Origin of the sequence: Variovorax frigidus, from assembly GCF_051216515.1 — a bacterium.
Lineage (GTDB): Bacteria > Pseudomonadota > Gammaproteobacteria > Burkholderiales > Burkholderiaceae_C > Variovorax.
This window is the reverse complement of the sequence record NZ_JBPJZF010000008.1, coordinates 1-115,343: the sequence shown is the minus strand read 5'-3', so window position 1 is coordinate 115,343 and position 115,343 is coordinate 1. Positions and strand designations below refer to the sequence as shown.

Annotated in this window: 91 protein-coding genes, 2 tRNA genes and 2 pseudogenes (1 of these 95 running past the window's edge); 37 read left to right on the top strand and 58 right to left on the bottom strand. The window is 67.2% G+C overall.

The window, feature by feature from the left end:
- Positions 1-360: the 5' portion of an elongation factor P gene (efp, locus tag ACSFBC_RS23770; RefSeq protein ID WP_435512799.1), read on the bottom strand. It extends 195 nt beyond the left edge of the window; the window shows 360 of its 555 coding nt (coding positions 1-360); it begins with the start codon at positions 358-360; the stop codon falls past the left edge of the window.
- 176 nt (positions 361-536) lie between these two features.
- On the opposite strand from efp, the gene ACSFBC_RS23765 reads away from it, so the two are divergent.
- Positions 537-1,313, top strand: coding sequence for a fumarylacetoacetate hydrolase family protein (locus ACSFBC_RS23765; RefSeq protein ID WP_435512798.1), 777 nt, complete (start codon positions 537-539; stop codon positions 1,311-1,313).
- Here ACSFBC_RS23765 and earP read toward each other — a convergent pair.
- The 17 genes from earP to ACSFBC_RS23680 form a co-directional block, all read right to left on the bottom strand.
- Complete coding sequence (earP, locus tag ACSFBC_RS23760; protein ID WP_435512797.1) at positions 1,310-2,413, bottom strand: elongation factor P maturation arginine rhamnosyltransferase EarP; 1,104 nt, start codon at positions 2,411-2,413, stop codon at positions 1,310-1,312. The genes ACSFBC_RS23765 and earP overlap by 4 nt on opposite strands.
- Before the next feature lie 84 nt (positions 2,414-2,497).
- Positions 2,498-4,534 carry a gamma-glutamyltransferase family protein gene (locus ACSFBC_RS23755; RefSeq protein WP_435512796.1) on the bottom strand — a complete coding sequence of 679 codons (2,037 nt, stop codon included), beginning with the start codon at positions 4,532-4,534 and terminating at the stop codon, positions 2,498-2,500.
- Between the two features lie 260 nt (positions 4,535-4,794).
- Positions 4,795-4,870, bottom strand: a tRNA-Asn gene (locus ACSFBC_RS23750).
- A gap of 154 nt (positions 4,871-5,024) precedes the next feature.
- Positions 5,025-6,539, bottom strand: coding sequence for an L-piperidine-6-carboxylate dehydrogenase (amaB, locus tag ACSFBC_RS23745; protein ID WP_435512795.1), 1,515 nt, complete (start codon positions 6,537-6,539; stop codon positions 5,025-5,027).
- 118 nt (positions 6,540-6,657) lie between these two features.
- Entirely contained in the window at positions 6,658-7,152 is a 495-nt protein-coding gene (locus ACSFBC_RS23740) for an Lrp/AsnC family transcriptional regulator (RefSeq protein ID WP_435512794.1), read from the bottom strand.
- A complete protein-coding gene (locus ACSFBC_RS23735; RefSeq protein WP_435512793.1) occupies positions 7,133-8,074 on the bottom strand; it encodes a LysR substrate-binding domain-containing protein in 942 nt (313 codons plus the stop codon). Before ACSFBC_RS23735 ends, ACSFBC_RS23740 begins: the two co-directional genes overlap by 20 nt.
- Positions 8,050-9,207 (bottom strand): C45 family autoproteolytic acyltransferase/hydrolase, encoded by a 1,158-nt coding sequence (locus tag ACSFBC_RS23730; RefSeq protein ID WP_435512792.1) that lies wholly within the window; start codon positions 9,205-9,207, stop codon positions 8,050-8,052. Before ACSFBC_RS23730 ends, ACSFBC_RS23735 begins: the two co-directional genes overlap by 25 nt.
- Before the next feature lie 9 nt (positions 9,208-9,216).
- Positions 9,217-10,572, bottom strand: coding sequence for an NAD(P)/FAD-dependent oxidoreductase (locus tag ACSFBC_RS23725; protein WP_435512791.1), 1,356 nt, complete (start codon positions 10,570-10,572; stop codon positions 9,217-9,219).
- Positions 10,559-10,975, bottom strand: coding sequence for a RidA family protein (locus tag ACSFBC_RS23720; RefSeq protein WP_435512790.1), 417 nt, complete (start codon positions 10,973-10,975; stop codon positions 10,559-10,561). The genes ACSFBC_RS23725 and ACSFBC_RS23720 overlap by 14 nt, the downstream gene beginning before the upstream one ends.
- The gene (locus ACSFBC_RS23715) at positions 10,972-12,126 is read right to left on the bottom strand and encodes an NAD(P)/FAD-dependent oxidoreductase (RefSeq protein ID WP_435512789.1); all 1,155 of its coding nucleotides are present in this window, start codon (positions 12,124-12,126) and stop codon (positions 10,972-10,974) included. Before ACSFBC_RS23715 ends, ACSFBC_RS23720 begins: the two co-directional genes overlap by 4 nt.
- A 134-nt stretch (positions 12,127-12,260) precedes the next feature.
- A complete protein-coding gene (locus tag ACSFBC_RS23710; RefSeq protein WP_435512788.1) occupies positions 12,261-13,424 on the bottom strand; it encodes a serine hydrolase domain-containing protein in 1,164 nt (387 codons plus the stop codon).
- A gap of 32 nt (positions 13,425-13,456) precedes the next feature.
- A complete protein-coding gene (locus ACSFBC_RS23705; RefSeq protein ID WP_435512787.1) occupies positions 13,457-14,473 on the bottom strand; it encodes an ABC transporter ATP-binding protein in 1,017 nt (338 codons plus the stop codon).
- Positions 14,470-15,489 carry an ABC transporter ATP-binding protein gene (locus ACSFBC_RS23700; RefSeq protein WP_435512786.1) on the bottom strand — a complete coding sequence of 340 codons (1,020 nt, stop codon included), beginning with the start codon at positions 15,487-15,489 and terminating at the stop codon, positions 14,470-14,472. The genes ACSFBC_RS23705 and ACSFBC_RS23700 overlap by 4 nt, the downstream gene beginning before the upstream one ends.
- Positions 15,486-16,391, bottom strand: a complete 906-nt coding sequence (locus ACSFBC_RS23695; protein ID WP_435512785.1) for an ABC transporter permease — start codon at positions 16,389-16,391, stop codon at positions 15,486-15,488. Before ACSFBC_RS23695 ends, ACSFBC_RS23700 begins: the two co-directional genes overlap by 4 nt.
- 3 nt (positions 16,392-16,394) lie before the next feature.
- Complete coding sequence (locus ACSFBC_RS23690; protein ID WP_435512784.1) at positions 16,395-17,345, bottom strand: ABC transporter permease; 951 nt, start codon at positions 17,343-17,345, stop codon at positions 16,395-16,397.
- A 10-nt stretch (positions 17,346-17,355) separates the two neighbouring features.
- Positions 17,356-19,008: a peptide ABC transporter substrate-binding protein gene (locus ACSFBC_RS23685; protein WP_435512783.1), complete on the bottom strand. Its 1,653-nt coding sequence runs from the start codon at positions 19,006-19,008 to the stop codon at positions 17,356-17,358.
- A 134-nt stretch (positions 19,009-19,142) separates the two neighbouring features.
- A complete protein-coding gene (locus ACSFBC_RS23680) occupies positions 19,143-20,273 on the bottom strand; it encodes a saccharopine dehydrogenase family protein (protein ID WP_435512782.1) in 1,131 nt (376 codons plus the stop codon).
- 255 nt (positions 20,274-20,528) lie between these two features.
- On the opposite strand from ACSFBC_RS23680, the gene ACSFBC_RS23675 reads away from it, so the two are divergent.
- Positions 20,529-22,034 (top strand): aldehyde dehydrogenase, encoded by a 1,506-nt coding sequence (locus ACSFBC_RS23675; RefSeq protein WP_435512781.1) that lies wholly within the window; start codon positions 20,529-20,531, stop codon positions 22,032-22,034.
- Between the two features lie 11 nt (positions 22,035-22,045).
- Here the strand turns inward: ACSFBC_RS23675 and ACSFBC_RS23670 are convergent, their stop codons facing one another.
- From ACSFBC_RS23670 to ACSFBC_RS23640, 7 genes are all read right to left on the bottom strand, one after another.
- A complete protein-coding gene (locus ACSFBC_RS23670) occupies positions 22,046-22,801 on the bottom strand; it encodes an ABC transporter ATP-binding protein (protein ID WP_435512780.1) in 756 nt (251 codons plus the stop codon).
- A complete protein-coding gene (locus tag ACSFBC_RS23665; RefSeq protein WP_435512779.1) occupies positions 22,795-23,850 on the bottom strand; it encodes a FecCD family ABC transporter permease in 1,056 nt (351 codons plus the stop codon). Before ACSFBC_RS23665 ends, ACSFBC_RS23670 begins: the two co-directional genes overlap by 7 nt.
- Positions 23,847-24,779, bottom strand: coding sequence for an ABC transporter substrate-binding protein (locus ACSFBC_RS23660; protein ID WP_435512778.1), 933 nt, complete (start codon positions 24,777-24,779; stop codon positions 23,847-23,849). Before ACSFBC_RS23660 ends, ACSFBC_RS23665 begins: the two co-directional genes overlap by 4 nt.
- A gap of 73 nt (positions 24,780-24,852) precedes the next feature.
- Positions 24,853-25,308 carry a hypothetical protein gene (locus tag ACSFBC_RS23655; protein WP_435512777.1) on the bottom strand — a complete coding sequence of 152 codons (456 nt, stop codon included), beginning with the start codon at positions 25,306-25,308 and terminating at the stop codon, positions 24,853-24,855.
- A gap of 29 nt (positions 25,309-25,337) precedes the next feature.
- Entirely contained in the window at positions 25,338-27,827 is a 2,490-nt protein-coding gene (locus ACSFBC_RS23650; RefSeq protein WP_435512776.1) for a TonB-dependent siderophore receptor, read from the bottom strand.
- A gap of 105 nt (positions 27,828-27,932) precedes the next feature.
- On the bottom strand, positions 27,933-28,925 hold the full coding sequence (locus tag ACSFBC_RS23645) for a FecR domain-containing protein (RefSeq protein ID WP_435512775.1): 993 nt from the start codon (positions 28,923-28,925) through the stop codon (positions 27,933-27,935).
- Positions 28,926-28,929: 4 nt separating this feature from the next.
- The gene (locus tag ACSFBC_RS23640) at positions 28,930-29,436 is read right to left on the bottom strand and encodes a sigma-70 family RNA polymerase sigma factor (protein ID WP_435512774.1); all 507 of its coding nucleotides are present in this window, start codon (positions 29,434-29,436) and stop codon (positions 28,930-28,932) included.
- Between the two features lie 399 nt (positions 29,437-29,835).
- Here ACSFBC_RS23640 and ACSFBC_RS23635 point away from each other — a divergent pair, with 399 nt between their 5' ends.
- The 5 genes from ACSFBC_RS23635 (at position 29,836) to ACSFBC_RS23615 (ending at position 34,346) form a co-directional block, all read left to right on the top strand.
- Complete coding sequence (locus tag ACSFBC_RS23635; RefSeq protein WP_435512773.1) at positions 29,836-31,269, top strand: NtaA/DmoA family FMN-dependent monooxygenase; 1,434 nt, start codon at positions 29,836-29,838, stop codon at positions 31,267-31,269.
- The gene (locus ACSFBC_RS23630) at positions 31,259-32,047 is read left to right on the top strand and encodes an ABC transporter permease (protein WP_435512772.1); all 789 of its coding nucleotides are present in this window, start codon (positions 31,259-31,261) and stop codon (positions 32,045-32,047) included. The genes ACSFBC_RS23635 and ACSFBC_RS23630 overlap by 11 nt, the downstream gene beginning before the upstream one ends.
- Positions 32,048-32,087: 40 nt before the next feature.
- A complete protein-coding gene (locus ACSFBC_RS23625; RefSeq protein ID WP_435512771.1) occupies positions 32,088-33,116 on the top strand; it encodes an ABC transporter substrate-binding protein in 1,029 nt (342 codons plus the stop codon).
- Between the two features lie 13 nt (positions 33,117-33,129).
- The gene (locus ACSFBC_RS23620; protein ID WP_435512770.1) at positions 33,130-33,930 is read left to right on the top strand and encodes an ABC transporter ATP-binding protein; all 801 of its coding nucleotides are present in this window, start codon (positions 33,130-33,132) and stop codon (positions 33,928-33,930) included.
- 140 nt (positions 33,931-34,070) lie between these two features.
- A complete protein-coding gene (locus ACSFBC_RS23615) occupies positions 34,071-34,346 on the top strand; it encodes a LysR family transcriptional regulator (RefSeq protein WP_435512769.1) in 276 nt (91 codons plus the stop codon).
- A gap of 168 nt (positions 34,347-34,514) precedes the next feature.
- On the opposite strand, the gene ACSFBC_RS23610 is transcribed toward ACSFBC_RS23615, so the two are convergent.
- The 16 genes from ACSFBC_RS23610 to ACSFBC_RS23535 all read right to left on the bottom strand — a co-directional run bounded on the left by ACSFBC_RS23610 (position 34,515) and on the right by ACSFBC_RS23535 (position 51,242).
- Positions 34,515-35,429 carry a LysR family transcriptional regulator gene (locus ACSFBC_RS23610; RefSeq protein WP_435512768.1) on the bottom strand — a complete coding sequence of 305 codons (915 nt, stop codon included), beginning with the start codon at positions 35,427-35,429 and terminating at the stop codon, positions 34,515-34,517.
- Between the two features lie 45 nt (positions 35,430-35,474).
- The gene (gene fdxA, locus ACSFBC_RS23605; RefSeq protein WP_435512767.1) at positions 35,475-35,807 is read right to left on the bottom strand and encodes a ferredoxin; all 333 of its coding nucleotides are present in this window, start codon (positions 35,805-35,807) and stop codon (positions 35,475-35,477) included.
- Between the two features lie 19 nt (positions 35,808-35,826).
- Positions 35,827-36,603, bottom strand: coding sequence for an enoyl-CoA hydratase-related protein (locus tag ACSFBC_RS23600; RefSeq protein WP_435512766.1), 777 nt, complete (start codon positions 36,601-36,603; stop codon positions 35,827-35,829).
- Positions 36,600-37,763: a CaiB/BaiF CoA transferase family protein gene (locus ACSFBC_RS23595; RefSeq protein WP_435512765.1), complete on the bottom strand. Its 1,164-nt coding sequence runs from the start codon at positions 37,761-37,763 to the stop codon at positions 36,600-36,602. The genes ACSFBC_RS23600 and ACSFBC_RS23595 overlap by 4 nt, the downstream gene beginning before the upstream one ends.
- A complete protein-coding gene (locus ACSFBC_RS23590; RefSeq protein WP_435512764.1) occupies positions 37,760-39,142 on the bottom strand; it encodes an FAD-dependent oxidoreductase in 1,383 nt (460 codons plus the stop codon). The genes ACSFBC_RS23595 and ACSFBC_RS23590 overlap by 4 nt, the downstream gene beginning before the upstream one ends.
- Positions 39,143-39,194: 52 nt before the next feature.
- On the bottom strand, positions 39,195-40,043 hold the full coding sequence (locus ACSFBC_RS23585; protein WP_435512763.1) for an ABC transporter permease: 849 nt from the start codon (positions 40,041-40,043) through the stop codon (positions 39,195-39,197).
- Between the two features lie 10 nt (positions 40,044-40,053).
- Positions 40,054-40,836 carry an ABC transporter ATP-binding protein gene (locus tag ACSFBC_RS23580; protein ID WP_435512762.1) on the bottom strand — a complete coding sequence of 261 codons (783 nt, stop codon included), beginning with the start codon at positions 40,834-40,836 and terminating at the stop codon, positions 40,054-40,056.
- Between the two features lie 4 nt (positions 40,837-40,840).
- Positions 40,841-41,872, bottom strand: a complete 1,032-nt coding sequence (locus tag ACSFBC_RS23575) for an ABC transporter substrate-binding protein (RefSeq protein WP_435512761.1) — start codon at positions 41,870-41,872, stop codon at positions 40,841-40,843.
- A 407-nt stretch (positions 41,873-42,279) separates the two neighbouring features.
- Entirely contained in the window at positions 42,280-43,785 is a 1,506-nt protein-coding gene (locus ACSFBC_RS23570; protein WP_435512760.1) for an amidohydrolase family protein, read from the bottom strand.
- 2 nt (positions 43,786-43,787) lie between these two features.
- Positions 43,788-44,690 (bottom strand): ABC transporter permease, encoded by a 903-nt coding sequence (locus ACSFBC_RS23565; protein ID WP_435512759.1) that lies wholly within the window; start codon positions 44,688-44,690, stop codon positions 43,788-43,790.
- On the bottom strand, positions 44,687-45,736 hold the full coding sequence (locus tag ACSFBC_RS23560; RefSeq protein ID WP_435512758.1) for an ABC transporter permease: 1,050 nt from the start codon (positions 45,734-45,736) through the stop codon (positions 44,687-44,689). Before ACSFBC_RS23560 ends, ACSFBC_RS23565 begins: the two co-directional genes overlap by 4 nt.
- Complete coding sequence (locus ACSFBC_RS23555) at positions 45,733-47,286, bottom strand: ABC transporter ATP-binding protein (RefSeq protein ID WP_435512757.1); 1,554 nt, start codon at positions 47,284-47,286, stop codon at positions 45,733-45,735. The genes ACSFBC_RS23560 and ACSFBC_RS23555 overlap by 4 nt, the downstream gene beginning before the upstream one ends.
- A gap of 16 nt (positions 47,287-47,302) precedes the next feature.
- Entirely contained in the window at positions 47,303-48,355 is a 1,053-nt protein-coding gene (locus ACSFBC_RS23550) for a BMP family ABC transporter substrate-binding protein (RefSeq protein WP_435512756.1), read from the bottom strand.
- Positions 48,356-48,404: 49 nt separating this feature from the next.
- Complete coding sequence (locus ACSFBC_RS23545; RefSeq protein ID WP_435512755.1) at positions 48,405-48,725, bottom strand: NIPSNAP family protein; 321 nt, start codon at positions 48,723-48,725, stop codon at positions 48,405-48,407.
- A gap of 31 nt (positions 48,726-48,756) precedes the next feature.
- Positions 48,757-50,382: a GMC family oxidoreductase gene (locus ACSFBC_RS23540; protein WP_435512754.1), complete on the bottom strand. Its 1,626-nt coding sequence runs from the start codon at positions 50,380-50,382 to the stop codon at positions 48,757-48,759.
- 8 nt (positions 50,383-50,390) lie between these two features.
- Entirely contained in the window at positions 50,391-51,242 is an 852-nt protein-coding gene (locus tag ACSFBC_RS23535) for a uracil-DNA glycosylase family protein (protein WP_435512753.1), read from the bottom strand.
- A gap of 152 nt (positions 51,243-51,394) precedes the next feature.
- Between ACSFBC_RS23535 and ACSFBC_RS23530 the strand changes: the two genes are divergently transcribed.
- A complete protein-coding gene (locus ACSFBC_RS23530) occupies positions 51,395-52,048 on the top strand; it encodes a TetR/AcrR family transcriptional regulator (protein WP_435512752.1) in 654 nt (217 codons plus the stop codon).
- Between the two features lie 215 nt (positions 52,049-52,263).
- On the opposite strand, the gene ACSFBC_RS23525 is transcribed toward ACSFBC_RS23530, so the two are convergent.
- From ACSFBC_RS23525 to ACSFBC_RS23515, 3 genes are all read right to left on the bottom strand, one after another.
- Positions 52,264-53,529 carry a sensor histidine kinase gene (locus ACSFBC_RS23525; RefSeq protein WP_435512751.1) on the bottom strand — a complete coding sequence of 422 codons (1,266 nt, stop codon included), beginning with the start codon at positions 53,527-53,529 and terminating at the stop codon, positions 52,264-52,266.
- Complete coding sequence (locus tag ACSFBC_RS23520; protein WP_435512750.1) at positions 53,526-55,088, bottom strand: ATPase domain-containing protein; 1,563 nt, start codon at positions 55,086-55,088, stop codon at positions 53,526-53,528. Before ACSFBC_RS23520 ends, ACSFBC_RS23525 begins: the two co-directional genes overlap by 4 nt.
- A 229-nt stretch (positions 55,089-55,317) precedes the next feature.
- Positions 55,318-55,875, bottom strand: coding sequence for an alkyl sulfatase C-terminal domain-containing protein (locus ACSFBC_RS23515; RefSeq protein WP_435512749.1), 558 nt, complete (start codon positions 55,873-55,875; stop codon positions 55,318-55,320).
- A 41-nt stretch (positions 55,876-55,916) separates the two neighbouring features.
- On the opposite strand from ACSFBC_RS23515, the gene ACSFBC_RS23510 reads away from it, so the two are divergent.
- The 5 genes from ACSFBC_RS23510 (at position 55,917) to ACSFBC_RS23490 (ending at position 61,278) form a co-directional block, all read left to right on the top strand.
- Positions 55,917-56,120: a hypothetical protein gene (locus ACSFBC_RS23510; RefSeq protein WP_435512748.1), complete on the top strand. Its 204-nt coding sequence runs from the start codon at positions 55,917-55,919 to the stop codon at positions 56,118-56,120.
- 130 nt (positions 56,121-56,250) lie between these two features.
- Positions 56,251-57,276 carry a LysR family transcriptional regulator gene (locus ACSFBC_RS23505; RefSeq protein ID WP_435512747.1) on the top strand — a complete coding sequence of 342 codons (1,026 nt, stop codon included), beginning with the start codon at positions 56,251-56,253 and terminating at the stop codon, positions 57,274-57,276.
- A gap of 132 nt (positions 57,277-57,408) precedes the next feature.
- On the top strand, positions 57,409-58,980 hold the full coding sequence (locus tag ACSFBC_RS23500; RefSeq protein ID WP_435512746.1) for an AMP-binding protein: 1,572 nt from the start codon (positions 57,409-57,411) through the stop codon (positions 58,978-58,980).
- Between the two features lie 13 nt (positions 58,981-58,993).
- On the top strand, positions 58,994-60,241 hold the full coding sequence (locus ACSFBC_RS23495) for an acyl-CoA dehydrogenase family protein (protein WP_435512745.1): 1,248 nt from the start codon (positions 58,994-58,996) through the stop codon (positions 60,239-60,241).
- Positions 60,242-60,282: 41 nt separating this feature from the next.
- Positions 60,283-61,278, top strand: a complete 996-nt coding sequence (locus ACSFBC_RS23490; RefSeq protein ID WP_435512744.1) for a Bug family tripartite tricarboxylate transporter substrate binding protein — start codon at positions 60,283-60,285, stop codon at positions 61,276-61,278.
- Positions 61,279-61,806: 528 nt separating this feature from the next.
- Here the strand turns inward: ACSFBC_RS23490 and ACSFBC_RS23485 are convergent.
- The gene (locus ACSFBC_RS23485) at positions 61,807-63,864 is read right to left on the bottom strand and encodes a carboxylesterase/lipase family protein (protein ID WP_435512743.1); all 2,058 of its coding nucleotides are present in this window, start codon (positions 63,862-63,864) and stop codon (positions 61,807-61,809) included.
- Positions 63,865-64,060: 196 nt separating this feature from the next.
- On the opposite strand from ACSFBC_RS23485, the gene ACSFBC_RS23480 reads away from it, so the two are divergent.
- The gene (locus ACSFBC_RS23480) at positions 64,061-64,762 is read left to right on the top strand and encodes a TetR/AcrR family transcriptional regulator (protein ID WP_435512742.1); all 702 of its coding nucleotides are present in this window, start codon (positions 64,061-64,063) and stop codon (positions 64,760-64,762) included.
- 148 nt (positions 64,763-64,910) lie between these two features.
- On the opposite strand, the gene ACSFBC_RS23475 is transcribed toward ACSFBC_RS23480, so the two are convergent.
- Entirely contained in the window at positions 64,911-65,480 is a 570-nt protein-coding gene (locus ACSFBC_RS23475; RefSeq protein ID WP_435512741.1) for a PadR family transcriptional regulator, read from the bottom strand.
- A gap of 142 nt (positions 65,481-65,622) precedes the next feature.
- Here ACSFBC_RS23475 and ACSFBC_RS23470 point away from each other — a divergent pair, with 142 nt between their 5' ends.
- From ACSFBC_RS23470 to ACSFBC_RS23460, 3 genes are read left to right on the top strand one after another with little or no spacing between them, the layout of a single operon-like run.
- A complete protein-coding gene (locus tag ACSFBC_RS23470; RefSeq protein ID WP_435512740.1) occupies positions 65,623-67,689 on the top strand; it encodes a 2,4-dienoyl-CoA reductase FMN-binding domain-containing protein in 2,067 nt (688 codons plus the stop codon).
- A gap of 32 nt (positions 67,690-67,721) precedes the next feature.
- On the top strand, positions 67,722-68,162 hold the full coding sequence (locus ACSFBC_RS23465) for a nuclear transport factor 2 family protein (RefSeq protein ID WP_435512739.1): 441 nt from the start codon (positions 67,722-67,724) through the stop codon (positions 68,160-68,162).
- 34 nt (positions 68,163-68,196) lie between these two features.
- Entirely contained in the window at positions 68,197-69,879 is a 1,683-nt protein-coding gene (locus tag ACSFBC_RS23460; RefSeq protein WP_435512738.1) for a long-chain-fatty-acid--CoA ligase, read from the top strand.
- A gap of 179 nt (positions 69,880-70,058) precedes the next feature.
- On the opposite strand, the gene ACSFBC_RS23455 is transcribed toward ACSFBC_RS23460, so the two are convergent.
- The gene (locus ACSFBC_RS23455; protein ID WP_435512737.1) at positions 70,059-70,862 is read right to left on the bottom strand and encodes a substrate-binding domain-containing protein; all 804 of its coding nucleotides are present in this window, start codon (positions 70,860-70,862) and stop codon (positions 70,059-70,061) included.
- A 457-nt stretch (positions 70,863-71,319) separates the two neighbouring features.
- Here ACSFBC_RS23455 and ACSFBC_RS23450 point away from each other — a divergent pair, with 457 nt between their 5' ends.
- The 6 genes from ACSFBC_RS23450 to ACSFBC_RS23425 all read left to right on the top strand — a co-directional run bounded on the left by ACSFBC_RS23450 (position 71,320) and on the right by ACSFBC_RS23425 (position 87,058).
- Complete coding sequence (locus tag ACSFBC_RS23450) at positions 71,320-71,547, top strand: DUF3363 domain-containing protein (RefSeq protein ID WP_435512962.1); 228 nt, start codon at positions 71,320-71,322, stop codon at positions 71,545-71,547.
- 217 nt (positions 71,548-71,764) lie between these two features.
- A complete protein-coding gene (locus ACSFBC_RS23445) occupies positions 71,765-72,484 on the top strand; it encodes a TonB C-terminal domain-containing protein (protein WP_435512736.1) in 720 nt (239 codons plus the stop codon).
- Complete coding sequence (locus ACSFBC_RS23440) at positions 72,481-72,996, top strand: RNA polymerase sigma factor (RefSeq protein ID WP_435512735.1); 516 nt, start codon at positions 72,481-72,483, stop codon at positions 72,994-72,996. Before ACSFBC_RS23445 ends, ACSFBC_RS23440 begins: the two co-directional genes overlap by 4 nt.
- A gap of 75 nt (positions 72,997-73,071) precedes the next feature.
- Positions 73,072-74,073, top strand: a complete 1,002-nt coding sequence (locus tag ACSFBC_RS23435; protein ID WP_435512734.1) for a FecR family protein — start codon at positions 73,072-73,074, stop codon at positions 74,071-74,073.
- A gap of 266 nt (positions 74,074-74,339) precedes the next feature.
- Positions 74,340-86,312: a filamentous haemagglutinin family protein gene (locus ACSFBC_RS23430; protein WP_435512733.1), complete on the top strand. Its 11,973-nt coding sequence runs from the start codon at positions 74,340-74,342 to the stop codon at positions 86,310-86,312.
- Between the two features lie 116 nt (positions 86,313-86,428).
- A complete protein-coding gene (locus tag ACSFBC_RS23425) occupies positions 86,429-87,058 on the top strand; it encodes an RNA polymerase sigma factor (RefSeq protein WP_435512732.1) in 630 nt (209 codons plus the stop codon).
- A gap of 541 nt (positions 87,059-87,599) precedes the next feature.
- On the opposite strand, the gene ACSFBC_RS23420 is transcribed toward ACSFBC_RS23425, so the two are convergent.
- From ACSFBC_RS23420 to ACSFBC_RS23395, 6 genes are all read right to left on the bottom strand, one after another.
- Positions 87,600-87,675 (bottom strand) — tRNA-Asn (locus ACSFBC_RS23420).
- 81 nt (positions 87,676-87,756) lie between these two features.
- Complete coding sequence (locus ACSFBC_RS23415) at positions 87,757-89,841, bottom strand: TonB-dependent siderophore receptor (RefSeq protein WP_435512731.1); 2,085 nt, start codon at positions 89,839-89,841, stop codon at positions 87,757-87,759.
- 100 nt (positions 89,842-89,941) lie between these two features.
- The gene (locus ACSFBC_RS23410; RefSeq protein ID WP_435512730.1) at positions 89,942-90,871 is read right to left on the bottom strand and encodes a thiamine phosphate synthase; all 930 of its coding nucleotides are present in this window, start codon (positions 90,869-90,871) and stop codon (positions 89,942-89,944) included.
- Positions 90,872-90,875: 4 nt separating this feature from the next.
- Positions 90,876-91,694 carry a thiazole synthase gene (locus ACSFBC_RS23405; protein WP_435512729.1) on the bottom strand — a complete coding sequence of 273 codons (819 nt, stop codon included), beginning with the start codon at positions 91,692-91,694 and terminating at the stop codon, positions 90,876-90,878.
- Positions 91,695-91,698: 4 nt separating this feature from the next.
- A complete protein-coding gene (gene thiS / locus ACSFBC_RS23400) occupies positions 91,699-91,896 on the bottom strand; it encodes a sulfur carrier protein ThiS (RefSeq protein WP_435512728.1) in 198 nt (65 codons plus the stop codon).
- Complete coding sequence (locus ACSFBC_RS23395) at positions 91,893-92,984, bottom strand: FAD-dependent oxidoreductase (RefSeq protein ID WP_435512727.1); 1,092 nt, start codon at positions 92,982-92,984, stop codon at positions 91,893-91,895. Before ACSFBC_RS23395 ends, thiS begins: the two co-directional genes overlap by 4 nt.
- A gap of 47 nt (positions 92,985-93,031) precedes the next feature.
- Between ACSFBC_RS23395 and thiD the strand changes: the two genes are divergently transcribed.
- Entirely contained in the window at positions 93,032-93,910 is an 879-nt protein-coding gene (thiD, locus tag ACSFBC_RS23390) for a bifunctional hydroxymethylpyrimidine kinase/phosphomethylpyrimidine kinase (RefSeq protein WP_435512726.1), read from the top strand.
- Here the strand turns inward: thiD and ACSFBC_RS23385 are convergent.
- On the bottom strand, positions 93,843-95,210 hold the full coding sequence (locus ACSFBC_RS23385; protein ID WP_435512725.1) for a purine-cytosine permease family protein: 1,368 nt from the start codon (positions 95,208-95,210) through the stop codon (positions 93,843-93,845). The two genes, thiD and ACSFBC_RS23385, sit on opposite strands and share 68 nt — an antisense overlap.
- 405 nt (positions 95,211-95,615) lie before the next feature.
- Between ACSFBC_RS23385 and cysS the strand changes: the two genes are divergently transcribed.
- The 3 genes and pseudogenes from cysS to ACSFBC_RS23370 form a co-directional block, all read left to right on the top strand.
- Complete coding sequence (gene cysS / locus ACSFBC_RS23380) at positions 95,616-97,034, top strand: cysteine--tRNA ligase (protein ID WP_435512724.1); 1,419 nt, start codon at positions 95,616-95,618, stop codon at positions 97,032-97,034.
- Positions 97,031-97,252, top strand: coding sequence for a hypothetical protein (locus tag ACSFBC_RS23375; protein ID WP_435512723.1), 222 nt, complete (start codon positions 97,031-97,033; stop codon positions 97,250-97,252). Before cysS ends, ACSFBC_RS23375 begins: the two co-directional genes overlap by 4 nt.
- Positions 97,253-97,570: 318 nt before the next feature.
- Positions 97,571-98,301: pseudogene (locus ACSFBC_RS23370) on the top strand (integrase core domain-containing protein); the annotation flags it as partial.
- A gap of 46 nt (positions 98,302-98,347) precedes the next feature.
- On the opposite strand, the gene ACSFBC_RS23365 reads toward ACSFBC_RS23370, so the two are convergent.
- The 3 genes from ACSFBC_RS23365 to ACSFBC_RS23355 all read right to left on the bottom strand — a co-directional run bounded on the left by ACSFBC_RS23365 (position 98,348) and on the right by ACSFBC_RS23355 (position 101,471).
- Positions 98,348-98,788, bottom strand: coding sequence for a BLUF domain-containing protein (locus ACSFBC_RS23365; protein WP_435512722.1), 441 nt, complete (start codon positions 98,786-98,788; stop codon positions 98,348-98,350).
- A 104-nt stretch (positions 98,789-98,892) separates the two neighbouring features.
- A complete protein-coding gene (locus tag ACSFBC_RS23360) occupies positions 98,893-99,597 on the bottom strand; it encodes a GntR family transcriptional regulator (protein ID WP_435512721.1) in 705 nt (234 codons plus the stop codon).
- 86 nt (positions 99,598-99,683) lie between these two features.
- Positions 99,684-101,471, bottom strand: a complete 1,788-nt coding sequence (locus tag ACSFBC_RS23355) for an IlvD/Edd family dehydratase (protein ID WP_435512961.1) — start codon at positions 101,469-101,471, stop codon at positions 99,684-99,686.
- Between the two features lie 214 nt (positions 101,472-101,685).
- Between ACSFBC_RS23355 and ACSFBC_RS23350 the strand changes: the two genes are divergently transcribed.
- A complete protein-coding gene (locus ACSFBC_RS23350; RefSeq protein ID WP_435512960.1) occupies positions 101,686-102,660 on the top strand; it encodes a Bug family tripartite tricarboxylate transporter substrate binding protein in 975 nt (324 codons plus the stop codon).
- 182 nt (positions 102,661-102,842) lie between these two features.
- Positions 102,843-103,493: an FMN-binding negative transcriptional regulator gene (locus ACSFBC_RS23345; protein ID WP_435512720.1), complete on the top strand. Its 651-nt coding sequence runs from the start codon at positions 102,843-102,845 to the stop codon at positions 103,491-103,493.
- A gap of 40 nt (positions 103,494-103,533) precedes the next feature.
- Here ACSFBC_RS23345 and ACSFBC_RS23340 read toward each other — a convergent pair whose 3' ends face one another.
- Positions 103,534-103,860, bottom strand: coding sequence for an STN domain-containing protein (locus tag ACSFBC_RS23340; RefSeq protein WP_435512719.1), 327 nt, complete (start codon positions 103,858-103,860; stop codon positions 103,534-103,536).
- A 285-nt stretch (positions 103,861-104,145) separates the two neighbouring features.
- Between ACSFBC_RS23340 and ACSFBC_RS23335 the strand changes: the two genes are divergently transcribed.
- From ACSFBC_RS23335 to ACSFBC_RS23300, 8 genes and pseudogenes are all read left to right on the top strand, one after another.
- Positions 104,146-104,703: an RNA polymerase sigma factor gene (locus ACSFBC_RS23335; protein WP_435512718.1), complete on the top strand. Its 558-nt coding sequence runs from the start codon at positions 104,146-104,148 to the stop codon at positions 104,701-104,703.
- Entirely contained in the window at positions 104,700-105,710 is a 1,011-nt protein-coding gene (locus ACSFBC_RS23330) for a FecR family protein (RefSeq protein WP_435512717.1), read from the top strand. Before ACSFBC_RS23335 ends, ACSFBC_RS23330 begins: the two co-directional genes overlap by 4 nt.
- 70 nt (positions 105,711-105,780) lie before the next feature.
- Positions 105,781-108,312, top strand: coding sequence for a TonB-dependent receptor (locus tag ACSFBC_RS23325; RefSeq protein WP_435512716.1), 2,532 nt, complete (start codon positions 105,781-105,783; stop codon positions 108,310-108,312).
- 1 nt (position 108,313) lies between these two features.
- Positions 108,314-109,708 (top strand): MFS transporter, encoded by a 1,395-nt coding sequence (locus tag ACSFBC_RS23320; RefSeq protein ID WP_435512715.1) that lies wholly within the window; start codon positions 108,314-108,316, stop codon positions 109,706-109,708.
- A gap of 56 nt (positions 109,709-109,764) precedes the next feature.
- Positions 109,765-111,438 (top strand): serine hydrolase domain-containing protein, encoded by a 1,674-nt coding sequence (locus ACSFBC_RS23315; protein ID WP_435512714.1) that lies wholly within the window; start codon positions 109,765-109,767, stop codon positions 111,436-111,438.
- Positions 111,435-113,819, top strand: coding sequence for an alpha/beta fold hydrolase (locus ACSFBC_RS23310; protein WP_435512713.1), 2,385 nt, complete (start codon positions 111,435-111,437; stop codon positions 113,817-113,819). The genes ACSFBC_RS23315 and ACSFBC_RS23310 overlap by 4 nt, the downstream gene beginning before the upstream one ends.
- Positions 113,816-115,021, top strand: a complete 1,206-nt coding sequence (locus tag ACSFBC_RS23305) for an alanine racemase (RefSeq protein ID WP_435512712.1) — start codon at positions 113,816-113,818, stop codon at positions 115,019-115,021. The genes ACSFBC_RS23310 and ACSFBC_RS23305 overlap by 4 nt, the downstream gene beginning before the upstream one ends.
- Before the next feature lie 34 nt (positions 115,022-115,055).
- Positions 115,056-115,343, top strand: a pseudogene (locus ACSFBC_RS23300) (MotA/TolQ/ExbB proton channel family protein); the annotation flags it as partial.

Below are 115,343 nucleotides of genomic sequence, written 5' to 3'. Positions count from 1 at the left end.
AATGGCCTTCTCGTCGTAGAACACGACTTCGAGCGACATGCCGTCTTCGAGGTAGTTCAGCGCGTCGCCCATGTTCTCGGCTTCGACTTCGTACTGGTTGTACTCGGTGTCCATGCAGACATACAGCGGGTCTGCGAAGTAGGAGTAGGTGCACTCCTTCTTCTCGAGCACGATCTGCTCGATCTTGTCGTCGGCCTTGAACACCTGTTCGGTGTTGAAGTTCGCGACCAGGCTCTTGAGCTTCATGCGCACGGTGGCGGAGTTGCGGCCGCCACGGCTGTATTCGGTCTTGAGGACGACCATCGGGTCCTTGCCGTGCATGATCACGTTGCCGGCGCGGATTTCTTGAGCGATTTTCATAACGTTGTCTGGCTGGTTGGCCGCTGGGTCGCGGCAGGCCGTCGAAGCTATTTGCAATCAGCGATTGCAATGCTGCGGACTTGGAAATTCGCAGTTGGACAGCGGCGGCAAATTTTGGAGAGCCGCTGATTTTAGCGGTTTTCACGACGCGCTCCCATTTCGGGCAGACTTGGCGGGTGCAAAACGACACTCTCAACGACATCGCCGCCGCGCTCGTCGCGGCCCGTCGCAGCGGCATCGCCGCCGACGACACCCCCTGGAAAGACACGGCGCTGACGTCGCAAGACATCCACACCGTGCAGGAACGCGTGGCCGCCGAACTGGGCTGGTCCGACGGACCCGATGCGCCCGCCGCCTGGAAGGGCGGCGGTCCGACGCCGACTTCGGTCGCCGCGTTCGCCCGTCTGCCGCCGGTCTGGGTGCGTCCGTCGCCGGGCCGTCTCGCGGTCAGCGACTTCCATCGCCTGGGCATCGAGATCGAGGTCGCGTTCCGTCTGGCGCGCGACGTGTCGGCGGTCGACCTGGCGGCCCGCGCGGTCCACGACCCGGCCGCGCTGTTCGATGCGATGGCCGTGTCGATCGAACTGGTCGACTACCGCTGGCAAGGCGGCGAGCATGCGCCGGCACCGCTGCGCATGGCCGACGTGCAATCCAACGGCGCGCTGGTGCTGGGCGATTGGCGGCCGATGCAGGCCATGGACTGGCAACAACAGGTCGCGACGCTCACCATCGATGGCGTGCCGGTCGGCCGCTACCAGGGCGCGCACCCCTGCGGCGATCCGATGTGGATGGCGCCGCAGTGGCTGCAGCATGGCGTCGCGCGCCACGACCGGCTGCCGGCCGGCAGCGTGCTGACCACAGGGTCCTGGTGCGGCATGGTCTGGCTCGAAGGGCCAGCCGTGGTGCATGCGGCCTTCCAGGGGATCGGCGAAGCGACGCTGACCTTGGTCTAGTTTCTCGGAAGGGCGTCGACGAAGCGCATCAGTTGCGTCAGCAGATCGTCCTGCGCATGCAGTGCGTCGCGCGCATGCACTGTCGCGGCGCCCCATGATGCGAGGGTCGCCGTGTCCGGCGCCACCGGCAGGTCGTCGATCGTGTCGTTCCACGCGTGGTGAAACGCGCGCAGGCTGGATGGCGCCTCGATCGCATCGAGCAAGGCGTCGAGCTTGACATGGTGCGCGTCGTCGTCCTGCGGGTAGATCTGCCAGGCGAAGGGCCGGCCGGCCCAGAGCGCGCGGACCAGCGAGTCTTCGCCGCGCACGAAATTCAGGTCGCAGCTCCACAGCAGCGCGTCGAAGCCGTCTTGCGTCAGCAGCGGGAGGAAGTGGATCGACAGACGACCGGAGGTGGCGGCCGTCGCATCGGCCGCAAGGCCCAGCGCCGCACGCACCGCCTGCGCGGCCCGGCCGGCCGTGACCAGCAAGCGCACCGGCGCGTCCCCCGACGCCCATTGACCGAGCAGCGCAGCAAGCTGCGCGGGCTCGTAGCAGAACAGCGACACCAGCCGCTCGCCCGGCTGCCACCCGATGCGCTGCGAGGCCAGCCAGGCCGCGCGGTCGAAGGCGAGCTGGCGTGCCGCCAGATCGGGCTCGCGCAGCAGCCCGCCCGTACGCACGCTGAACCCGGGATAGAAAAAACGTTTGGTCAGGCCTTCGCCCGGGCCACGGAACACCGAGGAGGGCAGGGTGTGCAGCCGCTCGACATACGGTTCGGCCGACAGGTACTCGAGGTTGATCCAGGCCCCGCGAAAGCCCGGTGCCCGAGCGTGTTCGGCGTGGCGTGCGATCAGCGCAGGCGCCGGCTCGCAGCCGAAGCCTTCGACGAGCACGTCGGGTGGTGCGTCTTTCGCCGCGGCCTCGACCGCATCGGCGTTCGACCAGTCGACCACCTCGACGCCCGCGCATCCGCCGGGCGCCATCCACGCCAGCGCGCGGCCATCGTCGACCCACAGCCGCGCGCTTTCACCGCGCGCGGCCAGCTGGCGCGCGAGGCGCCAGCAGACGCCGAGGTCGCCATGGTTGTCGATGACTCGGCAGAAGATGTCCCAGCGCATGAAGTCCGTCCGCAAATGAAAAGGCCCCCGCGGCCTGTCGATCGCGGGAGCCTAGCGCATTGCCGCACGGCGTGCGGCGCGCGTTCAGGGCGTGACGACGTCGCCCAGCACGATGCCTTCGCGGCGCGGGTCGGCGCCGCCGGTCAGCACCGTCCCGGTCTTGTTCTTGACGCGAATGATCGTGCTGATGCCGCTGGACTGCGAACCGGTCGAAACGGTGTGTCCCAGTGCGCGCAGGCCGGTGATCAGCGGATCGTTGGCGCCGCCGTTGCTGGTGTCGATGTTCGGATGTTCACCACCCACCGAGGTCGAGGGCGGGTTGGAGTTGCTGGCACCGAAATCGACCATCGAGGTCGCCTGCTGTGCATCGAGGCCCCAGTCGAGGGCGCCGACCACGGTCTTGACCACGTACTGGATGATCGTGCCGCCGCCCGGCGAACCGGTGGCCATCAGGAAGTCGCCGGGGCCGCTGCCGTTGAACACCATCGTGGGCGCCATCGTGCTGCGCGGGCGCTTGCCCGGCGCGACACGGTTGGGCACCAATGCGCCGTTGATGTCGGTCGGCGACGCGTTGAAGTCGGTCAACTGGTTGTTCAGCATGATGCCGTGGCTCATGTGGTACGAACCCAGCGAGGCTTCGACCGTGGTCGTCATCGTGACCACGTTGCCTTCCTTGTCGACGATCGAGAAGTGGGTCGTGCCGTGCTCGACGGTCGTGTCCACACCGATCGGCGGCAGGCCGAAGTCACCGGCCGGTGCCACGCCCATCGTCTTGCTGGTCCGGATCAGGTCGGCACGCAGACGCATGTAGTCCTTGTTGAGCAGCGTGTTCGCGCTGCCGCCGGGCAATGGCACGAAGTCGGTGTCGGCCACGTACTTGTCGCGGTCGGCATAGGCCAGGCGCTCGGCTTCGGTCACCAGGTGCACGCCCATCACCGTGGGCTTGCCGCCTTCGAGGTCCTTGCTGCCGTCGGCAAGGACGGTGCCGGTCGGCTTGTACAGGTCGAGATTGAAGTTCTCCAGGATGCCCAGCGCCGACAGCACGCCGATGCCGCCCGAGGACGGTGGCGACATACTGCAGATGTAGTAGGCGCGGTAGGTCGTGCAGACCGGCTCGCGGCGCTTGGGACGGTAGTTCTTCAGGTCGTCCAGCGTGGTCAGGCCGGGCGTGATGACCGAGCCGTCGGCGCCTTGCGTGATGCCGATCTTGGCGACGATGTCTTCGGCGATCTTGCCGGTGTACATCGCGTCGGCGCCTTGGCTGGCCATGGCCTTGAGCACCCCGGCGTAAGCCGGATTGGTCAGCGTCGTGCCCAGCGGTTTGGGCGCGCCAGATGCATCGAGGAAGTAGGCGGCGGCTTCGGCGTCGCGCTTGAGGTTCGGTGCCGATCCCGAGATGGCCGCGGCCATGCGCCCGCCGATCTTGAAGCCGTCGGTCGCGAGCCGCGTGCCTTCGCCGAACAGGTCCTTCCAGGCCAGCTTGCCGTGGTCGCCGTGCGCCATCTCGAGCATGCGCATCACGCCCGGCGTGCCGATGGAGCGGCCGCTGGCGCGGGCACTGGGCACGGGCGTGGTCTTGTTGGACACATCGATGTAGCGCAGGTAGTCGCCGGTGGCGGCGGCCGGGGCCGTCTCGCGGCCGTCGTAGGCCTGGACCTTGTTGGTCTTCACGTCGTAATAGAGCATGAAGGCGCCGCCGGCCAGACTGCTCGATTGGGGTTCGACCAGCGCGAGCACGGCCTGCACCGCGATCGCCGCATCGGCAGCGCTGCCGCCAGCCTTGAGAACGTCGCAGCCGGCCTTGGTGGCCAGCGGATGGTTGGCCACCACCATGTAGCTCTTGGCCGTGACCAGCTTGTGGCCGACCACATAGCCGGAGGCGGGTTCGGGCGCTGCCGGGTCGCCGGGATCGCCCGAGCCGACCACCACGGGCGTGGTGCCGGGGTTGGTCGTGAGGCAGCTGTTGTCGACCGCGACCGGGGGCGTGACCGGCGGCGTGACCGTGGTCGGCGGCGGGTCAATGTTGACGCCGCCGCTGTTGTTGTTGCCGCCACCGCATCCGAAGAGCGTGAGCGACAAGGCGATCGGCGTGAGAATCCACCAGGTCTGATTTTTTTTCATTGGTATTTTTTTGGGATTTCTTGAAGAACGAAAGTCGCAGGGCGCGACCTTCGGGTTGAGCATGTCTCGTGCCAACCCTTCGATCTTGCCCCAGGAGTCCGGGGGACGGCAGAAACTCGGCGACAGCGCTGTGGAGGGCGGTGCGTTCAGACGAATCGGGCCTGTGCTGAATCGCGACAGGAACGCCGCCAAACGCCAGGCCAAAAAAAAGCCCGCTGTCGTTGTGACAGCGGGCTCTCCAGAGGCCTTGCGGCTTGTAGTGGCTCCTCGACCTGGGCTCGAACCAGGGACCTACGGATTAACAGTCCGGCGCTCTACCAACTGAGCTATCGAGGAACAAGCCTCAAATTATATGCAATGGATCCTCGGATTTTCGAGGGCGGGCCTTTGATTTTCATCGGCGCCTGCCACCGGCTGCACCGCCACCTGACTTGCGACCTCCTGCCGAGCCATCCATATCGAGCAAGCCAGTGGGTGCCAGTCCCCGCTTTCAAATGTCGAACTGCACGCCTTGCGCCAGCGGCAGCGCACGCGAGTAGTTGATGGTGTTGGTCGCGCGACGCATGTAGGCCTTCCATGCGTCCGAACCCGACTCGCGGCCGCCGCCGGTTTCCTTGTCACCCCCGAATGCGCCGCCGATCTCCGCGCCCGAGGTGCCGATGTTGACGTTGGCGATGCCGCAATCCGAACCCGAGGCCGACAGGAAGACCTCCGTTTCACGGAGGTCGTTGCTGAAGATCGCGGACGACAGGCCCTGTGGTACGTCGTTCTGCAGGGCGATGGCCTCCTCGAGCTTCTCGTAGCCGAGCACGTAGAGGATCGGGGCGAAGGTCTCGTGGCGCACGGAGTCGGTCTGCCGCGGCATTTCGACCAGGGCAGGGCGCACGTAGAACGTGTCGGGGAACTCGGCCTCGAGCAGCCGTTCGCCGCCCGTGACGGTGCCGCCATCGGCGCGCGCGGATGCCAGCGCCTGCTGCATGCCGTCGAATGCGGCCCGGTCGATCAGCGGGCCGACCAGGGTGCCCGGTACCAGCGGGCTCCCCACGGGCAGTCCGGCGTAGGCCTTCTTGAGGCGTGTCACCAGCGCATCGCGCACGCTGTGGTGCACGATCAGCCGGCGGGTCGAGGTGCAACGCTGACCCGCCGTGCCGGCCGCCGCGAAGGCGATGCCGCGCACCGCCAGTTCCAGGTCGGCCGAGGGCGCGACGATGACTGCGTTGTTGCCACCCAGCTCGAGCAGCGAACGGCCGAAGCGCCGTGCCACGCGCGGACCCACCTCGCGGCCCATGCGGGTGCTGCCGGTCGCCGAGAGCAAGGCCACCTTCGGATGGTCGACCAGCGCCTCGCCCACGTCCCGCAAGCCCTGCACGACCTGAGACAGATGCGCCGGTGCATCGCCCAGCCGGGCCGCGGCACGCTCGAACAGGGCCTGGCAGGCCATCGACGTGAGGGGTGTCTTCTCGGAAGGCTTCCAGACCACGGCATCGCCGCAGACGATGGCCAGCGCGGTGTTCCAGGCCCAGACCGCGACGGGGAAGTTGAAGGCAGTGATCACACCCACGACGCCGAGGGGATGCCACGACTCCATCATGCGATGGCCGGGGCGCTCCGAGGCGATGGTCAGGCCGTAGAGCTGGCGCGAGAGGCCCACCGCGAAGTCGCAGATGTCGATCATCTCCTGCACTTCGCCCAGGCCTTCGGTGAAGATCTTGCCGGCTTCCAGCGAAACCAGTTCGCCCAGCAGCTGCTTTTCCTTCCGTAGCTCTTCGCCCAGCAGGCGGACCAGCTCGCCCCGGCGCGGCGCCGGCACGTTGCGCCAGACCAGGAAGCTCGCATGCGCGCGCTCGACGACGGCGTTCACCTCGGCGGCCGAATGCGCTTGCACGCGGCCGATCTCGGCACCATCGATGGGCGAACGCACGGCCATCGTGCCTTGCGCGAGCGCAGAGGCGGGCACCCCAAGTGAGCCGAGAAGATGAAGTGCGCGGTCGGTCGTATGGGTCATGGTGTGAATCGATGAACAGAGAAATGAGGAATGAACAGGGAGGGGTACGGGGCGCGTTCCCGCATCGCCATGGGCTGCAGCGCGGCGTCTCGTGGTGCGGGGCATGCCGGGAATCGGCCTATTGGCGCAGACGCCCCGGGCCCGCCGATCGGCGCTCGTCGGCGGCCGGCAGCACGCCACGGTCGACCCTGCGGCTCAGGACCACCGAGGTCGTCGTCTGAAGGATGCCGTCCATCTTTCCGATGAAGTCGAGCACCCGATCGAGCTGTTCGTGGTTCTCGCAACGCAGCACCGCGAAGTAGTCGTACTGGCCGCTGACGGCGGACACCTCGTGCACCTCGGGAAGACCCGTCAGTGCCTCGATCACGCTGTCGACCTTCTTCGCGTTGACACACAGGCCGCTGAAGGCCAGCACGCCGGCCCGCGCCAGACGCTGGCCGAGGCGCACGCCGTAGCCGGCCACCACGCCTTCGCGCTCCAGCCGCGCGATGCGGTCGACCACGGTCGTGCGTGCCACGCCCAGCTCACGCGCCAGCGCCGCCGCCGGGGTCCTGGCATTGCGCCGCAGCAGGCTCAGCAACCGGCGGTCGGTGCTATCGAGGCGTCGATCCATCGGTTGCACCGGTTTCCTGGAGGAAGGCGTTGATCATGGCCTTGGTGGCCCGCATTTCCTCGACGATCCATTCGCAGAAGATGCGGACCTGTCTTCTCTCGCGCTGCTCCTCCGAGAAGACGAGAAAATATGAAGTCTCGCTTTGCACCATCTTGCCCACCGGCATGACGAGCGTGCCCGCGACGATCGAGTCGTTGGCCAGGATCACGTCGCTCATCGCGATGCCGAAGCCGGCCTCGGCCGAGCGCAGTGCCATGTCGAGCGCGTCGAATTCCAGGCCGCCGTCGGTGCTGAATTCGCCGCCACCCCACTTGCGCGACCAGATCTGCCAGTCCGCCCGGCTCGGCAGCGGATGCAGCAGCGTCAGCTCCTCGAAATCGGCGGCCTGCCGGATCTGGCGCGCGCCGAGATAGGTGGGCGCGCACACCGGCACCAGCCATTCGGGATAGAGCTCGATGGCGTTCTTCTCGGGCCAGTTTCCGAGCCCGTAGCGGATGCCCAGCTCGGCGTCGCCGTCGCCCGAGGTCATGTCGTGCCAGCGCATCTGCACCACCAGGCGGATGAGCGGATGCTGGGCCTGGAAGCGCTTGAGCCGGGGGTAGAGCCAGCGCAGCGCGAAGGTCGGCACGACCTTGAGCGTCAGCGTGTCGTCGTCGCGCTGGAAGGACTTCACGGTCCTGGAGATCTCGTCGAAGGCCACGCCCACGCTCGCGGCCAGCGTCCTGCCGGCTTCCGTGATGTCCAGCCCGTTGTGCGTCCGAAGGAACAGTGCCAGGCCCAACTGCTCCTCGAGGATACGGATCTGGCGGCTCACGGCGCTCTCGCTGATGCACAGCAGCGTCGCGGCGCGCTTCACGCTCATCTGCGCGGCGACGATCTCGAAGCAGCGGAGTGCATTCAGCGAGGGCAGTCGTCGGGACATGGTGCGGTCTCCTCGAACGCCTGCGGGTCGGCGTTCAATGCGTATCGGGTGAAGCAGCGGTTGGAAGCCGGCGCGGGCATGACGTCCATGACACCGGCCGCGGGTTCCATCACCACCATCGCCACCGTGGCGGCGACGCTGCCGAGGCTGCCCGCGCGTGCGGGCCTGCAGACGGCGTAGGGCGTGCCGAAATCGTCGAGCAGGGCCTGGACCAGGTCATGGCGATCGAGCATCCGCTTGCGATTCAGCAACTTCCGTACCCGCCAGTCACGATAGCGGCTCTCGGGCAGGCTGTCCGTGCCGGTTTCCCGCAGCTTGCCAAGTGCCGCGTGATGGACCCAGTGGTTCGCATGCACGATCAGGCCGTCGTCGCCGGGGTAGATCGCGAACGCCTCGTCCGGCGCGCACTCGAAGTCGATGCCGAAGCCCTCGGCCATGCCCAGCATGATGTTGTTCGAGCACGACTTGGGCGTGGTCGCGACGGCCTTGATGGCGAGTGCGAAATGGGTCTGCTCGAGCACCTTGCGGCGGATCAGCGAGAGCGGCACGCCCGCGGTCTTGAAGTCGCGGTCCGACTCGAGGTAGTTCGCGGTGATGGACACGCCCGCGCTGTTGAAGCCGCTGCGCGCCAGGCCGCCCGCCTCGACGAAAGTGAGGAAGTCGGGGCCGTCGTCGCGGCGAACGCGCAGCACCACCGCGGTGTCGATGCACTCGGTGCGCCAGTCCCAGTTCTGGCCATGGATCAGGTGGCCGTTCGCGGAGCGCTCCGGCAGGATCAGGGCCCCGGTGCAGCCGTCGGCGGGCTCTAGCCCGGCGTCGCCATCGCGCTCGGCGCGCGCCTGCGCCACCACCTCGGTGCGTGCATTGATCATCACGACACTCTCGAAGTCGATGCCCGCGCCCTCGGCGATGCCGCGCATCTCGTCGAGGTAGTGCGGCGCGAAGTCCTCGATGCTGCGGGCGAAGCCGCGGATCAGGCGTGAACGCGAGGCTGCGTCATGGCCGAGCCCGGCCAGCGTCTGTCCATACAGGGTCGCGCTGCGCTGCACGCGCAGCTTGGCCTGTCGGCCGTACTGGTGCCCGCGCTCGTAGGGTGCGCCCGACACTGAGACAAAGGGAAACTGTTGGACCATGCGCGTCTTTCACAAGGGGGCATGCGGGCGCGCATAGGTGCCCAGCGCGAAGCGGTCGAGCCTGAACGGGTCGAGCGACACTGCCGACTGCGCACCGGACACCAGGCGCGCCACGTTGCGTCCCACCGCCGGTCCCAGGCCGAAGCCATGGCCCGAGAACCCGGTGGCCACCACCAGGCCCGGCACTTGCGGCGGGCAGTCGATCACGGGCAGCGCGTCGGGCAACACGTCGATGTTGCCGGCCCACGACTTGACGACCGAGACTGCGTGCTTGCCGCCGAACATCTGGTTGAACAGATCGGCGATCTTGTCGGCGCGACGCGTGTTGGGTGGAATGCGCGGGCGGCGAGGCTCGATCGTGCGCTCCTTGCGCGGCATGGAAAGCCGGCTTTGAATGTCGTGCAGGAACGCATTGCCGAACTGGAACGCGAAGGTCTTGCGGTTGCGGATGAACGCCGGCAGGAAGAACTTCGCGGCCCGCATGGTGTCGAGCGTGAAGTCGATGTCCGAGGTCGACTCCGCCGCCAGAATGCAGGAGCCGTCCGGCCGCTGGCGCAGGCCGAGGCCCAGGCCGCAGAAGCAGGATTCGCTCAGCAGCGGCAGGGGCCGCGTCAGCGAGACGGTGTTGCGCACCACCTGCTGCGGCAGCACGAGACCGAACTTCGACAGGAAGCGGTGCGAGGTCGCACCGGCGGCGCAGACCACGGCCGACGTGCGGATCAACCCATGCTCGGTCAGCACGCCGCTGACCGCACCGCCGGTGGTCTCGATCTCGATCGCACCGCAATCCTCCAGCACGCGCGCACCGCGCTCCTCGGCCGCGCGGGCGAAGGCAATGGTCGCCATCGCGGGCTCGGCCTGGCCGTCGGTCGCGGTGTAGAGCGCGCCCGGCACACGCGGCGTGAAGGCCGGCAGCAATGCCGCCACCTGCGCACCCGTCAGCATGCGGGCGTCGGGAGAGATCGACACGGCCGATGCATGCCAGTTGTTGAAGGCTTCGCATTCGGCATCGTCCTTCGCGACGAATATGCAGCCGCTGCGGCGCCAGCCGATGTCGCGGCCCAGTTCGCGTTCGAGCCCAGGCCAGATCGACAGGGCTTCCAATGCCAGGGGCATCTCCGCCAGGTCGCGGTACTGCGTGCGCACGAAGCCCCAGTTCCGCCCCGACTGCTGCGAGGCCACCTTGTTCTTCTCGACCAGCACCACCTTCAGGCCCATGCCGGCCAGGTAGTAGGCCGAGGTCGCGCCGACGATGCCGCCACCCAGCACGACCACGTCGGCCTGCGTGGGGAACACTTCCTCGGTCTGCCAGAGGCGCGAGATGGCGTCGTCGGGCGTGTGCGAATAGAGGCTAAGCGTTTGCATCGAGGATCGCGTCCATGTCCATCTCGACGAAGATCTCGCGCTCGAACAGCCCCGCCTGGACCGTGGTGCATGCCGGGTTGACGCCGTCGAAGGTCTCGGCGAACACCGCCATGATCCGCTCGTAGTGCAGGGGATCGGAGATGTACATGCGCACGCGCACCACGTCCTTCAAGCCGGCACCGGCCTGTGCCAGCGCGGTCGATGCATTGCGGAACAACTGGCGCGTCTGGTCGACGGCGTCCACCGGCAGTTGCCCCGTCGAGTAGTTGTAGCCCGTGGTGCCCGAGAGCATCACGTGGCTGCCGACCACGACGGCGCGGCTGTAGTTGTAGGTCCGCTCGAACTCGCTGCCCGAGGAGATCAGCTGGCGGCGTGGGGAAAGGGTCTGCTTCGTCGTGTTCATGAGGCTTGTGCGTTGGACGTGGAAGAGCTCAGGGTCGGGCGATCGGGTGCCAGCGCGGCGAAGCTCGCGCCGAACTCGCGCTGCACGCTCGGCAGGTCATCGCCGAAGACCGATGCCGCGAGCGCCTGGGCCAATGCGGGCGAGGCCAGGATGCCGCACCCGCCCTGGGCGGCCAGCCAGTGAAAGCCCGGCGACCCTGCGCGCGTGCCCACCACCGGATTGCGGTCGGCGGCAAAGGTGCGCAGGCCGGCCCATTGCGACTGCACCTGCGTCACGCGGAAGGCGGTGTCGCGCTCGATGTTCGCGATGCCCTGCGCCACGTCCTCGTCGCGCGCATGCACCTCGCCGGGCTCGGTGAGCACGGAGTCGCACAGGCTGCCCAGCATGCGGCCCGCTTCGGGCCGGATGTACCACTGGTAGTCCAGGTTGCCGACGAAGGGCCATGCGTCGGGACTGATGCTGCCCTCGGCGACGAAATTGAAGGCCGTGCGGCGCATGGCCTTGAGCCCCACCGGCGCTTCGCCCGCCAGCACCGCCACCTGGTCGGCCCAGGCGCCGGCGGCATTTACCAGCACCGGCGCCTCGATCGTCGTGCGTGCCGTGCGCACCTGCCATGTGCCGTTGCGCCGTTCGATCGACAGCACCGGCTCGCCCGAGATGAAGACCGCATCGCGTGCCTTGGCACCGTTCGCATAGCCTTCGAGCAGCGCCGCGATGTCGAGGTCCATGGCGTCCGGTTCATGAACGCCGGCCGCCACGCCTTCGGGACGCAAGGCCGGGAAGAGCGCGAGCGTCTCGGCCGCGTCGGTGATGCGGGCCTTCGCGCCCACGCTCTCGATCTGCTCGCGGATGCTTTCCAGGCGTGCTTCCTGTCCACTGCGTGCCACCGTGAGGCAACCGCGTGAAGTGAGCAGCGGGCCGTTGCAGAAGTCGGTCGGCGGACGTTCGAGGAAGGACTGGCTGGCTGCCGCCATACGGCGCATCGTGTCGGCCGAGATGCCAAGCGTGTACTGCGCCGCGGTGCGTCCCGAGCTGTGGTGACCCAGCGTGTTCTCGCGCTCCACCAATGCCACCGACATTCTTTGCGACAGGAAGAAGGCCGCGGAGGCGCCAGCCATTCCGCCCCCCACGATCACGACATCTTTTTTCATTCGAACCCTTTGTTGAAATTGCGATGCGCACGCATTCGTGCGCTTCGGATTGATTAGATGCGTGACGCACCAGAGTGGGCAATTTCAATAATTGGAAGACAGGGGAGAAAAAACGCTCGACATGCGGCAGGCGATCAGAGGGCGCGCGAGATGGCTTCCATCATGGCGATCTCGCGTGCACTGGCCGCGTCGTCGCTGACCGCGGCGCGCGACGACAGGCGCACGATCACCAGGCGGCTCGCCGGATCGATCCACAGCCATTGGCCGTGGATGCCGATCGCGCAGTAGGCACCGTGCGCGTTGCCGGTGCTGTACCAGCACGAGCGGTAGCTGCCCTTGTCGGTGAACATGTCGTTGAAGTTGCCGTCGGTCCATGCCTGGGCGCTGCCCTGTGTCCGCATGTCCTCGATCCAGGCGCGTGGAATCACCGACTGGCCGGTCGCATTGGTGCCGCCGTCGAGCACCAGCTGGCCGAAACGCGCGAGGTCGCGCGCTGTCATGCACAGGCCTCCGGCGGCCCGCGCCGTGCCGGAGCGCTCGACCGTGATGTAGGCCGCGCCTTTCGCGCCCATGGGCTCCCAGAGCTTCTCGGCAAGGTACGCGTGATAGCGCTTGCCCGTGGCGGCTTCGATGACCAGGCCCAGCATGTCGGTGTTCGGCGAGGCGTAGTAGAAGCGCCGGCCATGGTCATGCCGCGCCGACGTGAGCGTACGCAGGAACTGCGGCATGGTCTCGGCCGTGCCGAGCGGGTCGCTGTTCCACAGCATGGCCCTGCGATAGCGGTCGAACAGGCCCTCGCGGTCGAGGTACTTGTCCTCGAACGCGATGTCGACGCTCATGTCGAGCAGGTCGCGCACGCGGGCCTTCCCATAGGCGCTGTCGGCGGGAAGGTCGACGTAGGCCGACACGGGCAGCGCCGGGTCGAGTCCGTGCTCGCGTGCCGCGATCCCGGCCAGCATGCCGGTCCAGGACTTGGTGATCGAGAACACCGTGTGCGGCTTGTGGCGGTCCACATGCGGCGCATACCACTCACCGATCGGCACGCCGTCGCGCATCACGACCAGCGCGTCGGCCTCGGAACGCACGAGGTGCGACAGCAGCGGCACCTGTTCGTCGTCGGCGTAGGGCACGGCGACGCGCCCGAGTGCTTCGTGCCGGTCCGCCTGTTCGTCTTCCGTGCGCAGGCCCACGAGCGCGACGGGAATGATCTCGCTGAGATGCTGGAAGCTCCATTGCCCGTTCGGCGCGGAGCGCCAGTTGTCGAGGTCGATGCGATTTCGGTTCGTGGGTGAATTCATGGGGGATAGGTCAAGACAAGGGGAATCGGTGCTCAGTCGGTCAGTGCGGCGGAACGCAATACGAGGTCCTCGCGGCGGCAGGCCACGAAGTGGTCTGGCGCGACTTCGCGCAGCGGCGGGGCCTGCCGTGCACAGGCCTGCTCGGCGTAGCGGCATCGCGTGCGGAAGGCGCAGCCCGAAGGCGGGTCGAGCGGGCTGGGCATGTCGCCTTCGAGGATGATCCGCTCCCGCCGCGCCGTGGGGTCGGGCAGCGGTACGGCGGACAGCAGTGCCTCGGTGTAGGGATGGTGAGGTCGCTCGAACAGCGCGCGGGTCGGTGCGATCTCCACCAGCCGGCCGAGGTACATCACCGCGACGCGGTCCGAGATGTGGCCCACCACCGCCATGTCGTGCGCGATGAAGAGGATCGCCAGGTTCATCCGCTGCTTGAGCTCGAGCAGCAGGTTCACGACCTGCGCCTGGATCGACACGTCGAGCGCCGACACAGGCTCGTCGGCGACCAGCAGCTCGGGGTCCATGATGAGTGCGCGGGCCAGGCCTACGCGCTGGCGCTGGCCACCCGAGAGCTGGTGCGGATGGCGCTCCGAAAGCCAGCCCGGAAGTCCGACCAGCGCGAGGGCCTGGTCCACCTTGGCGTGCCGTTCGGCGGCGCTGAAGCCACCGTGAATCTCCAGCGGCGCTGACACGATAGAGCGGATCGTCATGCGCGCATTGAGCGACGCGAAGGGGTCCTGGAACACCATCTGGATCTTGCGCCGCACGGGCCGCAGCGCACGCCGCGACAGCCGGGTGATGTCCGCGCCGTCGAAGCGGATGCTGCCCGCGGTCGGCGTGCTGAGCCGCAGCACGGTGCGTCCTACCGTGGTCTTGCCCGAGCCCGATTCGCCGACGAGGCTCAGCACCTCGCCGCGCCGGATGGTGAAGGACACGTCGTCGACGGCCTTCACTTCGCGCAGTACGCGGCCGAACCAGCCCGTCTCGACGGGGAAGCTCTTGCGCAGGTTGGAGACCTCGAGCAAGGGCGTGGGGTCTGTCTGTGGATGCGTCATGCGGTCTTGCTCGCGAGTTCCTGCCAGCGCAGGCAGCGCACGGTTCGGTGGGAAGGGCCGGCTTCGAGCGCCGGCACCAGCGTGTCGCAGCGGCCCGCGACCGCGGCGTGGCAGCGCGGGTGGAACGAGCATCCAGCCGGCGTGAGCCGGGGATCGGGCACGTTGCCCGGGATGGCCGACAACGCGCCCTCGCGCCGACCGGCCCTGTCCAGGCGGGGTACCGAGGCGAGCAGGCCCGCCGTGTAGGGCATCAACGGTTGTGCGAACAGAGCCTTCACATCGGCCTGTTCGACCACCCGGCCGGCGTACATGACCAGCACGCGGTCGGCGATCTCGGCCACGACGCCCAGGTTGTGCGTGATGAACAGCACGGCCAGCCCGGTGCGCTCCTGCAGCCTGCGTAGCAGGTCGAGGATCTGCGCCTGGATGGTCACGTCGAGCGCCGTGGTCGGTTCGTCGGCGATCAGCACCGACGGTTCCCCGGCCAGCGCGATGGCGATGAGCACGCGCTGGCGCATGCCGCCCGAGAGCTGGTGCGGGTAGGTGCCCAGGCGCGAGCGGGCCGCCGGGATGCCCACCAGGTCGAGCAGGCGGCAGGCTTCGTCCTGCGCATCGCCGCGCGACATCGGGCGGTGTAGCACGATCGCCTCGGTCAGCTGGCGGCCGAGCGTCAGGACCGGATTGAGCGACGTCATCGGCTCCTGGAACACGATGGCGATCTCCTTGCCGCGAACGCGCCGCATCCCTTCTTCCCCCAGCGTCAGCAAGTCGCGCGGGCCGGTTCCGTTGTCGTAGATCACGCGGCCCGTCGCACGGCAGCCCGCCACGTCCGGCAGCAGGCCCATCAGCGCGAGGCTGGTGACGCTCTTCCCCGAGCCGGATTCACCGACGACCGCGAGCGTTTCGCCGTGCGACAGCGTGAAGGACACGTCGGACACCGCGGCGACGCTCTGGCGCCCTTGCCGGAACGCGATCGCCAACTGCTCCACGCGCAGCAATGGGTGGAACGCGCTCATCGGCTGGCCGCCCGCGGATCGAGGGCATCGCGGATGCCGTCGCCCAGGAAGTTGAAGCTCGTCACGGCCAGCGTGATGGCGATGCCGGGAATGATGGCCAGCCACGGGGCGCTGGTCATGTAGCTTTGTGCGTTGTTGAGCATGTTTCCCCAACTGGCCATCGGCGGCTGGATGCCGTAGCCGAGATAGCTCACATAGGATTCGAGAAGAATGGCCTTGGCCACGTTGAGCGTGGCGGCGACGACCAGCGGCGGCATGGCGTTGGGCAGCAGTTCGCGGAACATGATCCGCAGGTCGCTCGCGCCCAGGGCCTCGGCCGCGACCGCGAAATCGCGTTCGCGCAGCGCGCGGATCTGCGCCTCGACGATGCGGGCGACGTCCATCCATGCCGTGGCGGCGATCAGCAGCGTGATCGACAGCACACCCGGATCGAGCAGTGCCGCCAGCGCGAGCAGCAGGAAGATGGTGGGGAAGCACAGCACCGCGTCGACGAAACGCATGATGACCGCGCCGACCCATCCGCCGTAGTAGCCCGCCACCGTCCCGAGCAGGATGCCGACCCCCATCGCGATGAGCATCGCGACGACGCCGATGGTCAGCGAGATGCGTCCACCGGCCATGAGCCGTGCGAGCACGTCGCGCCCCAGCTCGTCGGTGCCCAGCAGGTGGCCAAACGCGAACGGCTGCGCGAAGCGATGCCTGATGTCGATGTAGGTGTCGGAGAACGGCAGCAGGTACGGCGCCAGGAACGAAGCCAGCGCGAGAACCACGATGGTGGCCAGGCCCGCCATCGCGAGCCGGTGGCTTCGCAGCCGCCGCCATGCGCTGGGTGTCCCGGGCATCGATGCCGGCGTGGGCTCGAGCGCATGGGCGCCGGCCGTGGTGGAGAAGCGTTGGGTCATGGGTCAGCCCACACGGATGCGCGGATCGATGGCCGCATAGAGGATGTCCGCCAGAAACGAACCCAGCAGGACCATGAAGCCCGAGAGCAGCAGGATGCCCATGACGACGGGATAGTCGCGGTATTCGATGGAGTCGAGGAACAGGCGCCCCATGCCGGGCCAGGTGAACACGGTCTCGGTCACCAGCGCGCCACCGAGCAGGCTGGGGAACTGAAGGCCTGCCACGGTGATCATCGGCAGCAACGCGTTGCGCAGTGCGTGACCGGACAGCACGCGCCAGCGCGGCAGCCCCTTGGCGCGCGCGGTGCGGATGTAGTCCTGTCCCAGAACGTCGAGCATCGAGGAACGCATGAAGCGCGCCCAGATCGCCAGTTCGACGCAGGCGAGCACCGCCACCGGCGCGATCATGTGGTGCAGGTGGTCGAGCAGCGAGTCTTCTCCAGCGGTGTAGCGGTTGCCTGAGGGCAGCCATCCGAGTTCGACGGAGAACACATAGATGGCCACCAGGCCGAACCAGAAGGTGGGAATGGACAGCGCGACCATCGCACCCACGGTGGACAGCGCATCGAAGACCGAATAGCGCCTGACCGCCGCCAGCACACCGATCCAGCAGCCCGCGATCACCGCGATCAGCATCGATGTCGCCATGAGCTCGAAGGTGGCGCCCAGGTGCGCGCCGATGACCGACAGCACCGGCGAGCTGTCGCGGTACGACTTGCCCCAGTCGCCGCCGAGCGTGCGCCACAGCCAGTCGACGTACTGCACTGGCAGCGGCCGGTCGAGGCCGAGCTGGGCCGAGATGCGGGCGATGTCCTCGGGGCTCATCTGTGCCGCCATCGCGACCTGCGACAGCGGACCGCCGGGTGCCAGGTGCAGGATCGAGAAGCCGATGATCGACACGAGGAGCAGCATCAGGCCGGCCTGTGCCAGCCGCTGTAGGGTGTACTTGGTCACCGTGGAGGCCTCACGCCCAGTGCCATTCGCGCACGTTCCAACAGTTCGACGAGCAGTTGATGTTGGCCTGGAAGCCGCGCAATCCGCTCTTCATTCCTTCGACGGCGATGAACTGCGATATCGGCAGCAGCGGCAAGTCTTCGCGCACGATGCTCTGGATCTGGCCGTAGGTTTTCTTGCGCGCCTCCTGCGAGAACTGCGAGGCGCCGAGCTGCATCAGCCGGTCGATCTCCGGGTTCTGGTACTGCAGAGTATTCAGTCCGCTGCCGCCCTTGGCGGGGATGGCCTTGCTGCTGAAGCGTGGCGTCACATCGGGGTCGCTGCCGAGCAGGAAGTTCGAGCCGACCATCGCCGACTGGAATTGCGACTTCTGCCAGAAGTCGCCCCACATGACCGCTCCCGGCATGTTCTTGATCGTCATGGCCGCACCGATCTCTCGCCACTCCTGCGCGAGCAGCTGCTGCGCCTGTTCGCGCTGCGGGTTGCCCGAGGTGGTGGAGTTGGTGAACTCCAGCCGCACGCCGCCCTTGCCGCGGATGCCGTCGCTGCCGCGCACCCAGCCCGCGGCGTCGAGCAGCGCGTTGGCCTGCGCGGGGTCGTGGACGTGCTTGGGCAGGTCGGTCTTGGCGGCCCAGGATTGCGGCGGGAAGAAGGACTCGGTCGGCTGCGGCAACCCGTAGTAGATGGCGTCGATGCGCGCGCGCTTGTTCATGCCGAGGTAGAGCGCCTGGCGCACCACCTTGTGCGCAAAGGGCGGGTGCTCCAGGTTCAGCGCGATGTAGTCGATGATCGGGGACGGCGCCGGATAGAGCGTGCGCCCCTGCAGTCCACGCGCCTTCTCGACGAAGTTGGCCGATACCCCGGGCTGGCCGATGTAGTCGATGTCCCCGGTGCGGAACTGTGTGTACAGCACCGTGAGGTCCGGAATGTACTTGAAGAAAAAGCGCTGCAGGTACGGCCCGGCCTTGTGATAGTTCGTGTTGGCTTCGAGCTGGATGTGGTCGCCGGCCACGCGCTTGACCCACCTGAACGGCCCGGTGCCCACGGGGGCCTGGTTGAACGGGGCGTCGTTCAGGCCCGCCTTCTCCAGCAGGTGCCTGGGCACCATGAAGACCAACGCCATGATCGACAGGTAGGGCGCGTAGGGCTTCTCCATCTTCCAGTGGATCTCGTCGGGTGCGACCACCACGATGTCCCGGACCAGGCTGTGGCCCACGCGGTTGCGCGCACGGAAGCCCGGGTTGTTGATCAGCTCCATCGTGAATTTCACGTCGTTGGCGGTGAAGGGCGTGCCGTCGTGCCACTTGGCATCGGGTCGCAGCTTGACCTTCCAGGTCAGCCCGTCGGCGGAGAGTCCGCCGTTTTCGATGCTGGGCACTTCCTTCGCCAGGTCGGCGATCACCCGGCCTTCGGCGTCCAGATACCAGAGCGGGCTGAACACCGCCCACCACACGCCCTGGTCGACCTCCGAGCCGGGCATCAGCGGATGGAACACCGTCGGCTCCTGCGAGATGCCCGCCACCACCTGCCCCGAAGGCTTGCGCCCGGGTGCGGCGGTCTGGGCCATGCCGGTCGGCAGGTACAGCCCGGCCGCGGTGGCGGCGCCCATTGCAAGGATGTCGCGGCGCATGAAGCTGCCGTCTTTTTTCATTTCGATGCCCATCGTTTATTTCCTCGTCGTGTCAAAGGATCAGACCAAGGGCATTACAGAGGCAGACCCTGACAGGGTCAATTGCAATAATTGGAACCTTGGGATGCAAAAAAATGGCCCAGGTCAGGCCCCGGGCATCGGCGTCGTCAGGCTGCCTTGCGCAGCGCTTCGACGGGGACGGTGGCGTTGCCCAGGGCGGCATAGCAACGGCCCACGGCGGTGCCGAGGAAGGCCTCGAGCGACACCTGTTCCTGCCCCACGAAACCCGATTGCGGCAGCTTGCCCGCGCGCAGCAGGCCGAACACACCCACCACGCCCGCGGCCGTCGACAGCTCGATGGCGGTGCGATCGGTCTCGCAGAGCTTCTCGCCGAAGATGCGTGCCAGGCGCGTCTCCTGCTCGAAGCGTCCACCGCGCATGCCGGAGGCCGACGCGAACACGATGACCACGTCCTCGCGGCTGTGCGGCACCGCGTGCTCCAGCACCTGGCGCAACAGGTCGCGGCGCTCGATCAGGCGCAGGTCGTGCAGCAGGAAGGCCATGGCATCGCGGTGGCCCGGATAGCGGATGGTCTTGTAGTCGAGGTTGCGCACCTTGCCCGCGAGCGTTTCGCACAGCGTGCCCAGGCCGCCCGAGGTGTTGAAGGCCTCGAAGGCTTCCGCATCCAGCGTGAAGGTCTCGTGGCCCTCCAGCGGCTGTACCGACAAGGCCTGGCCGTTGGCGATCGCATCGCAGGGGTTGCAATACTCGTTGATGACGCCGTCGATGCTCCAGGTGAAGTTGTAGCGAAGGCTGTTGGTCGCGTTGCGCGTGAGCGCCCCGACGCGCAGGCGCAGGTCGAACAACTCGTCGAAGCGTCCCGCAAGGTGGCCGCCCAGCATGCCGATCACGCCTGGCGCCAGGCCGCACTGCGGCATCAGCACCGACGAGGCCGTGGCCGCGAGCTGGCGGATGGCCGTGGTGGCGCCTACGTCCTCGGTCAGGTCGAGGTAGTGCACGCCGCGGCGCGCTGCTTGCGTTGCCACGCGCTCGGCGAGATAGAACGGCAAGGCGTTGATGACGACCGAATGGGCCGACAGGGCCGCGCCCAGTGCGTCGTCGTCGTTCACGTCCAGCGCGAGATGCTGCACCAGCGCATGGGCTTTCGGCGACGCCGAGACGATGCGGTCGGCCAGCGTGACCGGCAGCGATTCGTGCTCGGCCAGCATGTCGGCCACCGTGCTGCCCACCTTGCCTGCACCCAGGACCAGGACGTTGCGAATATCGAAGTTGCTCATTTCATTTCCTTTTGTGCGGGTCGAATTCCGCTGCTGGAAATCGTAGGAAAACCCGCCGACGGGAGCCAGGGCACAGATCGACGGCTTGGGCGCGCGAGGCGTCGGATCGACGGTCGCCGCCGTCGAAATCACGCGCCCTCGCTGCGCGCCTCCTCGACGGCGCGGCGCATCGCCGGGCAGCCCAACATTTCCTTGCCGCTGGCCCGACTTTCTGAAATTGACCGGGCTCGCCGGGCTCGGTTCAATCCTTCGCTCATGACCATTGCTCACGAAGAATGGCGCCGCAGGGCGTCCACCGCGCGACTGGACGGTCGCGCCTTCATCCACGGACAACGTGGCCCCTCGCTGTCGGGCGAGACCTTCACATCGCTCAATCCGGCGACCGGAAAGCCCCTGGCCGAGATTGCGCGCTGCGATGTACGGGACGTCGACGCGGCCGTGGCCTCGGCGCGCGCCGCCTTCCAGGGCGGCGCCTGGTCGGGGCTCGCCCCCGCGCAGCGCAAGGCGGTGCTGCTGCGCCTGGCCGCGGCCATCGACGCGCACTGCGAGGAGTTGGCGCTGCTCGAGGCGCTGGAAGCCGGCAAGCCCATCGGCGAGTGCATGGGCACCGACATCCCCGAGACCTCGGCCTGCATCCGCTGGCACGCGGAGGCCTGCGACAAGCGCTATGACGCGCTGGCGCCGACCGGCCGCGACGCGGTGGCGATGATCACGCGCGAGCCCATCGGCGTGGTCGCCGCAGTGCTGCCGTGGAACTTCCCCGCGCAGATGCTGGCATGGAAGCTCGGCCCCGCGTTGGCCAGCGGCAACAGCCTGGTGGTGAAGCCGTCCGAGCATTCCTCGCTCTCGACCTTGCGTATCGCCGAGCTGGCCTTCGAAGTGGGTGTTCCGGCCGGCGTGTTCAACGTCGTCACGGGCTTCGGCATGCCGGTGGGCGAAGCCCTGGGCCGCCACCGTCACGTGGGCCTCGTGGCCTTCACCGGCTCGACGCAGACGGGGCGCCGCTTCCTCGAGTACGCCGCGCAGTCCAATCTCAAGCGCGTCATCATGGAGTGCGGCGGCAAAAACCCGCAACTCGTGCTGCCCGATGTGGCGGACCTCGACACGGTGGCGCAGCACGCGGTGAACGCCGCCTTCTGGAACATGGGAGAGAACTGCAGTGCCGGCTCGCGCCTGTATGTGCATGCGTCGCGCAAGGATGCGCTGCTCGAGAAGATCCTGTGCGTGCTGGGCCAGTGGAAGCTCGGCGACCCGCTCGACCCCGAGGTCAAGCTCGGCGCGCTCATCGATGCACGGCAGTTCGACACGGTCATGGGCCACATCGAGCGCGCGCAGGCGCAGGGCTGCCGCCTGGTCTGCGGCGGCCGGGCCGCATTGAGCGAGTCCGGCGGCTGGTTCGTCGAGCCGACCATCTTCGACGGCGTCTCGCCGGATGCGGCGGTGGCGCGCGAGGAGATTTTCGGGCCGGTGCTGGCGATCATCAGCTACGAATCGGTCGACGAAGCGATCCGCATGGCCAACGACAGTCCCTACGGCCTGGCCGCCTCGCTGTGGACCGACAACCTCGACACCGCGCACCGCGTGGCCGCGCAGCTCGATGCAGGCACGGTCACGGTGAACTGCTTCGGCGAGGGCGATCTGTCGACGCCTTTCGGCGGCTTCAAGCAATCGGGCTTCGGCGGCCGCGACAAGTCGATCTACGCGCACGACCAGTACTGCGAGCTCAAGACGACCTGGATTCGGCTCAGGCCCGCGGCTTGACCGCCGCGGGGCTATGCCACGCCGTCGACGATGACCCGCGCGCCGCCGCGCGAGCATCGTTCGACCCGCGCATCGACCTGGTAGACATCGCGCAGCATCGCGGGTGTGATCACTTCCTCGCAACGCCCGCTGTGCAGTGCGCGGCCGCGGGCGAGCACCACGACCTGGTCAGCGAACTGCAGCGCCTGGTTCAGGTCGTGCAGGGCGACGACGACGATCTTGCCGCGCTGGCGCGCGAGCGCCTGCAGCAGCGAGAGCACCTGCACCTGGCGGCGCATGTCGAGTGCGCTGGTCGGCTCGTCCATCAGCAGGATGTCCGGGTCGCGCACCAGCACCTGTGCGATCGACACGAGCTGGCGCTGGCCGCCGCTCATCTCGTCGAGCGTCCTGAAGGCCAGCGCTTCGATGTCGAGCCCGGCCATCACCGCATCGATGCGCACGAGATCGGCCGGTCGCACCGTCCAGCCCTGTTGCTGCTGCTTGCACGCCAGCAGGATGCTTTCATAGGCCGTGAGCCGTGCCGTGACCGTGCCGTCCTGCGGCATGTAGCAGACACCGGCCTGGCCTTGGGAGGCCGCACCGAAGCGCACGACGCCCGGCCCGGCGAGCAGCCCGGCGACGCGGCGGAACAGGGTCGACTTGCCCGCGGCGTTGGGTCCGATCAGCGCGACGACCTCGCCGGCTTCGAAGCGTGGCGTGCTGACGCCGTTCAGGATCGGCTGGCCGGCATACGCGGCGCCGACGTCGTCGAGCTGCAGCGTCACCATGCGCGGCCCTTCGAACGCAGGATGAGCGAGATGAAGAACGGCACGCCGACGAGCGAGGTGACGACGCCGATCGGAAAGATCGCGCCCGGCACCAGCGTCTTGCTCACGACCGAACTTGCCGACAGCATGAGTGCGCCGGCCAGCAGCGAGCCCGGCAGGAAGTAGCGCTGGTCCTCGCCCAGCAGCATGCGCGCGATGTGCGGCCCGACCAGGCCGACGAAGCCGATCACGCCGATGAACGACACCGGGAGCGCGGCCAGCAGGCTCACCATCACGAGCGATTCGAGCCGCAGGCGCCGCACGTCGACCCCCATGCTCGCCGCCTTGTCGTCGCCCAGCCGCATGGCCGTGAGCGACCAGGCGCGCCGCACGAACAGCGGCAGCATCACCAGCAGCAGGACCAGCACCGCGCCGACCTTGGGCCAGGTCGCGCGGCCGAGGCTGCCCATGGTCCAGAACACCACCGCGGCCACCGCCTGTTCGGTGGCGAAGTACTGCACCAGTGCCAGCAACGCATTGAAGGTGAAGACCAGCGCGATGCCGAGCAGCACGATCGTCTCGGAGCCCACGTTGCGCCGTGTGCTCACGAGGTGGATCAGCACCGCCGACAGCATCGCCATGACGAAGGCGTTGGCCGGCACCACGTAGTCCGCAAGCAGCGGGAACAGCTTGACGCCGAAGGCCAGCCCCAGCGCGGCACCGAAGCTCGCCGCGGCCGAGATGCCCAGCGTGAACGGGCTGGCCAGCGGGTTGTTGAGGATGGTCTGCATCTGCGCGCCCGCGAGCGACAGCGCGGCGCCGGCCACCACGGCCATCGCGGCGATGGGCATGCGGATGTCCCACAGCACCACGCGCAGTTGCACCGGCGCGCCGTCGGGCCACAGCAGCGCGAGCGCCACCGAGGCCAGGTCGTAGCGTGCCGGTCCCGTGGCCATGTCGAGCACGAAGCTGAGCAGCAGCAGGCCGGACAGCGTCGCAAGGATCCAGCGCTTGCGCCGCACGAGCCCGCGGTAGGTCGCACCGAGTGCGGGTGGCGTCGCGGTGCTCACGGCGCGGGCTCCCGCGGCAGGGTAACGAAGTAGCCGGGCGCGTAGTCGACGGGCAGGAAGCGCCGATGGAACTCGCGGAAGGTCGCGTCGGCGTCGAGGTCGGCGAACAGGTCCGGATGCAGCCAGCGCGCGAGCTGCTGGATGGCGACGAAGTCGTAGGGGCTGTTGTAGAACTGGTGCCAGATGGCGTGGAAGGCGCCCTTGCGTTGTGCGGTGGTGCCCGCGTAGGCGGCGCGCCGCGTGAAGCCGCGCAGCTTTCGCGTGGCCTCGTCCAGGTCGGCACCCGGACCGACGCCGATCCACGGACCCTTGGGCACGAAGGCCTCCCAGTTGGCACTGGTGACGATCACCTGTTCGGGATCGGACGCGAGCACCTGCTCGGGGTTCAGTTGGCCGAAAGTGCCGCGGATGATCTTTCCGGCGAGGTTGAGGCCGCCCGCCATCTCCAAGAACTTGCCGAAGTTCTCGTTGCCGAAGCTCAGGCAGCAGTCTTCGGTGTAGCCGCCGATCCGCTCGATGAAGACGCGCGGCCGCGGCGGCGCGGCGGCCTGGATGACGTCGGTCACGCGCCGGATCTGCGCCTGGCGGAAATCGATGAACGCCTGCGCGCGCGCGTCCTTGCCCATCAGCTGGCCCAGCAGTCGGATGGTGGGCTCGGTGTTCTCCACCGGGTAGTGCCGGAAGTCGACGTACACGATCGGAATGCCGACCGCCTGCAGCCGCTGCGCGTAGCGTGCGTCCTCGGTGGCGCGCTCCGACTCGATGTTCATGAGGATGACGTCGGGCTTCAGCGAGATCGCGAGCTCGAGGTCGAAGGTGCCGTCCTCGAAGCCTCCGAACTGCGGCAGTTCGGCGATGCGCGGGAACTTGCGCAGGTAGGCGGCGTAGGTGTCGGGGTCGGACTGAATCAGGTCCTTGCGCCAACCCACGACGCGCCCGATCGGGTCTTCGGTGTCCAGCGCGGCGAGCAGGTAGAGCTGGCGGCCTTCGCCTAGGGCCTGTTCACACTATTTCCGGGGATCGCGTTGGTTGAGCCAGGGGCTGGATGCAAGGCGCACGCGCGCAGCAAGGCTGAAGCCTTGCAAGCGCGGGCAACGCCGCAGACGGCCCCTGGCTCAGCCAACCCTTCGGGAAGGCCTGCCATGACGGGCCACTCGGCGTTGCGTTCCTTGCGCGTGCTTCAGCACGCGCGGCGTCACGCGCCTTGATTGGCCCGTCATGGCAGGCCTTCGCGACCCCGGAAATAGTGTGAACAGGCCCCAGCATCATGCGCCGCACCGGCAGGCCCAGCTCGACCTTTCGGCCCAACAGGTCGGTCACGGTGGTCCGGCTGCGGGCATCGGCGGGCACGGCCGGGACGGGCTCGTCCGGCCGCGGCACGCGCCATGGCAGTGTGGCGATGGTCACGGCGATGGCCGCGGCCACGGCCGCGCCCAGATACAGCTTGGTTCGGGTCATGGCGCAGGTCCTGCCGGTGGGGCCACGGCCTAGAAGTCCACCGAGGCCGACAGCATGAAGGTGCGCGGGATGCCTTGCGAGATCGTTCCGTACGACGCCACGCCTGACCAGTAGGCGTGGTCGGTGGCGTTCACCAGCGTGCCGCGGAAGGTGGTCGCTCGCCCGGCGATGCGGGTCGCGTAGCGGGCGCCGACGTCCAGCGTCGTCCAGGCCGGGATCGACTGGGTGTTGGCCTGGTTGACGTACGCCTTGGCGGTGTAGGTGATGCTGGCGTTCAGCGACAGGCCACTGACGCCCGGCACGTCCCAGTCGGCGCCGAGGTTGGCCATCGCCGCAGGCACGCCGACGGGGCGGTTGCCGAGCGTGGTGCTGCTGTTGGTCTGTGTGAGTTTTCCGTCGAGCAACGTGAGACCGCCGGTCAGGCGCAGTCCTTTCACGGGTTCACCGAACACGTTGAACTCGAGCCCGCGGTTGCGCTGCTCGCTGTCGGCCGCGTAGACGGTGCCGGTGAGCTGGCCGCTGGGCTTGCTGACCTGGAATGCGCTCGCCGTGGCCAGGACGTCGCCGAGGTCGAACTTCACGCCGACCTCGTGCTGCTTCGATCTGTAGGGGGAGAAGATCTCGCCCGCATTCGACGCGGTGGTGGGGGCGGTGTCGCCCTTGCTCAGGCCCTCGATGTAGTTGGCGTAGATCGACACGCCCCGCGATGGTTTGTAGACGACGCCGGCCAGTGGCGTGACCGCGCTCTGGTCGTAGCGGGCGGTCACGGCGCCGGTGTTCGCGCTGTAGTTGTTGGACTCGACCTGCTGGTGGCGCAGGCCGAACGTGAACTGCAGGCGGTCTTCGAGGATGCTCAGCGTGTCGGCCAGTGCCACGCCAGACAGCCGCGAGGCCGAGACCTTGGGCGTGCGCAACGGCTGCGGAAGGCCCTGGAACGGGCGGTCGACCGGCGCATAGATGTTTGTCAGCATCGCCGTGCCGGCGTTGTTGGCCTGTGCCACGCGGTCCTCGTAGCTGCTGACCTGGAAGCTCAGCGCGTGCTTGACGGCGCCGGTCTCGAAGTGCCCGCGCAGGCCTGCGTCAACGGTTTGTCGGTCGACCCTGAACTTGTAGTGGGTGGGCGTGGAGGTTGTCAGGCCCGAAGCGTTGAGCAGGGTGGGGGTCTGGTCGGACAGGCGCTTGATGTCGACCGTCGAGCCGCCGGCGTTGGCGAACAGCGTGAGCTTGTCGCTCAGGTCGTATTCGGCCCGCAGCAGCGCGGACTGCCCGTCCGATTTCCACCAGCCCCAGGGCTGCGAGATGTTGCGTCGGCCGTCGGGCGCATCGGGCACTTGGAGCCCTGCCGCCACGAGAAAGGGCCGTGTGGGCGCATCGACTTTCTCGGTTTGCGACAGGAAGTCGAGCGATGCGCGCAGGCGCTCGCCCTGATAGTCGAGCGACAGGGCGCCGATGTCGGTGCTCGAACGCTGGTTGTCGAGCGGCGTGTCGCCTTCGCGGTGCACGCCGTTGAAGCGGACGCCCCATTCGCGGTTGGCACCGAAGCGCCGGCTCAGGTCGACGTGTTCGCCCACTTGCGTACCGCTGCCGTAGTCGAGCGAGACCCGGCTCAGATCCTCGGGCAGTGCGCGCTTGGGCACGATGTTGATGACACCGCCCACGCCGCCGTTGGGCGACATGCCGTAGAGCAGGGCGGCCGGCCCCTTGACCACCTCGACGCGCTCCGCGTATTCGGTGAACACGTGGTAGTTGGGTGCCACGCCGTACACGCCGTCGAAGGCCACTTCGCTGAGGTTGCCCTCGCCGATCGGCAGGCCGCGGATATAGAAGGAATCCGTGACGCCGCCGAGCTGGCCTGTGAAGCGCACCGAAGAGTCCTTGTTGAGCACTTCGGGCAACGTCGCCGCCTGTCGGTTCGTCATGGTTTCCGAGGTGAAGCTGCTGGTGCTGAACGGGGAACTCATGATGTCCGCATTGCCCAGCAGACCCAGCCGGCCACCACGCGCCATCTGCCCGCCGGCGTAGGCGCGGGGCAACTCGCTGGGCATTGGCTCGGTCGCGGTGACGGTCACGGTCTGCAGCGTGGCCGAATCCCCGTCCTTCACCGCGGGCGAGGGCCGCAGTGAAAAGCCGCCGTTGCCGGTCTCGACCAGCTCGTAGCCCGAGTCGCGCAGCAGCCGTGCGAAGCCATCCTGCACGGTGAAGCTTCCGCGCAGACCCGGGCTGCGGAGGGCCGCCAGCGGCGTGGGATCGAAAGACAGCGGCACGCCCGCGATGCCCGCGAACTGCGCCAATGCGTTGCCTAGCGGGCCGGGCTCGATCGCATAGGCGCGCCGTGACCCGGCGGTGGCCGGTTCTGCGGCGTGAACGGCCGTGAGCGGTGCGGCCAGGGCGAGCCCGAGGCCGGCCAGCGTCCAGCGCATGGAGCGCGCGACGCCCAGCGGTCGGAAGCGCGCGGGAACGACGGTGTGCGGGGGGCGGGAGGCAGGCTCGGTCGAGCGAGCAAAAAGGCCGGAGACCATCGAGAAGAGTCCTTTCGCAGGTGAACGCATGTCTGGCGCGCCGAGGCGCTTTCATCCGGTACACCGTACGAAACGGGAAAAAGTATCACCCTCCGTGAAAAATACTCACCGCGGCTCGATCACGACCCAGTAGCGCGTCAGGGTCGAGATGCGCACCGGCAAGGTCTTCTGCAGCAGTTGCAGGCTGGCGTCCGTGTCCTTGAGCGGGAACGCACCCGAGACGCGCAGGTTCGCCGCATCGGGATGGCAGCGCAGGACGCCCGCGCGGTAGCGCCCCAGTTCCGCCGCGAAGTCGCCCAGCCGCATCTCACTCGCCACCAGCATGCCTTGCGCCCAGAGCGAAGCGGCCGGCGACGCGGTGCGCGGCGGCTCGATGGCCATGGCGCTGAACAGCGTCTGCTCGCCGGCGCGCAGCAGCAGCGATTGCTCGCCCTGTGCAGTCTGGATCTGCAGCGCGCCTTCGAACAGCATGACGCGCGTGCCCTCGTTTTCCGTTCGCACCGAGAAGCGCGTGCCCAGTGCGCGCACCTCGCCTTGCGCCGTCTGCACGACGAAAGGCCGGTCGACCGATGACGGGTCCTGGTGCGACGTCGTGACCAGCATCTCGCCCTGGCGCAGATGCAGCCGGCGCTCGGTGCTGCTGAACGCGACATCGACCGCGCTGGCGGTGTTGAGCACGAGGCGGGTGCCGTCCTTCAGCGTGACCGTCCGCTGCTCGCCGGCCGCGGTGCGCAGGTCCGCACGCCAGCTCGCGATCCAGGTGCTGGCGCTCGGATCGCGCCACGCGAGCCAGGCGACGGGGGCCGCGACGGCCACGGCGCCCAGTGCGCGCAAGGCTTGGCGGCGCCCCGGCCCGGCCAGCCGCTTCATGGTCTGGCTGCCGACGTTGCGGGGCACGATGTCGAAGGTGCCCAGCACCCTTTCGGCGCGCGCCCAGGCTTCGGCGTGCGCAGGGCTGCGGTTGCGCCATTGCTCGAACTGGCGCTGCGAATGCGCGCTCAGGCTGCCAGACCGCAGCCGGACCATCCAGTCAGCCGCTTCGTCGAGCAGCTCGGCGGCACCGGCATCGTCCGCCTTGGGCAAGGGCCCCTGGCTCATCGTTTCATGCGGCCGCGAGGCAGGCCGCGAAGGCCTTGCGCATATGGCGCTTCACGGTGATCAGCGAGGTGTCGTGCAGCGTCGCGATCTCGGCATAGGTCAGCCCGTCGAACTGGGCCTGGAAGAACATGGCGCGAGTCTTTTCGGGCAACGCGCGGAGCATGACCTCGATGCGCTGCAGGGCCTGGAGGATCTGCATGCAGGTCTCGGGCGACGGTGCCATGTCCGCCGGCATCGCGGCCAGGCTGTCGAGATAGGCGCGTTCCACGTCCTGGCGGCGCCAGTGGTCGACGACGAGGCCCTTGGCGATGTGCGTCAGCAACGCACGTGGCTCGCTGCCCAGTGCGCTGAACTTCTGGCCGATCAGGACGCGGAGGAAGGTGTCCTGCGCCAGGTCGGCCGCATCGCAGCCGTTGCCGAGCTTCTTGCGCAGCCACGTGTACAGCCAGCCATGGTGATGGCTGTAGAGCGCATGGAGTTCGGCGGAGAAGGCGTGGTCGGCGGTGGGCACGAAGACGTTCCAGGGACGGTGCGCCCTGGAAAAGGGTATTGAACGATTCTCATTTTAAGATCAGAACACGGGCGTCGTTTCATCTTTGTCGAGCATGTGGACAGCGTCTCACAAGCAGAAACTGCGGAAATCGGCACTGCGGTTCGAGGAGGAGACTGTCGCCTTCAGCTGGGTCAGCGCGACGATGCTTCACCGCATCGCCTCGCAGCCAACGCACGGAGTTCGCCGATGGCGATGCGGTGTGGACCTTTGCATCTGCATCTGCAAGCGAGGCGCAGCGCCACGGTCGCAAGCAAGAAATCCGCATAAGCAAACGCGAAATCGTGATTTCCGGCGGCGTGCAGCACCGCCAGACTCGGTGGTTTTTCCTAGCGCCGGCTCCGCCCGCGCCGCCTTCGGATGCCCAACCCTTCCTCTTCCCCCGCCACGCGGCCGTCCGCGCCGCGGCGCCAGCTTCACTTCGGCATCTTCCTGTTCTCCATCGGCTACCACCCCGGCGCCTGGCGCCTGGCCGGTGTGGACCCGAAGGCCTCCCACGATCCGGCCTTCATTGCGTCGATCGCACGCAAGGCCGAAGACGCCAAGTTCGATTTCTTCTTCCTCGGCGACGCGCTGGCCACCAGCGCCGAGCAGCAGTACGTGTTTCCGTCGCAGACCGTGCGGCTGGAGCCCTTCACCATGCTGGGCTATGTGGCAGCGCACACCCAGCGCATCGGCCTGATCGCCACGGCCAATACCACCTACGCCGACCCATACCACATCGCCCGGCAGACCGCGTCGCTCGACCACCTGAGCGGCGGCCGGCTCGCGTGGAACGTGGTCACCGGTGCCGACGAGCGCGCCGCGAAAAACTTCAGCCGCGACCACCACTGGGACAACAGCCGCCGCTACGACTGTGCGGAGGAACTGGTGGACGTGGTCTCGCGGCTCTGGGACTCGTGGGAAGACGATGCGCTGGTCGGCGACCAGGAGGCCGGCCTGCTGGTCGACCCCGCGAAACTGCATGCCATCGAGCACGAGGGCAGCTTCTTCCAGGTCAAGGGGCCGCTCAACATCGCGCGGCCGCCGCAAGGCCAGATCCCGCTGGTGAACGCGGGCACCTCGCCGCGCTCGCGCGCCTTCGGCGCGGCGCGCTCGACGGTGGTGTTCGCCGGCGTACCGACGTTCGAGGCGGCACAGGGCTTCTACAGCGAGATCAAGGCCGGCGCGGTGGCCGGCGGCCGCGCGGCCGACGACGTGTCGGTGCTGCCAGGGCTGGTGCCCTACATCGGCCGTACCAGCGAGGAGGCCTATGCGCTCTACCAGCGGCTGAGTGCGCTGATCGCCGCCAGGCTCGACACCGCTGCGCTCGAGCGGGACCTGCGCGTGCCGCTGACCGGCCTGTCGGGCGACGACCTGTTCCCGGCCTTCGACGAAGCCGATCCGGCCTTCGCCCTGGCCCGGCTGTTCATCACGCAGGCGCGCAAGCTCAACCGCACCGATGCACCCACGGTGCGCCATGTCTTCGAATACGCGATCGCGCGCGGCCGCGGGCACTTCCTGGCCATCGGCAGCGCGGAGGAGGTGGCAGACACCATCCAGCACTGGTTCGAGAACGGTGCGGCCGACGGCTTCAACATCTGCCCGCCGCACCTGCCCGCGGGGCTGGACGATTTCGTCGAACTGGTGCTGCCGCTCCTGCGCGCGCGCGGCCTGTTCCGCGAGGACTACATCGGCAGCACCTTCGGCGCGCACTTCGGCCACGTCGGCAAGCCGGTCAACCGCTTCGAAGGCATGCGCACCGCGGACGCCGAGTTCGGCCGCATCACCGAAACGCACCACCGTGTGGTCTGAGTCGACGACGAAGCCGGGCTTCAGGGGCTGGGGCATCGTGCTGGCACAGGTGGCGACCGCGCTGGCGCTGCTGGGGATCTGGGAAGGCGTGGTGCGTGCCGGGGCGGTGAGTGCGCTCTACCTGCCGCTGCCCACGGCCATCTTCGAGCGCTTCGTGCCAATGCTCACGCACGGCCAGCTGCTGCATCACACCGGCGTCACGCTGGCGGAGTTCGCCGTGGGCTATGCGGCGGCGGTGGTCGCGGGCATCGGATTCGGCGTGCTGCTGGTGCTCACGCCGTCGGCGGAGCGCTTCGCTCAACCCTTCATGGCGGCGCTGATGTCGGTGCCCAAGGTGGCGATCGTGCCGCTGCTCGCGTTGTGGCTGGGCATCGGCTTCAGCCACAAGGTGGCCATCGTCTTCCTGTTCTCGGTGTTCCAGATCCTCTACAGCACCATCGCCGGCATCAAGCAGACGCGCCGCGAACACCTGAAGGTGGCGCGCGCGTTCCGGGCCTCGACGCTGCAGACCGTCTGGAAGGTGATCCTGCCTTCCGCCGTGCCGACCCTCTTCGCGGCGCTGCGCGTCTCGGCCTCGGCGGGGCTCGTGGGCGCGCTGTTCGCCGAGATGCTCTCCTCCAAGGAAGGGCTGGGCAACCTCATCACACGCTCGACGGCTTCGCTCGACACGGCCGAGACCTTCGCGCTGATCTTGCTGGTCACCGCGCTGGCGGTGGCCATGGTCGCCGCGCTCGACCTGCTGGAGCGCTTGCTGTTCCTGCGCTGGCGGCCCGCCTGAGGCCCTGTGCATTCTTTCCTTCTCCCTGTTCGACAGATCCATGACTTCCACCACTTTCACCGCTCTCCCTCGCCGAATCCGCTGGGCCCACCTGGCTGTCGTCGGCATCGGCATCGCCATCCTGGCCGCGTGCTCGCGCTCCGAGCCCGAGGCGAAGGCGCCCGTCGCAGCCGCCGCTGCCGAGGCCGTGCCGCAGAAGCTGCGCTACGCCGGCTATCCGGGTGTCACCGGCCTGGGCGTGCAGCTCGGCATCGAGAAGGGCTTCTTCAAGGACGAAGGCCTGGCGCTCGAGTTCATCAACACGCAGGACGCGGTCTCGGGCCTGGCCAGCGGCGACATCGACATCGCCGACTGGAACACCACCGGCGCGATCGTCGCGGCCGGCAAGGGCGTACCGCTGAGCATCGTCGCGTCGATGTTTCGCCATGTCGGCCCGTTCTATCTGGTGGGCGCACCCGACGTGGCGTCGGTCGCCGCGCTCAAGGGAAAGACGGTAGGGTCGGCGGCCTTCGGCACCGGCCTGGACGTGTACGCGCGAACCATCTTGTCGAAGGAGGGCGTGCCGCTGGACAGCGTGTCCTTCGTCGCCAACGGCGTGAACGCCGCCGCGCTCGCCACGGTGGAGAACGGCTCGGTCAGCGCCACCATCCTCCACGAGCCCTTCGCCTCGCTGGCCGAGGCCACCGGCAAGGGCAAGGTGCTGGCGGCCGGCCACGACTACCTGCCGCGCTTCCACACCGGCGTGATCGTGGCCAACAACCAGTTCATCGCGAATTCCCCTCGAGGCATCGAGAAGTTCCTGCGCGCGTATTTCAGGTCGAACGAGTACGCCAAGGCCCACCTCGACGAGTACAAGGCTTTCTATGCGAAGCGGTTGGGCGTGGACCCGAAGGTGGCCGATGCGGCCGTGCAGCGCGAGCTGCCGATCTGGGCCAACGACCCCAAGGTGTCGCTCGAGGAAGTGCAGGAAACGCAGAGGATCCAGCTGGCGCTCGGCTTCCAGAAGGAGCTCTACGACGCCGCGAAGTTCGTGAACCTCGCGTTCATCCCCAAGAGCCCGGCGCCCTGAGCGCGCGGCATCCATGGCGGAGTTCGTACTCGAATCGCTGGGCAAGGTCTTCGCGGGCGCGGTGCCCGTCACCGCGCTCGAAGACGTGAACCTGCGCGTGCGCGCCGGCGAGTTCGTCTGCCTTCTGGGCGCGAGCGGCTGCGGCAAGAGCACGCTGCTCGACCTCCTGGCGGGCCTGGAGCGCCCCAGCACCGGCAGGGCGCTGTTCGACGGCCAGCCCATCGCGGGACCCGACCCGCGCCGTGGCCTGGTGTTCCAGGACCCGGCGCTGTTCCCGTGGCGCACCATTGCGCAGAACGTGGCCTTCGGTCCCGAGCTGCGTGGCCTGGGCCGCCGCGAACGCCGTGCGCGTGCGGTCGCCAGCCTGGCGCGCGTGGGCCTCGCCGGCTTCGAGGACGCCTACCCGCATCAGCTCTCGGGCGGCATGCGCCAGCGCGCGGGCATTGCGCGCGCACTGGCCAACGACCCCGAGGTGCTGCTGATGGACGAGCCCTTCGGCGCGGTCGACCACCTCACGCGCATCGCGCTGCAGGAAGACCTGCTGCGCCTGTGGGAGCGCGAGCGGCGCACCATCGTCTTCGTGACGCACGACGTGGGCGAGGCGGTGTTCCTGGCCGACCGCGTGGTGCTGATGTCGCCGCGGCCGGGGCGCATCCACCGCGTCTTCGATGTGGCGGTACCGCGCGCACGGCTGCGCGGGCAGAAGGCGCTGATCGAGATCGAAGCCGAGGTGTACCAGGCGATCCATGGCATCGCGCCTTCGCATGCATCGATCGAAGCGGCGGCCGTGGCCACATATGCAAACGCGGATTGATTCGTTCACGGCGCGCACGGCCCAGCCTATCGTTCAGGCTTTCGTTCCTGCGGCCGTTCCCGTGCATCTTTCGTCATCCTTCGTCCAGGCCACGCGCCGGACGCCATCGTTGTCCCTCCGACCTGTCTTGCGCGCGCACCGTGTTCAGCATTGAGCTGGTCGAGGCGCTGCGCGAAGTGGCGCGCCATGGCAATCTGACGCGCGCTGCATCGGCCATGGATCTGTCGAAATCCACCGTCAGCAAATACATCACCGAGCTTGAGGCGCAGGTCGGCGTTCAACTGCTGCATCGGAGCACGCGCGTGGTGTTCGTCACCGACGCCGGCCGTCACCTGCTCAAGCGCAGCGTGGCGCTGGTGGACCTGGCCAGGCGCATCCAGTCGGAGCTCGATGCGCATGGCGCATCGGCGGTCTGACCGGTCAGTGCGCCGTCCGTGCGGGTGCGCGGGCCGCTGCATGCGTGCTTTGGCTTGCGTGATGATCGAGGCCAAGGGCAGTGGGTGACGCCTGGGTCAGATGCGGTCCGCGGTGAGCGCGATGTGCCTGGCCCGGTCTTCCTTCAGATGACGGCGCGTGACCACCGTTCACACCGCGGCAGCGGCAATCTCCAGCTGGGTCAGGCGCCGCGCCATGCGGCCGACAAAATTCTGCGTGACATGCGGCAGCACGCGCTGCGACGGCACCACGATGCCGACCTGCAACTGGTCGAGCGCGGGCAGCGCGAAGGGCCGCCAGATCAGGTCGCCGCGCCTCAGGTCTTCGATGAACGCGATCTTCGAGAAGCACGAGATGCCCTTGCCCGCCATGATCAGCCGCTTGAGCATCGGCGTCGAATTGCAGGTGGCCGCCGGCTCCATGTCGTCCCAGAACGCCGCGAACTCGGGCGACAGCCCGGCGCTGATGACCGGGTGCGAACTGGAGCGCAGAAATGGGTAGCGCGCGCACTCCTTCAGCGACACGGTGGTGTGGTTGGCCAGCGGATGGCCTGGCGGCATCACCACGCCGATCGGCAGCTTGGCCAGCGCCACCGCGGCCACGCCGCCCGGCAGCCGGCTCACGAAGGTCATGCCCACGTCGACCTGCCCCGACATCACCATCTGCGGGACGTCCATCGGCTGCACCGCGGTGATGGTGTACGTGACGGCCGGGAACACCTGCAGAAAGTCTTCCACCGCCGACGGCAGCAGTTCCTCGAAGAACGAGTCCATGGCCGCCACCTTGACGTGGCCGGTGCGCTCGCCTTTCAGCGCATCGAGCTCGGTGCGCATCACCTGGTACTGGTGCAGTGTTTCCTGCGCGTGCTTGAGCAGACGCTCGCCGGCCGCGTTGAGCCGCAGGCCGTTGGGCATGCGGTCGAACAGTTCCACGCCCAGCTCGTCTTCCAGCTTGTGGATCTGCCGGTTGACGGCACTGGCCGCCACGTACAGGCGCTCGGAGGCCTTGCGCACCGAGCCGCAGCTCGCGACCTCGATGAAGTACTTGAGGATGCTGGCGTGCATCAGCCGGTCCTCCCGAGCGGAGCAAGTTCAGAAGCCAGTTCGGGCTCAGCCGGCCAGCCGCGCGATCTCCAGGGCGATGCCGGGGTGGTCGCAGGCCACGCGCTTGGCGTCGGCGCCGCCGGGCGAGCCGAGCCCGCTGACGTTGGCCGCGAAGAACTCGCGGTTGATGGCCGTGAAGTGTTCCATTTCGGGCGGCAGCCGAAGGTCTTCGTAGATGGCCTGGGTGGGGCAGGCGGACACGCAAACGCCACAGTCGATGCATTCATCCGGGTGAATGTACAGAGTGCGCTCGCCTTCGTAGATGCAGTCCACCGGACAGCACTTGACGCAGGCGCCGTCCTTGATGTCGATGCAGGCGCCGGTAATGACGTGGGGCATGGCATGGAAGGCCGGGCGCCTAGCGGCCCAGCCACTGCGGCTTGCGTTTCTGCTGGAACGCCAGCACGCCTTCGTCGGCGTCTTCTGACTGCAGCGCGGCCACCAGCGCCGGCAGCCGCATGCGGTGCGCGTCGGCCGGCGCCAGCGTGCCGGTGCGCCGCACCACCTGCTTGATGGCCTTGAGCGACAGCGGCGCGCAGGCCAGCATCTGCTGCACCCAGCGGTCGACGGCGGTGTCGAGCTCGGCGCGTGGCACCACCTCGTTGACCAGCCCCATCTCGAGCGCGCGCTGCGCCTTCACGCGCTGGCCGGTGAGCATCATGCCCATGGCCTGGCGGTACGGAATCTGCCGCTGCAGCAGCAGCATGCCGCCGTCCAGCGGCAGGCGGCCCACCAGCGGCTCGGGCAGGCCGAAGCTGGCTTCTTCGCAGGCCACCACGATGTCGCAGCCCAGGACCATCTCGAAGCCGCCGCCGAGCGCCAGGCCGTTGACGCGCGCGATCACCGGCACGTCGAGCGTCTCGCGCAGCGCGATGCCACCGAAGCCGCCGGTGCGGGCCGCGGCCCAATACGCGACGCCCTTGAGGTTCGAGGTGTTCTTCAGGTCGGCGCCCGCGCAGAACGAGCGCTCGCCCGCGCCGGTGAGCACCACCGCGCGGATGTCGTCGCGCGCTTCGATGTCGGCCCAGATGCGCTGCAGCTCGGCCTCGGTCGGCAGGTCGACCGCATTGAGCACTTCGGGCCGGTCGATGGTGACCGTTGCGACATGGTCGACGACGTCATAGAGAACACTCATGCGTCGGCCTCCTCGATCAGCGCGCGGGCCTCGGCCAGCACTTCGTCGGTGTGCTGCCCGAGCTTCGGCGGTTCGCGCCGCAGGCCGGCCTTGGCGCCCGACATCTGGATCGGGCTGGCGATGAACTTGAGTGGACGGCTCGACGACGCATCGCCTTCGAGAATCATCGCGTTGTGCAGCGTCTGCGGATCGACCAATGCCTCGCGCATGTCGCGCACGGGGGCCGACAGCAGGTCTTGCTCTTCGAGCTTTTGCAGCCAGTGGTCGCGCGTGTTGCTGGCAAAGCGCTCGCGGAAGATCGCATGCAGCGCCGCCTTGTGGGCGAACTGCGCCGCCATGCCCGAGAAGCGCGCATCGGCCGACAGGTCGTCGATGCCCAGCGCCGTGCAGATGTCGCGCAGCGGGTTGGCCTTGAAGGCGCCCACCAGCACCAGCGGCCCGGTCTGCGTGTCGAACACGCCCGACAGCGGCATCGCGGCCCAGTTCACCTCGGAGTCTTCCATCATGACCATGGCCGCTTCCTGCATCTGCATCGCGAGCATGGAGTTGTAGAGCGACACCGCAATCTTCTGGCCTTCGCCCGTGCGTTCGCGCTGCAGCAGCGCCAGCAGGATGCCTTGCACCATGTGCATGCCCGCCGTGTAGTCGGCCAGCGCGGTCGGGTAGATCGACACCGGGACCGAGGCGTCGGCGCGGCGCGCCATCACGCCGGTGAGCGCCTGCGCCAGCACGTCCTGCCCGCCCTTGTGGGCATAGGGGCCGGTCTCGCCGAAGCCGGTGCCCACCGCGTAGACGATGCGCGGGTTCAGGCGCTTGCAGTCTTCGTAGCCCAGGCCCAGCCGCTCCATCACGCCGGCGCGGAAGTTGTTGGTGACCACGTCGGCACCGGCAATCAGCGCCTTCACCAGTTCCATCTGCTCCGCATCGCGCAGGTCGATCTCGACGCTGCGCTTGTTGCGGTTCAGGCTGCAGAAGATCGGGTTGTCGTTCCCGGCCACCGGCGCGAAGGTCGAGCGGCTCAGGTCGCCCGCGCCCTTGCGCTCGATCTTGATGACGTCGGCGCCGTGGTCGGCCAGCATCTGTGTGCAGACCGGTCCCATCATGACCTGCGTGAAGTCGATCACGCGGATGCCGTCCAGCGGCAATGCACCGGTGCTCATGCGGCCTCCTTGGCGAACGAACGCGCGATGGCGGGCACGTCGGCGTTCGGCCCCTTCTGGTCGCCCGGGTCGGCGCCCTGCGCGCGCAATGTCTTCTGCAGCTTCGACACATCGACATCGCGCACCGACACGCCGGCGTTCAAGGCCAGCGCCGCGGCAGTGCCCGTGGCCTCGCCCATCGCCATGCAGGGCGGGATCTCGCGCGAGATCTTCTGCGCGGCCGAGGTGGCCGAGTAATGGCGGCCGGCCACCAGCAGGTTCTCGACGCTGCGCGGCAGCAGCGTGCGATACGGGTAGTAGTAGTCGCGGCCGCGCGCCACGCTGTCGTCGAAGCGGGTGCGCTGGGCCACGTCTTCCTTGGTCATCACGTAGGTGCCTTCGAGCAGGCGGGTCTGGCGAATGCCGGTCTGCGGCGCCATGTCGATCAAGGTGCACTTCGAGAAGCCCGGCAGCCTGGCGCGCACGAACTCGATCACCTTGTGGATGGTGGCGCGGCCCTGCACTTCGGCGCGTGTGAGGTCGCTCACCTTCAGGCCGTCGAGCCCCGGCATGTGCGGGCAGTTGCACCACACCACGCCGGGGAGAGGCGTCTTGAGCCACCAGGCTTCCCAGGCGCCACCGAGCATGTGCTTGATCTCGCGGTCCAGCGCCTGCCAGGCCACGGGCTCTTCGCGCTCGAAGCGCTCGGCCTCGTCGGTGTCGACCGCGCCGAGGCGGAACACGGTGGTCACGATGTAGCTGCCGCTGATGTGCGGCGCGCCGGCCGAGGCGGCCACGTCGAGGTCGCCGGTGGTGTCGATCACCACCTTGCCCAGGATGGCTTCGCGCCCGCCCTTGGTTTCGCAGACCACGCCCTTGACCTTGCCGTCTTCGACCAGCGTGCGCGAGAACCACGAATGCAGGCGCAACTCGATGCCGGCCTGCTGCACCATCTCGAGCGAGGTGCGTTTCCACGCATCGGGATCGAATGCGGCGGCAAAGCAGATCGGGTGCGGCTTTTCCTTGCTGTGGAAGTCGTAGGTGCCCCAGCGTTTCCAGCGCCGCACCGACTCGGGCAGCGAGCCCCAGTCCTGCTGACGCGGGTACTCGGCCAATCCCAGTGCCGACATGCGCTCGATCATCTCAAGGCAGATGCCGCGCACCGAAATTTCCTGCTGGTGGCTGTCCCACATGTCGTCCAGCACCAGCACCATACCGCCCGAGGCCAGGCCGCCCAGGTGGTTGTAACGCTCCAGCAGCGTCACGCTGGCGCCGTTGCGCGCGGCGGCCAGGGCCGCGGCCTGCCCCGCGGGGCCGCCACCGACCACCACCACGTCCGATTCGGCTGCCACGCGCACGTCGTGCGCGGGTTCCTGCATCCAGTCGCCAATACGGCTCATAGAACTCTCCTGTTGATGTGTTGAGATGAGTGTTTGAAATGCGCCCTGTGCATCACGGGGCGGCTTCCGGTTGCCAGCGGATGACCCAGCGCTCGGCCAGCGTCACCAGCAGGAAGAACAGGCCCGAGAGCGTGGCGCTCATGACGATCGCGGCGTAGAGCAGCGGCGAATCGAAGTTGAAGGTGGCCTGCAGGATCATGGCGCCGATGCCGACCGTGGCACCCACCCACTCGCCCACCACCGCGCCGATGACGCACATCGACGCCGCGATGCGCAGGGCCGAGAACAGGTACGGCAATGCATTGAGCAAACGCAACCGGAAGAAGATCTCGGTCTTGCTGGCCGACAGCACGCGCATCAGTTCCATCGCCTGCGGGTTGACGGACTCCAGCCCGCGCACCATGTTCACCAGCGTGGGGAAGAAGCAGACCAGCGCGGCAATGGTGATCTTCGGCTCCATGCCGTTGCCCATGATCAGCACCAGCACCGGCGCCTTGGCCACCAGCGGCACGGCGTTGAACATCAGCACCACCGGAAAGAAGATGTCCTGCAGCGTCTTGTTGTGCACGAAGACGGTCGCAATGGCAATGGCCGCGAGGTTGCCCAGCACGAAGCCGCCGGCGGCCTCCATCGCCGTGGGCAGCAGGTTGTCGAGCAGCACCTCGCGCTTGGCGTACAGCGTCTCCAGCACGGCCCAGGGTGTGGGCGCAATGAAGGCCTTGACGTCGAACACGACGATCACAGCCCACCACAGGAAGACCAGGCCGACGATGCCGAGCGCCGGCAATATGCGGCGGCGCCACAGGCGGCGCTGGCGCGCGGCGGCCCAGGCAAGGTATTCGGGATCGGCCGGTGCGGCAAAGGCGCCGGTCACGCCGGAATCGAGGGAGCGGGTGTTCATGGCATCGGCCTCAGCAGGTTTCCAGCACACGGCGCAAATGGCTCGTGAGGCGAACGAATTCGGGGGTCTCGCGCATCTCGAGCGTGCGGTCGGCCGGCAGCTCGACGGGCACGATCTCGCGCACGCGGCCTGGGTTGGCGGCGAGCATCAGCACGCGCTGGCCCAGAAAGGCCGCCTCGTGGATGCTGTGGGTGACGAACAGAATCGTCACGCCGGTCTCGCGCCACACGCGCAGGATCTCTTCGTTGAGCCGGTCGCGCGTGATCTCGTCGAGCGCGCCGAAGGGCTCGTCCATCAGCAGGATCTTCGGGTCGCTCGCAAGCGCGCGCGCAATCGATACGCGCTGGCGCTGGCCGCCCGACATCTCGTGCGGGAACGCGCCCAGGCGGTCTTTCAGGCCCACCAGGTCGAGCAGTTCGCGCGGCGAGCGGCGGCCCTTGCGGCTGGCGCCACCGCCGACCTGCAACGGCAGCTCGACGTTCTGCAGCGCCGTGCGCCAGGGCAGCAGCGCCGCGTCCTGAAAGACGAAGCCGATGTCGCGGTTCTTGCGCGCGGCCTGCGGTGTGGAAGACAGCACCTCGATGCGGCCGCGGCTGGGCTGCAGCAGGTCTGCCACCACGCGAAGAAAGGTCGACTTGCCGCAACCCGACGGGCCGAGCAGCGTCAAAAACTCGCCTTGCGCCACGTCGAGGTCGAGGCTTCCGATGGCGGTGACGTCGCGGCGCTCGGTGAAGAAGCGCACGCCGATGTCGCGGCAGGCAATCGCCGGTGGCGCGTTGAGAACGGCAGCCATCGCGTCAGGCCTTCACCACGCGGGCGGCCGCGGTGGCCTTCAGCGCATCGAGCGAGATCACGTCCTCGACCTTCGGCGTGCGCGCGGTGAACTGGCCCAGCTCCGAATAGGTGGTGATCTGCTCCTGCCACACGGCCGGGTCCATCGCGCCCCAGCCCTGGGTCTGCGCGGCACCGCCGAAGGAATAGTCGAGCATCACGTCGACCGCGACGCGCTCGTCCTCGCGCTTGAGGTTGGGGTACTCCTTGACCAGCATGTCCACCGCCTGGTCGCGGTTGGCGCGCACATGCTGCCAGCCCTTGGCGGTGGCGCGCAGGAAGGCCTCGATGATCTTCGGCTGCGTTTCCAGCGTCTTGGTCGACGCGTAGTAAGGCAGCGCGTAGAGCCGCACGCCGGCGTCCCACAGCGTCATCTCGACGCGGTCGGGGCCGAGCACCTTGATGGCGGTGGTGCTGGTGAGCCAGCCCGTGACCACATCGACCTGCCCGGTGAGCAGCGGCGTCATGTCGGCGCCGACGGAGATCACCTTCACGTCTTTCTCGGGGATCTTGTTCTTGGCCAGCAGCGCGCGCAGCAGGATGGCCGCGGTCGACGGAATGCCCACGCGCTTGCCGATGAGGTCGGCCGGCTTGCGCACCGGGTTCTTGGCCAGCGAAAAGTAGGTGTACGGGTGTTTCTGCGCGCCCGCCGCGAAGCACTTGATCGGCAGGCCCTGCGACACCGCCAGCATGATCGAAGGGCTCGACGACACCTGTCCCACTTCGTAGCGGCCCGACGCGATGATGGCCACACCGTCGATGTTGGGGCCGCCCGGCTGGATCGCGAAGTCGATGCCTTCCTGCTCGTAGAAGCCCATGCGCTTCGCGACCACTTCGCCGATCTGGTTGACCCCGACGATCCAGCCCAGCTGCATGTTGACGCGCGCCTTGCCTTGCGCGAAGGCATCGACCGACAACAGGCCACCCGCGGAAAGTCCGCCGGCGATGAGGGAGGTCTTGAGGAGACTTCGGCGACCGGGGTCGCGGAGATTGGCCATGGTGGATTCCTTTTCTTCGATGCGCTGAGGTGGAGTCATTCGGCGTGTGGGCCGGCCCTGGTGCGAGACGCCGAGGGCCAGCGAGGCGAATGCTAGGAGTGCGGCGTGAGCGCACCAAGCACCGTTTTTCGCAACGGGTGAACTAAAAAATAGCTCTCCTTGCGCACCGCCAATGACACCGTGGTGCGCGTGGCGCACAGGCGTGCACCAGCATCGGGAAAACGATAGGTCCCGAGGCGTGCGTTCAGGGGTGCGTCGTGCCCTCGAACGGCCGTATCGGCGCGGCGCCGATCCCGGTGCCGGTGAGCTCGCGCGAAGGCTTCGCGCTGCGTGTGGCCTGCGACGCGGAAACCGGCATTGCGCTGCTGCAGCCCTGCGAGGTGACCCGATGCGTCTGCGCCAGAATGCTAGCGCTGCAGCCCGATGTCGGTTTCCTTGCAGCGCCGGATGACTTCCGAGAAGTAAGGCTCGAACACGCGGTTGGCAACTTCCCAGCGGCCGTGTTCTTCGAGGTATGCGGGAAGGAGCTGGTTCAACTCGCCCCACACGTCCTTCTCGCGCACCGTGGCGAGCTGGCCGTCGCGGAAAACGACGTTCCCGGCCACCACCACCAGCTCGATCGCGCTGCCGCTTTCGCAATAGGCCAGTTGCCTGACGATGTCGTTCCTGGGCCGGAAGCTGTCGTTGTCCAGGTCGAGCATCACCAGGTCGGCGGCCTTGCCGATTTCGAGCGAACCGGTGATGTCGGCGAGCATGGCGGTGCGGGCGCCGTCGATGGTCGCCATGCGCAGCGTCTCGATGGCGCTGAGCCATTGCGCCGGTGGCGTGCCGCCGGTGTTGTGCATCAGCGCGGCAAAGCGGATCAGGTCGAACACGCGCGCGCTGTCGTTGGACGACAGGCCGTCGGTGCCCAGCCCGATGGCCACGCCCGCGTCCAGCAGTTTGCGAATGGGCGCCAGGCCCGAGCCCAGCTTGAGGTTGCTCAGCGGGTTGTGCACCACCGAGCAACCGGCTTCGCCCATCTGCGCGATGTCATCGTCGTTGATCCAGATGGCATGCGCGAGCGTGGTGTGTCGGTCCAGCACGCCGATGTCGTGCATATGGGCCAGCAGGGTCTTGCCGTAGAACATCTGGCCGGCCACGGCCTGCACCTTGGTCTCGAGCAGGTGGGTGTGCAGCGGCACGCCGTGTTCGACGGCCAGCGCGTGGCAGGCCTGCAGCATGTCGGTGGTGCAGCGCTGCGGCGCCGACGGCGTGATGGCGAAGCGCAGGCGGCCGTCGGCCTGCCCGTGGAACTGCCGGAAGGCTTCCTGGCAATAGGCGGTGTAGTCGGCCGCCGTGGTGGGCGCGCCGAAGGTGAGCTGGTTGCGCAGGTGCGCCGGAAAAATCTCATGGCCGAAAGGCGTGGAGTCGAGCACCGGCGTGTTGAGCACGGCGCTGGACACGTTCACACGAATGCCCGCATCGCGGTACGCCTGGAAGACGATGCCGAGCCGCTCGGTGCTGTGTGCCATCGGGTCGAAGAAGTCGTCGCACAGCGTGGTCACGCCGTTCTTCAGCGACTGCATCGCCAGCAGCAGCGTGCGCAGGTAGAGCAGGCGGTCGGGAATCGGCGCGCCCGAGATGTACGTGTAGGCGTACAGCAGCCAGGTCTCCAGCGGCATCTGCTCGTAGCGGCCCTTGAAGAAGGTCTCGCTGGAATGGGTGTGCGCGTTGACGAGGCCGGGCATCAGCAGCTTGCCGTGGCCCGCGATGACTTCGCACGATTCGGGCACGGCAAGGCCGGTGCCGATGGCGGCGATCTTGCCGCCCTGAAGCAGCACGTCTGCGCGCACCGGCCGCTCGCCGTGGCGCCGGGCCATGCTCAGGACTTCCGCGCCCTGGATCAGGAGGGGCTTCGATGGGGTCGTCATGTTCAATCGCGCATTTCCGCCGTGCCGCGGATCGAGCCGAGCCCGCCGCGGAGCTTGGTGCTGAGCCACACGCCGAAGACGGTCGCAATGTAGGGCAGGGCCTGCAGCATGTCATTCGATATCGCGCCGCCGTAGATCAGCTGAGCCTGGATGCCCAGCGCCGAAACGATCGCGAAGAACAGCGCCGCGGCGGTGGCGCCGAGTGCGCTGCCGGCACCGAAGATCACGGCCGCGAAGGCCATGAAGCCACGGCCCGCGGTCATGTTCTGCGAGAAGATCTGCAGGCTGCCGCCGGCCAGCTCCGCGCCGCCCATGGCGCACAGGATGCCGCCAAGTGCCAGAGCCAGCAGGCGCATGCGGCTGGGGTTCACGCCCACGCTGCGCGCCGCGAAAGGATGCTCGCCCGAAGCCGACAGTTGCAGGCCCAGGCGGGTGCGCTCCAGCAGCAGCCACACCAGCCACACGGCCACCGGCATGAACAGCACGAACACCGAAAGGCTGCCGAAGGGGCCCAGGTCTGCGTCGAACAGGCTGTTCAGCTTGGGAATGCCGAAGGGCGCCGTCACCGTGGCTTCGCTGTCGTAGAGCGCCTGGATGGCCAGCGACGTGCCGCCCAGCCCCAGCCCGGTCAGACCCAGCCCCGCGATGATCGGATTCGCCTTGAGCTTCTCGACCACGTACCACAGCAACGCCGAGGCCAGCACGCACAGCGCGATGGCGATCAGCATGGCCTGCACGAACGATTCGGTCTGCACGATGCCCACGATCAGCGCGCAGCTGCCGATGATCATCAGCCCTTCGAGGCCCAGGTTCCAGACGCCCGCGCGCTGGGCCAGCACCCCCGCCAGCGTGACGTAGATCAGCGGCGTGCCGGAAATCAGGATGGAAACCAGGGTGTCTGTCATGCCGGCTTTCGGGTCAGGAGCTTGTCCAGCCACTTGGCGCGGGACGTGATGAAGAGGGCGATGGTGGCGTTGATGACTTCGATGGCCGCCGCGGGCAGGCCGACCATCACCGGCAGGTACAGCGCCGCCGAGGCCAGCGCGCCGAAGAACAGGGCCGAGACGGCCGTGCCCACGATGGACAGCTGCGCCACCAGCGCGATCAGGATGGCGGTGAAGCCGTGCGCGGGGAGGAAGCCGCTGGCCAGCCGGCCGTTGGGGCCGAGCAACTCGATGCTGCCGGCCAGCCCCGCCAGTGCACCGCTGACCAGGAAGCTGAAGAGCCCGATGCGCCCGACGCGCGCGCCTTGCCACGACACCATGGTCGGGTTGCGCCCCGCCAGGTTGGCCACGATGCCCAGCGCCGTGCGGTTGGCCAGCAGCCACGACAGCGCGAACACCAGCAGCGTGAGGACGACGATGAGCGGCGACACGCCCAGCGAATCCGAGATGCGGTACGCATCGGCAATCGGCCGGCTGGAGGCTTGCTGGCCCGAGCCCGTCGGGTCTTTCAGCGGGCCCGAGGTCACGTACACCAGCAGCAGGCCCGCCAGAAAGTTGCCCATCAGCGTGGTGATGACTTCGTCGGTGCCCGAGCGCAGCCGCAGCAGCCCCGGCCACATGGCCCACAGCGCGCCGCCCAGCAGGCCGGCGAGCAGGCAGCACGACACGACGAGCCAGGCCGGTCCGCCCGACAGCCATTCGGCCGTGAACGCCGCGAAGATCGAGCCGATGTAGAACTGCCCTTGCGCACCGATATTGAAGAAGCCCGCACGGAACGCGATGGCCACGCCCGTCGCGGTGATGAACAGCGGCATGGCCCAGCGCAGGCCCTGGTGCACCGCGCCGTCGCGCAGGAATGCACCGTCGAGGATGCCGGTGAACAGCTCGCCGACCGGCAGCCCGGCGCAAAGGAAGGCGAGCGCACACAACAGCAGCGCGAGGCACACGAAGAGCAGCACGCGCAGCACCGGCAGCATGCGCGCCATGGAAAGGGTATTGGACGTCATGCGTGTGCTCCCACCATCGCCTGGCCCACCTGTCGCAGGTCGTAGGGCGCGCTGTATTCGCCGACGACCTGGCCGCGCAGCATGACCAGCACGCGGTCGCTGATGTCGAAGAGTTCGTCGAGGTCGGAGGAAATCAGGATGATCGCGGCGCCCCGGTCGCGCGCCTGGCGCAGCGCCTTCCACACATAGGCGGTGGCGCCGATGTCGAGGCCGCGCGTGGGTTGGGCTGCAATGATCAGGCGGGCGCTGTCGTCGACCTCGCGCGCGAAGATCACCTTCTGCGCATTGCCGCCAGAGAGCGAGCCCGCGGGCTGGCTGCAGCTGGCGTAGCGCACGTCCCATTGCGTGAGCGCGGTGTCGCATTCGGCCTGCAGCTTCTTCGGCCGCACGAACGACAGCAGGCCGTCTTTCAGCAGGCGGCCCATGGCCCAGTTCTCCCACAGGCTGCTGTTCAACGAGAGGCCTTCCACGTTGCGCTCGAAGGGAATGATGCGAAGGCCGGCCGCGCGGCGCGTGGCGAGGTCGCTGTGCGTCAGGTCCTTGCCGTCGAAGGCGATGGTGCCGCCGGCGGTTTCCGCCAGCGCGGCGATGGCGCGCACCAGTGTGCGCTGGCCGTTGCCTTCGACGCCCGCGATGCCGATGATTTCTCCGGCGCGGATGTCCAGGCTCACATGGGCCAGCGCGGCGCCTTCGGCATCGGGCCGGGTCGACAGGTCGTGCATGCGCATGACGGTCGGGGCATTGAGGTCGGGCTTTCGGGCGACAGGTTCGCTGCCCGCCGGCGGCGGGGCCTTGGCGTCGCCCATGATCCACTGGCTCAGGTCGGCGGCGCTGATGGTCGCGCAGGGCACCGGCCCCATGACGTGTTCGCCGCGGCGCAGCACGCTCACGGTGTCGGCGATGGCCATCATCTCGCGGATCTTGTGCAGGATGAGCACGACGGTCACGCCGCGCTTCTTCAGGATGCGAATGCGCTCGAACAGCGTCTCCACACCGGCGGGTGCGAGCACGGCCGTCGGCTCGTCGAGTATCAAGACCTTGGCGTCGGTCACCAGCGCGCGTGCGATCTCGATGCCTTGCTGCGTCTCGATCGGCAGGTTGCGAATGACCTCGCGCGGGCTTACGGCAAGGCCCAGTCCGTCGAGGTGCGACTGCCAGCGTTTCTCGAGCTGGCGCGAGGTGAACAGGCCGCGGTGCCGGTCGGAACCGAACTCCATGGCCTGCGCCACGGTGAACGAAGCCGGCAACGCAAAGCTCTGGTGCACCAGCTCCACGCCGGCGGCGCGCGCGGCGCTTACCTGGCCGGTGCGGATTTCGTGTTCACCGATGCGCACGCGCCCGTGCGTGGGCTTGACCAGCCCCGAGCACACGCGCGCAAAGGTGGTCTTGCCCGCGCCGTTCTGGCCGACCACCGCATGAATCAGCCCTTCCTCGAAGGCGATGGAAACACTCGAGAGCGCCTTCACGGTGTCGTACTGCACCGTGACGCCATCGAGGACCAGCGCGGCGCCCGGGCGGGTGGCCTCGCCGTTCGGAGAAGTTCTGTTCATGCTGCAGCCGGAAGAATCAAAGAACGGTGTTGAACGGCACCTTGAGGGTGCCGCCGAGGATGGCCGCCTGCGCGGTGCGGATCTCGGCCATGGTCGCCTCGGCCTTGGCCGCGACCGCCTTGTCGCCTTCCTTCTGGAACAGCGGCGACAGTTCGAGCGCCACCACGCCAGTGCCCAGGCCGGTGTGCAGGTGCGAGCCGCCCTTGCCGGCCTTCATGATGCGCGAGGCCTCGTCGTACAGCGACTTGCCGAAGTGCAGGCTGACGATGGAAACGAGCGACTTGGGGCCTTGCGGATACTGCGCCGGGTCGAGGCAGCTCACCAGGCGGCCGGGCTTGTCGTTGGCGGCCGCGATGATGCCCGCGTCGGTGGCGGCGGCATCGGTCTGGATGAAGTCGATGCCGCTGTTGTACATCTGCGTGGCGATCTCGCGGCCCTTCACCGGGTCCTGGAACGAGCCCGCGAAGGCGACCGTCACGGTGGCGTTCTTGTGCACCGACAGCACGCCGGCCTTGAAGGCGTTGAAGTCCGCGTTCAGCGGCGGGATCGACATGCCGCCGATGAAGCCGATCTTGCCGCTGGTCGTCATGCGCCCCGCGAAGATGCCGGCCAGGTAGGTGCCCAGGTAGTAGTCGTACGACACCGTGGTCACGTTCGCAATGGCCGGCTTCATCTCGTCGCCGAACAGCTGCAGCCACTGCGTCTTCGGGTACTTGGGCGCCAGCGCCTTGAAGGGCTCGGTGACCTCGTTGAAGGTCGACACGATCACGGCCGCGCCGGCATCGCCCAGCGTGCGGAAGATGGTCTCGTAGGTCGACGGGTCCTTGGCGTAGATGGCGCGGGTCTGCATGCCCGTTTCCTTGCCCAGCAGCTTGAGCCGCGCAATCATCGCGTCGACCGCGCTGGCATCGCCAGCGGCCTGCGTGTGCACCAGCGCGATCAGCCCGCCCTTGGCGTGCGCGATCAGCGGGTAGAGGGCGCTGGCCATGGCGACACCGCCCAGGCCGGCTGCGGCTTTCAGGATCTGCCGGCGTGGGGCGGCGGCGCGAGAGGTGGCGTGGGTGGTCATGCGGTGAGCTCCGGAGTTGAAGGACGGACGGACAAGCGAAGAGAAGAGTTCAGGGCGTGGGCGAGCTGGGCGCGGGATTCATGATCATCACGTCCTGGCTCTGGATGGCGTCGAGCGCCCACACGCTCTTGATGAACGACTGCCACTCGGGGTCGGCGTACATCGCGGCGCGGCGGGCCTCGCGGTCGGCCAGGCTGTCGTACGCCCAGATCAGCACGGTGGTGTGCAGCCGGCCGATCTCGGAAACGTACAGGCCCACGAATTGGTTCAGGTGGCGCTTTTGCACCGGCAGGCCTTCGCGTTCGTACTTCTCGCGCCATGCGTCGATGGTGCCGGGGCGGAAGGTATAGAGGCGGTGTTCGATGATCATGAAAGTGCTCGTTTCTTTCCGGTGAATCTGCTTACTGGCCGGCCAGGATGAATTCGGCGCACTTCTCGCCGATCATGATGGCCGGGGCGTTGGTGTTGCCGCTCGAGATGACCGGCATGATCGAGGCGTCGGCCACGCGCAGGTTGGCGATGCCGTGCACCTTGAGCCGGTGGTCGACCACGGCCATGTCGTCGTGGCCCATCTTGCAGGTGCCCACCGGGTGGAAGGTGGTCATCGCGGTGGCGCGCAGCCAGGCCATCAGGTCTTCGTCGCTTTGCTTCTCCGGGCCGGGCGCAATTTCCTTGCCACGGTAGGCGTCGAACGCCGGCTGCTCGATGACCTGGCGCGTCGCGCGGATCGCATTCACCATGGTCCTGCGGTCGAAGTCGGTGTCCAGGTAGTTGGGCTGGATCAGCGGTGCGTCGGTCGGTCGGCCCGAGCGCAGGCGGATGCGGCCCTTGCTGTTGGGGTTGACCGGCCCCACGCGCAGCGTGAAGCCGTGGTTGGCTTCGATGCGGGTCTTCTTGAACGGGTTCGGAAAATACAGGTTGGCGGTTTTTTCCAGCGCCGGCATGAAGTGCAGCTGCACGTCGGGGTCGTCCAATTCGGGCGATGTCTTGATGAAGGCGCCGGCCTCGTAAGGAAAGGTCGTGGTGATGCCTTCGCCGAACAGCATGCCCTGCACCACCGAGAACGCGATCTTGTCGAAGCGCAGGTCCTTGTAGAGCGTCACGGGCTGCTTGCATTCGTAGGCCATGACGCAATCGACGTGGTCCTGCAGGTTGCCGCCCACGCCGGGCAGGGCCTTGCGCACCGGAATGCCGTGCTGCGCCAGCTCGGCCTCCGGCCCGATGCCCGACAGCATCAGCAGGTGCGGCGAGCCGACCACGCCGGCGCACAGAATCACTTCCTTGTTGGCGCGCGCGATGTGCATCTGGCCATTCACTTCGTAGGCCACGCCCACGGCCTTCGATTGCTCGATGACGACCTTGTGGGTCAGCGCGCGCGTGACCACCTTGAGGTTGCTGCGTTTGAGTGCCGGCCGCAGGAAGGCGAAGGAAGCGGACCAGCGCTTGCCCTTCTTGATGGTGAAGTCGTAGCGCCCGAAGCCCAGTTGCGTGGGCCCGTTGAAGTCGTCGTTCAGCGGGTAGCCGGCCTGCTTGCCGGCTTCGCAGAACACGTCGAGCAGTGCGTTCCAGCCGCGTGCGCGGCACACCGTCAGCTCGCCCTGCGTGTTGTGGAACACGCCTTCGCGCTGGATGTGACCCTCGGAGCGCTTGAAGGCCGGCAGCACGTCCTTGTAGGACCAGCCGGGGTTGCCCATGGCGGCCCAGCCGTCGTAGTCCTGTTTGCCGCCGCGCACGTAGATCATGCCGTTGATGGTCGACGTGCCGCCCAGCACCTTGCCGCGCGGCCAGTAGAGCTTGCGGCCATTGAGGTTGGGCTCCGGCTCGGTGTGGAAGTGCCAGTTGTAGATGCCCGACTGGAACAGCTTGCCCATCAGCATCGGCAGGCGGAACAGCGGGTTGGAGTCCTTGCCACCGGCTTCGAGCAGCAGCACGCGCGTGGCGGGGCGGGCGCTGAGCCGCGCGGCGAGGGCGCAGCCTGCGGAGCCCGCGCCCACGATGATGTAGTCGTAGTCGTTCGCGTCGTTCATGAAGGAAATCACCAGTTCAGGGGAGCGCCGCCCATCTCCGCGAGATAGGCGTTGCACAGGGCAAAGGGGTTGGGCAGGGACAGCACGGCGTCGGCGCTGGCCGGGTGCTCGCGCAGGATGCAGGCGACGTTGTGGCGGCGTCCCTCGACCACGCCGGCCGACTGCAGGGCCTCGGCAGCAGAGGCACCGAAGCCCATGAAGACCAGGGGCTCGTCGCGTTGCAGCAGGTGGCTCAGCACCGCATCGATCAACGGCTTCCACAGCACCAGGTGGCCGTGCGACTGGTGCGGATCGATGCCGACCTGGAAGCGGCTGAGCGTGAACGAGGTGTTGAGCAGCAGCACGCCGCCGTCGCTCCAGCGGTCGCTCAGCGTTCCGGGCGATTCGAAGGGCAGGGCACCCGATTCGATGGCCTGCAGCGTGTGCGGCCAGTGGGCGAAGGCGCCGCCATAGCGGGCGTCGCCGGTGCGCGCCTCGGCCACCATCTGCACCCAGGCGCGGATGCTCTTGGTGAACATCTTGTCGAGCTCGCGCCACTGGGCCACGTTGCCGACCTCGAAGGCGCGCCCGGTGGCGATGTCGATCGACGGATACGGGTCTTGCCCCAGCACCACGCAGCGCACCCGCGACGGCGTCACGCTGTCGAAGGCCTTGAGCATGTGCGCGCCGGCGGGCATGCCGGGCAGGCGCCGGCCCTTGCGCGCCGGGAAGATGGGTTCCCAGGCTTCGAGGTCCAGGGCCGCATCGACGCCATCGAAGTCGAGCTGCACGTCGCCCAGCGCGGCGCGCCAGGCATCGGGCAGGTCGGCTTGCCAGTTCGTCAGTGTTTCTTGCAGGGCGCTGCGCAGGGTTTGGGGCATGGGTTACATTTAAACGCTAAAAGCTGACCAGTTCGTCAGGAAATTCTAAAGAAGAAACTGACGAGTTGGTCAGAATTTTTGACTAGGTGATTTCCCGCTGCCCGCAGCGCGCCCCCTAGAATTTGTTCCCGGTAGAAAGTGACACCCTGCTCATGCGCGACACCAGACCTGCACCATCCACGACGCCGGAAACCACCGCCGACCGAGAGATCAGGGCGGGCAACAAGCGAAAGATCCTCAAGGCGGCGAGCGAGGTGTTTGCCGCCAAGGGCTTCGACGGCGCGCGCATCGCCGAGATCGCCACCGTCGCGGGCTTGCCCAAGGCCAACGTCTACTACTACTTCGCCACCAAGGAAGAGCTCTACAGCGCCATCTTTGCGCCGCTGCTGGAAGAGTGGGACAGCGCGCTGCAGATCCTCAAGGTCGAGACCGAGCCCGCCGTGGCATTGCGTGCGTATGTCGAAGCCAAGCTGAAACTGGGCCGCAAGAACCCGCTCGAAGCGCGGCTGTTCGCCAACGAGGTGGTGCGCGGCGGCGCGTTCCTGTCGACGGCCGACCGGGCCCACATTGCCAAGAGCACGGCGGCCAGCATCGAGGTCTTCGAGGCCTGGATGGCGGCCAAGAAGATCCGCAGGATCGACCCGCAGCACTTCCTGTTCCTGCTCTGGGCCTCCACCCAGTTCTACGCCGACTACGAACCCATCGTGAACGCGGTGCTGCAGGTCAAGAAGATGAGCGCCGCGCACTACGACAGGGCGCTCGAAAGCATCGTCGCGACGGTGCTCGGGGGCGTGCTGCCGGACTGACGCGGCGGTTCGCCGCGCTGCGAAGGCACCGCTCCCGAGCAGGCATTTGGGTCGTCAGTCGAAGAACTCTCTCGACTGTCTGTGCAGACGCAAAAGCCCAAGGTCTACCGTCATCGCGGTATGGCGACCGTTGTAGGGACATGCCGCCCAGCGTCTTGCTGAGGAATCCACCTGGCCAGGTTATTCAGGCCAGCCCCGGAATGCGCATGGCACTGCTACGCTGCATCGTCTGCGGGCGACACATTCGCAGGGAGCGTGACATGGAAGGTCGCCCCGGCCTGACTCCCGGCACTTTCCACCCGGATCGTCCCCCCGTGCTGCTCGACGATATGGCGGGCGATGGACAGGCCCAGGCCCAGTCCTTGAGCATTTGCCTTGAGCTGCTTCGTGAACGGTGTGAAAACATGAGGAAGCAGCGCCTCTTCAATGCCGCTGCCCGTATCCGCCACCGAAACGGTGTACGCATGCGCGTCGCGTTGCAACCGCATTTCGATGCGCCCGGACGCCGGAGTGAACTTGACTGCGTTGGACAGAAGATTCCAGAACACCTGCTGCAGACGATGCGCGTCGGCAATGAGTGGCAGCTGGCCGAGTTCTTCCAGTTCTGGAATCACGACGGAAATCTGCTTGGCCTCGGCATGCGGCACCACGGCGGAGACCGCTGCCTTGAGGATGTCGCGAAGCGACGCAGGGTGCATGTCGACGCGCAACTGGCCGGTGCGAGTTCGCGCTGCCTCGATGAGATCCTCGACCAGCCGCGCTTCGGTATTCACGTGGTGCTTCATGTTGAGCAGAGAGGCCCTGATGACCGCCGGGTCCGCGAGTGCACCACGAAGCAAGATCTCTATCCGCGTTCCGAGCACGGACAGCGGCGTTCGAAGCTCGTGCGACACGCTGGCAAGAAACACCTCACGCAGCCGACTGAGCTCCTGAAGGCGCTCGACCGCCTCGGCATGGCGGACCGTGGACTCGATCATGGTCTCGAGCAGTTCGGTGTAAACCGTCATGCGCGACTCGGGAACGGGTGACTCCAGTCGCACCTCCGCCCAAAGTCGTGCGCCTTCTATACCGAGCTGACGCGCGATGCGCTCGCATCCCAGCGGCGTCCCGAAGGTGGGGAACGCCCATCCGTAGATGATCACGCCACGCACCTGGCCGCCGATCAACAACGGGACGGCCTGCAGGCGCAGCTCGTCGCCTACGCTGGCGTTCCCGGGTGCACCCGTTTCGAGGACCCGCGCAGCGAGGTCTCGCTCGATCCTGTCGCCGAGGCGGCCCTCGTTCCAGACACCTGCCGTCGCCAGCAGCCGCGCGACCTTCGAGAAGGCAAATGGCCCGGCCTGTCTTTCGCAGTCCAGGTCGTAGGCGCAGACGCAAAGTTCGGTTGCTGCGGCGAAACGCGCCAAGGCACGACGCCAGCCTTCCCAGTCCAACCCCGTTGGACGGCTCTCGGGGCTCTGGGCGTCGGCGCTGGCATTCACTTGGTCGTCTCGGGAGGCAACTCCGGGGAATCCGGCAGCGCCTTGCCGTGCGCGACAGCGTCCTCGATCACCGGGCTCTTGCGCGACGGCGAGCGCGCCAGCAGCCCATAGTAGGAAGAGAAGGGCAGCTGCGGCACGGGTGCAGTCTCCTCCCCCTCGACCACCGATTCGTCGAGCAAGGAGATGCCGCCCGCGCCGATCACGTACTCGCGCGTCGTCTGGATGTTCTTGCTCCCGCGCACCTTCGGCACTGCGATCGCGCGGCGCAGGCGCGTGGAAATTTCCACATAACTCAGCAGAATGATGTTGTCGACCAGGTGCGAGCCTTTGAGCTCCTGGCTGATCTGCGAGACACCCAGCAGCTCGGGACTCTCGTAGTTGAAGAACGCGGTCGCAAGTCGACCCTTGACGAAATCAGCCAGCGCATAGAGAAAATCGGAGGCCTGGTCGGGACTCGCCATCTCGTAGACGGCCACCGAGTCGAAGACGATGCAGTCGATGCCTTCCTTCTCCACCAGCTTCGTCACGCGGTCGAAGTGCACGTCCAGCTCCAGTTCCAGGGGCGATTCGTAGTGGATGAAGAGCGAGCCCTGCCGCACGAGGCCCTCCAGGTCGAAGCCCAGGGTCGCCGCGTTTCGGATCAGTTGGCGTGGATGCTCATCCAGGGTCACCAGCAGCGCCCGCCGCCCGGCCAACACGGCCGAGGTGAGAAACTGCACGCCCAGAACCGTTTTGCCACTACCGGAGATGCCGGTCACCATGGAAATTGAGCCCTCGTAAAGCCCTCCGGCCATCATCACGTCCAGCGCAGTGCATCCCACGGACACGCGTTCAGTCGACGTGGGTTGGTCCTCGTCGACCTTGGGGCGCGACTGGGCACGCCGATACACGTGGATGCCGGCGCCGGCCTCGATGCGCATCGAATGGCTCCCGCTGATGAAATCTTGGCCACGCGACTTGACGACCGCCAGGGTCCTGTGGACGCGTCGACGCACTTCGCTGCGGGTCAGCGAGATGATGGTATCGAAGACGAATCGCTCGTGCGCATGCGCCTCGAACTTCGTTTCCGCCCGTTCCGCAGTGACAAGTGTCGTGACGCCGAGCCGGGCGAGCCCTTCGACAAGCAAGTGAACATCCTCGCGAAACGGCTTGTCGTTGGCCTCGGCATAGAGGCGAAGTGGCGTCAGGCCGTCGATCATCAACCTGCGCGCACCGATGGAGGCCAGCTCCGCCGTGAAAGCGCCATCGGAGGAGCGAAACTCATTGAGCAGAACGGCCGGCGAAGTCTGGATGATCTTGACCTTGCGCTCGTCAATGAGCCGTTGCAGATCCCAGTTGAACCCATTGGCGTCTCGCAACAATTTCTCGGAATCGAGCTCGAAAGAGACGATCACCCCAGGTTCATCGTAGAGGGCGGCCCCGGCGTGAATGAAAGCCAGTCCCAGGGTGGTCTTCCCCGCGCCGGGCGCGCCTTCGACCAGGATGTTGTTGTTCCGTCGAACGCCTCCGACAAACACCTCGTCCAACCCTGGAATCCCGGTGCGCACGGGGTCTTGCATCATTCGTCCTTTAAATCGTTGTCATGGCAAGTCGGACTTTACCCCGCAGGCACATCCTCTCGGGAGCAGGAGGTGCCTGCTCGCCCTGGACCCGATCTTAAAAAAGCTTGTTTAGCTTGCTGCCTGTCCATGCCTGGATTTGTATCCTCCGATCAGTGTCTCCCGTTTTCCATCGTCTTGCACAACTTCACGGGTTGCGAGGTCGTGGTGCCGCGCAGCGCGGGACACTTCACTTTCGCGGCTCCACCACGGGAAACATCGGTTCAAAGGTGTCCAGCATCGACATCAGCTCCGCCAACTTCGCACGGTCACCGTCGATCTTCACCTTGCCCGTCAATACCGCCGAAGGAAAGCTGGTTTCCTTCAATGTCACCGCATCCAGCGTGGCACGGCTCAGCGTGATCGTGGCGTCGGCATCGGGCTGCTGACCAGCGATGTGCGTCAGCGCGGAGTTCTCCAGGGTTAGCACGAACTGCTGGCTCGAATCGGTGAAGTTCCAGTTGAATACCATCTTCTTTCCCTCTGCCTTGGTCGCACCGAGTCGCACGCCGAGGAAGTCGAAGAACAGGTCGTTGCTCACGGCTTTCAGCGTGTCCGCGTTGGCGCTGCTGCTGGCCGGGATCTTCCGCACACCGTTGCGCAGTTCCATTGCCCCCACCAGGTAGGCGCTTCGCCAGGTGCCGGCTTCGGCCTGGTAACCCAGTTGCTCCAGCGCATCGGCACCCAGCTCGCGCGCCGCGCGGTTCGAAGGGCCGGCGTACACAACCTGGCTCATGGCGCTGGCCACCCAGCGGAACTGCCCGCTCTTGAAATCTTCGCGCGCACGCCGTGATCCTGGCACCGCTGACACCCGTGCCGGGCCACGAAACTGGCGCGCTGGTGCCCCTGCCCGTGGCGGGCCTTGCGCGCATGCAGACGCACTACAGCCTCGTGACCCTCGCAGGACGCACGCTTTCGCCGGCAGCTACCGCCTATGCGCAGTTGGTCAGCGAGTTGATGAGCCCGGTACCGGCGAGCCGGAAAGCGGGCTGAGTGCAACGCGTGAGTGCGTGGCGTCTCCGGCGAACGGGATGCGCATGGGCAGCTCGTCTTTCGCTCCGGTAACAAGGTGCGAGGGGGAATTTCAGAAGCAGGCGCCGCGTGGGTAGAGAATCTCGGGCCAATGGAACTCCGATCGCTGCGCTATTTCATCGCCGTCCTGGAGGCAGGCAGCCTTTCGCGCGCCGCGGGTGCGCTGTACGTGGCTCAACCCGCGCTCACGGCGCAGATCAAGAAGCTCGAGGTCGAACTCGGCACCCAGCTCTTCGAACGCTCGCACGTCGGCGTCACGCCCACGGCGGCCGGACTGCAGCTCTACCAGGACGCGCGAAAGCTGCTGTCGGATGCCAGCGCGATGCGCGAGCGCCTTCAGCGTGTGCCCGACGGTCTCGAGGGCTCGGTCACGGTGGCGGTGCCGTTCCTGCTGGCCTCGCTGCTGCTCGGGCCGGTGCTGGCACGGCTGAAGCAGTCGAACCCGCGCATCCGCGTGTTCGTCATCGACGACCTGAGCCTGATGGTGCGCAAGGCCATGGTCGAGCGGCGCGCGGACATCGGCGTGCTGGTCGACACCGAATATGTCAACGGCCTCGACGTGAAGCCGCTCGCGCGCGAGGCGATGTTCGTTTGCGGTCACGACGCCGACGGCGAAGTGGCAGCCATGACAATGCCGCCCACCGACAAGAAAGCGATGAAAAGCAAGGCCGCTGCGGTGCAGCGCCCCGAACTGCCGTTCGCCCGCGCGGCCGGGCTGCCGCTGGTGCTGCAGTCGCGCCGCTTCAGCATTCGTGCGCAGGTCGAGCGCACGGCAATCGACCTTGGGCTGGAGCTCAACATCGCGCACGAGCACGACTCGGCGCGCGTGATCCGATCGTTGTACCTGGCCGGCGCGGGCTTCACCTTCTCGCCCGCCTGCGCCGTGGGCGATGCGCCGCCGGGCGGCAAGCAGTGGCTGGTGGCGCGGGTGGTGCAGCCCGACCTGGCGCGCACCTACTTCCTTGCGACCCCGTCGGCGCGCGCGCCCGACCCGGCGACTCGGGCGGTGATGGAGGCGCTGGTCGACGAGACGCGCCGCATGATTGCGTCGGGCCGGTGGGAGGCGGAGTTCCTGCTCGGCAAACGGCGTGCGCCAGGCACGGCTGCCAAGGCATAGCGCCGGACGCCTGCAAAAGGCCATCAACCTTTTTGATGGCCGCGCATCAGCAATCCGTATTTGTTGTTGCGCGCCTTCCGCTGCCAAAGTCGTCTTCACCCCGTGCCGTGGCACAGGCTTCCAGGAGACAACTTGCAAAACACAGCCCCCGAGATCGCCAACGTCGGCGAACTCGCATCCCGCGCCGCCCGCCTCCACGCGAAGCGGCTTGCCGTCACCAGCGCGCAGCGCTCGGTGACCTACGACGAGCTCGAGCGACGCTCCAATCGCCTGGCCAACGCGCTGTGCGGCCTCGGCCTGCAGCGCGGCGACCGCGTGGGCGTGTACCTGCCCAACTGCATCGAGATCGTCGAGCTCGAGCTGGCCTGCTACAAGGCCGCGCTGGTGAAGGCGCCGATCAACGCGCGGCTCGCACCGATCGAGGTCGCCGAGGTCATCGCGAACAGTGAGGCGGCACTGATCGTCACCACCGCCGAACGCGCAGAGGGCTTCCTGTCGCATCTCACGGGCGCCGCGCCGCGCCTGCTGTTGCTCGACGCCGCGGAGGATCTGCCGGCGTCGTACGAAGGCAGACTTTCGCGCGCCAGCGACCGCTTCACACCGGCGCGGGTTCGCGCCGATGAGCTGGCGGTGCTGCACTACACCTCGGGCTCCAGCGGCGTGCTCAAGGCCGCGATGCAGACCTTCGGCAACCGGCTCGCGCAGCTGCGCAAGTTCCTGATGCGCGCCGACAATCTGCAGCCCGGCGACCTGCTGGGGCTGGTCGGCCCGATCACGCATGCGTCGGGCATGCAGCTGGTGCCGGCGCTGTGCAGCGGCGCCACGATCCGCCTTTTCAGCGGCTTCGACCCTGGCCGCTTCATCGCCGAGATGAAGCGCGAACGCGTGACCCACACCTTCATGGTGCCGACCATGATCAACATGCTGCTGGCCGAGGTGCAGGGCCGCTACCGCCCGCTGCCCGACCTGCGGCGTCTGGGCTACGGCGCCGCGCCGATGGCGCCCGCACGCATCATGCAGGCGATGGACGTGTTCGGCCCCGTGCTCTCGCAAGGCTATGGCGCGGGCGAGACGACCTCGGGCGTATGCGGCTTGAGCGTGGAAGACCATCTGTTCGCGCGGGCCGCCATGCCCGAACGGCTGGCGTCGTGCGGCCGGCCTTTTCTCGAGTCGCAGGTGGACATCGTCGATGAGGCAGGCCAGCCGGTGGCCATCGGCGAAATCGGCGAGATCGTGGTGGGCGGTGCCGACATCTTCGCGGGCTACTGGCGCGCGCCAGAACTCACGGCCGAGGTGCTCCAGGACGGTCGATACCACACGGGCGACCTGGCGCGCGCCGACGACGAGGGCTACATCTACATCGTCGACCGGAAGAAGGACATGGTGATCAGCGGAGGCTTCAACGTCTACCCCTCGGAGGTGGAGGCGGTGCTGTACCAGCATGCCGCGGTCGATGAAGCGTGCGTGTTCAGCGTGCCCGACGACAAATGGGGCGAGGCCGTGGCTGCGCACATCGTGCTGAAGCCCGGCACGGCCGTGGACGCCTCGGCGCTCGATGCCTTCTGCGCCGAACGGCTCGCGGGTTTCAAGCGGCCGCGTCGCATCGAGTTCGTCGACGTGCTGCAGAAGAACGCCAACGGAAAGATTGCGCGCAAGGTCATCCAGTCGCCGTATTGGGCCGGCCTCGACCGCCGCGTGAACTGAGGAGCTGCACCCCATGAACACACCATCCAATTCATCGGTACCTGCGGCCGAGGCCGCGGCGCCTTCCAGCGTGCGCTCGCCGCTGTTCGACGGCCCCTTCGAAGGATCGGAACGCGCGGCAGAACTGATCGCGCGGATCGGCGATTTTCTGCACGGCGAGCTGGCCGCGCTGGTGCGCGAGGAAGGCATCGACCACGAACACGGCGCCGACAGGCCCACGCTGCAGCGCGTGTGGCGCCGCTCGCACGAGCTGGGCTTCTACGGCATGACGCTGCCCACAAGCATGGGCGGTCTCGGGCTCTCGCTGCTCGACCACGTGCTGATCAAGGAGTCGATCTATGCGAGCGGCTCGCCGCTGGCGCCGCATGTCTTCGGCGAACTCAGCGGCCCGCCGCGCGTGGGGGCGCTGGCGCGCCACGCCACGCCGATGCAGCTCGCGAACTTCATCGTGCCGGTGGCGCAGGCCGAGAAGGCCATCTGCTTCGCGCTCACCGAGACCGAGGCCGGTTCCGACCCCGGCGCGCTGCAGACGCAGGCGCGCCTCGAAGGCGATACCTACGTCATCAACGGGCGCAAGCGCTTCATCTCGGGATCGCCCTTTGCGGACTATGCGGTGCTGATGGCCTCCACCTCCGACAGCCCCGAGCGCCGTGAGATATCGGCTTTCTTCGTCGACCTGCGCCAGAGCGGCGTGGAAGTGAAGGCTGGCTACAAGACGATGGCTGGCCAGTCGACCACAGGCGACATCCTGCTGACCGACTGCCGTGTGCCGGTTGCCAACCTCATCGGCGAGCGGGGCCGCGGCCTGGCGTTGGCGCTGGGCCGCATCACCGTCAACCGGCTGCTGCATTGTCCCGGCATGGTGGGCCTCGCCACTGTCGCGCTGAAGGACGCGCGCGACTACGCGCGCACGCGCCGCCAGTTCGGCCGGCCGATCGCGGAGTTCCAGGCCATCCAGCATTCGTTGGCGGAAATGGCCACGCAATTGGCCGCCGCACGCGCCCTGATGATCTCGACCGCGCGCCAACTGGACGCGGGGGGGGACGCACGCGCCGATGCGTCCATGGCAAAGCTGTTCTGCTCGGAAGCGGCCTTCCGCGTCGCCGATGCGGCAGTACAGATTCACGGCGGCGAGGGCATCGTGCAGGGCCGGCGCGTGGAGTTCCTGTTCCGCATGCTGCGCATGTACCGCGTGCTCACTGGCACCAGTGAAATACAGAAGAACATCATTGCGCGCGAATTGCTCGGCGAGGCGCCTTAGGGTGCAGGACAAAGCAAAAGAACCATTCGGAGACAAGCAAAATGAACCACGACCTCATTGACGTTTCGCGCCGCGCGCTGTGCCGCGCGCTCGCGGCATCCGCGCTGCTGCCGCTCGCGAGCACCGCACGGTCCGCCGACCCGTGGCCGAGCCGTCCCATCAAGTGGGTGGTGCCCTACCTCGCCGGCACGGGCCCCGACACCGGCGCACGCATCCTCGCCGAGGCGGCGGGCGGGGTGCTGGGCCAGCCGATCATCATCGAGAACAAGGGCGGCGCCGCCGGCAACATCGGTGCGCGTCAAGTGGCCCGCGCCACGCCCGATGGCTACACCTGGATCTATTCAGCCGCGCCCATGGCCGCGAACGTGCTGATGTACCGCAGCCCCGGCTACGACGTGATGAAGGACTTCCGCCACGTCATGCGGCTTACCACGTCGGACGTGCTGCTGGTCGTCAACCCCGCGTCGGGCATCGAGTCACTGCAAGAACTCATTGCCAGGGCGCGTGCCAACCCCGGCAAACTCGATTACGCCTCGGGCGGCGTGGGCACGCCCTCGCACCTCGGCATCGAACTTTTCCTGAATGCCGCGGGCATCAGCGCGACGCACGTGCCGTACAAGGGCGCATCGGAACTGGTCAACGCGGTGCTTGGCAGCCAGGTGAGCTTCGGCATGCCGATCTTCGGGGTGGCCTACCCGCAGGTGAAGGCCGGCAAGCTCAAGGCGCTGGGTGTCGCCGGTACCCAGCGCAACGCCAGCCTGCCCGACGTGCCCACGCTGGGCGAACAAGGGCTGAAGGGTGTGGAGCTCACATCGTGGGGCGGGCTCTCGCTGCCCGCGGGCACGCCCGACCCGATTGCGGCGCGTCTTTACGAGGTCTTCAGCCAAATGCTGAAAGACCCCCATGTGGTCGCATCGTTGACTGAACTGGGCAGCCAAGTTTCGCCGTCGACACCCGACAGCTATCTGCAGGTGATCCGGCATGAAGTCGAGTTGACGAGGCAGATGATGAAGAGCGCCAGGATCTCGCCGCTTTAGCAAGGTCGCGTTGGGCCTCTCGCGAAATCGTCGTTCAACGTTGCCGCCGTGCCCGGCGAATGAAAGAGCGAACGTCCTCAGTGCCCCGCTGGAGCACCACGCCAGGAGCGTCGTTGATTCAGCTGCGCTGGAGGCTTCCCTGCCCAGATCAAGGAGCGGGGCAGGGAGTTCGCGACGGATGATTGCACGCTGGGCATGTCTGCTCTGAGTGCGCCCGTCCTCAGTGTTGGCTGCCTACATCCAATCGCTCAGGGCGCAGGGGAAACCGAGAGCGCCGCTGACGCGGAGAACATGTTCAGCAACCATGTGTTGAAGGCCTTTCCCGATCTCGCCGGGCCTCCGGCGGCGGCCATCCAGCCTGAACACATCTCCCGAGTCTTGAGGCGCCTGGTCGCGCGGAAGAGGACAGGGTAGAAGGTCGCACTGCGGTGAAGCTTCGTTCCTGTATGAGCACCGCGTTGACGCTGGCGCTGGGTGCCAGCGTCGACCCGATGTCCTCGCACGACGCCTTGGCAGTGGCCGTCAGACTCACGGGAACGCTTTCGCCAGCCCGGTTCGCACCGAAGAGGTCGCTTCCGGACCGATCTCCATGAATGCGTCCCCCGACACCGTGTAGGCAGGCCAGTCCAGCGCGGCCGTGCCGGGCCGCCCATGCTTGGCGAAGTCGGTCCAGAAAGTCATCGTCTGTTCCGAGATCGCAGTGTCGGCCGGTCCCCATTCCATCGCGGCCAGGACGTCGGCCTCATCGCCGGCGCTGCCGCTCACGCCGTTGCCGTTGAGGTCGCCGATCGGCGGCTTCTTGCCGTCGGGCGTGAGCGTCAGGCCCATGCTGTAGTTGGTTGCCATGCCGCGCGGGTAGCCGAACAGGTAGGGCAGCTCGCCACTGTGTCCGCTGAGCAGTCCGAGCCGCGTCCAGCCGGCGGGCACGCGGCTGAACTTGTAGACGTACTGCGGCGACCGGTAGGTGGGCGTGCGCTGCGTCATGAAGACCGGCAGCGCGGCGCGCAGCGAGGGGTAGTCGCCCGAGGTCGCGCCCACCATCAGGGGCACGTCGCTGGGCATGCCGTCCGTCATGTTCTGGCCATAGGTCTTGACCAGGTAGCGGTAGTCCACATTGGGCCGGTAGGTCTCGCGCGGGATGCCGGCGTCCAAGTCGGCCTGGGTGAATGCGGTCCATGGCAGGGCACGCGCCTGCTCCAGGCTGGTGGCGCCCACGCGCGCGAACACCGCCTTGCCGATCGCTTCGCCGCCGGTCAGGGAGGATGCGGGCGTTCCTTCGGTGGCCACCTCGCTGGCGCCGCTTTGCACGATGGCTTTGTGGAACAGGCCCTTCGCATCCGGCGAATTCATCAGCGAATAGACCTTCCCACCCCCGCCCGACTGGCCGAAGATCGTCACGTTGTCGGCGTCGCCCCCGAACGCCGCGATGTTGGACTTCACCCACTGCAGCGCCGCTACGAGATCCATCTGTCCGTAGTTGCCCGAGCCGCCGTGGCCGCTCTCCGCACTGAGCAGCGGGTGCGCCAAGTAGCCGAAGGGGCCAAGCCGGTGGTTGACCGTGACCAGTACCACGTCCCTGGCGGGCAGGCTGGCCGGGTTGTTGTACTGCTTGGAATTGCTGGTGAGGATGGCGAAGGAGCCGCCGTGGAACCAGACCATCACCGGCAGCTTCGACGCGTTCTTGGGCGCCGTCACGTTCAGGTACAGCGAGTCTTCGCTCATGCCGCCTTCGCCCAGCGGCTCCATCGTCGGGTTCTGCGCGGCCTGGTTGGACCAGGCCGTGGCCTCGCGCACACCGCGCCAGGGCTGGGCGGCCTGCGGTGCACGCCAGCGCAGATCACCGACCGGCGGCTGCGCATACGGAATGCCCAGGTACTGCCAGGTGGTCGGCGTGGCCTCGAAGCCGCGTAGCGCGCCGCCCGTGGTGCTCACTACGTGGCGCACGCTGGTCGCGCGCGCGAACTGCTCCTGCGCCGCCGCAGCCGTGCGCGCCGTGCGGGGGCGCGGGTCCAGGTCGGAGAAGGCGTCGGCTTTCTCCAGTTCAGCCAGCACCGGCGCGAGGCTGGTGCGGAAGGCGGCCGAGGGCTGTTTGAAATGGATAGAAGGTGCGTGCTTCGAGACGGTGTCACGGATCGGGTCCGTGATCTGGATGCCGTTGTTCAGGTCGCCATCGGCGTCCAGGGTCTGCAGCAGCACCAGCTTGTTGCTCACCTGCGGATCGGCGGGCGACGCAGCGCCTTCGCTGAGGCTCAGCGGTGACAGGGACTCGGCGCCTGTGGCCGAACCCAGCGCGAGTGCGCCGATGGAGAAGCTCACGGTCTCGCCGGACGCGTACTGGAAGCGCCCCTCGGCATCGGTGGTGCGCGCTCCGGACACCGAGCCGCTGTAGTTGAGCCCAGTAACCGGCCCGCCGGCGAAGGTGCCCGACAGCCGCGGCTGCGTGTCGGGCGCGGGCGGCGGCACGGAAGCGAAGCCGCCGCCACCGCTTCCGCCACCGCAGCCCAGTACGAGTGCGCTGCCCGCGAGGGCCGGCAACCACCATCGCTTCGATGCGCGCGCATCGAGGTTCTTCCTATCTCTCGTCATGTTTGTCTCCTTGAAATCGGATGTCTGCGGGCGCGGCCGGCGGTGCCGCCATCGCCCAAACGGCGGCGCCCAAGGCCGCACATCGCGCAGCAACGTGCGGCTGCATGGCGCCCCCTTTTCACAGCGGCCATAATTCCACTGAATTAATTCACTTGAATTAGGGATGACCCGCCATGCTCGTCACAATCGCGACGCCATGCCCAAGCCTCTGACGCCCGCTCAGGACACCCGCCGCGATGTCGCCTGCACCGGCACGCGGGAGCGTTTGCTGCTGGAAGCAATGCGTCTGTTCGCGCGCGAAGGCATGAATGCCGTTTCGCTGCGGCGCATCGTGGCGGCGGCGGGCGCCAGCAACCTGTCGGCCCTGCACTACCACTTCGGCAATCGCGAGAGCGTGGTGCGCGAAGTGGCGCAGATGCTCAAGCGCATCCTCGAACCGAGGTGCCTGGAGCACCTGAACGCGTTGAACGCGTCGAGCGCACGTAACCACGGCGTGCGCGAGGTGCTGGAGGCGGCCTTCGGCCCCATGATCGACATGCTGGCCGAGCCCGGGCTGGGGCGCGACGCCGTGTGCTTCATCGGCCGCCTGGGTTGGGACTTCGGCGAAGAGGGCCAGCGCATCTCGGCCGACCTGCACCGCGACCTGCTCACGCTCACGCTGGAGCGGCTGGGCGCCCTGATGCCCGATCTCGAGACGGAGCATCTGAAGTTCCGCCTGCTGCTGACCATGAACTCGCTGTACTACGGCATCTCCTACCGCAGCTACGCGATGCGCTCACCGTTCGGGCCGCTGAGTATCGGCCGGCGCGGCAACGAAGTGCAGGAACGCACCCTGTTCATGGACTACCTGGAGGCCGGCATCCGGCATCCGTCCCCGCTGCCTGCGCACCGGGGGTGAAATCAGGTCCTCCGGGGACTATCGTCAGCAATCGAAAATTCTTCGTAAGCCATTGATTTAAAACGATTTACGTCACGAAGGCTATCGGTGGCCATGGCCGACCAGCGGAACGGTTTGGCGGCAAAGCTGACGGTAATACAGAGGCTGGTCATGGCGTCGCGGATGACCTCTGGTCACGAGGCGTCTGGCGCGGTTTGCCGAGTATCTCTAGCGCCTCTCTCACGATCTCCAGCGACAGCTCTTCCTGCAGGATGCCTGCCCTGAGCACCAAGTGCTGCAGGCGGCGCTCGCGGCTCGGCTCCTTGCCAGTGAAGTCGCGCTGCTCGATGCGCTTGTAGACGGCCAGCTTGTCCTGGTGCATGGCCTGCAAGCGGGCGATTCCCTTTTCCAGGCCCGTGGGGCCAACGGCGGCCTCGGCGCGGAGGCGCACCATGAGTTCGTCGCGCAGCGGCGTGGGGTCCTGCTGCTCGGCGATCCAGCGGCGCAGTTCCTTGCGGCCCGCAGACAGCAGTCGGAACTGGCGCTTGCGGCCGCGGCCCGTCTCGGCAGGCAGGGCCTCTATCCAGCCTGCTTCCTCCAGCCGCGCCAGCTCGCGGTAGATCTGCTGGTGCGTGGCGTGCCAGAAGTAGCCGATGGATTTGTCGAAGCGCTCGGCAAGCTCCGAACCCGAGCAAGGGTGCTCTACCAGGGCAGTGAGAAGGGCGTGCGGCAGGGACATCGGAAAGGAGGCGAAGAGCGAAGGCGGAATTCGCCATCTTGCCTGAATCGGGACGCACTCCATTGCTTATGCGCCAGTTGCATAAAAGCGGGATGCTGGCTATATTTATGCAACTGGTTGCATAAACAAAAAGGAGACCCCGATGAGTGCTGTCCTCAAACACGCTGCGGCGCCGCTGGCTGGCAGCGGAAGTCCCTACCCGCACTTGCACGCCCCGCTGGACTTGGGCTTCATCACTCTGAAGAACCGCGTGCTCATGGGCTCCATGCACGTGGGGCTGGAAGAAGTGGCCAACGGTTTCGAGCGCATGGCCGCCTTCTATGCCGAGCGGGCGCGCGGCGAGGTGGGGCTCATCGTCACGGGCGGCATTGCGCCCAACGAGCACGGCCGGCCCATGCAGGGCGGGGCCATGCTGGTCAACGAACATGAAGCGGAACAGCACCGCAGGGTGACGCAGGCCGTGCATGCTGAAGGCGGCAAGATCGCCATGCAGATCCTGCACTTCGGCCGCTATGCCTACCACCGCGACCTGGTGGCACCAAGCGCGCTGCGCGCGCCCATCAATCCCCATGTGCCGCATGCGCTCACGGCCGACGAGGTGGAGCAGACCATCGAAGACTTCGCGCGCTGCGCCGCGCTGGCCCTGCATGCGGGCTACGACGGGGTGGAGGTCATGGGCTCCGAGGGCTACCTGATCAACGAGTTCATCGCCGCGCGCAGCAATCAGCGCGACGACGCATGGGGCGGGAGCTATACCAACCGCATGCGCTTTCCGGTTGAGATCGTGCGGCGCACGCGCGAGCGCGTGGGGCCGGACTTCATCATCATCTACCGCCTGTCCATGCTCGACCTGGTGGAGGGCGGCTCCACATTGGCCGAGGTGATACAGCTGGCCCAGGCCATCGAGGCGGCGGGTGCCACCATCTTGAACACCGGCATCGGCTGGCACGAGGCGCGCATCCCCACCATTGCCACCAAGGTGCCGCGCGCGGCCTACGCCTGGGTGACAAAGCAAATGATGGGGCAGGTGGGCATACCTCTCATCACCTCCAACCGCATCAACACCCCCGAAGTGGCCGAGCGCCTGCTGGCCGAGGGTTGCGCCGACATGGTCTCCATGGCGCGGCCGCTGCTGGCCGATGCCGACTTCGTGCGCAAGGCACGCCAGGGTCGGGCCGACGAGATCAACACTTGCATCGCCTGCAACCAGGCCTGCCTGGACCACACCTTCGGCGGCAAGATCACGAGCTGCCTGGTCAACCCCCGTGCTTGCCACGAGACAGAACTGGTCATCGCCCCGGCCGTTGCCAAGAAGCGCATCGCCGTCGTCGGCGCCGGCCCGGCGGGGCTGAGCTTTGCCGTCACCGCTGCGCAGCGCGGCCATGCGGTGGTGCTGTTCGATGCGGGCAGCGAGATCGGCGGCCAGCTCAACATCGCCAAGCAGGTGCCGGGCAAGGAAGAGTTCTACGAGACCCTGCGCTACTACCGTCGCCAGCTGGAACTGCATGGCGTGGACGTGCACCTGAACACGCGGGCGGAAGCGAGCGACCTGGCGGGCCAGGGCTTCGACGAGGTGGTGGTGGCAACGGGCATCCAGCCGCGCACGCCGGGCATCGAGGGCATCACCCACCCCAAGGTGCTGAGCTACCTTGATGTCCTGCGCGACAGGAAGCCCGTGGGCCAGCGCGTGGCCGTGATTGGCGCGGGCGGCATCGGCTTCGACGTGGGCGAGTTCCTTACGCACGAAGGCGAGAGCGGCGCCCTGGCGCCTGGCAAGTTCAACGACGAATGGGGCATCGACACCGGCTATGCCCACGCCGGCGGGCTGCGCGCCGCGCAGGTGCAGGCCCCCGCGCGCCAAGTGCACCTGCTGCAGCGCAAGAGCAGCAAGGTGGGCGACCAATTGGGCAAGACCACGGGCTGGATACACCGCACCTCGCTCAAGGCGCGCAATGTGGGCATGAGCTCGGGCGTGGCCTACGACCGCGTGGACGACGCCGGCCTGCACATCCGCATCGACGGCCAGCCGCAAGTGCTCGATGTGGACCACATCGTGGTCTGCGCCGGCCAGGACCCGCTGCGCGAGCTGTACGACGCGCTGCTGGCCGCGGGTCAGAGCGCCCACCTCATCGGCGGTGCCGACGTGGCCGCCGAGCTCGACGCCAAGCGCGCCATCCTGCAGGGCACGACGCTCGCTGCCCGCATCTGATCGATTCTCGACCCATCCCAAGGAGACATTCCATGACCGAAGCCCCCAAGACCATCCACCCCGCCGTCGCCCGCTCGCTCGACACCTGGCACCACATGGTGGCCAGCCGCGACCTGTCGAACCTGCTGAGCATCGTGCACCCAGAGGCGGTGTTCCGCTCGCCCATGGCGAACACAGCCTACACCTCGGCCCCGGCGCTGATGTTGGCCCTGTCCACCGTGATCCAGGTGTTCGAGGACTTCACCTACCACCGCCAGCTGGCTACCGACGACGGCCTGAACATCGTGCTGGAGTTCAGCGCCCGCGTGGGCGACAAGCAGCTCAAGGGGATCGACCTGGTGCGCTTCAACGAGCAAGGGCAGATCACCGAGTTCGAAGTCATGGTGCGCCCCCTGAGCGGCCTGCAGGCTCTGGGTGCCGAAATGGGCGCCCGGCTGGGCGACAAACTGCCGGCGTTCAAAGCCAAGGCTTGAAGCGTCCGCACCTAGAAAAAAGGAGACAACGCGAATGACTGCCACCACCGCATTCCCAATGCCCATGCCCTGGGAGGGCGCGTACCCCGAGGCCTTGCGCCACTACCGACTGGACCTGGCGGCGCTGCCCGCCAACGCCGCGCACCTCGTCACGCAGGCCGCGGCCGACCACGGGGACCAACCCGCGTTCACCTTCGTGCTGCCCAGCGGCGCGAACGTGGCGCGCAGCTTCCGCGAGATCGATGCCCTGTCGGACGCCTTTGCCGCCTGGCTGTTGCGCGAGCAGGGGCTACAGGCGGGCGATGTGCTGGCGCTGCAGATGCCCAACTGCCTGCACTACCCCATCGCAGTGTTCGGCGCGTGGAAGGCTGGGCTCATCGTGACCAATGTGAACCCGCTGTACACCGGGCGCGAGCTGCGCCTGCAGCTCGAAGACAGCGGCGCCCGCCTGCTGTTGGTGTGCGACATGTTCCTGCCGGTGGCGGGGCCCGTGGCCGAGGTCCTGGGCGTACCGGTGCTCACGGCCAGTTTGTGGGACTTCTTCGAGGAACCCGTGGCATCGGCCATCCGCGCCAAGATGGCCGGGCCTGCCGACCCGGATGCAGCGCCGCTGCTGCGCATGGCCGATGCGCTGGTGCGCGGGCAGGCGCTGACACCCGCCGAGCGGCGCAGCCACCCCGTGGCGCTGTACCAGTACACGGGCGGTACAACCGGGCGAAGCAAGGGTGCGGTGATCACGCACGGCAACATCCTGGCCACCTTGCGCATCACCCGCGATTTTCTTGATGCCTACGATGGCCCCCAGCGCGGAGAGACAATGCTCACCGTGCTGCCCATGTATCACGTGTTCGCCTTCATGGTGAACTTCCTGGTGTTCTTTCAGGTCGGTGCGCGCAACCTGCTGGTGCCCAATCCGCGCCCCATTTCCAACCTGCGAAAGACCTTCGATCAGTTCGACGTGCAGTGGACCGCCGGGGTGGACACGCTGTTCGCCGGCCTGCTGGCCGAGCCCTGGTTCCAGGCCAAGCCACCCAGGCTGCGCTACGCCTTCTCGGGCGGCACGGCCCTGCGCACATCGACCGCGCAGGCCTGGCAGGCGCTGGTCTGCCCCATCCTGGAGGGCTATGGCATGACCGAGACCTCGTGCATCGTCTCGTGCAACCCGCCCTCAGCTACGCCGCGCCTGGGCACCGTGGGGGTGCCCATGCCAGGCTGCCGGGTGCGTGTGGTCGATGACCAGGGGCGTGACCTGCCGCAGGGCGAGCGTGGCGAGCTGCTGGTGCAGGGCCCGCAAGTCGTGGCCGGCTACCTGCATGCACCCGAGGAGAGCGCCAGCGCGATGAAAGATGGCTGGTTGCACACGGGCGACATCGCGCAGTTGGAAGAGGGGGGCTACATCCGCATCGTGGACCGCAAGAAGGACATGATTCTCGTGTCCGGCTTCAACGTCTACCCCAACGAAGTGGAGGACGTGTTGGCCGCCCACCCCGACATCGCCGAGGCCGCTGTCATCGGCGTGCAGGACGCCGGCACCGGCGAGGCCGTGCGCGCCTTCGTCGTGCTGCGCAACCCCGCGCTCACGCCCGAGGACGTGGAGCGCCATTGCCGCACCCACCTCACGGCCTACAAGGTGCCGCGGCAGATCGTTTTCCGCGAGCAACTTCCCAAGTCGTCGGTGGGCAAGATCCTCAGGGCCTCGCTGCGCGAGGTGGGCTGACCTGCGCCGGGGTCCTGCCTTCACAGGCAGGCCGGACCGGGCTGCGATCCCGGGACGGGCGGTGACGTTTCGGTGGGACCGGCTCCGGAGCTGGCGCAGATGGCGGTGGGACGCACTTCTGGCCTACTGAACGCCCATTCTCGGTTCATCGTCGACAGGCGCAGCGCCACCGGTTCGGCTCATTTCGCAGTCAGTGGCTCCAGTCCGGTTTTGGCGATGGCGGGCGCGGCGGCCGGCGAGGACAGATAGCGAATGAGTTCTGCGGCAGCCGCGGGCTGTTTCGAGCCGGTCGCGACGCCCGCGGAGAACACTGTCACGCGCTGCACTTCCGCCGGCAGCGGGCCGATGTAGTCGATGCCTTCGATCGGCAATAGCTCGCTCACCTGTTGCAGGCCTAACGCCGCATCGCCCCGCGCGACCACGGTGCCGACGCGCTCGCTCAGGATGCGCCGGCTCTTCGGTTTGACCTGGGCCTCGATGCCCAGATTCTTCAGGAGTTCAGTCTCGTAGTAGGTGCCGCTCGCACTGGCCGAATAGGCAATGGACGGCGCAGCGAGCAGGGTTCGCTTGAGTGCCTCGGTCGTCGAGATGTCGGGCCGGGGCGCACCGCGCTTCACGGCGAATCCAATCGAAGAGCGCACTAGGTCGACCTGGCTGCTGGCCACGACCTTGCCGTCTTTCACCAGCGCGTCCAACGCCGACCGCGCCAAGATCACGACGTCCGCAGGCTCGCCGCGTCCAAGGCGGCTGGGAATCGAGTCGGCGGCGTTGCCCATGGAGGCGCCATAGGCGGTCTTCACCATGTGGCCCGATAGCTTCTCGAAGTCCGGGCGAAGGTTGTTGTACGCAGCCGTGAATCCCCCCGACGTCATCACGTGGATGTCCTTGCCGGCCGGCTTGCTCGTCAGGCCGCTGCAGCCTGCGAGCGCAAGCGCGCTGGTGAGCAATGCAGCGCGGCGGGTGATCGAAAAAATGGAAGTCATGGCGTCTCCTGGCTTTTAGGGCTGGAGGCATCGTAGCCAGGCAAGCTGTCAAACGGCCGGCAGGGAATTAAGGGTAACCCTGGGTGCGCCGCGCTTCATGGAAGAATCGACAAAGCGGCGGTTCCTCCCGGACGCGAAACGCCTGGTCGCGCGCATCGCCAACGGCACAGGTTCTTGCTCAGGTGCGCCCAGCCGCAGGCCTGCGTTGCCAGCATCGGGATGGCTCACGGCCTGAACGCCAACTTTGTGCACAAGTGGCGTCGGGCGACTGAGAAGTCGCAAGCCGCTACGCCAAGCCCCACCCTCGAGTTCGTCGCGGCGCCCTTGGCCGCGCAAGCACCGATGGCGGCGCGCGCCACTGCCATCGAACTGCGCTGCGGCGCCATCACCTTCAAGGTCAGCTGGCCAAGTACGCTGACCACCTGCCGCTGTACCCGCAGGAGGGCAAGGGCCTCGGATCCGACGCCGGAACTGCGTTCGCCATGCACGATGCGTCAGTGGCATCTATCAGCGCTCCATCCAGCTCGCCAGCGGGCGCTTTGCGATGTTGGACGACGGCATGGGATTCAGTCTGGTGCCGTGGAGACCTGTGATCGAGCCCCGGCTCGGTCAGACGATATCGGCGGTGATGCGCGGTGGCGGCGTGTCCTGGGACCTGGGAAGGCAGAGGGGCATAGGAAGATGACCGCAACCTTCCGCCTTCGGTGGGAGCAAGAGAATCGACTCCTGTAGCAAGGCCGTCACATTGGGATGCCAGCATGGGAATCTCAAAAATGGTGCGTAAATTTGCCGACTCGATACGTCCCCCTGTCACGCTTCCCGCAGTCTTGCTGCGGGCTTGACGACGCTCGCGGTAATACAGGGTGCCGGGGCTGGTCAGGGTGCGCTCGCACACCGACGGCTTGACCCGCTCGCGGGCTGCATGGGTCCTCGGCATCTCTTGGGCGGTGATCGCCTCGTCATGGGCGGCGGGCGGCGTCTCTGATCAGGCAACTGGGGCCGTTTTCGCGACTTCGCCGCTGATTGAATTCGACATCCCGGCGCAGCCGTTGGAGACAGCGCTGTTTCAATATGGTGAAGCGTCCGGCACGCCGGCGCTGTTTCCCAGCGAGTTGGCCATCGGCCTGCGCTCTGCTCCGCTGCGCGGTCGCCACTCTCCTGATGACGGCTTGCAGCGTCTGCTGCAAGGCACGGGACTGGTTGCAGAGAAGATGTCGACCGCGCACGGTGACGTATTCCGGATCCGGCGCGCTGCGACGCCCAATCTGTCCGCCGACGCCACGGATCCGATGCCCATTGGCCGCGAGCTGGACGGCTATCCCGCGCGGGTGCAAGCCGGCGTGCTACGGGCCCTCTGCAGCGAGCCGCTGACCGCGCCAGGCTCTTACCGAGCGCTGGTCGAGGTCCAGATCGGTGCGGCGGGACAGGTCAACCATGCCGCGCTGATCGAATCGACCGGCGAGCGCCGCCGCGACGCGGCGCTGCTGGCGGCCTTGCATCGGATACGGGTGGGTGCGCCTCCACCGACCGCGGTTGCATCCGTGTCCTATACCGTCACCTTGCTGCCGGCGGCAGTCGGGGACCCCCCTCCGTGCCGCGCGCAGGCGGCCGGTGTGTCATGACCGACGGCGCTTCACCCAGCTTGCTGGACTACCTGTCGAAGCGCTACACGAGCCTGAAGCTGATGCTGACTCGTCGGCTGGGCAACGCCGACCTGGCCAGTGACGCGCTGCACGACACGTGGGTGCGGCTACAGGGTGCAAAAGAACTCCCCGCGCGCGATCACCCCGGCGCTTACCTGATGCGGGTGGCGACGAACATCGCCGTGGACATGCAGCGCAAGCAGCGCCACACGGTGTCGGGCGAGGACATCGACGCCGTGCTGGAGGAAATGGCGGACCCGGGCCCGGGTCCGGCAGAGCAAGCACAGGCGCGCTTCGATCTGAACGTCGTCGCGCAACTCGTCGAGCGCATGCCCGAGCGGCGCCGCGCCATTTTCGTGATGGTGCATTGGGAGGACATGACGCGTCAGGAGGTGGCCGATCGGTTGGACATTTCCCGGCGCACCGTTGAAACCGAACTGCAGCGCGCGCACGAGCGGCTGACGGCTTTTTTCCATGCGCGCGAAAAATAAGATGCGCAATGGCGCTGTGTCACACGTGTATAACAATATGGACTTCCTTGGCGCACTGCGGTGCCGCGCTCTCCGATGAAAACGCCTGCGTCGATCTCCGGCGACGAGGCCCTGGGCCACGACGCGCTGGCGCGGCGTGCCTGGGACTGGCTGCGGTTGCTGACATCGCACGACGCCAGCGAGGAGGATGTGCAGCGATTCCGCCAGTGGGTCCAAGAAAGCCCGGCGCACCAAGCCGCCTACCGTGAGGCCAAGGCCCTGTGGGACACGCTCAAGCCCTCCGCTGGCTTGGTCGCCGGAGCCCAGCCCGGCCTGGTCGCCAACTATGTGCGCGGGCAGCGCAACCTGGTGCGCTCGCGCCGGGGCTTTCTGGGCATGGCGGCGGTCTCTGCGGCTGTGGCAGGCGTCGCGGTCGTTCATCCACCCCTCGGGTTGTGGCCGGGTGCTTCCGAATGGGGTGCTGACGACCGCACGGCCACCGGCGAGCAGCGCACGCTAGCCTTGGCTTCGGGCGTGGAAGTGACGCTCAACACACGCACCAGCGTGCGCCGCGACATGGTGGACGGACACCTGGGCGGCATGGACCTTCTGGCCGGTGAGGCGGCCATCGACTTGCGGGGGGGCGGCCGTCCATTTGCCGTTGTGGCGGGTGTCGGCCGCAATGTGGCCGACGCGGGAAGCTTCGAGGTGCGCTACGTCGGCGACAAGGTCTGCGTGACCTGTCTGGCCGGTGCAGTGCAAGTGGCGCATCCGTCGGGTGCGCGAAGACTGCAGGCCCGCCAGCAACTGTTCTATGACGCCCGAACTGCGGGCGGTATCGTCGAGGTGGACCCTGAGCAGGCATCGGCCTGGCGCCGGGGCATGCTGATCTTCCGCCACGCCCGTCTGGCCGAGGTTGTCGATGAAATCAACCGCTATCGCGCGGGCCGTGTGGTGCTGCTCAACGACACTGCCGGTGGCCGGCCTGTTAGCGGCCACTTCCGCATCACCGCGCTCGATCAGGCGATTGAGCAGTTGCGCTATGCGTTCGATCTGAAGGCCCGGTCCCTCGTCGGCGGTGTCCTCCTGCTGAGCTGATCGAGGGCAAAGGCCAGCACTGTCTGTTTTGTGACAAGGCCAGGGCCGCAGTGTGCATTCAGCACGCGCTTTTTATCAGGCGGTTTGAGATTCACCGCCTCGCCTGAGTGCGAAAAAAAGCTGCACAACTTCGCGGCGTCGCACGTGTATCTATTGATGGGGTGTTTTGGTGCGCGGACGGGTCCGCCGTGCCAGACGTTCCCAGCAACACAAGCTGCATACGCGGGGCAGCAAAGATACCGGCGCGACCATCTTGAAGGATTGGCATGAGCACACAGATTCGGGGCAGGCACGCAGTTCTGCGTAAAGGCGAACGGCGTTTCAATTTGGCGCCGCTTGCGCAGGCCGTCGCCCTGACGCTGGCCGCGGGAGCGGTGACCGCACCCGCATATGCGCAGCGAGCCTTCAGTCCTGGTTGGTTCGCCAACAAGGGATCGATTCAGAACACCGCCTCGCAGACTGGCATGCTGCCCAACGGCATGCCAGCGTCTTCGCTCACCAGTCCCCTGGGCCAGCAGCAGCGCGCCAACGATCAGCTCAAGCGCTCGATCAACAATCTCAACCTCGCTGCGCGCGGCATTGCGGCCCAGCAGGCGGCACAAGAAGCCGCACGCCGTGCTGCGGGCCTCGCCCCCTCCGATGTCCCCGACGGCCTGGCCGAAGGCGGCCTGAAGGTCGATACGAATTCGCTCACCGCCGGCTGGCTCAACGCCAAGGACCCGACCCAGACGGTCGCAGGCGGCCGCACCACGGTCGACATCCAGCAGACCGGCGACAAGGCCATCCTGAACTGGGAGACCTTCAACGTCGGCAAGAACACGACGGTGGACTTCAAGCAGAACGCCGACTGGGCGGTGCTCAACCGGGTCAACGATCCCAGTGCCCGCCCCAGCCGGATCCAGGGCCAGATCAAGGGCGACGGCACGGTGCTGATCGTCAACCGCAACGGCGTGGTATTCGATGGCACCAGCCAGGTCAACACGCGCAACCTGGTGGCCGCTGCCGCCAACATCAGCAACACGCAGTTCCAGAACAATGGCATCTATGGTGCCGATGCCAACACCGCGAGCCTTACCGACGCCCTGGGCAAGGTCGAGGTCAAGGCGGGTGCCAGGATCACGACCCACGAGCCTAAATCCGCCACCCAAGGCGGTGGCTACGTGCTGCTGGCTGGCAGCGAAGTTCACAACGCGGGCGAGATCACCACGCGCAAGGGCCAGACCCAGCTTGCTGCTGGCGACAGCTTCCTCATCCGCAAGGGTTTAGGCACGGACGCGAACACGGCATCGACCACCCGCGGCAACGAGATCGCACCGCAGTTCGTTGCGGACAGCACCGCAGGCAAGGTCACCAACAGCGGCTTGATCCTCTCCCGCGAAGGCGACATCACCCTGGCCGGGCGCGACGTGCGCCAGGACGGAGTGGCGATCAGCACGACGACGGTCAACACCCGTGGCACCGTTCACCTCTTGAATTCGGCCAACGATAGCTCAGGCGCAGTGACCCTGGGCAAGGATGCGATCACCGCCGTGGTGATCGAGGACGACGGCAAGACCACGGCGCTGGACAGCCAGCGCGATGCATTGATTGCCGAATCGGCCAAGCAAGACTTGTTGCGCAGCCTGGGTATCACAGGGGCCTTCAACAATCTCTCGGCCATGGCCGACCGGCGTGACCTCTCGCGCATCGAGATCGTCTCGGGCGGCAATGTGGTGTTCGAAGGCGACAGCCTGACGCTGGCCACGGGGGGACAGATCGTGAGCGATGCGCGAGGTCGCAGCGTCGTGGCAGAAAAGGCGCAGCTGGATGTTGCCGGTGCCGTCGGTGTGACCGTGGCGATGGAGAGCAACAACGTCAAGGTCAACGTGCAGGGCAACGAACTGCGCGACTCGCCGCAGAACCGCGACAGCGGCAAGCTATTCAACAACGACGTGTGGATTGACCGGCGCCAGTTGGTGCTGGTACCCAAGGGCACGGGCGGCTATGAGAGCGACCGCTGGTACACCTCCAACGGTTTGCTCGAGGTCGGTGGATACCTGAGCAACCAAGGCCACGGCATTGGCGAATGGGCGGCGCAGGGCGGCACGGTACTGCTGGGAGGCAAGGAAGTCATCACGCAGGCGGGCTCAAGCGTGAACCTTGCCGGCGGCACGCTGGACGTGCAGACGGGGTTCATCAACCAGACGTGGCTGAAGGGCCGCGATGGGCGGCTCTACAGCCTGGACAAGGCGCCGGCCGACATGGTGTTCAACGGCGTCTATAAAGGCTTCGAATCGGACCATGAACGCTGGAAGGTCACCGAGTTCTTCTACAGCCCGCTGATCGGGCCGCAGAGGCGACTGGAGAATGGCTACACGGTGGGCAGGGATGCCGGCACGCTGATCGTCAGTGCACCCACGGCCGTCCTCGAAGGCGACATCGTGGCCGACGTGTTCAATGGCACTCGACAGTCGCGTACCCGCGACGCCCTTGCAGACGGCTACCAACAGGCGCAGACCGCAGTGGCGCTGCCGGGAACTCTGGCGCTTCAAGGCTATGGTGTCGTCAATGCCGTTCCGACGACCATGGCCTCGGCCACACAAGTCACCTTCAGCAACGCCGAGGCGCCCACCGATCGCACCGGCACGAGTTGGCTCAACGCCGATGCGATCAGCAGCTTCGGGCTCGGCGGCATCACCGTATGGTCGACGAAGGACATCGTCGTCAAGGATGACTTGACGCTGGCGCCTGGCGGCAAATTCGATTTCGCCGCACCGAGCATCGATGTCTATGCCGATCTCACGACGCGGGGTGGCAGTGTGTCGCTCGGCAGTCTGGCTGGCACGGTCGGGTTGATCGATGCCAATGGTGCGGTCCACATCGGGCTGCATACGGGTGCCACGATCGACACGCGTGGCTTGTGGACCAACCTGCTTACCGACCCCGACGCCGGCTCGTCACGTCTGGCCTTCATCAATGGCGGCGCGGTGTCGTTGAAGTTGACGGGTGGGGACAATACGCAGACCACCAATTCCGGCGACGTGACGCTGGAGACGGGCTCGCGAATCGACGCCTCGGCCGGCGGCGTCATCCTCGCCAGTGGCAAATTCTCCGGCGGCAAGGGCGGCGACATCACGCTGGCGACCTTCGACTGGACCGACGGTGCGTATCAACCGTCACGACTCGCTGCGTCCCTGACGCTGGACGGTACGCTGGCCTCCTACGGATTCAGCAAGGGCGGCGCGCTGACGATCCGGACCGACGCACCGGTGGTGATCGGTGAGACGACGGTGGATCTATCGTCCGGGCAATTGCCGGCAGGCGTGGCTGCGCCTTACAGCCTCACTCTGACGCAGGATTTCGTCGTTCCGGCCGGCGTGCCGCTACCGGTTGATGCAGTGAAAACCTTTACCGTCGGCACATCTCTTGCAGGTGTTCCGATACCGACAAAACCAGCCCACTACGCAATACAGGATAACGGGCCCACAGTCGCCGACTGGACCAACGTCCCGTACGATCTGACGTATTTTGTGGCCGGCCGAGGGGATATCTTTGTCCCCAAGGGCGGCACGCTGCCAGCCGGAACGATTCCCGCCTTTAGATTTTCAGGGCTTCCCGACACAGCGACCATCACCATTCCGCAGGGTGTGTACGCTTCGTTCACCGTTAAAAACGGTGACCTCAACGCGGCTTATGTTGCGGGTGCCGTACTGCCCTTCAATTTGACGCTGCAAGCGGGCGTCAACCTCCCGCGCGGCGCGGTATTGCCGCAGGCGGCAGCGGTGCAGGCGCCCCTGCAGCTCGCTTCCGGACTGTTCGGTTCCGGCTTTTCCAGCTACGCCGTCAATGGCAATCGCGGCGTCTTCGTCAGCGACGGGACCAAGGTCGATGTGACCATGCCGGTCTATCAGCTCTCGGCCTCGGCCCATGGGCTGGCGACCGGCGGCGACATCGCGCGCGCGGCCGATCTGGTTCTGCCGACGCTCTATACGGAAGATCCGATCAACGGCAAACTGACCCAGCGGGCGGGCGCCAGCGTCGCGCTGGCCGGCAGCGAAATCGAGGTCGGAAGCGGTGCCGCCATCACGGTCGATCCCACGCAGTCGATCCGTCTGACGGCTACCGCGCAGCGGATCGCCATCGACGGCGATCTGGTGGCGCATGGCGGCAGCATTGCCTTGTTGTCTGATCGTTCGACAGTGTCTTCGCTCGTCGACCCGAACGGGTTCCTGTGGATCGGCGGTGATGCGCTGCTCGACGTTTCCGGCGAGGCGGTGACCGCCCTCGACAGCCGGGGGCGTCGCTACGGTTTCGCGCAAGCCGGCGGTCGGTTGCTGATCGGTCTGGAGAGTTCCCCGACGGTCGATGCATCTGGAAACCCGACGTCGAGTGTGATCACCGCGCCTGTCGTCATCCGGCCGGGCGCGCGGCTTCTGGCCAATGGCGCCGCAGCGATGATCGACGTCGCACGCGGCGGATCGACAGCGCTGGCCGGCGATGGCGGCCTGGTCCGGATCGGTTCGCGGAAAGCCATCTTCAACGACGGCACACTGGAGGCGCGATCCGGCGGCACCAATGCGGCCGGCGGCACGCTCAACCTCGTGCTCGCGTCTTCAGCGGTCTTGGACCCCAGCGTTACACAGACGAGTTATCGGCAGGATCCGACGGGGCGTTCGATCATCCTGACGCAGAACCGTGCCGCCTCCGGCCTCGATGCTGGACTGACTGTGGCAGATGTCGCAGGCCTGCCGACCGGTCAGGTGCACATCAGCGCCGATGAAGTGACGGCCGGTGGGTTTGGTACGCTCGATCTGATGGCGAGCGACAGGTTCGTCTTCGATGGTGATGTCTCGCTGCACCTGCAGCAGGCGCTGATGCTGCGTGGCGGCGCAATCATGCATACCGATGGGGCGCTGCCGAGCGTCGTCATCTCCGCGCCCTACGTGCTGCTGGGGGGCGCAGCGGGAACCGGGGTCTCCGTAGGGTTCAATCCGGCTCCCCAGATTGTTCAACGCTATGCGGGCAACCTGTCGATCTCCGCTGCGCTGATCGACATTCAGCACACGGCTTCGTTCAGTGCACTCCAGATGTCAGAAGGGACATATAACTCGGTGGCCGGCTTCGACCATGTCGTGCTGAACAGCAGCGGCGATGTCCGCTTCGCTGGCAGCAAGGTTCTGCTTGACGGGCGAGATCCGACCGATCCGACCGCGTATCTTCCCAACCCGGCGCAGATCTATATGGCCGGATCAGATCTGACCATCAACGCGTCGCAGCTCTATCCGATCACCGGCGGGGTCGGGCTGATACAGGTCGGCCCGAACGAGATCCCGACTGCCGGCGATCCAAACTGGACGTTGACGATCAACGGCCTCGGCGACAACCCCGCCGTGCCGCTGTCGGCGTTCGGATCGCTCACCTTGAATGCGCCCACGATCCATCAGAACGGCATCGTCCGGGCGCCGCTCGGGACGATCGCATTCGGCATGAGAAATTTTTCCTACTATGACGAGGTCGATCGCATTACCAAGCAGTACGTCTCGAATGTCACGCTCGGGGCGGGCAGCATCACCTCGGTCAGCGCCGAGGGACTGACCATGCCCTATGGCGGCACCGTGGACGGGCTGTCCTGGCTCTATGACAAAGAGACGGTTTATTTTTTCGATCTGGCGACGTTCAGTAACGGCGGCGTCAACTTCAACAGTGCGACACTGACTGCGGAAGCGGGCTCGCTGATCGACGTCGCCGGCGGCGGTTCGCTGACCGGAGCCGGTTTTATCACCGGGCGCGGCGGCTCGGTCGATGTGCTGCACACCGCGCTGGTCAACGCCAATCCGGCCAACACCTACAGCACGTCGAGCGCGCAGGTCTACGCGCTGGTGCCCGGTAACGCGTTGGACTATGCACCCGTGACCACCGATGCCGCCATGCCGGCGATCGGCCGGCAGATCACGCTGGACCACGCGATGGGCGACTTGCCGGCTGGCACTTACACCCTGATGCCGGCGACCTATGCGTTGCTGCCGGGCGCTTACCGCATCGAACTGGGCGCCAAGACCACCCTGGCCCAGGACGCCATCCGGTTGGCCAACGGCTCCTACGTCGCCACCGGCATGCTCGGCACGGCCAAGACGGGCCTGCGCGACTCCTTGGCGACAAACGTGATCATCACTCCGGCTGCCTCGGCCCGCAGTTATTCGCAATACAACGAGACCAGCTACAGCCAGTTCGCCATCGCCAATGCCGCCACCTTCGGCGCCGTGACCCCGCGTCTGGAACGCGATGCCTCGTCGATCTGGATCGACTTTGGTCCCAACACCGGCAATGTGCTCGATTTCGAGGGGTTCGCCGACCTGACCGCCGACAAGGGCGGCAAGTCCGGTACCCTGTTCGTCGGCACCAGCAGCAGGCTAAACCTCCCCACCGCGATCGAGGTGCGGTCGGAGGGATCCGCCACGACCGCCGGCATGGCCTCGGTCACCGCCGAGGATCTGTCGCGCTTCGACGCCGGTACGCTGGCCATCGGCGGCAGCTACAGCCTGCAAAACGTGAGGAATGACTATGCGACAGGTCCGACGGAATTCGGGCCGCAGGTCGTTCTCACGGCTGCCTCCGACAACACAGTGCTGCGAGCCGGCGCGGTTCTCAAGGCTGGACAGGTGTTCCTGCTGGCCAAGAACGCGGTCACCGTCGAGAGCGGCGCGACCATCGACACGCGAAAAGGCGCCACCAACCTGCTCGATTCTTCATTGGGTTACGTATTCAATGTCGCGTCTCCCGGTAATGGCCTGGGCAGCAGCGCTGCGCTCGCGGTCGGCAATGGCCGGCTGAACTTTCTCGGCGCGACGGGCGGCTCCTCGCCCAGCAGCATCGCCATCGCCGATGACGTATCGCTGCTGACGCGTGGCACCATCGCTCTGTCCAGCAGCGGCGTGCAGACCCTCGGCGACGTCACGCTCGCCGCGCGCTATCTCGCACTGTCGACGACGGCCTTCAATATCGGCACCGCGCAAAGCCTCACGGACGGTGGCAGCACCGGCGGCATCGACCTGACCCAGCAGATGATCGACCGGTTGCTCGGATCGGACACGCCGCTGGAGCAGGTCACGCTGGCGGCCAGTCAGTCGATCAATTTCTACGGCAACGCCCGACTCGATCTGACGGGTCGGGCCGGCGTTTCGCCGACATTGGTGCTCAATACGCCGGCGCTATACGGCTGGGGCGCGGCCTCCGACCAGGCTTCGATCACCGCCGACACGGTGATCTGGAGCGGTGTCGTGCGCGGCGTCGGTGTGCCGGGTAGCCCCTATGTCAGCGTCACTCCCGGCGCGGTCGCGGCGGGCGGCGCCGGGACCGGTTCTGGCAGCCTGGCGATCAATGCCCGCAACATCGTGTTCGGCTACGAGCCCGGCGCTCGCAGCCAGGACCAGACCGCGCTCGACCGGCTGACGCTCGGCTTTTCGACGGTCGACCTCATCGCGAGCGACCGTATCACCGCCAACCATCGCAACACGCTCTCGGTCTATGCTTCCGGACCCAATCCCGGTTCGGGCTTCGACGCCAAGACCTATGCCGGCAGCGGCGGCACGCTGAACCTCGTCACGCCGCTATTGACCGGCGAGGCCGGCTCGTCCATGGCCTATCGGACCGGCGGCAGCCTGACCGTCAGTGCGCCGGCGGCGGGGGCCGCGGCGACCGCGCCCGTCACCGCGCTCGGCGCCGAGATCCAGCTGTTCGGCAACCAGGTCGCCGTCGATACCGCCGTGGCGCTGCCGAGCGGCCGGCTGTCGATCACCGCCGACGACGGCATTGTGCTGGACCGCCGCGCCGCCATCGACCTTGCCGGTCGGGCGGTGCGCTTTTTCGACGTCACCAAATACAGCTGGGGCGGCGATCTGCTGCTGGAAACCGCCCATGGCGCTATCGGCCAGGCGGTCACGTCCAGCATCGACGTCTCGGCCACGAGGAGTGAGGCCGGGTCGATCAAGGCTACTGCGACCGGTGTCGGCGGCACGGTCGATTTCGCCGGCAGCCTGGCCGGCGCCGGCGGGCAAGGTTTGACTTCCGGCAGCATCGATTTGCGCGTCACCAGCCTCGCCGATTTCTCTGGCTTCAACCGGAAGCTCAACGCCGCCGGATTCTTCGAGGCGCGCAGCTTTGTGGTCAAGACCGGCGATCTGGTGGTCGGCGATGAGGTGCGCGCCAAAAATGTCGCGCTCTCGGCCGATGGCGGCTCGCTCACCGTCAATGGCCGGATCGATGCCTCGGGCACACGTGTCGGCAGCATCTCGCTGGCCGCACGCGACGACCTGACGCTGGCCGCAACCGCCGTTCTCGACGTGCATGGCACGACGCTCGCCGTCGATGGTCGCGGCATGCCGATCGAGGCGTCGAACCGGGGGCGTATCGAACTCTCGACCAAGAGCGGCACGCTGCAGCTGAATTCCGGCGCGACGCTGGACCTGTCGACACCAAGCGGCCTCTACGGTCAGGTGGTTCTCAATGCGCCGCGCACGGGCGAGACTTCGGGCGATGTCAAGGTCAATGCGGCCGGTCCGCTTGCTATCAAAGGCGTGGCCAATATCGCGCTCAACGCCTTCTGGACCTACACGCTGCCGGGCGGCAGCGTTATCGATCAGGCGATGCTCAATGGCTATGACGCGGCGAACGTCAGCTTCATGACCGCTGCGCTCGGCAACGGCGCCCTGCAACCCCGTATTGCCGGTCTTAGCGCCTATGGCGATTCTCTCCACTTGCGGCCGGGCGTGGAGATCGCCTCGACCGGCGACCTCTCGACCTCGGGCGATCTCGATCTGTCGGGCTATCGCTACGGCGCCAATGCGAACCGCGATGCGAACTCGGCCACCTATGGCGCCGGGGAACCGATGGCGCTGGCGATCCGTGCTGCCGGCACGCTCACCGTCAAAGGCAGCATTTCCGACGGGTTCGCCGGCACGCCGGGCATACCGGGAACGCCCAACGTCTATGAAGGTGTAGTCGATATACCGACGACATTCTCATTGGACGATTGGGGTTACAGCAATCCGATCTACAACAGTGTCGACTACACGGAATATTATCTGGCTGCCGATTGGGTGGTTCCCAATATCGACCTCTACGGATTCGGAATCTTTCTCGGTAGCGGATCCTACAATCCTGGCGATACGGTCAAGGCCGGAACCAAGTTCGTTTTGGCAGAACTCTACCTGGACAGCAGTGTGCCGCTGCCGGTCATCGCCGCGAGTTTCACCCCCGGCATCCCGGAAATTCCAGGGCAATCCGCCGCATCGGTGGGCGCTGTGATGCAGGCGGCGGGCACGCAAAGCGCGTCGTTGCGGCTGGTCGCGGGCGCCGATCTGGCCTCGGCCGATCAGCGCACGCTTGCCGCCGCCTCGACATTGCGATCCCTTGGCGCCGGCTATGGCAGCCTGGTACTGGATGCGCCGATCACCAACGATCCGGCCACCCATAACGAGATCGCCTCGGTGATCCGCACCGGCACCGGTTCGCTCGATCTGCTGGCCGGCGGCGATTTCCGGCAGAACTCGCTGTACGGCATCTACACCGCCGGCAACCAGGTCGCCGGTACCGATGCCTACAACAAGACGGCGTCGGACACCCAGCGCATGTACTTCACCGATCACGGCGGCGATTTCAGCCTGACTGCCCAGGGCGATTTGCGCAGCTATACGGCCTACGATCCCTCAGGTGGTGGATTCAACAGCAGCGAGCCCTCGAACTGGCTGTGGCAGCAGGGCGATGCGGCGCAAGGCGAAGCCACCGCCTGGGGCGTTTATTTCGGCGGTTTCGCCGGCCTGGGTACGCTCGGCGGTGGCAACGTCCACATCACCGCGGGCGGCGATGCCGGTTCCACCAGCAACTTCAACGTCCAAGACAACGGTGGTTACCTGCCGTCGTCCGACGACTCCTTCAATCTCGTGGTCGCCAGCAGCGGCTACGTCGCGGGCGGGGCGCTAAGCCAATATGGCGGCGGTGCGCTGCAATTGGACATCGGCGGGCGCATCAACACCGGTGTCTATTCGAGCGTGGACCTCGTGGATTTCCTGGGTGTCGGCACAGGTGCCGTAGTCAATTTGCGTGGCGATACCGCGATCGGTGCCGGATCAATCGGCCAGCTTCTGTCCAGCGGCTATGGCCTGCGAAATCCCGATGGCTCATCCATCTACGATCCGCGCGCCGCCGACACCACGCAGCCGCGCGATCTGACGTTCTACACGCCGCTGCGGCTGGTGACCGGCGATGGTACCGTCACGCTTCACTCCCGCGGCACCGCCGGCGTCCTCACCGCAACCGACCCGTCTCCGGATGGCATGTCGCTCTGGACAGGCCGCAGCGGCTACACGCTGTTTTCGGCCGGCGGAAGTCTCAGCCAGCTTCCTGTCGCGGACGCCGGCTCCGCCAATAGAGACAGTCTGAGGTTCGATCCGGCCCACTTCACGGCCATCGCGCCGTCCGGCTCGATCAACGTGGCGCTCATGCTGTCCCCAAACAGCACCGGCAGCCTGGAATTGCTGGCCGGCGAAAGTCTGTTCGGCAAAGCCATCATGTCCAGCGGCCCGACTGCCACCGACCTTCATGCCGGCGACCCAGATCCGATCCGTCTCTATGCGGTAGCCGGCGACGTCATGCTGACGAGTGGCGACTATTTCGAGGACAACACGGGTGCGCGCGCCTCCCAATTGCTTGCGGCCAAGCCTGTCGTGATGCGGGCCGGCCGCGACATTCTCACCAACGCCTACATCCTCAACAACGATCCGACCGATGTGTCCGTGATCTCGGCCGGCCGCGACATCCTGAACTCCGTCATCGGCATCTGGGGCCCCGGCGTGCTCGATATCTCGGCCGGCCGCAACATCTATCAGACCGACAAGGGCAGCCTGTACCTGAGCGATAGAGGTTCGATCATCTCGTATGGCGCCGTCGTTGCCGGCGACACCCGTGCGGGTGCGTCGATCGTGTTGACGGCGGGCGTCGGTGCCGCCGGGCCGGACTATGCATCGCTGGCAAAGCTCTACCTCGATCCGGCCAACCTGGCAGTGGTGGGCACGCCGCTCGCCGACCAGCCCGGCAAGGTCGCCAAGACCTACGAGGACGAACTCATCGTCTGGCTCAAGGACCGTTTCGGCTATGCCGCCAAGGACGAGGCCGAGGCCCGCACCTATTTCGCGGGCCTGGCGCCGGAGCAGCAGAACATCCTGCTGCGCCAGGTCTATTTCGCCGAACTGAAGGCGGGTGGCCGCGAATACAACGATCCCGCGAGTTCGCGCTACGGCTCCTATCTGCGCGGGCGCGAGGCCATCGCGGCGCTGTTCCCGGCCGACCGGACCTATGGCGGCGATATCACCATGTTCACCTCCTCGGCCCTGCTCGGTCCCAACGTCCGACCCGGCGGTGGCATCCGGACACTCTTCGGCGGCGACATCCAGATGCTGACGCCGGGCGGCAAACAGATCATCGGCGTCGAGGGGCAGGTGCCGCCTTCGACGGCGGGCGTGGTGACGCAAGGCGCCGGCGATATTTCGCTGTATTCCCAGGACTCGGTCCTGTTGGGTCTTTCGCGCATCATGACGACCTTCGGCGGCGATATCCTGGCTTGGTCGGCCAAGGGCGATATCAACGCGGGCCGTGGCTCCAAGACAACCTTGGTCTACACGCCGCCCAAACGCGTCTATGACGCCTATGGCAACGTGACGCTGTCACCGGACGTGCCGAGCACGGGTGCAGGCATCGCCACGCTCAATCCACTGCCCGAAGTACCGCCGGGCGATGTGGACCTGATCGCGCCGCTGGGCACCATCGACGCGGGCGAGGCGGGCATTCGCGTGTCGGGCAACGTGAACCTGGCGGCGCTGCAGGTGGTGAACGCGGCCAACATTGCGGTCAAGGGCGAGGCTATCGGCATTCCGACTATCGCGGCGGTGAATGTGGGTGCGTTGACCAATGCGAGCGCTGCAGCATCGCAGGCCGCAGGTGCGGCGCAGGAAGTGCTGCAACGCGATCGAGCATCGGCGCGACAGAACCTGCCCTCGATCTTCACGGTGCGCGTGCTGGGATTCGGCAATGAGCCGATGGACGATGCTCCGTCCCGCTCTACCCCTTCGCGACCCGATTCGCGGACTGAACTGCGCTACGACAAGTCGAGTGTGGTCCAGGTCATTGGGGAAAAAGGCCGTCTCTACCCCGAGCAGGCCGGCTATCTGACCGAGGGCCAGCGGCACCGCTTGCGCGCAGACCGCTAGCCGTTTTTCAAGTTCCTCACGACCCCTCCCGCTGCCAGTGGCTGGCAACGGGAAGGCGGGGTGTTGCCTGCGCAATCCGTAGGGGTGCAGACGGCGTGACTCACATGGACTTCGCAATGATGAACACGATGCAGACGGCCCTTGGCCGATCTTTCCCGGCCTTGCCAGCGGCGTGGATGGAAAACCCCGGTTGGAAATGCCCCGAACGGATCCGGCCCGCGTTCCAGTCCGTGCTGCCGCCGGCTCAGGATACGGCCGCGCATCTCCGGGAGCATCTGGTGCAGCACTACGCGCAGTTGCACCAGCGCGTGTCGCGACGATTCGGCGGCGCCGACCTGGCCGCCGAGTGTCTGCATGACACCTGGCTGCGGCTGGCTCGCCCGGTGGAAGGCGCCGTTGACAATGCCGACGCCTATGTCTTTCGCATGGCCTGCCATGTGGCCACGGACCGCCTGAGGGCGCAGCGGCCTTCGGTGTCCCTGGACGATCCCGACAACGGTTGCCCCGAGTTGTCTGATGAATTGCCTGGCCCGTATGCGGTGGCCGAGGCTCGATCGTCGCTGGCGGCCCTGTCGCGTGCAATGCAGGGCCTGTCGCGCCGACAGCGCGCGGTCCTCTTTGCCTTGCGGGTCGAAGAGCGCAGCCGCGGCGATGTGAGCCGTTGGCTCGGCATATCGCTGCGTTCGGTCGACACGGCGCTGCGGCAGGCACTGGCGCACTGCAGCACCGAGTGTGACATGCACTAGAGAGAGCTTTTCGCCGCACTGTCCGCAGTAGAGATCCTCAAGGCGCAAGGCACTCCGGCAGAGCATGTCGAGTTGAACAGTCCAATGCTCATGCTGATGCACTGGGTGCCACAGTCGGTCAGGCCGGGCCGGCGATTGCATCATTCCTGGCAAAGTAGGCACGCGGTGAGAGGACTGTCGGCGTGTATGGCAAAGCTCTCCCGGTCATCGTCGCGATGGAAGACGTGACCGTCGAAATCCCCAAGCACACGATTAATCAAGCCAAGGAAAACTACGGGAGCGGGGGAAAGCCGCGCCCAATGTCTCTGACCCGGCGGCATCGCTGCAGGCCTGGGTCGAGCGTGCGGGCCAGCAGTTCCGGGAGTCGCTGCCAAGCGCCAGACTTGCGCGCCTGGGCGCTGGTCGTTGCTCTCTGCCGAAAAATTCCAGCCCTTGTTGAATCGTGACATGGATCGTGACATGACTCCATGAAACGCCCGGCCAAAAAAAAGCCCGCTGTCGTTGTGACAGCGGGCTCTCCAGAGGCCTTGCGGCTTGTAGGTGGCTCCTCGACCTGGGCTCGAACCAGGGACCTACGGATTAACAGTCCGGCGCTCTACCAACTGAGCTATCGAGGAACAAGCCTTAGATTATAGCGCGATTTTTTCACTGCCCCAAAAAGGCATGCGCACGATCTCGCTTTGAGCGACCGCTGCGCCCTACAGCGTGATGTTGACACCCAGGCGCAGTGTGCGTGGCGCGCCCGCGAACAGGTAGACGTGGCCGTACTGGTAGGGCGACTCCTTCCAGTAGCGTTTGTCGGCGAGGTTCTCGATGCCGAGCGTCCAGCGCGTGGCCATGCCGGCCACGCGGGTGTCGTAGCGCAGGGCCGCATCGACGCGCGTCCAGGCGGGCAGCGTGATCGATCCGTCGGGCAGCACGTTGCGTCGGCCTTCGTGCGAGAGCTGTCCCTGCACTTCGAGTCCCGGCACGGCCGCGATGCGGTAGGCGGCCTGCGCGCGCAGCACCTGCTTGGGCACGTTGGTCGGGCGCTGGCCGTTCACCGCGGGCGAGAACTCGCTGCCTTCGCGCTTGGCGTCGATCAGCGTGAGGCTGCCGCCCAGTCGCCACGGGCCGGTGCGGCCTTCGGCGCTGAGCTCGAGGCCGCGGTGCACGGCCTTGCCGTCGTTGCGGCCGATGCAGTCGGCGCCGGCGTTGCTGCAGGCGTCGATGTTGCTCATGGGGCGCGAGATGTCGAACCAGGCGGCCTGCCAGTTGAAGCCTTCCTGACCGCCCTTGAAGCCGATCTCCCACTGACGCGAGACCAGCGCCGGCAGCGCTTCGCCCGCGTTGGCGTACTGCGAAGCCTTGTTCGGCACGATCTGCGACTCGACGCCTTCGCCCCAGCTCGCATAGGCCAGCAGGCCCGGCTGCAGCGCATAGCTGATGGCGACCCAGGGCGTGGTGACGCCGTCCTTGTAGCCGGTGGGACGCGAGCCGTCGGTGCGCACGCTGTCGCGGTCGAGCCGTGTGTGGCGCAGGCCGACCCAGGTCGTGAGCCGGGTGTTCCAGCGGATTGCATCCTGCAGCGACAGTTCGGTCGAGCGTTCGTCGCGGTTCGTGTTCGGGTCGTAGACCGCCGGTTCCAGCGGCACGACGGCCGTGCCCCAAATGGTGCCGGGCGTGCTCAGGAAGGTGTTGGTCTGGTCCTGGAATCGGTTGCGCACGCGGCTCGAGAGCAGGCCGATCGACAGGTCGTGCCGCACGCTGCCGGTCATGGCCTGGCCCTTGAGATTCAGGCTGCCCGCGGTTTGCGTGCGACGTTCGTTCTCGCTGCGGAAATCGTAGAGATCGAAGCTGCCGTCGGCGCAGTAGCGGTCGTAGTTGCCTTCGGCACTGCAGCCGAACGCATAGGCCAGGCGGTCGTCGCTCTTCAGGCGCTGCTGTCCGATCTGTGCGCTCCAGCGCCAGTCGGCATTGATGGCCTGCGTGAAGCGCAGCGTGCCGGTGAGCCCTTCGAACACCGAGGGTTGCGACCAGGGCTGGTTGTTGATGTTGATGCGCGGGTCCATCGGCGCGGGCAACGTGTTGCCGAGCAGGCTGAAGCCGTTCTGGCTGGGCTGCGTCTTCTTGCTGTATTCGATCTCGGCCTCGATCAGCGAGTCGCGCGTGACGCGCCAGTCGGCTGCCAGCGAGGCCATGTGGCGCTGGCCGTCGAGCGCGAAGGTGCGCGGCTTCAGGTCTTCGGCCGCGACGTTGAGCCGGTAGCCGAACTGGCGCTCGGCACCGAAGCGCCCGCCCAGGTCGACCGCGCCCAGCACGCTGCCGCGGCCCGAGACTTCGGCACGCACTTCACGCAGGTCGTTCTCGGTGGGCCGCTTCACCACGTAGTTGACCAGCCCGCCCGGCGCGCTGGTGCCGGCCTGAATGCCGCTGGTGCCGCGCAGGATCTCGACGCGCTCCTTGTTGTCCAGCGCGATCGCCGTCTCGGCGCTGATCGGCAGGCCCTCGCGCCGGTAGTTGAAGCGGTTGTCCAGCACGAAGCCGCGCACCGTCAGGTAATCCCAGTAGCCCGCCGAGTTGTAGGCGTCGGTGACCGAGGCGTCGAACTGCGTGAGGTCGGCCAGGCGGCGTGCACCGCTGGCCTGCATCTGCCGGCTGTCGACGATGGTGGCCGACAGCGGCACCTCCTTCAGGGGCAGGTCGCCGAAGCCGGAAATGTCGGCTTGCGGCGGGGCGCTGCGCGCGTCGATGGTGACGGGGGCCAGCGTGGCTTCCTGTTGCGCCTGGGCGGCGGCGCTCATGGAAAGCAGTGCGGCCGCAGCGGCCAGGGCGAGAGGGGAAAGGGCAGGAGAGCGAGCGACGGACATGGAAGCGAGGGCAGTCTGGAAAAAGGATGAGGATTCAGTGCATGCGGGCGCCGGCCGCGACCGCCGCGGTCAGCTGCGCGGCCGTGGCTTCGGGGTCATCGGCGGCGATCAGCGCGCGCACCATCGCGACCGATCCCACGCCGGTGCTCAACACGGCGGGCAGCTGCTCGGCATCGATGCCACCGATGGCCACCAGCGACTGGCCACGCAGCAGGCGCGCATAGGCCCTCAGGCGCGCGACGCCCTGCGGCGCGGTGGCCATCTTCTTGAGCGTGGTCGGGAACACCGCGCCCATCGCGATGTAGCTGGGGCTCACGGCATCGGCACGCACCATCTCGGCATAGCCGTGCGTGCTCACGCCCAGGCGCAGGCCGGCGGTGCGGATGCGCTGCAGGTCTTCAGCCGCGAGCGCGTCCAGGTCCTCCTGGCCCAGGTGCACGCCATAGGCGCCGGCCGCGATGGCGGCCTGCCAGTGGTCGTTGATGAACAGCAGTGCGGCGGTGCCGCGCACCGCTTCCACCGCGGCCCGCGTCTCGGCGTCGATGGCGGCCGCGTCGTCGGACTTGAAGCGCAGTTGCACCGTCGGCACGCCCGCGCGCGCCATGCGGCCGACCCAGGCGGCGTCGGGCAAGACTGCGTAGAGGCCCAGCCGCTCGGGGCAAGGCGCGAAGGCGTCGGCGCGCTGCGCGGGCGGCAGGGGCGACATGCCGAAATCTTCGGGCGTGTCGGGCCAGGCCTCGGCATCGAAATGACCGGTGCGCAGGGACTGGGCCTGCCAGGCGCGGGCCAGGCAATCGGCATCGACCTCGATGAAGCCGAGCTTGAGGCAGTTCTCCTTTGCGATGCGGTAGGCATGCGCCACGGCGTGTTCTTCGGCTGCGGCGGGTGTGGCCGATGCAGCCGTGCCGAGGCGTTCGCTGCAGGTCGCGACGGTGGCGGGGGCGGAGCGGTCGTCGTGGTTCATGTGTTCAGGAGGCCGAGTGATGCCAGAAGGGCGTGCCGAGAACCGGCGTGCTGGGTTGGGCCGCATCCTGCGCGGCCATGGCGCCGGCACGGTGGGCGGCGCGGCCGGCCTGCACGGCGTCGGAGAAGGCGCCTGCCATCGCGACCGGGTCCTGCGCCAGCGCCACCGCGGTGTTGAGCAGCACGCCGTCGTAGCCCCACTCCATCACCTGGCAGGCGTGCGAGGGCAGGCCCAGGCCGGCATCGACCAGCAGGGGCACGTCGAGCCGCTCGCGCAGCAGTTGCAGGGCATACGGATTGACGGGGCCGCGGCCGGTGCCGATGGGCGCGGCCCAGGGCATCACGGCCTGGCAGCCGACGTCGACCAACCGCTGGCACAGCACCAGGTCCTCGGTGCAGTAGGGCAGCACCTGGAAGCCGTCCCGGATCAGGTAGGAGGCCGCTTCGACCAGGTTCAGCGTGTCGGGCTGCAGCGTGTAGTCATCGCCGATGAGCTCGAGCTTGATCCACGGCGTGTCGAACAGCTCGCGCGCCATCTGCGCGGTGGCGATCACTTCCTGCACGCCGTGGCAGCCGGCGGTGTTGGGCAGCACCGGCACGTCGAGCCGCCGCAAGAGCGCCCAGAAGCCGTGGTCGTCGGTTGCGGCCGGTGCCTGCGCCGCGGTCTGCCGTCGCAGCGACGCGGTCAGCATCGCGGGCCGCGCGCGTTCGACTGCGGCCGCGAGCACGTCGGGCGACGGATAGCGCGCCGTGCCCAGCAGCAGGCGGCTGTGGAAGGTCTGGCCGTACAGCACCAGGGGATCGTCGGATGGGGATGGGCTCATGGTGTCAGCCTCCGGTGACAGGGCGGATGACCTCGATGCGGTCGTCGTCCTGGAGGGGGTGCGCCGCGTAGGTCGAACGCGGCACGAAGGCGCGGTTGACTGCCACGGCGAAAGGCGGCACGGCGGCCAGGGCCGCAAGGGCATCGGCCACCGTGGCCGGCGCGCTCAGCGTGTGCGGGATGTCGTTGATCAGCACGTTCATGCGGGGGTCTCCGTCGTCGTGAGGCCGAGGCGTTCCGCCAGCGCGGAGCGGCCTTCGGCCAGCCATTCCATCGCCATGTCGAGTATCGCCGGGGCGAGCATGAAACCGTGGCGGTAGAGGCCGTTGATCTGTAGCACGCGCGACGCCGGCTGGCGCAGCGCGGGCAGGTTGTCGGGCAGCGTCGGGCGGCACTGCGTGGCGATCTCGAGGATGCGGGCCTCGCCGAAGCCGCTGTGTACCGCATAGGCCGCGCTCAGCAGTTCGAGCGTGGAGCGCACGCTGGCCGGCGACATGTCGTTCGATTCGATCTCGGTCGCGCCGATCACGAACACGCCGCCGGGCTTGGGCGCGATGTACAGCGGATAGCGCGGGTGCACCAGCCGGGTCGGTCGCGTCAGGCCCACTTCGGGCGCATGCACGCGGATCACCTCGCCGCGCACGCCGCGCAGCGCGGGCCATTGCGGCAATGCGCCCAGGCCGCGGCAGTCGATCACGCGCTCGTCGGCACCCGGCGTGAAGTCGTCGGGCGACCGGGGCGCATGCCAGTGCAGCTGCACGTTCGGCAGCGCCTCCAGTTCAGCCCGCAGTGCGGCCAGCAGCGCGCGGTTGTCGAGCTGGCCTTCTTCCGGCAGGAACAGGCCCTGCCCGAAGCGCGTGCCGAGCGCGGGCTCGAGCGCCGCGATGCCGGCCGCGTCCACGCGCTGCATGGCCGGCAGTTCGGGCACCTGTGCCGCGGTGCGTTCGAGCACGCGCGCCAGGCGCACCGCCTCGGCCGCATCCTGCCGGTGCCACAGCACCAGCGTGCCTTCGCGCTGGAAGAAGACCGGCGTCGCAAGCGAGGCCAGCAGCGCGGGCCAGCGGCCCAGCGCGTAGCGGCCCATGCGCACCACCGACAGCGGCGCGACCGCCGACTCGGCCAGCGGCGCGAGCATCGCCGCGGCCACGCGCGCGGCGGCGCCATCGGCCTCCGGGCCGCCCGCATCGAACAGCGCGACCCGGCAACCGGCACGCGCCAGCGCGAGCGCCATCAGCCGGCCCATCAGGCCGGCGCCGAGCACGCTCGCGGTATCGAAAGGCAGTGTTTTCATTGAATTGATTCGACGGCGGATCGCCACCATCGCCCATAATTTTCGGCATGACGAACCCACCGACCTCCGTGCTTCCTTCTGCGCAACGCTACGCCCGTGTGCTGTCCATCGCGGGCTCCGACAGCGGCGGCGGCGCGGGCATTCAGGCCGACCTCAAGACCTTCGCGGCGCTGGGCTGCTACGGCATGACCGCCATCACCGCGCTCACCGCGCAGAACACGCTGGGCGTGCGCGGCATCCACGGCGTGCCGCCGGCATTTCTTAAGGCGCAGATCCAGGCGGTGGTCGAGGACATCGGCGTCGACGCGGTCAAGCTCGGCATGCTGCACGCGCCCGAGGTGGTCGAAGTCGTGGTCTGGGCCATCGACCACTACGGCCTGCGCAACGTGGTGCTCGACCCCGTGATGATCGCCACCAGCGGCGACCGCCTGATCGCTCCCGCGACCGTCGACGTGCTGGTGCGCGAGCTGTTCCCGCGCGCCGCCGTCGTGACGCCCAACCTCGACGAGGCCGCGCTGCTGATCGGCCATGCGATCGACGGCATCGGTGCGCTCGACGGCGCAACCGATGAACTGTTGGCGCTCGGCGCGCAAGGCGTGTTGCTCAAGGGCGGGCATCTGCCGGGCGACGAGGTGGTCGACGTGCTGCTGCAGCACGGCGGCGCGCGCCATCGCTATGCCTCGGCACGCATCGCCAGCCGCAACCTGCACGGCACCGGCTGCACGCTGTCGTCGGCCATCGCCGCGCACCTGGCGCTGGGCCATGCGCTGCCCGAGGCCGTGGCGCTGGCGCGCGCTTATGTGCTCGGCGCGATGGCGGCCGGCGTCGATGTGGTGGTGGGCGCGGGGCATGGTCCGCTCAACCATGGCTTCGCGCCAGTGCCGACCCATCGTTTTGCGCAGGTGACTGCGGCTTCGGTCGTGTGAGCCAGGCCAGCACGAAGCTCAGCGTCAGCGTGGGCAGCGCCGAGCCCCACTGAGGTGCCCAGGCCGCGCAGCCGTGGTACAGCGCGATGCCCGCGAGCCACAGCCCGGCCGCGACCGGATCGATGCGGCGCGGCGTGACCACCGTCGACGCACCCGTCCCCAGCCGGCCCAGGATCACGCCGTAGAGCGGCACGAAGACCGAACTCAGCATCAGCAGGAAGGGCTCGAGCGTGTGCATCGGCAGCACCAGCGCGAAGGCGATGCACACGGCGGCCAGCACCAGTCCCCAGCGCCGAACGCTCCAGCGCGGGCGCAGGCTGTGGGCCGAGACCGAACCCGAGTAGACGTCGCCGTAGGCGTTGTCCAGTTCGTCGATCAGGATCAGGCCGAGCGCGAGCAGGCCGCCTTGCGCGAGCAGCAGCGCGGTCACGAGGTTGGTGCCCGGCTCGGCCACGCTGACCACCATCACGCCCAGCGCATAGCACCAGACATTGGCGACGCCGTAGCCCAGCCAGGTGCCGCCGAAAGCACCACCCAGGCCGCGGCCCGCGCGCCGGCCGTGCCGTGCGTAGTCGGCCACCAGCGGCAGCCAGGACACGGGCATCGCGATCACCAGATCGAGCGCGCCGAACATGCCCATGCTGCCGTTGCCGGGGCGCGACCAGAAGGTGTCGAAGCCCTTGGCCTGGAGTTGCGACGCGAACTGCCAGGTCAGCCACAGCAGCGAGAGCACCACCAGCGGCAGGCCGAAGCGGCTCACGAAGCGGCGCACCAGCGTCACCATCGAGCCGGCGAGCAAGGCCAGCAGCACGCCGCCCCAGAGCAGCGTGGTCAGCAGCGTGCCGAGCGCACCGTTGGCATCGAGGCCGAAGGCGCGCTGCGTGAGCGCCTGCGTGCCCTCGCGCATCACCACGAGTTCGAAGGTGGTCCAGCCGATCAGCTGCACGATGTTGAGCAGCACCGGCAGCCGCGCGAAGGCGCTGCCGTAGGTCGCATGCATCAGCCCCGCGCTGGCCAGGCCGCTCTCGCAGCCCAGCCGCGCGGTCCAGGCGAGCAGCGCCGCGCCGATGCACGAACCCACGAGGATCGCGACCGTCGCGTCGCGCGTGCCCACGGCCGGCACCAGGTAGGCGCCGATCTGCATCACGAGCAATCCGACACCCAGGCTGAACCACAGCGACGCATGGTCGTGCCAACCGAAGACGCGGCTGGACAGGGGCAGGGGGGTGAGCGCCTCGTTGCCGCGCGGCGCGGCGGGCGTCGAGGCAGCAGAAGTCGTTGTCGTCGGAGTCGTTGCCATTCATTTGCTCCAGTGCAAATTCTTTGGCAGGTGGGCGTGGCCCGAATGCGCAAGGCACGCACCTGGACTCGACGGAGCGGGCGTGACGACGTGGCGGTTTCGGACCGGCTTCCCTGCGCGAGGATTACCTCGGGCCACCTAAATAAATAAGCGGATGTACAGGTTCAAAGGGTGTGATCTCAGCCGGTCCGAGCGATCGGGCCAGCACCCCTAGCGAGAGCCGCGATCATAAGAGGAAAACGCTCGTGTACATTCCGAAACGTACAAGGAGGCGCGGATGTCAGAGGTAGAACGGTTTATGGACTTTTGCGGAGCGCTGCCGCCAAGGCCGGGCCTTCGCACGTCGATATCGGACCGGACCGCTCGGATCACGAGCTTGAACTCGGATTTCCGCGCTCGACGCCTGTGACGGTTCAGCTCTACAACACCGCTACACGCCGCATCGAGCCGCTCGCTCCGCTCGAGCCCGGTCGCGTGCGGCTCTACGCTTGCGGTCCGACGGTCTACAAGCACGCCCACATTGGCAACCTGCGGACCTATGTGTTCGAGGACGTGCTGGTGCGCGTGCTCCAGCGCGCGGGCCATGCGGTGACCCATGTGATGAACGTGACCGACGTCGGCCATCTGCAATCGGATGCCGATGAAGGCGAAGACAAGATGGTGCTTTCGGCGCGGCAGGAACAGCGCTCACCGTGGGATATCGCGCGCCACTACGAGTCTGAGTTCTTCCGGCATGCGGCCTTGCTGAACATCCGTCGGCCAGGCATCGTCTGCCGCGCAACCGACCATGTCGACGAGATGATTGCGATGGTGCAGCTATTGCAGGACAAGGGGTTCGCCTACGAAAGCGGCGGCAACGTGTACTTCGATATCGCGAAGTTTCCCGCCTATGCCGACTTCGCCGGCTTGCGGCTCGACGAGCTCGCGCCCACCGAGCGGGTCGAGACAGACGCGCGCAAGCGCCAGCAGGCCGATTTCGCGCTGTGGTTCTCGCAGTCGAAATTTCCGCACCAGATCATGCAATGGGATTCACCGTGGGGCCGCGGCTTCCCCGGCTGGCATATCGAATGCTCGGCGATGGCTGGCAAGTATCTTGGCGAGCATGTCGACATCCACTGCGGTGGTGTGGACCATGTTCGGGTCCACCACACCAACGAGATCGCACAGTCCGAGTGCTGCTTCGGTCACCGCTGGGTGGGCCACTGGTTTCATTGCGACTTCCTCGAACTGGACAGCGGCAAGATGTCCAAGTCCAGTGGCGATGCGCTGACGGTGGACAGCCTTACCGGGCGTGGGCTGGACCCGTTGGCTTTTCGCTATCTCGTGCTGACCTCGCACTACCGGGGTTCGCTGCGCTTCAGCTTCGAGGCACTGGACACTGCGGCGCGGAGCTATGCCGGGCTGAAACGTCGGGTCGGTGAACTGCGTGCCGCATGTGGTCGCGAGGGCCACGGCGTTCATTCCGTCAGTGCCGATTCTCTGCGTGGCCTTGCCCATGCGCGGGCTTTCGACGCTGCCCTGCTCCACGACCTGCGCACACCGATGGCGATGGCGGTGGTATGGGCCGTGTTGAAGGACGACGGGCTCACCGCCGCGGAAAAGCTGGCGCTCATCTTCGATTTCGACATCGTCCTGGGTCTGAGCCTCGATCGCTGCGCGCCAGCATCGGAGGGTGACTCGACCATCGAAGGCGACGCTGGCGAGATTGCCGCATTGCAGATGGCCCGCGCAGCTGCCCGTGCAGCGCGCGACTGGGCGGAGGCAGACCGGCTGCGCGCTTTGCTGGTCGCACTTGGCGTAGACGTACGTGATGGCAAGGGTTGAGCCCTTGCGCCTACCTGGCGGGCGACCCGAAGTCACTCGGGTTGCGCCGAAGTGAGCTGTCCGAGCAGTTGGCAAAATTTGATGAGGAGACCCAGCTACTGGCCGATCTCGATCGGTTGACCAAGGCCAAGAAGCAAAAGAAGGCCATGCTCAGCCGCCACCTCGGCGCCGCAGCGGGCGAAGTTGCGGCGCACGCGAAGTGCTACCTGCATGCCTAGGGTTTCATGGGCATCCGGTCCGTGATGCTCGACGAAAACGATTGTGACCCTGGTCCTGGACGGTCGCGCACGCCTGGACTTCGGCGCCAGCAAGCCCTCAATCGTTCTGACTGCATTCACGACGCAGTCATGGAGCATGCCTTGGGTAAAGGCTCTCCGCACTTGGGCGTCATCGTCATTGACTCGACAACTAAACCTACACGTACGAGAACGACATCCTGTCGGGCGCAGGCGTGAAGAAGGCTGTGCCGCCGCCCCGTGTGCAAGGCGAAGTGTTTATCAATGGACGCGGCCAGGTTGTTCTTGAGCATGTCATTCAGCGTTGCGCTGACGATTGTCGAGTTGCGCCGCAAACTGTTTCTGCAGTCGCGCATCGCCCCTTACACGGGCGTCTCCAAAGCCACCGCCAGCCATGTGCTGCGGCGAGCCGGTCTGTCAAAGTTCAGCGACTTGGCGCCCGCTGATCCGGTGCAACGCTATGAGCGGGAAGCGCCAGGCGATCTGCTGCACATCGACATCAAGAAGCTGGGTCGCTTCTCCGACGTGGGGCACAGAATTACTGGCGACTACAGCAAGCGAACGAAGGGGCTTGGCTGGGAATATCTGTTTGTGGCCATCGACGATCATGCGCGCGTCGCCTTCACTGACATGCGGCCCGACGAGTGCAAAGACAGAGCGAGAGCTTCCTGCGCACTGCTGTCGCGTACTTCGCCAGGATGGGGGTGAAAGTCCAGCGTCTGATCATGGACAACGGACCAGCCTTCCATTCGTTCGCGTTCCGGGATGCTTGCGTCGAACTGGGCATCAAGCAGAAGTTCACTCGAGCCTACCGACCGCAGACCAACGGCAAAGCTGAACGGTTTATCCAGTCAGCGCTGCGCGAGTGGGCTTATGGCCGCGCCTACGCCTACGCCTACGACCGTCGTGCAGCCTTGCCCTTCTGGAGTCACTTCTACAACTGGCACCGCCCACATCACGGCATCGCATGCCAGCCGCCTATGTCGCGAATCTCGAAGTCACCAAAGAACCTCTTGACTCTTCACAGCTAGCGCCCCCTGCGCGTTGCCCGAGCATGGCCCCTCGCAGGGGCGGCTCTCAGCGCATCCGATGCCAATCTGCTGTAGCAGCCCATGCGCGAAACAACGGCGCGGCGGTCGTCGGATCTGTGTCGTACAGATTCAAATGAATGCCGGGCGAGAAGCTTCGAAAGATCTGCTTCGCATCCTCGGTCCAGTTGAGCATGGCCATCGACCAGTCGTTGAACATTCTTCGCGGGACGGCTCTGCGCTCCAAGACCTTGACGTCGGCGTGGCGCGCATCGGGGAGGATGCGCGCAAACAACGATTCAACGGCGTCTTCGCTCCCCTCCAGGTACTGAAGGCAAACACCCTCCAGCACTGCCAGGCCTCCCGTGATTTCAAGCGGAGGATTGTTTTTCTGCGCCTGTCTCAACAGGGCACCGATGTCGATGGAGGGGGTGACACGGCTCGTGTAGATCAGTCGGTAGAAGGGCAGAGAGGGCAGAGTTTCTGACATCCGCTGGATGGTATGCCTTGGAACGCGGGATGCGTGCAAGTGAACACCCCGACGTTCTCATCGTCCCGGCGCTCGATCATGCCCAATGAGCAGGCACCGGAAAGCTAGAAGCGATGCCGTTGCGCGCTGAGATAAGCGTTGCGCGACGGCAATAGGTGCGCGTCACACAAGGCGACCAATGCTTCGCGATCCCCGGCGCGCAACGCCTCGATCATCTTCCAGTGATCCTGGCGAGCCTGTTCGCGGTGGTCGGCAGAAACCAGCGACGCGAACCGAATGGGATGCGTCTGCCGGGCGTACTCGGCGATGGCCTTGCGCAGCGTCTCGCTGCTGGCCAGGCTGAACAACTCCTGGTGAAACGCGAGGTTGACCCGAAACACGGTTCGGGCGTCCCCCGCGGCCACTGCAGCATCGTGTTGCCGTTGAATCCCGATCAGGCGGTCCAGGCGCTCGGGTGGCACGGGCATGACGACGCGCCGGGCCGCTTCCGTTTCGAGCAGGCCTCGAAGTTCGTAGAGCTCCCGAACCTCCTGGACCGTGAAGGATCGGACCACTGCGCCGACGTTCTTTCGGCGCTCGATCAGCCCCATGCGATCCAGGGCCGCCAGGGCATCGCGCGTCACATGCCGCTTGACCTGGAACCGTTCCATCAGCTCGTCTTCGACCAGACGCTCGCGCGGGTGAAGGCGGCCGAAGACCACATCCTCTTCCAGGGCCGCGATCATGGACGCCAATGCATCGGCGGGGCTGACGGCAGCGTCGAAACTCTGGAATTGCGATGAGGGCGACAAGGTGGCTGGCAACAACATGGGGTTGGAGACGATGGGGCAAACGCCCGACGCTCGATCGAACGAGCGGGGCGCCTGCGATTGTTGCCGATCCGCCTGTCAGCCTGTCAGGCCGGGTCCGATCCCGAGCGCGGCACCTTGCCGCGCATCTGTGCGGCGCGCAGGAAATCGAAGTCCACGCCCTGGTCGGCTTGCGTCACGGTCGTCAGGAAGAGCTTGCGATAGCCACGGTCTGCCGTGGGCACGACGACCGGCGTTTCCACGGCCCGCTTGGCCAATTCCTCGTCCGTCACATGAAGCGTCAGCTCCCGTCGAGACACCGACAGCGTGATGCGGTCACCATTGCGGACATAGGCCAGCGGACCGCCGACCGCCGATTCCGGCGTCACATGCAGCACGATCGTGCCGAAGGCGGTGCCGCTCATGCGGCCGTCGGAGATCCGGACGATGTCCTTGACGCCGGCGCGAGCGAGCTTGAGCGGAATCGGAATGTAGCCCGCCTCCGGCATGCCCGGCGCACCCTTGGGACCGATGTTCTTGAGCACCAGGATGTCGTCGGCCGTCACGTCCAGCGCATCGCTGTCGATGCGGTTGGCGAGGTCCTGCGCGTTCTCGAACACCACCGCGCGGCCTTCGTGCTCCATCAACTTGGGATGGGCCGCGGACTGCTTGATGATGGCCCCACCCGGCGCAAGATTGCCTTGCAGGACGGCAATCCCGCCCTGCGGATAGATGGGGTTGTCCCGTGTGCGCACCACGGTTTGCGCGAAACCGGGGCCGGCGCTTTCGATTTCCTCGCCCAGCGTCCTGCCCGTCACTGTCAGCGCGTCCAGGTTGAGCAGCGGCTTGAGCTCACGCAACAGCGTCGCCATTCCACCCGCATGGTGGAAATCCTCCATGTAGTGATCGCCCGATGGTTTCAGGTCCAGCAGCACGGGCGTGTCCCGGCCCATGTGGTCCAGCGCCTTGAGATCGATGTCCAGACCCATGCGACCCGCAATGGCCGCCAGGTGAACGATGCCGTTGGTCGAACCCCCGATGGCCAGGAGCACGCGCATGGCGTTTTCGAATGCGGCGGGCGTGAGGATCTTGTCGATGGTCAGCCGCTCGCGCGCGATGCGGACGGCCTCGGTGCCGGTCTGCTCCGCCACGCGGATGCGGTCCGCCGTCACAGCCGGCGGCGAAGCGCCGCCAGGCACGGTCATGCCGAGCGCTTCCGCAATGCAGGCCATCGTGCTGGCCGTGCCCATGACCGAGCAGGTGCCCACGCTGGCCACCAACTGGTTGTTCACATCCGCAATCTCTTCCGCGTCGATTTCTTCGGCGCGAAATTTGCCCCAGTAGCGCCGGCAATCCGTGCAGGCGCCCACCCGCTGGCTGCGGTGCGAGCCGGTGAGCATGGAGCCGGTGATCAACTGGATGGCAGGCAATCCGGCCGATGCAGCCCCCATCAGCTGTGCAGGCACCGTCTTGTCGCAACCTCCGATGAGCACCACGGAATCCATCGGCTGCGCGCGAATCATCTCCTCCGTGTCCATCGACATCAGATTGCGCAGATACATGCTCGTCGGCGCCGAAAAGCTCTCGTGGATCGAGATGGTCGGGAAGTCCATCGGCAGGCCGCCGGCCAGCATGACGCCGCGCTTCACCGCTTCGATCAGCTGAGGTGCGTTCCCGTGGCAGGGGTTGTAGGCACTGCCCGTGTTGACGATGCCCACCACCGGTCGATCCAGGGCCGAGTCGGTGTAGCCCGCCCCCTTGATGAAGGCTTTGCGCAAGAAGAGCGAGAAGCCACGGTCTCCGTAGTTCGTCAGGCCTTTGGAGATGCCTTGAGCGGCATCCGCGGGGGCAATGTCGTGGTTGGCGTCGGCTGCAGGCTTGTGGGCGTCTGTCATGGGGGCTCTTGGAGGGTGGTTGTGAACCCGTTCGTGCGGGGGCGTGCTGCAGGTTACGAGCGCAGACTTCAATCCCCAATAGGGTTATTGCTAGGATTATCAATAATTATATTGCCTATAGTGGCGCCCAGTCGGGTCCTTGCCGGCCCCTCGCTTTTTCATCCCAGAACCGAAGGCTTCCGTGACCTGTCCCACTCCCCGATCCAACCCCTCGATGTGCCGCCGTGCCGCGATGTTTGCGCTGACCAGCCTCGTCGCGGTTGCTGCGCTGCCTGCCATGGCGCAGACCTATCCCGAACGCCCGATCAAGCTGGTGGTGCCCTACACCGCGGGCGGCGCCACGGACGTGATCGGACGGGTCGTGGGCCTGCAGTTGGCAAACGCGTTGGGCCAACCGGTCGTCGTGGACAACAGGGCGGGCGCCGCCGGCAATCTGGGTGCCGCATTTGTGGCCAGGGAAAAGCCCGACGGCTACACGCTGCTCCTCGGCGCGTTGACCAGCCATTCGATCAACAGCGTGCTGCAGCCGGCCACGGCCGGCTTCGACATGGAAAAGAGCTTCACACCGATTTCGATCGTGGGCCGCGTGCCGCTGGTCGTGGTGGTCGGTCCTTCGGTGAAGGCGACCAATCTCAAGGAATTCATCGCCCTCGCCAGGAGCAAGCCGGGGGGTCTGAACTACGGCTCGTCCGGCAACGGATCGCCGCAGCATCTGGCCGCCGAATTGTTCAAGCGGCAGGCGGATGTCCAGATCACGCACGTCCCCTACAAGGGCAGCCCGCAGGCACTGAACGACCTGATGGGCGGCCAGGTGGATGTCGCATTCGACACCTTGCCGGCCACCCAAGCGTTCATCAAGGGTGGCAAGCTGCGTGCATTGGCGGTGACCACGCCCACGCGCCAGGCGGCGATTCCCGATGTGCCCACCGTCGCCGAAGCAGGCCTGACGGGGGGCGAGATCACGTCGATGTTCGGTGTGCTGGGGCCTGCAGGTCTGCCCGAGCCGATCCTGGCCAAGCTCAGCGCCGCGTTGAAAGATGCCATGGAGAAAAAGGAAGTGAAGGATTCGCTGCTTGCACAAGGGGCCGCGCCGGTCTACACGACCCCGGCCGAAACGCGTCGGCAGATCCAGGCCGAGGTCGCACGCTGGTCGAAGGTCATCAAGGACGCTGGCATCAAGGCGGACTGATCCACGCGTGAGTTGCTGTCGCGGCGAACAGTCGTTCTGTCCACATCGGGTTTGGTTCTGCTTCGGACGGGCCACTCCAGGCGCTGTGCTGCCTTTCTACGGAGGGTGAGCGGCGTACGGCAGAATCCGGCCGAAACGGCCCTCGCGCTGGGGGGGCGGATGAACCGGTCTTAGGAGTTTTCGTGTACGTATCGACGCACCACGCACAGCCCGACGTTGTCGAAGCCCACGCCTTGATGGAGGCCTACCCGCTGGGCGCGTGGGTCGCACCCAGCAGCGAAGGGCTGGTCGCAAACCATGTGCCCTTTCTGCTCGACAGGTCACGGGGCCAGTACGGGACGCTTCTGGGTCACGTGTCGCGCGCCAATCCCGTGTGGAAGCAGCTCCTCGCATCGGAACATTCGGTGGTGATGTTCCAGGGCCCTCAGTCGTACATCACGCCAGGCTGGTACCCGGGCAAGCAGGAACACGGGAAAGTCGTTCCCACCTGGAACTACGTGGTCGCACACGCACACGGCGTGGCCCGCGCCATCGACGACAAGGACTGGCTGCGCGACATGCTGGTTCGCTTGACGGCTTTTCACGAATCCTCGCGCCAGCCGGCTTGGAAGTTGACAGACGCACCAGCGGCTTTCATCGACAAGCTGCTGGGCGCGGTGGTAGGCATCGAGATTCCCATCGAACGCCTGGTCGGAAAACTCAAGGCCAGTCAGGACGAGGCGTGGCAAGACAGGCTGGGGACCCTCGCAGGCCTCGCGGCCGAAGGCACCGACGGCGCTGCGGCAATGGCTTCCCTCGTCGAGCACGCCATGTCCGGGCGCGAACACGGCTGATCGACCTGCGAGGGTTGCGACGCGGACTGCCGCACCCCGCTCAAGGCGCCCTGTCCGTTGCCGCCGGAACGCCGACGGCCTTCACCGCAGGCGGCGCGATCAGCACCATCGCGCCGTCCTGCCCGCGACGGATGCGCAGGCGCGTGCCGTCCAGCAATCTGTCGAGCGCCGCATCGGCCGCGATCTTTCCCTTGACGCCCCGCGTCGACAGGTCCTTGACGTCTTCCACCTTGTAGATGAGCTGCACGCCGGACTGCGCAATGTAGGCATCGAGTGCCGGCCGGAGTTCGCCGCCGCGAACGTCGAAATCCCGGGTGTGGGCGCCGGACAGGCCCGTCGTCAGCAAGCATCCGAGCGCGACGGCCATGCACCGGCCTGCGCAGGTATGGAGGAGGGGGGTCTGCCTCCAGAATCGAGTCATGTAGGTGTATTTCCGGCGAGATGGTTCTTGTTACCCCCATGAGACGAGCGCGGCGGCGCTTTCCGGTAACGGGGTGCCCCATTTCAGTGCCGCCTAGAATTTCTTGGTGCTTTCCGCCGTGCGTTACCGGAAATCTGCTGGCCGTTCGTCTCAGTGTCTGTCGTCAATCCCGGCGACGAGCCGTCACCCCATCCGGCCATTCCCAGGAGCGCTTTTTTGGTTCTCAGTGACTTGGACAACTGGTTCGTCAGGGAAGTGCTGCCCATGGAGGCCGCGCTCACGCGCTTCCTTCGCCGCAACTGGCGCGACGACGCCGAAATACCTGACTTGCGTCAGGACGTCTACATGCGCATCTATGAATCAGCGGCCAAGGCCATGCCCGAACTGGTGAAACCCTTCGTCTTCGCCACCGCGCGCAACCTGCTGATCGACCGTGCACGGCGGTCGCAGATCGTGTCGATCGAGATCATCGCCGACCTCGATGCGCTCGATTTCTCGGCCGACGAACTCACGCCCGAACGCCACGCCTCGGGCCGCGGCGAGTTGCGGCTGCTGCAGACGGCGCTCGATGCCTTGCCGTCCAAGTGCCGCCGCGTGGTGGAGATGCGCAAGATCGAAGGCCTGTCGCAGCGCGAGGTCGCCACGCAGTTGGGCATCACCGAAGACACCGTCGAGCGGCAGGTGTCGCGGGGCGTGCGGGCGCTGGCGGATGCGCTGCTCTCCGAAGGGGTGCTGCTCGACACCAAGGCCTTCGGTCGGGCGCAGAACGAAAAGAGGCTCTCGACATGACAGAAGCCGAACGCATCGAATCCGCCGCCGCCGACTGGCTGGCGCGCCGCGACAGCGGTACCTGGACCGAGGCCGACGCGCACAAGCTCGACGCCTGGATCGCCGAATCGATCGCGCACCGTGTGGCCTGGCTCCGGTTGTCCAGCGTCTGGCAGCGCAGCGACCGGCTGGGCGCGTTGCGCACCCCACCGCCGATGCCTGCCCCGACTCCGACCCCCGCGCCCGCCGCTGCACCGCAGCCGCAACCCGCATGGCCGGCCCGGCGCCTGTCGCGCTTTTCGTTGCAGCGCATCGCCGCCGGCATGCTGGTCGCGGTCGCCGGCACCGCCTGGCTCGGCTGGCAGCACATGCAGGAAGAGGGGGGCCAGCACTACGCCACCGCCGTGGGGGCGCGCCAGTCGGTGGCGCTGCCCGACGGATCGAAGCTCACGCTGAACACCGCCACGCAGCTGCGCGCCGCCGTCAACGACAGCGGGCGCAAGGTCTGGCTCGACGCGGGCGAGGCCTATTTCGACATCGCACACGACAAGGCCCACCCCTTCGTCGTGATCGCGGGCGACCGCCGCATCACCGTGCTGGGCACGCGCTTTCTCGTGCGGCGCCAGGGCGACCAGGTGAACGTGACGGTGGAAGAGGGGCGGGTGCAGATCGCATCGGCCAAGCCCGACGCGAAGAGTGCCGAGCCCACCGTGCTCACGCGCAACCAGGCCGCCGTCACGCGTGCCGAAAACGTGCTGGTGATGTCGAAGGCGCCCAAGCAGGTCGACGACGAACTGCGCTGGCGCGAAGGCAAGCTGGTGTTCGACCAGACCACGCTGGGCGATGCGGCCGCGCAGTTCAACCGCTACAACACGCGCAAGCTGGTGATCGCCGATCCGGCCATCGCGCAGGTGCGCATCGGCGGCAGCTTCGATGCCAACAACATGAGCGGGTTCGTGGCCCTGCTCAAGCAGGGTTTTGGCCTGGCGGTACAGGACAGTGGCAACGAAATCAGAATTTCGAACTAGCTTATTACCGGAATGTGACCGGGCGTTCGTCTCAGTGGATACCAAAACAAACACCACTCTGGAGACCCCCATGAATCGCATCGCGCAAGGCCTCGGCCAGCCCGCCAAGAAGAAGCAGACGAAGAAGAAACGCCCTTCGGCGGCGATCCGTCATTGGGTCCTCGGTGGCACCTGGGCATTGATGAGCGGGCTGCCCGTGCTGGTGCATGCGCAGGCGCAGATCCAGGCGCAGCAGGCCTTCGACATCGGCGGCGGCGACCTGAAGACCGCGCTCGATGCCTACGTCGCGCAGGGCGGCGTGCAACTGCTCTACAAGGTCGACGACGTGAAGGGCTTGACGACACGCGGCGTGAAGGGCGCGCTGTCGTCGCAGGACGCGCTGTCGCGCCTGCTCGAAGGCACGCCGCTGCTTACGCGCCGCGGCGCAGACGGCGCGATCGTGATCCATGCCGCCGCACCGGTGGCGGCGGCGGTGGCGATGCCATCGACCGAAGCACCGCAGTCGCTCGACAGCGTCACTGTCACGGCCACGCGCCGTCGTGAGCCGATCCGCGAAGTGCCGATGCAGGTCAACGTGATGAAGGCCGAGACGCTGGAGCGCGCCGGCGCCAAGAACCTGGCCGACTACGTGGCCGAGCAGCCGGGCGTGAACCTCACGAGCAGCGGCAGCGTGGGCGGCATCCTGACCATGCGCGGGCTGACCACCGGCCCGTCGCAGGGCATCGCGACGGTCGGCGTGTACGTCGACGACGTCGCCACGGGCCTGAGCTCGGCCGGCGCGCTCGCCGGCTCGACGCCGCTGGACATGGGCATGCTCGACCTGCATCACATCGAAGTACTGCGCGGCCCGCAGGGCACGCTGTACGGAGCGGGCGCGATGAGCGGCGTGCTCAAGTACGTGACCAACCAGCCCGACACCCTGGAGTTCGGCGGCTCGGTCAAGTTCGGCACCTCCTGGACGCAGGACGGCGGCATGGGTTTCACGACCGGTGCGGTGCTCAACGTGCCGATCAAGGAGGACGTGGCGGCCGTGCGCTTCGCCGCCTTCACCGATCGGCTGGGCGGCAGCTACGACGCCGTGGGACGCGCGGCGGGGCAGGACATCGACCGCGGCCACACCGACGGCGGCCGGGTCTCGCTGCTGGTGACGCCCACGAAAGAGCTCACGGTGCGTCTCACTGGCATGGTGCAGGACGTGAAGCGCAAGGGCCTGGGCTTCGAGGACATGGACAAGCGGACCGGCCGCCCGTGGGGCGCTGAGCGCACGCGGCAGCGGTCGCTCCCCGAGCCGTACGAAAACCGCACGCAACTGTTCGGCCTCGACGTGGAGTACGACTTCGGCTGGGCCCGCCTGAACTCGATCACCTCCGCGCAGGACGTGAAAATCCACAACACCGTGGACGTCACCCGCATCTACGGGCCGACCTTGAGCGCGCTGCGCCTGCCGGTGGTTTCGGCGCCGATCAACAGCGTCGTGGAGCAGCACCGGATCAGCCAGGAGTTCCGCCTGACCTCGCGCTCGGGCACCACCTTCGAATGGCTGGCCGGTCTCTATCTGAACCGCGAGCGCGGCGCCAACAACGGGGGATTGGACGCCAACCTGGCCGGCGGTCTGGGCACCATGAGCCTGCTGTCGTCGACGCAGTTCTCGCGCTACCGCGAGACGGCCGCCTATGGCGACGTCACCTGGAACATGACGCCTGCGTTCTCGCTCACCGGCGGCGTCCGGCTGGCGCACAACAGCCAGAACTACAGCAGCCGCCAGAGCGGCCGGCTGGTCGGCGCGGTCGACGCGGACGCCGCCGGAACCTCGTCGGAAAGCCCCATCACCTACCTCGCCGCCGCCAAGTACACGCTGTCGGAAACCAGCAACGTGTACTTCCGCGCGGCGAGCGGCTACCGCCCAGGCGGCCCGAACGTGCTGAAGGCCGACACCAACCGCAACATCGTGCAGCCGATGTACCAGTCCGACTCGCTGTGGAGCTACGAGCTCGGCTACAAGGCCGACCTGCTGGACCGCACGCTGTCGCTGGAAGCCGCGCTCTACGACATCGAGTGGCGTGACGTGCAGCAGCCCACGCGCAGCGGCGGCTTCGTGTTCGTCACCAACGCGGGGGGCGCCCGCATCAAGGGCGGGGAACTCACGCTCAACTGGAAGCCCGCCAAGGACTGGCGCTTCATCGCCAACGCGGCACTCATCGATGCGCGCCTGACCGAGGACGCCAAGGGCCTCGAGGCCAAGGCGGGCACCCGCCTGCCCCAGACGCCACGCTTCGCGACCACGCTGGGCGTGACGCGCAACCTCAGCATCGCTGATCGGCCGGCCTATGTCGGCGTCAGCGCACGCTACACAGGCAAGCGCGACGCGGGCTATCCCGGCAGTTCGATCATCCCGAGCGTCAAGCTGCCGGCCTACACGCTGGTCGATCTGCAGGCGGGCATCGACTTCCAGCGCTTCAGCGTTTCGGCGTACGTGCGCAACTTGGCAAACAAGCGCGGCATCCTGTCGATCGACACCAGCCCGACAGGGAACCCGAACCTGGTGCAGGCGGCGCTGGCGCCCTCGCGCAGCATCGGCGTGTCCGTCAACGTTCCGTTCTGAGATGTCGAGCCTTACTCCGCTGGTGGCCGGGTTGCCGCCGGATGCCACACGTCCCTCAGCGCAAGAAACGACACGAAAAGCGCCGCGCAGCGCCTGGTATGCGCTGGCGGTTCTCATCATCGCGACGGTGCTGGGGTCGATCGACAAGGTCATCCTCACGCTGCTGACGGAGCCGATCCGCCAGACGCTGTCGCTGTCCGATACGCAGATCGGGCTGCTGCAGGGCGCGGGCATCGTGCTGTTCACCGGCATCGCCACCATGCCGCTGGGCTGGCTCAGCGACCGCTACGACCGGCGCGTGGTGCTCGCGGCCTGCGTGGTGCTGTGGAGCGCCGCCACGGCCATGCGCGGCACGGCCATGGACTACGGCGTGCTGTTCGTCGCCTCTGTCGGCCTGGGCGTGGGCGAGGCGGGCCTCACGCCCATCACCAACAGCATGATCCCCGACCTGTTCCCGCGCGCGCAGCGGGTGCTGGCCAATGCGGTGTTCGCGCTGTCGGCCATCTTCGGCAGTGCGCTCGGTGCGCTGCTGGGCGGCACCATCGTGCACCTCACCGACGACCTGCGGCCCTGGCTGCCCGTCGCGATGCGGCAGCTCGAAGCCTGGCGCCTGACCTTCTTCGTGCTGGCCTCCGCCGGCATTCCGGTGACGCTGCTGGTGCTGTCGATCCGGCGCACGCCGCGCGGCGGCGCGCAGGAAGCCAAGCCCGGTGCACCGGCCGCTGCGAGCGCCGACGCGTCGGCCAGCACCACGCTGCGCCAGCACGTGCGCCGGCACTGGCGCACCTTCGCGGGCCTGGTGTTCGGCGTCGGCCTGACCAGCGTGGGCCTGAGCTCGCTGGGCACCTGGCTGCCGATCGTCACGGCGCGCACCTACGGCGTCACGCCGGTGCAGATGGGGCAGGGCATGGGCCTGGCCTTCCTGTGCGGCACGGTGGCCGGTGGCCTGCTGGGCGTGCTGTCGATGCGCTACGTGCAGCCGCGCATGGGGCCGGCCGCGGCGCTGCGCCTGATCATGCTGGGCAATCTCTCGGCGGCGCTGATGTCGACGCTGCTGCTGTTCGCGAGTTCGGCCAACCACAACTTCATGCTGCTGGGGCTCCTGGTGGTGCCGCTCATCGGCAGTGCCGTGCTGCTGCCCAACGTGCTGCAGGACGCGGCGCCGCCGCACCTGCGCGCCCGCACCATCGCCTTGCTCACGATCGCCAGCCTGCCTTTCGGCGTGGTGGGTCCGCTGATGGTCGGCATGTTGTCGGACGCCCTCAAGTCGATGCCCAACGGCCTGGCGGTGTCCATCGTCGCGACCACGCTGGTCGGCGGCAGCCTGGGCGCCATGGTGCTGCGCGCCACCGAAGGCCCGTTCGTTCGCCTGATGCGCGAAGCGAAGCCGAACTGAGCCGAGCCTTCTGCTTCGAGATCCAGCTCCTCCCTTTCATCGTTCGTTGTTCCTCCATGTCACAACCACACCTTTCAGCCTCTCTCCCTGACACCGCTTCCGCACTGGCCGCCATCGACGCGCTGGTGGCGCCCCTCAATCGCAGCGATGCGCCCGGCCTGGTGCTGGGCATCGCGCAGCACGGCCGCCTGCTGTACCGCCGCGCCGTCGGCATGGCCAGCCTGGAGATGGGCGTGTCCCTCACGCCGACCACGCGCATGCGCATCGCCTCCACCAGCAAGCACTTCACGGCGATGGCCGTGCTGCTGCTGGCCGAAGACGGCCTGCTCGACGTGGACGACGCCGTGCAGAAGCACCTGCCCGAGCTGCCGCAGCTGAGCGCCAACGGCCCGACGCTGCGCCATCTGCTGACCCACACGAGCGGCTGGCGCGGCCATGACGAGCTGTGGGCCATTGCGCACGGCCTCACGTTCACGCTGCCCGGCCCGGGCCTGCCGGCCATGGCGCGCCAGAGCGAGCTCAACTTCGAGCCCGGCACGCACATGGTCTACAGCAACGGCGGCTACTTCCTGCTGGCGAAGATCGTCGAGCGCGTGAGCGGCCAGAGCTTCAACGACTTCCTGAAGGCGCGCCTGTTCGACCCGCTGGGCATGGCCGACACCGCCTCGGTGCAGACCGACCTCGACGTGGTCCCCGGCATGGCCGGCCTGTACATGCCCGCGCCCGGAGGCGGTTGGCGCCGCGGCCTGTACCCGTGCGAACTCGACGGCGGCGGCTCGCTGGTGTCGACGGCGGACGACATGCTGCGCTGGCTTGCGCACATGCACGGCAGCGAAAAGATCGTGGGCAGCGAGAAGAGCTGGGCCCTGCTGTCGGCGCCCACCACGCTGTCGTCGGGTTCGAAGGTGAACTACGGCTTCGGGCTGGCGCGCCACCCGTACCGCGGCGTCGAGATCGTCCACCACGCGGGCGCCGTGCTCGGCGCGCAGTCGCAGATGATCAGCGTGCCCACCCACGGGCTGGACATCATCGCCATGGTGAACGGCACGCCGGTGTCGCCGGGGGCGCTGACCCTCAAGGTGATCGAGCTGTTGCTGGGCGACGCACTTGCGCCGCCCGAGGTGCGCCCGCTGGTCAGCGCCTTCCCCGCGCTGCCCGGCCAGCGCTACCACGCGCCCTCCACGGGCAGCTTGCTGGGCTTTGCGGACGTGGCTGGCAAGCTGGCGATGTCGTGGCAGGCCGGCGAGGCCAGGCCCTTGAACCAGGGCGACGGCAAGCTGTGGCTGGGCCTGCAGGACCTGCCGACGAACGACCTCGTGCTCGACACCGCCGATATCGACCCTCAACGCGCACCCGAGGCCTTCGTGCTGCACGAAGGCGGCCAGCCGCGCCGCTTCGAGCGCCTGCCCGAGACCGCGCCCGATGCCGTGTCGCTCGCCGACGCGCTGTGCGGTGACTACACCAGCCCCGACCTCGACGCCACCGCGCAGATGGCGATGGTGGACGGCAAGCTGCGGCTCACCGTGCAGGGCCGGCAGGGTCAGCACGCGTACGTGCTGACGCCGCTGTCGGCCGACGTGATGACGCTCGTCTCGGTCGATCCGGTGCTGTCCCAGATGGGCAAATCGATTCTGAACGTGGAGCGCAGGGACGGCCGGGTCGTGGGACTGCTGTTCGCCACGACGCGCTCGCGAAACATCCATCTTGCCCGTCAGGAGCCACGCGCATGAAGTTCTTCACCGCACTGTTCGCCAACGAGACCAACACCTTCGTTTCAGCCCCCACCGGGCAGGGCAGCTTCGAGGCCTACGGCATCTTCCGCGGCGACGCCAGCACGCGCGACGCCACCGGCTACGGCATGTTCGCGGTGGAGGCGCGCAAGCAGCTGGCCGCCGAAGGCCACGAGATGGTCGAGAGCCTGCTGGCCTTCGCGCAGCCGCTGGGGCGCATCGTGCGCCCGGTGTACGAGCGCCTGCGCGACGACATCCTGGACGATCTGCGCAAGGCCGGTCCGGTCGACGGCGTGATCCTGGTGCTGCACGGTGCCATGGTCGCCGAGGGCCATGACGACGGCGAAGGCGACCTGATCGCGCGCGTGCGCGCCATCGTCGGGCCGAAGGTGACCATCGGCGTGTCGCTCGACCTGCACTGTCACTTCACGCAGCAGATGCTGCACGGTGCGGACGTGATCATCTGCTACAAGGAATATCCGCACACCGATGCGCTGGAGCGCCTGCAAGAGCTGATCCGCATCGTGGTCGACACCGCGCAAGGCCGCGTGAAGCCGGTGACGGCCGTGCACGACTGCCGCATGGTGGGCAAGTGGCACACCACGCGCGAACCGATGGCCGGCTTCGTGCGCCGCATGGAAGCCGCGGAGAAGCTCCCGGGCGTGCTCTCGGTCTCGCTGGGCCATGGCTTCCCCTGGGCCGACGTGCCCGAGTCCGGTGCCAAGCTGTGGGTGGTGACGGACAACGACCCCGCATTGGCCGCGAAGCTCGCCGAGGAACTGGGCCGCGAATTCTGGGATCTGCGCCACCAGACCGGCGTGCCTTCGATCTCGGTCGACCAGGCGCTCGACCGGGCCATGGCCCTGCCGGGAGGCCCGGTGGTCATCGCCGACACGGCCGACAATGCAGGCGGCGGCGCCACCAGCGACAGCACCTTCGTGCTGCGCGCGATCATCGAGCGCGGCATCGCCGACGTGGCCTTCGGCGGCGTCTGGGATCTGGGGGCGGTGCAGCTGTGCCGCGATGCCGGCGTCGGCGCCAGCTTCGCGTTGCGGCTGGGCGGCAAGTGCGGCCCGGCCTCTGGCGATCCGATCGACCTGCACGTGACCGTCAAGGCCGTGAAGGACGCGCATTCGCAGCGCGGCCTGGCGGAAGGCAATCACACGCCCATGGGCCCTTGCGTCTGGGTGCAGGCGGCCAACGGCGTGGACATCGTGCTCATCAGCAAGCGCAACCAGGTCATCGGCAGCGACCTCTTCACGGGCCTGGGCATCGACCTGACGGCCAAGAAGCTGGTCGTGGTGAAGTCGGCGCAGCACTTCCATGCGGAGTTCGGCCCGCTCGCCAGCGCAGTGCTCTACGTGTCGACGCCGGCTGCGCTGAGCACCGACTTCGCCAACCTGCCGTACCGCGTGCGCGACCTCGACTACTGGCCGCGTGTCGAAGACCCCCAGCGCAGCGCCCCGCTGATCCGCCGCCCGCACTGGATGCCCGCACCCGGCGAGCTGTACAGCGTCGACGGCCGCAGCATGCACCTGCAGCGCAGCGGCCCGGCGCCGGCCAACGCCGCGCAGCCCACGATCGTGATCGAAGCCGGCGGCGGCTGTGCCTCGACGACCTACGCGCGGCTGCAGCAGGCGCTGGCCGCGAAGCACCCGGTGATCAGCTACGACCGTGCCGGCATGGGCTGGAGCGAAGCCGACGAGGCGCCCTTCGACGGCGAGCGCACCGCGCGCCGCCTGCATGCGCTGCTCGAAGCCGCTGGCGTGACGGGCCCGATCGTGCTCATCGGCCATTCGATCGGCGGCCTGCTGAACCGGGTCTACGCGGGCCTGTATCCGCTGCAGGTGGCCGGTGTGGTGATGCTCGACGCCAGCCACCCCGAACAGTTCGCGATGTACGAGCGCCCGCCTGAATCGCAGTTCGCTGCCGAGCGTGACAAGCGTGCGAACTTCCAGGCCGGCGGCCCGCCACCGCCGGAGCACGCGCCCATCGAGGCCCTGTTCGCCGACATGCCGCAGGTGCTGGTCCAGATGAAGGCGATCTACACGCCCGAAGCGCTCGATGCCACACTGGCCGAGGTGCGCGGCCTGCCGCAAGTCGCGCGCCAGGCGGCGGCCTCGCCCGACTTCGGCTCGCGTCCGCTGGCCGTGCTGTGGGCGCAGCAGCAGCCGCTGCCGGCCGGTGCCGACCCGGCGCTTGCCGCGGTGCAACAGCGCTGGCCCGAGTTCCAGGAGGCGCATGCAGCGCTGTCGACGCAACGCCGCCTGGCCTGCATCGAAGGCGCGGCGCACATGACGCTGGTGCTGCTGCCGCCTTTCGTGAGCCAGGTGGCCGCAGCCGTGGATCAGGTGGTGGCACAGATCGAGGCATCCCGATGAAGGCTTTCGCAGACATGGCATTGGCCGAAATCGCCACGCCGGCGCTGTTGCTCGACAGCACGATCCTCGAACGCAACTGCGCAGCGATGGCGCAGCGCGCGGCACACCACGGCGTGGCCCTGCGCCCGCACCTGAAGACCTCCAAGTCGGCAGAAGTGGCGCGCGTGGCCACGCGCGGACAGGCCGGCGGCATCACGGTGTCGACCGTGGCCGAGGCCGACTACTTCGCGGCCAACGGCTTTCTGGACCTGACCTATGCCGTGGGCATCAGTGCCGGCAAGATCGAGGCCCTCGATCGCATCCAGCGCAGCTACGGTGCACGCATCACGCTGCTGGCCGACCGTGTCGAGGCGGTGCTGTCGGCGGCCGAAGAGGCACGCGCGCTGGAAGCCACCTTCAACATGCTGATCGAGATCGACACCGGCGGCGGACGCGGTGGCCTGGCGCCGGACGATGCCGAGCTGCTGACCGTCGCACGCGCCATTGCGCAGAGCGAAGCCTTCACGCTGGTCGGCGTGCTGACCCATGCGGGCCACAGCTACCACGTCGAAGGGCGCGACGCGATCCGCGCCATCGCCGAGACCGAGCGTGCCGGCGCGGTGCACGCGGCCGAACGCCTGCGTGCGGCCGGCCTGTCGATCAACGTGGTGAGCGTCGGGGCCACACCCACCGCGGTGTGCGCCGAACGCCTCGACGGCGTGACCGAGATGCGGCCCGGTGTCTATACCTTCTTCGACCTCGACCAGGCTGCGCGCGGCATCTGCGAGATCGAAGACGTCGCGCTGTCGGTGCTCGCCACCGTGATCGGCCACAACCCGCGCTCGCGCCGCGTGCTCATCGATGCCGGCGCGCTCGCGTTGTCCAAGGACGAGTCCGCCGCCGAGTTTCGCGACGGCCTGGGCTTCGGGCTGATCTGCAAGGTGGATGGCACGGCACCGCTGGGCGGTTTGCGCGTGGCTGAATTGCACCAGGAGCACGGACTCATCGCATGCGATGGCGAAACCGACAGCGACACCGACGGCGCGGTGCAGGCCATGTTCGATGCGTTGCCGGTCGGCAGCCGCGTGCGCATCCTGCCCCACCACGCCTGCATGACCGCCGCACCTTATGACCGCTACCACGTCGTGCGCGGCGCAGGCGCCGACGTGCATGCCATCTGGGGCAAGACCCGCGGCTGGAATGCCAACGCGCTGGACGCGTGAGCGGAGCCCTTCTTTCTTTTCGCTGGAGACACACATGATCAAAACGCTTCTCGCCCGCTTCGTGCCGGCTGCTGCGATGGCACTGACCCTCTGCCTGGCGGGCGCCCTGCCGGCGCACGCACAGAATGCCGCCGCACCGACCACCGAAGCCAACGCCAACGCCGCGGCACCGACGGCCGCAGCCGCAGCAGCACCCGCTGCCGCAACGACACCGGCGCCCGCTCCAGCCCACGCCGCAGCGGTCAAGACCGACAACCCCTACGGCATCGGCGCCCTCTGGGCGCAGAGCGATGCCGTCACCAAGGCCGTGCTCGCGATCCTG

Excerpts from the sequence above, each read along its gene's own strand:
- ACSFBC_RS23535 (WP_435512753.1), bottom strand. The coding sequence starts at position 51,242 with ATGCCCCAAACCCTGCGCAGCGCCCTGCAAGAAACACTGACGAACTGG.
- ACSFBC_RS23600 (WP_435512766.1), bottom strand. The coding sequence starts at position 36,603 with ATGAGTGTTCTCTATGACGTCGTCGACCATGTCGCAACGGTCACCATC.
- ACSFBC_RS23475 (WP_435512741.1), bottom strand. The coding sequence starts at position 65,480 with ATGTCCCTGCCGCACGCCCTTCTCACTGCCCTGGTAGAGCACCCTTGC.
- ACSFBC_RS23570 (WP_435512760.1), bottom strand. The coding sequence starts at position 43,785 with ATGACGACCCCATCGAAGCCCCTCCTGATCCAGGGCGCGGAAGTCCTG.
- ACSFBC_RS23365 (WP_435512722.1), bottom strand. The coding sequence starts at position 98,788 with ATGTCAGAAACTCTGCCCTCTCTGCCCTTCTACCGACTGATCTACACG.
- earP (WP_435512797.1), bottom strand. The coding sequence starts at position 2,413 with ATGCGCTGGGACATCTTCTGCCGAGTCATCGACAACCATGGCGACCTC.
- ACSFBC_RS23565 (WP_435512759.1), bottom strand. The coding sequence starts at position 44,690 with ATGACAGACACCCTGGTTTCCATCCTGATTTCCGGCACGCCGCTGATC.
- ACSFBC_RS23425 (WP_435512732.1), top strand. The coding sequence starts at position 86,429 with ATGATGAACACGATGCAGACGGCCCTTGGCCGATCTTTCCCGGCCTTG.
- ACSFBC_RS23695 (WP_435512785.1), bottom strand. The coding sequence starts at position 16,391 with ATGACCCAACGCTTCTCCACCACGGCCGGCGCCCATGCGCTCGAGCCC.
- thiD (WP_435512726.1), top strand. The coding sequence starts at position 93,032 with ATGACGAACCCACCGACCTCCGTGCTTCCTTCTGCGCAACGCTACGCC.
- ACSFBC_RS23740 (WP_435512794.1), bottom strand. The coding sequence starts at position 7,152 with ATGGATCGACGCCTCGATAGCACCGACCGCCGGTTGCTGAGCCTGCTG.
- ACSFBC_RS23385 (WP_435512725.1), bottom strand. The coding sequence starts at position 95,210 with ATGGCAACGACTCCGACGACAACGACTTCTGCTGCCTCGACGCCCGCC.
- ACSFBC_RS23655 (WP_435512777.1), bottom strand. The coding sequence starts at position 25,308 with ATGACCCGAACCAAGCTGTATCTGGGCGCGGCCGTGGCCGCGGCCATC.
- amaB (WP_435512795.1), bottom strand. The coding sequence starts at position 6,539 with ATGACCCATACGACCGACCGCGCACTTCATCTTCTCGGCTCACTTGGG.
- ACSFBC_RS23435 (WP_435512734.1), top strand. The coding sequence starts at position 73,072 with ATGAAAACGCCTGCGTCGATCTCCGGCGACGAGGCCCTGGGCCACGAC.
- ACSFBC_RS23590 (WP_435512764.1), bottom strand. The coding sequence starts at position 39,142 with ATGAGCCGTATTGGCGACTGGATGCAGGAACCCGCGCACGACGTGCGC.
- ACSFBC_RS23315 (WP_435512714.1), top strand. The coding sequence starts at position 109,765 with ATGTCACAACCACACCTTTCAGCCTCTCTCCCTGACACCGCTTCCGCA.
- ACSFBC_RS23625 (WP_435512771.1), top strand. The coding sequence starts at position 32,088 with ATGACTTCCACCACTTTCACCGCTCTCCCTCGCCGAATCCGCTGGGCC.
- ACSFBC_RS23595 (WP_435512765.1), bottom strand. The coding sequence starts at position 37,763 with ATGAGCACCGGTGCATTGCCGCTGGACGGCATCCGCGTGATCGACTTC.
- ACSFBC_RS23735 (WP_435512793.1), bottom strand. The coding sequence starts at position 8,074 with ATGTCCCGACGACTGCCCTCGCTGAATGCACTCCGCTGCTTCGAGATC.
- ACSFBC_RS23480 (WP_435512742.1), top strand. The coding sequence starts at position 64,061 with ATGCCCAAGCCTCTGACGCCCGCTCAGGACACCCGCCGCGATGTCGCC.
- ACSFBC_RS23610 (WP_435512768.1), bottom strand. The coding sequence starts at position 35,429 with ATGCACGCCAGCATCCTCAAGTACTTCATCGAGGTCGCGAGCTGCGGC.
- ACSFBC_RS23505 (WP_435512747.1), top strand. The coding sequence starts at position 56,251 with ATGGAACTCCGATCGCTGCGCTATTTCATCGCCGTCCTGGAGGCAGGC.
- ACSFBC_RS23730 (WP_435512792.1), bottom strand. The coding sequence starts at position 9,207 with ATGGTCCAACAGTTTCCCTTTGTCTCAGTGTCGGGCGCACCCTACGAG.
- ACSFBC_RS23635 (WP_435512773.1), top strand. The coding sequence starts at position 29,836 with ATGCCCAACCCTTCCTCTTCCCCCGCCACGCGGCCGTCCGCGCCGCGG.
- ACSFBC_RS23330 (WP_435512717.1), top strand. The coding sequence starts at position 104,700 with ATGACAGAAGCCGAACGCATCGAATCCGCCGCCGCCGACTGGCTGGCG.
- ACSFBC_RS23550 (WP_435512756.1), bottom strand. The coding sequence starts at position 48,355 with ATGACCACCCACGCCACCTCTCGCGCCGCCGCCCCACGCCGGCAGATC.
- ACSFBC_RS23540 (WP_435512754.1), bottom strand. The coding sequence starts at position 50,382 with ATGAACGACGCGAACGACTACGACTACATCATCGTGGGCGCGGGCTCC.
- ACSFBC_RS23410 (WP_435512730.1), bottom strand. The coding sequence starts at position 90,871 with ATGAACCACGACGACCGCTCCGCCCCCGCCACCGTCGCGACCTGCAGC.
- thiS (WP_435512728.1), bottom strand. The coding sequence starts at position 91,896 with ATGAACGTGCTGATCAACGACATCCCGCACACGCTGAGCGCGCCGGCC.
- ACSFBC_RS23465 (WP_435512739.1), top strand. The coding sequence starts at position 67,722 with ATGACCGAAGCCCCCAAGACCATCCACCCCGCCGTCGCCCGCTCGCTC.
- ACSFBC_RS23650 (WP_435512776.1), bottom strand. The coding sequence starts at position 27,827 with ATGGTCTCCGGCCTTTTTGCTCGCTCGACCGAGCCTGCCTCCCGCCCC.
- ACSFBC_RS23545 (WP_435512755.1), bottom strand. The coding sequence starts at position 48,725 with ATGATCATCGAACACCGCCTCTATACCTTCCGCCCCGGCACCATCGAC.
- ACSFBC_RS23470 (WP_435512740.1), top strand. The coding sequence starts at position 65,623 with ATGAGTGCTGTCCTCAAACACGCTGCGGCGCCGCTGGCTGGCAGCGGA.
- ACSFBC_RS23395 (WP_435512727.1), bottom strand. The coding sequence starts at position 92,984 with ATGAAAACACTGCCTTTCGATACCGCGAGCGTGCTCGGCGCCGGCCTG.
- ACSFBC_RS23360 (WP_435512721.1), bottom strand. The coding sequence starts at position 99,597 with ATGTTGTTGCCAGCCACCTTGTCGCCCTCATCGCAATTCCAGAGTTTC.
- ACSFBC_RS23620 (WP_435512770.1), top strand. The coding sequence starts at position 33,130 with ATGGCGGAGTTCGTACTCGAATCGCTGGGCAAGGTCTTCGCGGGCGCG.
- ACSFBC_RS23575 (WP_435512761.1), bottom strand. The coding sequence starts at position 41,872 with ATGGCCAATCTCCGCGACCCCGGTCGCCGAAGTCTCCTCAAGACCTCC.
- ACSFBC_RS23440 (WP_435512735.1), top strand. The coding sequence starts at position 72,481 with ATGACCGACGGCGCTTCACCCAGCTTGCTGGACTACCTGTCGAAGCGC.
- ACSFBC_RS23715 (WP_435512789.1), bottom strand. The coding sequence starts at position 12,126 with ATGAAAAAAGATGTCGTGATCGTGGGGGGCGGAATGGCTGGCGCCTCC.
- ACSFBC_RS23430 (WP_435512733.1), top strand. The coding sequence starts at position 74,340 with ATGAGCACACAGATTCGGGGCAGGCACGCAGTTCTGCGTAAAGGCGAA.
- ACSFBC_RS23305 (WP_435512712.1), top strand. The coding sequence starts at position 113,816 with ATGAAGGCTTTCGCAGACATGGCATTGGCCGAAATCGCCACGCCGGCG.
- ACSFBC_RS23340 (WP_435512719.1), bottom strand. The coding sequence starts at position 103,860 with ATGGCCGTCGCGCTCGGATGCTTGCTGACGACGGGCCTGTCCGGCGCC.
- ACSFBC_RS23495 (WP_435512745.1), top strand. The coding sequence starts at position 58,994 with ATGAACACACCATCCAATTCATCGGTACCTGCGGCCGAGGCCGCGGCG.
- fdxA (WP_435512767.1), bottom strand. The coding sequence starts at position 35,807 with ATGCCCCACGTCATTACCGGCGCCTGCATCGACATCAAGGACGGCGCC.
- ACSFBC_RS23680 (WP_435512782.1), bottom strand. The coding sequence starts at position 20,273 with ATGAGCAACTTCGATATTCGCAACGTCCTGGTCCTGGGTGCAGGCAAG.
- ACSFBC_RS23405 (WP_435512729.1), bottom strand. The coding sequence starts at position 91,694 with ATGAGCCCATCCCCATCCGACGATCCCCTGGTGCTGTACGGCCAGACC.
- ACSFBC_RS23530 (WP_435512752.1), top strand. The coding sequence starts at position 51,395 with ATGCGCGACACCAGACCTGCACCATCCACGACGCCGGAAACCACCGCC.
- ACSFBC_RS23700 (WP_435512786.1), bottom strand. The coding sequence starts at position 15,489 with ATGAGCGCGTTCCACCCATTGCTGCGCGTGGAGCAGTTGGCGATCGCG.
- ACSFBC_RS23675 (WP_435512781.1), top strand. The coding sequence starts at position 20,529 with ATGACCATTGCTCACGAAGAATGGCGCCGCAGGGCGTCCACCGCGCGA.
- ACSFBC_RS23555 (WP_435512757.1), bottom strand. The coding sequence starts at position 47,286 with ATGAACAGAACTTCTCCGAACGGCGAGGCCACCCGCCCGGGCGCCGCG.
- ACSFBC_RS23350 (WP_435512960.1), top strand. The coding sequence starts at position 101,686 with ATGTGCCGCCGTGCCGCGATGTTTGCGCTGACCAGCCTCGTCGCGGTT.
- ACSFBC_RS23705 (WP_435512787.1), bottom strand. The coding sequence starts at position 14,473 with ATGACGCATCCACAGACAGACCCCACGCCCTTGCTCGAGGTCTCCAAC.
- ACSFBC_RS23415 (WP_435512731.1), bottom strand. The coding sequence starts at position 89,841 with ATGAGCGCCGCCGCCCAGGCGCAACAGGAAGCCACGCTGGCCCCCGTC.
- ACSFBC_RS23645 (WP_435512775.1), bottom strand. The coding sequence starts at position 28,925 with ATGAGCCAGGGGCCCTTGCCCAAGGCGGACGATGCCGGTGCCGCCGAG.
- ACSFBC_RS23670 (WP_435512780.1), bottom strand. The coding sequence starts at position 22,801 with ATGGTGACGCTGCAGCTCGACGACGTCGGCGCCGCGTATGCCGGCCAG.
- ACSFBC_RS23460 (WP_435512738.1), top strand. The coding sequence starts at position 68,197 with ATGACTGCCACCACCGCATTCCCAATGCCCATGCCCTGGGAGGGCGCG.
- ACSFBC_RS23560 (WP_435512758.1), bottom strand. The coding sequence starts at position 45,736 with ATGACGTCCAATACCCTTTCCATGGCGCGCATGCTGCCGGTGCTGCGC.
- ACSFBC_RS23490 (WP_435512744.1), top strand. The coding sequence starts at position 60,283 with ATGAACCACGACCTCATTGACGTTTCGCGCCGCGCGCTGTGCCGCGCG.
- ACSFBC_RS23320 (WP_435512715.1), top strand. The coding sequence starts at position 108,314 with ATGTCGAGCCTTACTCCGCTGGTGGCCGGGTTGCCGCCGGATGCCACA.
- ACSFBC_RS23580 (WP_435512762.1), bottom strand. The coding sequence starts at position 40,836 with ATGGCTGCCGTTCTCAACGCGCCACCGGCGATTGCCTGCCGCGACATC.
- ACSFBC_RS23325 (WP_435512716.1), top strand. The coding sequence starts at position 105,781 with ATGAATCGCATCGCGCAAGGCCTCGGCCAGCCCGCCAAGAAGAAGCAG.
- ACSFBC_RS23710 (WP_435512788.1), bottom strand. The coding sequence starts at position 13,424 with ATGAATTCACCCACGAACCGAAATCGCATCGACCTCGACAACTGGCGC.
- ACSFBC_RS23685 (WP_435512783.1), bottom strand. The coding sequence starts at position 19,008 with ATGGGCATCGAAATGAAAAAAGACGGCAGCTTCATGCGCCGCGACATC.
- ACSFBC_RS23520 (WP_435512750.1), bottom strand. The coding sequence starts at position 55,088 with ATGCAAGACCCCGTGCGCACCGGGATTCCAGGGTTGGACGAGGTGTTT.
- ACSFBC_RS23585 (WP_435512763.1), bottom strand. The coding sequence starts at position 40,043 with ATGAACACCCGCTCCCTCGATTCCGGCGTGACCGGCGCCTTTGCCGCA.
- ACSFBC_RS23485 (WP_435512743.1), bottom strand. The coding sequence starts at position 63,864 with ATGACGAGAGATAGGAAGAACCTCGATGCGCGCGCATCGAAGCGATGG.
- ACSFBC_RS23310 (WP_435512713.1), top strand. The coding sequence starts at position 111,435 with ATGAAGTTCTTCACCGCACTGTTCGCCAACGAGACCAACACCTTCGTT.
- ACSFBC_RS23455 (WP_435512737.1), bottom strand. The coding sequence starts at position 70,862 with ATGACTTCCATTTTTTCGATCACCCGCCGCGCTGCATTGCTCACCAGC.
- ACSFBC_RS23720 (WP_435512790.1), bottom strand. The coding sequence starts at position 10,975 with ATGAACACGACGAAGCAGACCCTTTCCCCACGCCGCCAGCTGATCTCC.
- ACSFBC_RS23725 (WP_435512791.1), bottom strand. The coding sequence starts at position 10,572 with ATGCAAACGCTTAGCCTCTATTCGCACACGCCCGACGACGCCATCTCG.
- ACSFBC_RS23355 (WP_435512961.1), bottom strand. The coding sequence starts at position 101,471 with ATGACAGACGCCCACAAGCCTGCAGCCGACGCCAACCACGACATTGCC.
- ACSFBC_RS23755 (WP_435512796.1), bottom strand. The coding sequence starts at position 4,534 with ATGAAAAAAAATCAGACCTGGTGGATTCTCACGCCGATCGCCTTGTCG.